The sequence below is a fragment of the Rhodococcus sp. JCM 9793 genome (assembly GCF_055380405.1).
Genome location: NZ_AP043721.1, coordinates 2,125,357 through 2,240,699, shown reverse-complemented (window position 1 = coordinate 2,240,699; position 115,343 = coordinate 2,125,357). Strand labels below are relative to the sequence as shown.

At 66.0% G+C, this 115,343-nt stretch carries 108 protein-coding genes and 4 riboswitches (2 of these 112 only partly in view); of the genes, 49 read left to right on the top strand and 59 right to left on the bottom strand.

Annotated features, from left to right (window positions below; genetic code table 11):
* From ACZ46K_RS12485 to ACZ46K_RS12470, 4 genes are all read left to right on the top strand, one after another.
* Positions 1 to 248, top strand: partial view of a phage holin family protein gene (locus ACZ46K_RS12485; RefSeq protein ID WP_054806436.1) — the 3' portion only. The gene continues 142 nt to the left of window position 1, outside the view; only the last 248 of its 390 coding nucleotides appear in the window; its start codon lies off the left edge, out of view; it ends in the stop codon at positions 246 to 248.
* A gap of 191 nt (positions 249 to 439) precedes the next feature.
* Complete coding sequence (locus ACZ46K_RS12480) at positions 440 to 760, top strand: hypothetical protein (RefSeq protein WP_054806432.1); 321 nt, start codon at positions 440 to 442, stop codon at positions 758 to 760.
* 49 nt (positions 761 to 809) lie between these two features.
* Entirely contained in the window at positions 810 to 1,010 is a 201-nt protein-coding gene (locus ACZ46K_RS12475; protein WP_464748500.1) for a PspC domain-containing protein, read from the top strand.
* Between the two features lie 147 nt (positions 1,011 to 1,157).
* Positions 1,158 to 1,358 (top strand): PspC domain-containing protein, encoded by a 201-nt coding sequence (locus ACZ46K_RS12470; RefSeq protein WP_054806435.1) that lies wholly within the window; start codon positions 1,158 to 1,160, stop codon positions 1,356 to 1,358.
* A gap of 521 nt (positions 1,359 to 1,879) precedes the next feature.
* Here ACZ46K_RS12470 and ACZ46K_RS12465 read toward each other — a convergent pair.
* The 6 genes from ACZ46K_RS12465 to htpG form a co-directional block, all read right to left on the bottom strand.
* A complete protein-coding gene (locus ACZ46K_RS12465) occupies positions 1,880 to 2,827 on the bottom strand; it encodes an alpha/beta hydrolase (protein ID WP_464749301.1) in 948 nt (315 codons plus the stop codon).
* A 327-nt stretch (positions 2,828 to 3,154) separates the two neighbouring features.
* Positions 3,155 to 4,177: an alpha/beta hydrolase gene (locus ACZ46K_RS12460; RefSeq protein WP_054810055.1), complete on the bottom strand. Its 1,023-nt coding sequence runs from the start codon at positions 4,175 to 4,177 to the stop codon at positions 3,155 to 3,157.
* A 239-nt stretch (positions 4,178 to 4,416) separates the two neighbouring features.
* On the bottom strand, positions 4,417 to 6,042 hold the full coding sequence (gene groL, locus ACZ46K_RS12455) for a chaperonin GroEL (protein WP_464748498.1): 1,626 nt from the start codon (positions 6,040 to 6,042) through the stop codon (positions 4,417 to 4,419).
* A 259-nt stretch (positions 6,043 to 6,301) separates the two neighbouring features.
* Positions 6,302 to 6,829: a DUF6764 family protein gene (locus tag ACZ46K_RS12450; RefSeq protein ID WP_054810057.1), complete on the bottom strand. Its 528-nt coding sequence runs from the start codon at positions 6,827 to 6,829 to the stop codon at positions 6,302 to 6,304.
* An 86-nt stretch (positions 6,830 to 6,915) separates the two neighbouring features.
* Positions 6,916 to 7,692 (bottom strand): HAD-IIA family hydrolase, encoded by a 777-nt coding sequence (locus tag ACZ46K_RS12445; RefSeq protein WP_054807375.1) that lies wholly within the window; start codon positions 7,690 to 7,692, stop codon positions 6,916 to 6,918.
* A gap of 27 nt (positions 7,693 to 7,719) precedes the next feature.
* On the bottom strand, positions 7,720 to 9,645 hold the full coding sequence (htpG, locus tag ACZ46K_RS12440) for a molecular chaperone HtpG (RefSeq protein ID WP_054810056.1): 1,926 nt from the start codon (positions 9,643 to 9,645) through the stop codon (positions 7,720 to 7,722).
* 125 nt (positions 9,646 to 9,770) lie between these two features.
* Between htpG and ACZ46K_RS12435 the strand changes: the two genes are divergently transcribed.
* Positions 9,771 to 11,027, top strand: a complete 1,257-nt coding sequence (locus tag ACZ46K_RS12435; RefSeq protein ID WP_464748496.1) for an NAD(P)/FAD-dependent oxidoreductase — start codon at positions 9,771 to 9,773, stop codon at positions 11,025 to 11,027.
* A gap of 19 nt (positions 11,028 to 11,046) precedes the next feature.
* On the opposite strand, the gene ACZ46K_RS12430 is transcribed toward ACZ46K_RS12435, so the two are convergent.
* A complete protein-coding gene (locus ACZ46K_RS12430; RefSeq protein WP_054807376.1) occupies positions 11,047 to 11,571 on the bottom strand; it encodes a helix-turn-helix transcriptional regulator in 525 nt (174 codons plus the stop codon).
* Positions 11,572 to 11,697: 126 nt separating this feature from the next.
* Here ACZ46K_RS12430 and ACZ46K_RS12425 point away from each other — a divergent pair, with 126 nt between their 5' ends.
* From ACZ46K_RS12425 to mnhG, 13 genes are all read left to right on the top strand, one after another.
* Entirely contained in the window at positions 11,698 to 12,324 is a 627-nt protein-coding gene (locus ACZ46K_RS12425; RefSeq protein ID WP_464748494.1) for a DUF1707 domain-containing protein, read from the top strand.
* 79 nt (positions 12,325 to 12,403) lie between these two features.
* Complete coding sequence (locus ACZ46K_RS12420) at positions 12,404 to 15,832, top strand: TM0106 family RecB-like putative nuclease (RefSeq protein WP_464748492.1); 3,429 nt, start codon at positions 12,404 to 12,406, stop codon at positions 15,830 to 15,832.
* A 78-nt stretch (positions 15,833 to 15,910) separates the two neighbouring features.
* A complete protein-coding gene (locus ACZ46K_RS12415; RefSeq protein ID WP_054807552.1) occupies positions 15,911 to 16,375 on the top strand; it encodes an SRPBCC family protein in 465 nt (154 codons plus the stop codon).
* A gap of 85 nt (positions 16,376 to 16,460) precedes the next feature.
* Positions 16,461 to 17,189 (top strand): phosphatidylserine decarboxylase, encoded by a 729-nt coding sequence (locus ACZ46K_RS12410; protein WP_464748490.1) that lies wholly within the window; start codon positions 16,461 to 16,463, stop codon positions 17,187 to 17,189.
* A gap of 59 nt (positions 17,190 to 17,248) precedes the next feature.
* On the top strand, positions 17,249 to 18,109 hold the full coding sequence (locus ACZ46K_RS12405; RefSeq protein WP_464748488.1) for a CDP-alcohol phosphatidyltransferase family protein: 861 nt from the start codon (positions 17,249 to 17,251) through the stop codon (positions 18,107 to 18,109).
* 21 nt (positions 18,110 to 18,130) lie between these two features.
* On the top strand, positions 18,131 to 20,329 hold the full coding sequence (locus tag ACZ46K_RS12400) for an AAA family ATPase (RefSeq protein ID WP_464748486.1): 2,199 nt from the start codon (positions 18,131 to 18,133) through the stop codon (positions 20,327 to 20,329).
* Position 20,330: 1 nt separating this feature from the next.
* Positions 20,331 to 21,509 (top strand): hypothetical protein, encoded by a 1,179-nt coding sequence (locus tag ACZ46K_RS12395; RefSeq protein ID WP_464748485.1) that lies wholly within the window; start codon positions 20,331 to 20,333, stop codon positions 21,507 to 21,509.
* A gap of 228 nt (positions 21,510 to 21,737) precedes the next feature.
* The gene (locus tag ACZ46K_RS12390; RefSeq protein ID WP_464748483.1) at positions 21,738 to 24,575 is read left to right on the top strand and encodes a Na+/H+ antiporter subunit A; all 2,838 of its coding nucleotides are present in this window, start codon (positions 21,738 to 21,740) and stop codon (positions 24,573 to 24,575) included.
* Positions 24,572 to 25,279: a Na(+)/H(+) antiporter subunit C gene (locus tag ACZ46K_RS12385; RefSeq protein ID WP_464748481.1), complete on the top strand. Its 708-nt coding sequence runs from the start codon at positions 24,572 to 24,574 to the stop codon at positions 25,277 to 25,279. The genes ACZ46K_RS12390 and ACZ46K_RS12385 overlap by 4 nt, the downstream gene beginning before the upstream one ends.
* Positions 25,276 to 26,862, top strand: coding sequence for a Na+/H+ antiporter subunit D (locus ACZ46K_RS12380; protein ID WP_054807387.1), 1,587 nt, complete (start codon positions 25,276 to 25,278; stop codon positions 26,860 to 26,862). Before ACZ46K_RS12385 ends, ACZ46K_RS12380 begins: the two co-directional genes overlap by 4 nt.
* Positions 26,862 to 27,410 carry a Na+/H+ antiporter subunit E gene (locus ACZ46K_RS12375; RefSeq protein ID WP_054807389.1) on the top strand — a complete coding sequence of 183 codons (549 nt, stop codon included), beginning with the start codon at positions 26,862 to 26,864 and terminating at the stop codon, positions 27,408 to 27,410. The genes ACZ46K_RS12380 and ACZ46K_RS12375 overlap by 1 nt, the downstream gene beginning before the upstream one ends.
* Positions 27,407 to 27,667 carry a monovalent cation/H+ antiporter complex subunit F gene (locus ACZ46K_RS12370; protein ID WP_054807388.1) on the top strand — a complete coding sequence of 87 codons (261 nt, stop codon included), beginning with the start codon at positions 27,407 to 27,409 and terminating at the stop codon, positions 27,665 to 27,667. The genes ACZ46K_RS12375 and ACZ46K_RS12370 overlap by 4 nt, the downstream gene beginning before the upstream one ends.
* Positions 27,664 to 27,999, top strand: a complete 336-nt coding sequence (gene mnhG, locus ACZ46K_RS12365) for a monovalent cation/H(+) antiporter subunit G (protein ID WP_054807386.1) — start codon at positions 27,664 to 27,666, stop codon at positions 27,997 to 27,999. The genes ACZ46K_RS12370 and mnhG overlap by 4 nt, the downstream gene beginning before the upstream one ends.
* A 10-nt stretch (positions 28,000 to 28,009) precedes the next feature.
* Here mnhG and ACZ46K_RS12360 read toward each other — a convergent pair whose 3' ends face one another.
* From ACZ46K_RS12360 to ACZ46K_RS12345, 4 genes are all read right to left on the bottom strand, one after another.
* The gene (locus ACZ46K_RS12360) at positions 28,010 to 29,131 is read right to left on the bottom strand and encodes a glutamate--cysteine ligase (protein ID WP_054807385.1); all 1,122 of its coding nucleotides are present in this window, start codon (positions 29,129 to 29,131) and stop codon (positions 28,010 to 28,012) included.
* Positions 29,132 to 29,209: 78 nt separating this feature from the next.
* Positions 29,210 to 29,860: a superoxide dismutase family protein gene (locus ACZ46K_RS12355; RefSeq protein WP_464748479.1), complete on the bottom strand. Its 651-nt coding sequence runs from the start codon at positions 29,858 to 29,860 to the stop codon at positions 29,210 to 29,212.
* A 98-nt stretch (positions 29,861 to 29,958) separates the two neighbouring features.
* Positions 29,959 to 30,570 carry a LytR C-terminal domain-containing protein gene (locus tag ACZ46K_RS12350; protein WP_464748477.1) on the bottom strand — a complete coding sequence of 204 codons (612 nt, stop codon included), beginning with the start codon at positions 30,568 to 30,570 and terminating at the stop codon, positions 29,959 to 29,961.
* Between the two features lie 31 nt (positions 30,571 to 30,601).
* A complete protein-coding gene (locus ACZ46K_RS12345) occupies positions 30,602 to 30,967 on the bottom strand; it encodes a DUF3263 domain-containing protein (RefSeq protein ID WP_464748475.1) in 366 nt (121 codons plus the stop codon).
* Between the two features lie 135 nt (positions 30,968 to 31,102).
* Here ACZ46K_RS12345 and ACZ46K_RS12340 point away from each other — a divergent pair, with 135 nt between their 5' ends.
* Genes ACZ46K_RS12340 through ACZ46K_RS12330 form a run of 3 tightly spaced genes read left to right on the top strand, consistent with a single transcriptional unit; the run spans position 31,103 to position 33,486 of the window.
* Entirely contained in the window at positions 31,103 to 31,708 is a 606-nt protein-coding gene (locus tag ACZ46K_RS12340; RefSeq protein ID WP_054807981.1) for a peptide deformylase, read from the top strand.
* Positions 31,698 to 32,663, top strand: a complete 966-nt coding sequence (locus tag ACZ46K_RS12335) for an N-acetylglutamate synthase, CG3035 family (protein ID WP_464748473.1) — start codon at positions 31,698 to 31,700, stop codon at positions 32,661 to 32,663. The genes ACZ46K_RS12340 and ACZ46K_RS12335 overlap by 11 nt, the downstream gene beginning before the upstream one ends.
* 19 nt (positions 32,664 to 32,682) lie before the next feature.
* The gene (locus ACZ46K_RS12330) at positions 32,683 to 33,486 is read left to right on the top strand and encodes an exodeoxyribonuclease III (protein WP_054807090.1); all 804 of its coding nucleotides are present in this window, start codon (positions 32,683 to 32,685) and stop codon (positions 33,484 to 33,486) included.
* On the opposite strand, the gene ACZ46K_RS12325 is transcribed toward ACZ46K_RS12330, so the two are convergent.
* Entirely contained in the window at positions 33,453 to 34,112 is a 660-nt protein-coding gene (locus ACZ46K_RS12325) for a hypothetical protein (protein ID WP_054807086.1), read from the bottom strand. The genes ACZ46K_RS12330 and ACZ46K_RS12325 overlap by 34 nt on opposite strands.
* Positions 34,113 to 34,206: 94 nt before the next feature.
* Positions 34,207 to 34,551 (bottom strand): GNAT family N-acetyltransferase, encoded by a 345-nt coding sequence (locus ACZ46K_RS12320; RefSeq protein ID WP_054807089.1) that lies wholly within the window; start codon positions 34,549 to 34,551, stop codon positions 34,207 to 34,209.
* Positions 34,552 to 34,689: 138 nt separating this feature from the next.
* Between ACZ46K_RS12320 and thiD the strand changes: the two genes are divergently transcribed.
* Positions 34,690 to 35,538: a bifunctional hydroxymethylpyrimidine kinase/phosphomethylpyrimidine kinase gene (thiD, locus tag ACZ46K_RS12315; protein ID WP_054807088.1), complete on the top strand. Its 849-nt coding sequence runs from the start codon at positions 34,690 to 34,692 to the stop codon at positions 35,536 to 35,538.
* A gap of 13 nt (positions 35,539 to 35,551) precedes the next feature.
* On the opposite strand, the gene ACZ46K_RS12310 is transcribed toward thiD, so the two are convergent.
* The 6 genes from ACZ46K_RS12310 to thiO form a co-directional block, all read right to left on the bottom strand.
* The gene (locus ACZ46K_RS12310; protein WP_464748471.1) at positions 35,552 to 37,018 is read right to left on the bottom strand and encodes a M28 family peptidase; all 1,467 of its coding nucleotides are present in this window, start codon (positions 37,016 to 37,018) and stop codon (positions 35,552 to 35,554) included.
* A 27-nt stretch (positions 37,019 to 37,045) separates the two neighbouring features.
* Positions 37,046 to 37,825 carry an ABC transporter permease gene (locus ACZ46K_RS12305; protein WP_054807085.1) on the bottom strand — a complete coding sequence of 260 codons (780 nt, stop codon included), beginning with the start codon at positions 37,823 to 37,825 and terminating at the stop codon, positions 37,046 to 37,048.
* Positions 37,825 to 38,754 (bottom strand): ABC transporter ATP-binding protein, encoded by a 930-nt coding sequence (locus ACZ46K_RS12300; protein ID WP_464748469.1) that lies wholly within the window; start codon positions 38,752 to 38,754, stop codon positions 37,825 to 37,827. The genes ACZ46K_RS12305 and ACZ46K_RS12300 overlap by 1 nt, the downstream gene beginning before the upstream one ends.
* A gap of 58 nt (positions 38,755 to 38,812) precedes the next feature.
* Positions 38,813 to 39,610 carry a thiazole synthase gene (gene thiG, locus ACZ46K_RS12295; RefSeq protein WP_054807084.1) on the bottom strand — a complete coding sequence of 266 codons (798 nt, stop codon included), beginning with the start codon at positions 39,608 to 39,610 and terminating at the stop codon, positions 38,813 to 38,815.
* Positions 39,603 to 39,818, bottom strand: a complete 216-nt coding sequence (thiS, locus tag ACZ46K_RS12290; protein WP_464748467.1) for a sulfur carrier protein ThiS — start codon at positions 39,816 to 39,818, stop codon at positions 39,603 to 39,605. The genes thiG and thiS overlap by 8 nt, the downstream gene beginning before the upstream one ends.
* Complete coding sequence (thiO, locus tag ACZ46K_RS12285) at positions 39,815 to 40,879, bottom strand: glycine oxidase ThiO (protein WP_464748465.1); 1,065 nt, start codon at positions 40,877 to 40,879, stop codon at positions 39,815 to 39,817. Before thiO ends, thiS begins: the two co-directional genes overlap by 4 nt.
* Positions 40,875 to 40,989: riboswitch (TPP riboswitch) on the bottom strand. (Overlaps the previous gene by 5 nt.)
* A 26-nt stretch (positions 40,990 to 41,015) precedes the next feature.
* Between thiO and thiE the strand changes: the two genes are divergently transcribed.
* Complete coding sequence (gene thiE / locus ACZ46K_RS12280; protein ID WP_464748463.1) at positions 41,016 to 41,717, top strand: thiamine phosphate synthase; 702 nt, start codon at positions 41,016 to 41,018, stop codon at positions 41,715 to 41,717.
* 2 nt (positions 41,718 to 41,719) lie between these two features.
* Here the strand turns inward: thiE and ACZ46K_RS12275 are convergent, their stop codons facing one another.
* Entirely contained in the window at positions 41,720 to 42,586 is an 867-nt protein-coding gene (locus ACZ46K_RS12275) for an NUDIX hydrolase (protein ID WP_464748462.1), read from the bottom strand.
* A gap of 173 nt (positions 42,587 to 42,759) precedes the next feature.
* Between ACZ46K_RS12275 and ACZ46K_RS12270 the strand changes: the two genes are divergently transcribed.
* Genes ACZ46K_RS12270 through ACZ46K_RS12260 form a run of 3 tightly spaced genes read left to right on the top strand, consistent with a single transcriptional unit; the run spans position 42,760 to position 47,415 of the window.
* On the top strand, positions 42,760 to 44,112 hold the full coding sequence (locus ACZ46K_RS12270; RefSeq protein WP_464748460.1) for a hypothetical protein: 1,353 nt from the start codon (positions 42,760 to 42,762) through the stop codon (positions 44,110 to 44,112).
* A complete protein-coding gene (locus ACZ46K_RS12265) occupies positions 44,109 to 45,083 on the top strand; it encodes a glutamate ABC transporter substrate-binding protein (protein WP_464748458.1) in 975 nt (324 codons plus the stop codon). The genes ACZ46K_RS12270 and ACZ46K_RS12265 overlap by 4 nt, the downstream gene beginning before the upstream one ends.
* A gap of 7 nt (positions 45,084 to 45,090) precedes the next feature.
* Complete coding sequence (locus ACZ46K_RS12260; protein WP_464748456.1) at positions 45,091 to 47,415, top strand: serine/threonine-protein kinase; 2,325 nt, start codon at positions 45,091 to 45,093, stop codon at positions 47,413 to 47,415.
* A 7-nt stretch (positions 47,416 to 47,422) separates the two neighbouring features.
* Here ACZ46K_RS12260 and ACZ46K_RS12255 read toward each other — a convergent pair whose 3' ends face one another.
* The 5 genes from ACZ46K_RS12255 to ACZ46K_RS12235 all read right to left on the bottom strand — a co-directional run bounded on the left by ACZ46K_RS12255 (position 47,423) and on the right by ACZ46K_RS12235 (position 53,086).
* Positions 47,423 to 48,613, bottom strand: a complete 1,191-nt coding sequence (locus tag ACZ46K_RS12255) for an acetate kinase (protein ID WP_464749300.1) — start codon at positions 48,611 to 48,613, stop codon at positions 47,423 to 47,425.
* 14 nt (positions 48,614 to 48,627) lie between these two features.
* Positions 48,628 to 50,712 carry a phosphate acetyltransferase gene (pta, locus tag ACZ46K_RS12250; protein WP_464748454.1) on the bottom strand — a complete coding sequence of 695 codons (2,085 nt, stop codon included), beginning with the start codon at positions 50,710 to 50,712 and terminating at the stop codon, positions 48,628 to 48,630.
* Positions 50,713 to 50,841: 129 nt separating this feature from the next.
* Complete coding sequence (gene fgd, locus ACZ46K_RS12245; RefSeq protein WP_464748452.1) at positions 50,842 to 51,855, bottom strand: glucose-6-phosphate dehydrogenase (coenzyme-F420); 1,014 nt, start codon at positions 51,853 to 51,855, stop codon at positions 50,842 to 50,844.
* An 80-nt stretch (positions 51,856 to 51,935) separates the two neighbouring features.
* The gene (locus ACZ46K_RS12240) at positions 51,936 to 52,394 is read right to left on the bottom strand and encodes an RDD family protein (protein WP_464748450.1); all 459 of its coding nucleotides are present in this window, start codon (positions 52,392 to 52,394) and stop codon (positions 51,936 to 51,938) included.
* A 2-nt stretch (positions 52,395 to 52,396) separates the two neighbouring features.
* Positions 52,397 to 53,086 (bottom strand): hypothetical protein, encoded by a 690-nt coding sequence (locus ACZ46K_RS12235; protein WP_464748448.1) that lies wholly within the window; start codon positions 53,084 to 53,086, stop codon positions 52,397 to 52,399.
* 105 nt (positions 53,087 to 53,191) lie between these two features.
* Between ACZ46K_RS12235 and ACZ46K_RS12230 the strand changes: the two genes are divergently transcribed.
* Positions 53,192 to 53,965, top strand: coding sequence for a sulfite exporter TauE/SafE family protein (locus ACZ46K_RS12230; protein WP_054807519.1), 774 nt, complete (start codon positions 53,192 to 53,194; stop codon positions 53,963 to 53,965).
* Between the two features lie 71 nt (positions 53,966 to 54,036).
* Positions 54,037 to 54,795, top strand: coding sequence for an HAD-IIA family hydrolase (locus tag ACZ46K_RS12225; protein WP_054807522.1), 759 nt, complete (start codon positions 54,037 to 54,039; stop codon positions 54,793 to 54,795).
* A gap of 66 nt (positions 54,796 to 54,861) precedes the next feature.
* On the opposite strand, the gene ACZ46K_RS12220 is transcribed toward ACZ46K_RS12225, so the two are convergent.
* The 8 genes from ACZ46K_RS12220 to ACZ46K_RS12185 form a co-directional block, all read right to left on the bottom strand.
* A complete protein-coding gene (locus ACZ46K_RS12220; RefSeq protein ID WP_054807518.1) occupies positions 54,862 to 55,107 on the bottom strand; it encodes a WhiB family transcriptional regulator in 246 nt (81 codons plus the stop codon).
* 376 nt (positions 55,108 to 55,483) lie between these two features.
* The gene (cobU, locus tag ACZ46K_RS12215) at positions 55,484 to 56,818 is read right to left on the bottom strand and encodes a bifunctional adenosylcobinamide kinase/adenosylcobinamide-phosphate guanylyltransferase (RefSeq protein ID WP_464748446.1); all 1,335 of its coding nucleotides are present in this window, start codon (positions 56,816 to 56,818) and stop codon (positions 55,484 to 55,486) included.
* Positions 56,818 to 57,603 (bottom strand): ABC transporter ATP-binding protein, encoded by a 786-nt coding sequence (locus ACZ46K_RS12210; RefSeq protein WP_464748444.1) that lies wholly within the window; start codon positions 57,601 to 57,603, stop codon positions 56,818 to 56,820. Before ACZ46K_RS12210 ends, cobU begins: the two co-directional genes overlap by 1 nt.
* Positions 57,600 to 58,562 carry a FecCD family ABC transporter permease gene (locus ACZ46K_RS12205; RefSeq protein WP_464749299.1) on the bottom strand — a complete coding sequence of 321 codons (963 nt, stop codon included), beginning with the start codon at positions 58,560 to 58,562 and terminating at the stop codon, positions 57,600 to 57,602. The genes ACZ46K_RS12210 and ACZ46K_RS12205 overlap by 4 nt, the downstream gene beginning before the upstream one ends.
* Positions 58,563 to 58,621: 59 nt before the next feature.
* A complete protein-coding gene (locus tag ACZ46K_RS12200) occupies positions 58,622 to 59,548 on the bottom strand; it encodes an ABC transporter substrate-binding protein (RefSeq protein ID WP_464748442.1) in 927 nt (308 codons plus the stop codon).
* An 80-nt stretch (positions 59,549 to 59,628) separates the two neighbouring features.
* Positions 59,629 to 59,775, bottom strand: a riboswitch (cobalamin riboswitch).
* Between the two features lie 9 nt (positions 59,776 to 59,784).
* Entirely contained in the window at positions 59,785 to 61,008 is a 1,224-nt protein-coding gene (locus ACZ46K_RS12195; protein WP_054806100.1) for an O-succinylhomoserine sulfhydrylase, read from the bottom strand.
* Positions 61,005 to 61,415 carry a rhodanese-like domain-containing protein gene (locus ACZ46K_RS12190; protein ID WP_054806093.1) on the bottom strand — a complete coding sequence of 137 codons (411 nt, stop codon included), beginning with the start codon at positions 61,413 to 61,415 and terminating at the stop codon, positions 61,005 to 61,007. Before ACZ46K_RS12190 ends, ACZ46K_RS12195 begins: the two co-directional genes overlap by 4 nt.
* An 84-nt stretch (positions 61,416 to 61,499) precedes the next feature.
* Positions 61,500 to 61,943: an Rv0361 family membrane protein gene (locus ACZ46K_RS12185; protein ID WP_054806094.1), complete on the bottom strand. Its 444-nt coding sequence runs from the start codon at positions 61,941 to 61,943 to the stop codon at positions 61,500 to 61,502.
* A 287-nt stretch (positions 61,944 to 62,230) separates the two neighbouring features.
* Between ACZ46K_RS12185 and ACZ46K_RS12180 the strand changes: the two genes are divergently transcribed.
* Entirely contained in the window at positions 62,231 to 63,625 is a 1,395-nt protein-coding gene (locus ACZ46K_RS12180; RefSeq protein ID WP_464748439.1) for an FAD-dependent oxidoreductase, read from the top strand.
* A 96-nt stretch (positions 63,626 to 63,721) separates the two neighbouring features.
* Here the strand turns inward: ACZ46K_RS12180 and ACZ46K_RS12175 are convergent, their stop codons facing one another.
* A complete protein-coding gene (locus tag ACZ46K_RS12175; RefSeq protein WP_054806095.1) occupies positions 63,722 to 64,204 on the bottom strand; it encodes a DUF456 domain-containing protein in 483 nt (160 codons plus the stop codon).
* Positions 64,201 to 65,442, bottom strand: a complete 1,242-nt coding sequence (purT, locus tag ACZ46K_RS12170; protein WP_464748438.1) for a formate-dependent phosphoribosylglycinamide formyltransferase — start codon at positions 65,440 to 65,442, stop codon at positions 64,201 to 64,203. The genes ACZ46K_RS12175 and purT overlap by 4 nt, the downstream gene beginning before the upstream one ends.
* A gap of 45 nt (positions 65,443 to 65,487) precedes the next feature.
* Between purT and ACZ46K_RS12165 the strand changes: the two genes are divergently transcribed.
* Entirely contained in the window at positions 65,488 to 68,151 is a 2,664-nt protein-coding gene (locus ACZ46K_RS12165; RefSeq protein ID WP_464748436.1) for a vitamin B12-dependent ribonucleotide reductase, read from the top strand.
* A 114-nt stretch (positions 68,152 to 68,265) separates the two neighbouring features.
* Here ACZ46K_RS12165 and ACZ46K_RS12160 read toward each other — a convergent pair whose 3' ends face one another.
* A complete protein-coding gene (locus ACZ46K_RS12160; RefSeq protein WP_054806101.1) occupies positions 68,266 to 68,646 on the bottom strand; it encodes a VOC family protein in 381 nt (126 codons plus the stop codon).
* 91 nt (positions 68,647 to 68,737) lie between these two features.
* Between ACZ46K_RS12160 and ACZ46K_RS12155 the strand changes: the two genes are divergently transcribed.
* Together ACZ46K_RS12155 and ACZ46K_RS12150 are read left to right on the top strand one after the other, a co-directional pair.
* Positions 68,738 to 69,118, top strand: coding sequence for a nuclear transport factor 2 family protein (locus ACZ46K_RS12155; protein ID WP_464748434.1), 381 nt, complete (start codon positions 68,738 to 68,740; stop codon positions 69,116 to 69,118).
* 77 nt (positions 69,119 to 69,195) lie between these two features.
* Positions 69,196 to 70,293: a CaiB/BaiF CoA transferase family protein gene (locus ACZ46K_RS12150; RefSeq protein ID WP_054806096.1), complete on the top strand. Its 1,098-nt coding sequence runs from the start codon at positions 69,196 to 69,198 to the stop codon at positions 70,291 to 70,293.
* A gap of 34 nt (positions 70,294 to 70,327) precedes the next feature.
* Here the strand turns inward: ACZ46K_RS12150 and ACZ46K_RS12145 are convergent, their stop codons facing one another.
* On the bottom strand, positions 70,328 to 73,615 hold the full coding sequence (locus ACZ46K_RS12145) for a protein kinase domain-containing protein (protein ID WP_464748432.1): 3,288 nt from the start codon (positions 73,613 to 73,615) through the stop codon (positions 70,328 to 70,330).
* Positions 73,616 to 73,846: 231 nt separating this feature from the next.
* On the opposite strand from ACZ46K_RS12145, the gene ACZ46K_RS12140 reads away from it, so the two are divergent.
* The gene (locus ACZ46K_RS12140) at positions 73,847 to 75,079 is read left to right on the top strand and encodes an HNH endonuclease signature motif containing protein (RefSeq protein ID WP_464748430.1); all 1,233 of its coding nucleotides are present in this window, start codon (positions 73,847 to 73,849) and stop codon (positions 75,077 to 75,079) included.
* 17 nt (positions 75,080 to 75,096) lie between these two features.
* Here ACZ46K_RS12140 and yczR read toward each other — a convergent pair whose 3' ends face one another.
* From yczR to ACZ46K_RS12125, 3 genes are all read right to left on the bottom strand, one after another.
* On the bottom strand, positions 75,097 to 76,554 hold the full coding sequence (gene yczR / locus ACZ46K_RS12135; RefSeq protein ID WP_464749298.1) for a MocR-like transcription factor YczR: 1,458 nt from the start codon (positions 76,552 to 76,554) through the stop codon (positions 75,097 to 75,099).
* A 76-nt stretch (positions 76,555 to 76,630) separates the two neighbouring features.
* Positions 76,631 to 78,181, bottom strand: a complete 1,551-nt coding sequence (locus ACZ46K_RS12130) for an alkaline phosphatase D family protein (protein ID WP_464748428.1) — start codon at positions 78,179 to 78,181, stop codon at positions 76,631 to 76,633.
* A 95-nt stretch (positions 78,182 to 78,276) separates the two neighbouring features.
* Positions 78,277 to 78,864: a TetR family transcriptional regulator C-terminal domain-containing protein gene (locus ACZ46K_RS12125; RefSeq protein ID WP_054805758.1), complete on the bottom strand. Its 588-nt coding sequence runs from the start codon at positions 78,862 to 78,864 to the stop codon at positions 78,277 to 78,279.
* A 97-nt stretch (positions 78,865 to 78,961) separates the two neighbouring features.
* On the opposite strand from ACZ46K_RS12125, the gene ACZ46K_RS12120 reads away from it, so the two are divergent.
* On the top strand, positions 78,962 to 79,849 hold the full coding sequence (locus ACZ46K_RS12120; RefSeq protein WP_054805759.1) for an alpha/beta fold hydrolase: 888 nt from the start codon (positions 78,962 to 78,964) through the stop codon (positions 79,847 to 79,849).
* A 27-nt stretch (positions 79,850 to 79,876) separates the two neighbouring features.
* On the opposite strand, the gene ACZ46K_RS12115 is transcribed toward ACZ46K_RS12120, so the two are convergent.
* Positions 79,877 to 80,359 (bottom strand): hypothetical protein, encoded by a 483-nt coding sequence (locus ACZ46K_RS12115; RefSeq protein ID WP_054805769.1) that lies wholly within the window; start codon positions 80,357 to 80,359, stop codon positions 79,877 to 79,879.
* 67 nt (positions 80,360 to 80,426) lie between these two features.
* Positions 80,427 to 81,716, bottom strand: coding sequence for an adenylosuccinate synthase (locus tag ACZ46K_RS12110; protein ID WP_054805760.1), 1,290 nt, complete (start codon positions 81,714 to 81,716; stop codon positions 80,427 to 80,429).
* Positions 81,717 to 81,962: 246 nt separating this feature from the next.
* Between ACZ46K_RS12110 and ACZ46K_RS12105 the strand changes: the two genes are divergently transcribed.
* On the top strand, positions 81,963 to 82,613 hold the full coding sequence (locus tag ACZ46K_RS12105) for a hypothetical protein (RefSeq protein WP_464749297.1): 651 nt from the start codon (positions 81,963 to 81,965) through the stop codon (positions 82,611 to 82,613).
* A 141-nt stretch (positions 82,614 to 82,754) separates the two neighbouring features.
* Here ACZ46K_RS12105 and ACZ46K_RS12100 read toward each other — a convergent pair whose 3' ends face one another.
* Positions 82,755 to 84,989, bottom strand: coding sequence for an arylsulfatase (locus tag ACZ46K_RS12100; protein WP_464748425.1), 2,235 nt, complete (start codon positions 84,987 to 84,989; stop codon positions 82,755 to 82,757).
* Positions 84,986 to 85,690 carry a TetR/AcrR family transcriptional regulator gene (locus tag ACZ46K_RS12095; protein WP_464748423.1) on the bottom strand — a complete coding sequence of 235 codons (705 nt, stop codon included), beginning with the start codon at positions 85,688 to 85,690 and terminating at the stop codon, positions 84,986 to 84,988. Before ACZ46K_RS12095 ends, ACZ46K_RS12100 begins: the two co-directional genes overlap by 4 nt.
* Positions 85,691 to 85,946: 256 nt before the next feature.
* Between ACZ46K_RS12095 and ACZ46K_RS12090 the strand changes: the two genes are divergently transcribed.
* Entirely contained in the window at positions 85,947 to 87,515 is a 1,569-nt protein-coding gene (locus tag ACZ46K_RS12090) for an ABC transporter substrate-binding protein (RefSeq protein WP_464748421.1), read from the top strand.
* Between the two features lie 61 nt (positions 87,516 to 87,576).
* Here ACZ46K_RS12090 and ACZ46K_RS12085 read toward each other — a convergent pair whose 3' ends face one another.
* Positions 87,577 to 88,155 (bottom strand): TerD family protein, encoded by a 579-nt coding sequence (locus tag ACZ46K_RS12085; RefSeq protein ID WP_464748419.1) that lies wholly within the window; start codon positions 88,153 to 88,155, stop codon positions 87,577 to 87,579.
* Between the two features lie 74 nt (positions 88,156 to 88,229).
* A riboswitch (cobalamin riboswitch) is annotated at positions 88,230 to 88,358 on the top strand.
* A 38-nt stretch (positions 88,359 to 88,396) separates the two neighbouring features.
* Here ACZ46K_RS12085 and ACZ46K_RS12080 point away from each other — a divergent pair.
* The 7 genes from ACZ46K_RS12080 (at position 88,397) to ACZ46K_RS12050 (ending at position 96,795) form a co-directional block, all read left to right on the top strand.
* On the top strand, positions 88,397 to 89,593 hold the full coding sequence (locus ACZ46K_RS12080; RefSeq protein WP_054805762.1) for an ABC transporter substrate-binding protein: 1,197 nt from the start codon (positions 88,397 to 88,399) through the stop codon (positions 89,591 to 89,593).
* A 5-nt stretch (positions 89,594 to 89,598) separates the two neighbouring features.
* Positions 89,599 to 90,690 (top strand): FecCD family ABC transporter permease, encoded by a 1,092-nt coding sequence (locus ACZ46K_RS12075; protein WP_378492470.1) that lies wholly within the window; start codon positions 89,599 to 89,601, stop codon positions 90,688 to 90,690.
* Positions 90,691 to 90,704: 14 nt separating this feature from the next.
* Positions 90,705 to 91,514: an ATP-binding cassette domain-containing protein gene (locus ACZ46K_RS12070; RefSeq protein WP_054805763.1), complete on the top strand. Its 810-nt coding sequence runs from the start codon at positions 90,705 to 90,707 to the stop codon at positions 91,512 to 91,514.
* Positions 91,507 to 92,154 (top strand): (2Fe-2S)-binding protein, encoded by a 648-nt coding sequence (locus ACZ46K_RS12065; protein WP_054805764.1) that lies wholly within the window; start codon positions 91,507 to 91,509, stop codon positions 92,152 to 92,154. The genes ACZ46K_RS12070 and ACZ46K_RS12065 overlap by 8 nt, the downstream gene beginning before the upstream one ends.
* A complete protein-coding gene (locus ACZ46K_RS12060; RefSeq protein WP_054805765.1) occupies positions 92,151 to 92,711 on the top strand; it encodes a DUF7676 family protein in 561 nt (186 codons plus the stop codon). The genes ACZ46K_RS12065 and ACZ46K_RS12060 overlap by 4 nt, the downstream gene beginning before the upstream one ends.
* Before the next feature lie 185 nt (positions 92,712 to 92,896).
* Positions 92,897 to 93,099, top strand: a riboswitch (cobalamin riboswitch).
* A gap of 151 nt (positions 93,100 to 93,250) precedes the next feature.
* Positions 93,251 to 95,551, top strand: a complete 2,301-nt coding sequence (gene metE / locus ACZ46K_RS12055; RefSeq protein ID WP_464748417.1) for a 5-methyltetrahydropteroyltriglutamate--homocysteine S-methyltransferase — start codon at positions 93,251 to 93,253, stop codon at positions 95,549 to 95,551.
* 26 nt (positions 95,552 to 95,577) lie between these two features.
* Positions 95,578 to 96,795: a cobalamin-independent methionine synthase II family protein gene (locus ACZ46K_RS12050; RefSeq protein ID WP_378492459.1), complete on the top strand. Its 1,218-nt coding sequence runs from the start codon at positions 95,578 to 95,580 to the stop codon at positions 96,793 to 96,795.
* A gap of 55 nt (positions 96,796 to 96,850) precedes the next feature.
* Here the strand turns inward: ACZ46K_RS12050 and ACZ46K_RS12045 are convergent, their stop codons facing one another.
* Positions 96,851 to 97,426 (bottom strand): TetR/AcrR family transcriptional regulator, encoded by a 576-nt coding sequence (locus ACZ46K_RS12045; RefSeq protein WP_054805766.1) that lies wholly within the window; start codon positions 97,424 to 97,426, stop codon positions 96,851 to 96,853.
* Positions 97,427 to 97,513: 87 nt separating this feature from the next.
* On the opposite strand from ACZ46K_RS12045, the gene ACZ46K_RS12040 reads away from it, so the two are divergent.
* On the top strand, positions 97,514 to 97,966 hold the full coding sequence (locus ACZ46K_RS12040; protein ID WP_054805767.1) for an anthrone oxygenase family protein: 453 nt from the start codon (positions 97,514 to 97,516) through the stop codon (positions 97,964 to 97,966).
* 14 nt (positions 97,967 to 97,980) lie between these two features.
* Entirely contained in the window at positions 97,981 to 98,742 is a 762-nt protein-coding gene (locus tag ACZ46K_RS12035; protein ID WP_054809566.1) for an SDR family oxidoreductase, read from the top strand.
* Between the two features lie 78 nt (positions 98,743 to 98,820).
* Here the strand turns inward: ACZ46K_RS12035 and ACZ46K_RS12030 are convergent, their stop codons facing one another.
* The 6 genes from ACZ46K_RS12030 to ACZ46K_RS12005 form a co-directional block, all read right to left on the bottom strand.
* Positions 98,821 to 99,486 (bottom strand): response regulator, encoded by a 666-nt coding sequence (locus ACZ46K_RS12030; protein ID WP_054805768.1) that lies wholly within the window; start codon positions 99,484 to 99,486, stop codon positions 98,821 to 98,823.
* Complete coding sequence (locus ACZ46K_RS12025) at positions 99,483 to 100,658, bottom strand: sensor histidine kinase (protein WP_464748413.1); 1,176 nt, start codon at positions 100,656 to 100,658, stop codon at positions 99,483 to 99,485. Before ACZ46K_RS12025 ends, ACZ46K_RS12030 begins: the two co-directional genes overlap by 4 nt.
* 62 nt (positions 100,659 to 100,720) lie before the next feature.
* Entirely contained in the window at positions 100,721 to 101,296 is a 576-nt protein-coding gene (locus ACZ46K_RS12020; RefSeq protein ID WP_378492454.1) for a hypothetical protein, read from the bottom strand.
* 120 nt (positions 101,297 to 101,416) lie between these two features.
* Positions 101,417 to 102,331, bottom strand: coding sequence for an HpcH/HpaI aldolase/citrate lyase family protein (locus ACZ46K_RS12015; protein WP_054805727.1), 915 nt, complete (start codon positions 102,329 to 102,331; stop codon positions 101,417 to 101,419).
* Complete coding sequence (locus ACZ46K_RS12010; RefSeq protein ID WP_464749296.1) at positions 102,328 to 103,533, bottom strand: CaiB/BaiF CoA transferase family protein; 1,206 nt, start codon at positions 103,531 to 103,533, stop codon at positions 102,328 to 102,330. The genes ACZ46K_RS12015 and ACZ46K_RS12010 overlap by 4 nt, the downstream gene beginning before the upstream one ends.
* 22 nt (positions 103,534 to 103,555) lie before the next feature.
* Positions 103,556 to 104,959, bottom strand: coding sequence for an LLM class flavin-dependent oxidoreductase (locus tag ACZ46K_RS12005; protein WP_054805726.1), 1,404 nt, complete (start codon positions 104,957 to 104,959; stop codon positions 103,556 to 103,558).
* Positions 104,960 to 105,067: 108 nt separating this feature from the next.
* On the opposite strand from ACZ46K_RS12005, the gene ACZ46K_RS12000 reads away from it, so the two are divergent.
* Positions 105,068 to 105,778, top strand: a complete 711-nt coding sequence (locus ACZ46K_RS12000; RefSeq protein WP_054809564.1) for a GntR family transcriptional regulator — start codon at positions 105,068 to 105,070, stop codon at positions 105,776 to 105,778.
* Positions 105,779 to 105,784: 6 nt separating this feature from the next.
* Here ACZ46K_RS12000 and ACZ46K_RS11995 read toward each other — a convergent pair whose 3' ends face one another.
* The gene (locus ACZ46K_RS11995) at positions 105,785 to 106,297 is read right to left on the bottom strand and encodes a flavin reductase family protein (protein WP_378492451.1); all 513 of its coding nucleotides are present in this window, start codon (positions 106,295 to 106,297) and stop codon (positions 105,785 to 105,787) included.
* Between the two features lie 60 nt (positions 106,298 to 106,357).
* On the opposite strand from ACZ46K_RS11995, the gene ACZ46K_RS11990 reads away from it, so the two are divergent.
* Positions 106,358 to 107,317 (top strand): HpcH/HpaI aldolase/citrate lyase family protein, encoded by a 960-nt coding sequence (locus ACZ46K_RS11990; protein WP_464748411.1) that lies wholly within the window; start codon positions 106,358 to 106,360, stop codon positions 107,315 to 107,317.
* A gap of 105 nt (positions 107,318 to 107,422) precedes the next feature.
* On the opposite strand, the gene ACZ46K_RS11985 is transcribed toward ACZ46K_RS11990, so the two are convergent.
* Genes ACZ46K_RS11985 through prpD form a run of 3 tightly spaced genes read right to left on the bottom strand, consistent with a single transcriptional unit; the run spans position 107,423 to position 110,965 of the window.
* Positions 107,423 to 108,547, bottom strand: a complete 1,125-nt coding sequence (locus ACZ46K_RS11985) for a bifunctional 2-methylcitrate synthase/citrate synthase (RefSeq protein WP_464748409.1) — start codon at positions 108,545 to 108,547, stop codon at positions 107,423 to 107,425.
* A complete protein-coding gene (gene prpB / locus ACZ46K_RS11980; RefSeq protein WP_464748407.1) occupies positions 108,547 to 109,461 on the bottom strand; it encodes a methylisocitrate lyase in 915 nt (304 codons plus the stop codon). Before prpB ends, ACZ46K_RS11985 begins: the two co-directional genes overlap by 1 nt.
* Before the next feature lies 1 nt (position 109,462).
* Positions 109,463 to 110,965, bottom strand: a complete 1,503-nt coding sequence (gene prpD, locus ACZ46K_RS11975; RefSeq protein ID WP_054809563.1) for a 2-methylcitrate dehydratase PrpD — start codon at positions 110,963 to 110,965, stop codon at positions 109,463 to 109,465.
* A gap of 145 nt (positions 110,966 to 111,110) precedes the next feature.
* On the opposite strand from prpD, the gene ACZ46K_RS11970 reads away from it, so the two are divergent.
* Complete coding sequence (locus ACZ46K_RS11970; protein WP_054805725.1) at positions 111,111 to 112,535, top strand: short-chain fatty acyl-CoA regulator family protein; 1,425 nt, start codon at positions 111,111 to 111,113, stop codon at positions 112,533 to 112,535.
* A gap of 1 nt (position 112,536) precedes the next feature.
* Positions 112,537 to 112,797 (top strand): WhiB family transcriptional regulator, encoded by a 261-nt coding sequence (locus tag ACZ46K_RS11965; protein ID WP_054805724.1) that lies wholly within the window; start codon positions 112,537 to 112,539, stop codon positions 112,795 to 112,797.
* A gap of 24 nt (positions 112,798 to 112,821) precedes the next feature.
* On the opposite strand, the gene ACZ46K_RS11960 is transcribed toward ACZ46K_RS11965, so the two are convergent.
* From ACZ46K_RS11960 to ACZ46K_RS11950, 3 genes are all read right to left on the bottom strand, one after another.
* Positions 112,822 to 113,598, bottom strand: coding sequence for an ABC transporter ATP-binding protein (locus ACZ46K_RS11960; RefSeq protein ID WP_054805723.1), 777 nt, complete (start codon positions 113,596 to 113,598; stop codon positions 112,822 to 112,824).
* 22 nt (positions 113,599 to 113,620) lie between these two features.
* Positions 113,621 to 114,583: a FecCD family ABC transporter permease gene (locus ACZ46K_RS11955; protein WP_464749295.1), complete on the bottom strand. Its 963-nt coding sequence runs from the start codon at positions 114,581 to 114,583 to the stop codon at positions 113,621 to 113,623.
* 86 nt (positions 114,584 to 114,669) lie between these two features.
* On the bottom strand, positions 114,670 to 115,343 hold the 3' portion of the coding sequence (locus tag ACZ46K_RS11950) for an ABC transporter substrate-binding protein (RefSeq protein ID WP_464749294.1). 337 nt of this gene lie beyond the right edge of the window; the window shows 674 of its 1,011 coding nt (coding positions 338-1,011); its start codon lies off the right edge, out of view; the stop codon is at positions 114,670 to 114,672.

Below are 115,343 nucleotides of genomic sequence, written 5' to 3'. Positions count from 1 at the left end.
TCCTCATCGATCCTCTGTTGCGACAGGTCGCGATGACGAAGACACCGGTTCTGATCGGTAGCAGCGCGCTGATTTCGACACTGATCGCACTCATCGTCACCGCGCTCGTGAGCAACGGTCTGCGGATCGACGGCATCACGACATGGATTCTCGCCACCGTCATCGTGTGGGCCGTAGCGCTCGTAGCGCGCCTGCTGCTGCCGTACATCGTCTTCAAGAAGACACTCGCCAAACGCAGAAGTACCTGACACTCTCCGTCGAGAACAGAACACTCGAAGCACCCGCACGGCGATTCCGCCGTGCGGGTGCTGTCGTAGAGAACCCTGACCGAAAGTTCAGGGTGCAGACGGGGGTCCGTCCCTGATGTGCCCGAGGTGGTCCGAAGCGCACGATCAATGCATCGGTTCGACAGCCCTCACAGACACTTCGGGAGAATCCAATGCGTAAGACCATCTTCACGGCACTGCTCACCGGCGCCGCTGCACTGACGATCGGAACAGGCATCGCCGCAGCAGATTCCGCGCCGAACGTCGTCGGACTGGAGGAGCATGCCGCCACCGCGAAGCTCAGCGCCCAAGCTGCGCCCTACTCGATCACCAACCGCTCGGGAAATATCTCGGGTGCCTGCACGGTGACCCAGCAACGCGACCGCGGCTACCGGACCGAAACCGAAGCGACGTACGACTACACACGCAACGATTGGGTTCGCACGGAAACGAAGGTCTGGCGCGGTGTCGGCCTGACCGTCGTCTGCCGCTGACCTCCCCACTCACCACATCCGAACGCACGGCAAGGAGCACGGATTCATCATGACCTTCGACAACAGCGCACCCCGGCCCTTCACTCGCTCGACATCGCAGCGCATGCTCGGCGGCGTGTGCGGAGGCATCGCCGATTACTTCGACATCGACGTCAACATCGTCCGGGCCGGTGCCGTCCTTACAGCATTCGTCACCGGCGGCACCGCAGTCCTGCTGTACCTCGCACTCTGGATGCTTCTGCCCGAGTGAGTTTTCGACGGCACCGCCAGGTGCCGACGCCGCTACGGTCATCCATCCGCGAACCGTCCGGTACGAATCCACCCCGAGGCGAAGTTCAGGGTGGAGATCGGGGCGCTCCCTGATGTGCACACACTCGACAAAGAGCAGGATTACCTCATGACCTTCGACAACAACGCACCTCGCGCTTTCACTCGCTCGACGTCGCAGCGCATGCTCGGCGGCGTGTGCGGAGGCATCGCCGACTATTTCAGCATCGACGTGAATATCGTCCGCGCTGCTGCCGTTGTAGCGTCCTTCATCACCGGCGGTACCGCAATTCTGCTGTACCTCGCACTCTGGATACTGATTCCGGAATGAACAGCGCAAAGGCCGTGGAGCTCGAGAATTCGAGATCCACGGCCTCTCAATGCTTCCGGTCTACAGCGACCCGGTGAGTAGCGCCGGCGCGATGGCCAGCAGGAGCCCAATGAGCTGGTTGATGACTTCGAGACCGCCGGTAATACTGCCCATCTTTCCTCCAGTGTGTCGCCGGGGGCTTCACGCCTCCGGACATCGAATTCGGGTAACCAGAAGGTTCAGCTCAAGAACTCTGCACTCTGCGAAAGCAGTGAGAAGATGAACGTAATGATTTCGGTGATGGTCGTGCTACCCATTGATCCTCCTACGCCCGGATGGTTGAGGTGATGCGGCACTGACGAACTCGAGATCACGATGTGCCGAACCTCACATTACGACACGGTCTCGACATGGTCAATGATGTTGCGTAAGAAAATATTTGAAACTTTGGTACACCAAATCTTATCAGTGGAAACAGGTTCGGAAGAGGGCATAGGAGATGACCGCCTCGGAGAGAAGCGGTCCGTGAGCTACTCACCCCGTCACAACCCGATAGAACTCGCAATCATCGGCCAGGAGGCGTGGAGGTCGTCCTGCCAGTAGTCCCACGAATGTGTTCCCTGAGAGCGGAATTCGAACGTTGCAGGGATGCCCATTTCCCCGAGCCTGTCGGCCAGACGGTGCGTGCAGTCGTTAACCGCAGCCTCGATGACACCCCCGACAACGACCTGATTCAAGAGCAGTCCGAGATCACCGTCGACCGACCTCGCACCCAAGTTCTCGTGCGGCCCCGGCATTCCCGTTGCCGACGAGATGTAGAGTTCGATACCCCGCAGCTTCTCCGCATTGACGTACGGGTCGTTTGCGGTCCAACCCGGCCCGTCGAGCGGACCCCACATGTTCTCGACGTCGGCGTCCCCACGACTTTCGACGACGGTGCGGACATAGAGTTGCCCCAACTCCGTACTCGTCTCGGCACACCCGCTGTATGCACCCACCGCCTCGTACAGAGTCGGCTCAGCAATCGCCAGACTCAATACCGAGGTACCCGACATCGACAGCCCCGCTATCGCGTTCACACCCGTGGTACCGAACGTCGCGTCGATGATCGGCGGCAACTCCTGCGTGAGGAACGTCGTCCACTTGTTCCGGCCGAGCACCGGATCATCGCGTTCCCAATCGGTGTAGTACGTGAACGATCCATCGAGCGGCGTGACGACATTGACGTTCTTGCCCTCGAAGAACTCATCGATATCGGTCCGGGCATCCCATGTGGCCTGCCCTTCCCCGCCCCCTGCCCCATTGAGCAGATACAGCGTGGGGCGCGGAGCGCTCGTGTCGGCCGGTGTCCGCACCCTCAGCGGGACGTCACGGCCCATCGCCGCCGAATAGACGTGCGCGACGACCGTGCGCTCCCCCTCGACGTCGATGTGAGACAGTGACGCAGCGGGTTCCGCTGCAGCTTCACTCCCGAACAGTGCCGACGACATGCACGTGAGGGCGACGACCGACAACGCCGCCCATGCTCGCCGCAACGAGACCACCCGACCACCCTCCCGACTCCTCGGAACCCCGGACGAACGTCGATCACGACACCCCACCCGGTCGGAATGAAATCATTTCTACACCACAAAGCCGCGCAATGGTCACGAAACGGTCAATTTCCCGAAACTCGGGTTGCAGACACCGAACGGCGAGTCATGCAAAGAGGGTCGGCTCCGTGACATCGGAGCCGACCCTCGCCAGGACGAGCACACCAACCGCTACAACCCGAGCGCTGCCGCCAACCGCTACAACCCGAGCGCTGCCGCCAACCGCTACAACCCGATGGCTGCCGCCATCATGGGCCACGACTTGTGCAGATCGTCCTCCCAGTAATCCCAAGAATGCGTACCGTTCCGCCATTCGAAGTGTGCGGGTATCTCCAGCTCCTCGAGCCGGTCCGCGAGACGCGTCGTGCAGTGATGCACCGCCGCTTCGATGCTCCCGCCGACGACGAGCTGGCCCACGAGACCGAGCGGGTCGTAGTTGATCGACCTCGAACTCAGCTGGTCGTGCTCACCCGGAAGGCCCGTCGCTGCCGACACGTACAACTCGACGCCGCGAAGCTTCTCCGCATTGAGGTACGGGTCGTTCTCGATCCACCCCGGCCCACCGACCGGGCCCCACATGTTCTCGGGGTCGCCGCCCTTGACCCGCACCACGGCCTGCACGTACGCCTGCCCCACCGGTGTGCTCGTCTCGGCGCAGCCACTGTATGCACCGACAGCGCGGTACAACTCGGGCGCCGCGGTCGCCAGGCCGAGCACCGATGTACCCGACATCGACAGACCTGCAATCGCATTGGCTCCGGTGGTCTCGAACTGCTCGTCGATGATGGGCGGCAACTCCTCGGTGAGGAACGTCGTCCACTTGTTGCGGCCGAGTTCCGGGTCGTCCCGCTCCCAATCCGTGTAGTAGCTGTAGCGTCCGCCCAGCGGAGTCACCACATTGACGTTCTTGTCGGAGAAGAACTCGTCGACGTCCGTCTGCTCGTCCCACGTCGCGATGCCCTGGCCACCGCCGGATCCGTTGAGCAGATACAGCGTGGGCCGCGGTTCACTGGCGTCGGCCGGCCTACGCACCCGGAGTGGCACAACAGTGTCCATCGACGCCGAATACACGTGTGCGATGACCGTACGGCCATCCTCCACTTCGATGTGCGACAACTCCGAGGTTCGCTCACTGGCGGTCGACGATCCCGGAACCGGTTCGGCCGATCCCCCCGCCGGCACACACACCGCAGCCGCCAGTCCGACCGTCACCACACCACACACACGTCGGAACCACGTCGACCCCATGAACCCACCCCTTCGAAAGCTGCCTCATCCCACGACGAGTCGTCACGACCCGCCCAGCGCTCCCCGACAAGCCCCGAATTACACGCTTGTTTCTACACGATCCCCACCCGAAGGTCACGAAAGGGTCAAGATCTTGGTACGAGACACAGTGCCGGGACCCGCAGCACGAGACGAGGCCCGACCCCACCGAAGTGGTGGGATCGGGCCTCGCACAGCTCGGTCGTGCAGCTACGGCTGGATCAGAAGTCCATGCCGCCCATGCCGCCGGTCGGGTCGCCCATGGGAGCAGCGGCCTTCTCCGGCTTGTCGGCCACAACGGCCTCCGTGGTCAGGAACAGAGCCGCAATGGACGCAGCGTTCTGCAGCGCCGAGCGGGTGACCTTGACCGGGTCGTTGATGCCTGCAGCGAGCAGGTCGCCGTACTCGTTGGTCGCGGCGTTGAGGCCGTGACCGGCGGGCAGGTTGCGAACCTTCTCGGCGACGACGCCGGGCTCGAGGCCTGCGTTGAACGCGATCTGCTTGAGCGGAGCTTCGAGAGCGACGCGAACGATGTTCGCACCGGTGGCCTCGTCACCCTCGAGCTTCAGATCGTCCAGCGCGGGAGCCGCCTGCAGCAGAGCCACGCCACCACCGGCGACGATGCCCTCTTCGACGGCCGCCTTGGCGTTACGCACGGCATCTTCGATGCGGTGCTTGCGCTCCTTGAGCTCGACCTCGGTCGCAGCACCGGCCTTGATGACTGCAACGCCACCGGCCAGCTTGGCGAGGCGCTCCTGCAGCTTCTCGCGGTCGTAATCCGAATCCGACGCCTCGATCTCGGCGCGGATCTGGTTGACGCGACCGGCGATGGCGTCGGGATCGCCCGCGCCCTCGACGATGGTGGTCTCGTCCTTGGTGACGACGACCTTGCGGGCCTGGCCGAGCAGCTCGAGGCCAGCGGTCTCGAGGGACAGACCGACCTCTTCGCTGACGACCTCGCCACCGGTGAGGATGGCGATGTCGGCGAGCTGAGCCTTGCGGCGGTCGCCGAAGCCCGGAGCCTTGACGGCGACGGACTTGAAGGTGCCGCGGATCTTGTTCAGGACGAGGGTGGACAGAGCCTCACCCTCGACGTCCTCGGCGATGATGACGAGCGGCTTGCCCGACTGGATGACCTTCTCCAGGAGCGGCAGCAGATCCTTCACCGTCGAGATCTTGGAGCTGACGAGCAGGATGTACGCGTCTTCGAGGACGGCTTCCTGACGCTCGGCGTCCGTGGCGAAGTAGAGGGAGATGTAGCCCTTGTCGAAGCGCATGCCCTCGGTCAGCTCGAGCTGGAGGCCGAAGGTGTTGGACTCCTCGACGGTGATGACGCCTTCCTTGCCCACCTTGTCGATGGCCTCGGCGATCAGCTCACCGATCGCGGGATCGCCGGCGGAGATGCCTGCGGTCGCTGCGATCTGCTCCTTGGTCTCGACTTCCTTGGCGGTGTCGAGCAGCTTGGCAGTGACGGCCTCGACGGCCTTCTCGATGCCGCGCTTGAGGCCGAGCGGGTTCGCGCCGGCAGCAACGTTGCGCAGGCCCTCGCGCACGAGCGCCTGGGCGAGCACGGTAGCGGTCGTGGTGCCGTCGCCAGCGACGTCGTCCGTCTTCTTGGCAACTTCCTTGACCAGCTCGGCGCCGATCTTCTCGTACGGATCCTCGAGCTCGATCTCCTTGGCGATGGACACGCCATCGTTGGTGATCGTGGGCGCGCCCCACTTCTTCTCGAGCACGACGTTGCGACCCTTGGGGCCCAACGTCACCTTGACTGCGTCGGCGAGGCTGTTCAGGCCACGCTCGAGGCCGCGACGGGCCTCTTCGTCGAACGCGATGATCTTGGCCATTGCGAAGTGATCCTCCGGATATCGGGGTGACACCTAGGACGGCCGCTCGTCGGGACGCCCCGTAGTTGTGCATTCGGCCGGAATCAGTGCCCGCGACGGACGACCAGGGGTGTCGATATTTCCCGGTCTCACTGCCCCGACCTGGCACTCGCTTGTTGTGAGTGCCAACTGCATTTTTAGCACTCGAGGGTGGCGAGTGCAAGGTTACCGGCACTCGACCACCCTCGTCACGGTGCAGAAGGTTTCCGCACCCCGTCGACTAGCGACGCGTGGAGCCCACACCCACGGCGCACCACTGCCCCGTGGCGGTGTTGACAGCGAACGACTGAGCACCGATGCATGTGACACCGGCAGTGTCGGCCGTCGCTCCCGAACCCCAGCCGGCCACCGACAACGTGGTCGCCGGACCCTGCGCCCACGAGTGACTCAGACCGCCGCCGAGCGCGTAGGCGTACGAGCGCCCACCGTCACGCGCCGCGCTGAGCGCCGTACCGAACCCGGTCGCCTGGGACTCGGCAGCACCCGCGGACTCCGCAACCGACACCGCGGTGCCGCTGTCGGCTGCCGATGCACGCGCGAAACCCTCACCGGTGGTCGTCGCACCACAGCTTGCTGTATCCGACACCAGGATCTGATTCTCGGACGGCGGCGACACACACGTCACCGGCGCGGCCGACGCCGTACCTGTTCCCACCAAGGCAAACGATGCTGCGCCGACGGCAACCGCCGCGAAGGCCTGCGCAACACGACGGCCGGAGAGGACGGACCGGAGAGAACGAATGGACAAGAAGTGCTCCTCTGCGCTGGAAGAAGGAGGGAAAGAGCCCTCGGGCGCAGGGTACTCGTCACATGTGCGGCGCGCGAGACCCGAGATCACACATCGTCGAGCAACTGCGGAAGATCGGCAACCGAATCGATCACGTGGTCGGGCCGGTCGACGGCGAGCTCGAGCACAGACCGACGAAACTTTCCGGTACGCACCAGGACTCCGGTCATTCCGAGCCGCTGTCCGGGCAGCACCTCGCCGTACAGATCATCACCGACCACGACCATGCGGGACGGGTCGACGTCCATGATGTCCGCGGCCGCAAGGAAACCCTGCATCGACGGCTTCCCCACCGCCACCACCGACTGACCGCTGAGCTCCTCGAGTCCGGCAAGATAGGCGCCTGTATCGAGGCGCAGCCCGTCGGGCCCCTGCCAGCTGGCCGCGCGGTGCATCGCGACGACGGGGACACCGTCGAGCATCAATTCGGCAACGCGACTCAACGTCCGGTGAGTGAATTTCTCCCCCGCACCGCCGAGTACCACCACATCGGGATCGTCGTCGTCACGCTCGATCCCGTCGAGATCGGCCTCGACATCGCCCTCGTTGAGCACCCAGCACCGGCGCCCCGGATAGGTCTGCTTCAAATACTCGGCCGTCAGCGACGCGGCCGTGACGATCTCACTCGGATCGACGGGCATGCCGAGATCACTGAGCGTTGCAGCGATCTCGGCACACGTCCGTGACGTCGTGTTGGTCAGGAACGCCCGCGGCACTCCGCTCTCGCGGAGCTGCGCGAGGACGTCGGCGGCGCCGGGCACCGGCTCCCACGACGTCACGATCACGCCCTCGATGTCGAACAGGACTCCGTCCACGTCAGCCATGCCCACGAGCCTATCCGTGAAGAGAGATCAGACGGTGCGGGCGAGCCGATCCGCGAGCAGGTGTGTGAAGCGTGCGGGATCGTCGACCTCGCCGCCCTCGGCGATCAAGGCCATCCCGTACAGCAACTCTGCCGTCTCGGCGAGCGCCGGGTCGTCCGTGCGGCCACCGTGCGCCGCACGCAGCCCCGACACGAGCGGATGCCCGGGGTTCAGTTCGAGGATCCGCTTGGTGTGCGGCACCGGCTGGCCGGACGCCTTGTACATGCGTTCGAGCGCCGGCGACATGCTGAAGGTGTCGCCCACGATGCATGCCGGCGACGTCGTCAGGCGCGACGACAGGCGGACCTCCTTGACGTGCTCGTCGAGGGTGTCCTTCATCCACGTCAGAAGATCACCGAAGTCCTTCTCCTGCTCCTCACGTTCGGCTTCGGCCGCTTTCTTCTCGTCCTCGGTGTCGAGGTCGACCTCGCCCTTCGCAACCGATCGGAAGGCCTTGCCCTCGAACTCGGGAACCGACGTCACCCACATCTCGTCGACGGGGTCGGTCAGCAGCAGCACCTCGATGCCCTTCGCTGTGAACGCCTCCATGTGCGGGGAGCTCTCGAGCAGCTGACGTGACTCGCCGGTGATGTAGTAGATCTCGTCCTGGCCGTCCTTCATACGCTCGACGTACCCGGCGAGCGTGGTCTGCTCCTCGGTGCTCGCCGTGGAATCGAACGACGAGATCGCGAGCAGCGTGTCGCGGTTGTCGGTGTCGGAGATCAGACCTTCTTTGAGGACGCGGCCGAACTCGTTCCAGAAGGTCCGGTACTTGTCGGCGTCGTGGGTCGCCATGTCCTTGACCGTGGACAGGACCTTCTTCGTGAGACGACGCCGGATGGCCCGGATCTGGCGGTCCTGCTGCAGGATCTCACGGGAGACGTTGAGCGACAGGTCCTGCGCATCGACGACACCCTTGACGAAGCGAAGATATTCGGGGATGAGGTCTTCGCAGTCGTCCATGATGAACACGCGCTTGACATAGAGCTGAATGCCCGTCTTGCGTTCACGGGAGAACAGGTCGAACGGGGCATGCGTCGGAATGAACAGCAGCGCTTGGTATTCGAAGGTTCCCTCGGCGCGCATCGGGATGATCTCGAGCGGTTCGTCCCACGCGTGGGCGACGTGCTTGTAGAACTCGTTGTACTCGTCGTCCGATACCTCGTCGCGCGAGCGCGCCCAGAGCGCCTTCTGCGAGTTGAGGGTCTTGGTCTCGAAGGTGACCTCGTCGGTGCCGTCCTCACCCTTGGTGGTCCGGGAGACCTCCATGCGGATGGGCCACGCGATGAAGTCGGAGTACTTCTTGACGATCTCCTCGAGCTTCCACTGCGACGTGTAGTCGAAGAGATGGTCGTCGGCGTCCTCGGGCTTGAGATGCAGGGTGACCGAGGTTCCCTGCGGCGCGTCCTCGACGTCTTCGATCGTGTAGGTGGATTCGCCGCTGGACTCCCACCTGGTTCCGGCATCCTGCCCCGGCTTGTGGGTGACGAGCGTGACCTTGTCGGCCACCATGAACGCAGAGTAGAAGCCGATGCCGAACTGACCGATCAGTTCCTCGGACGCCGCGGCGTCCTTGGCCTCGCGCAGCTTCTTGCGCAACTCGCCGGTGCCGGACCTGGCGAGAGTACCGATCAGGTCGACGACTTCGTCGCGCGACATACCGATGCCGTTGTCCCGGATCGTGAGGGTACGGGCATCCTTGTCGACCTCGAGGTCGATGTGCAGGTCGGACGTGTCGACCACCAGGTCCTTGTTCTGGAACGACTCCAAGCGGAGTTTGTCCAACGCGTCGGACGCGTTGGAGATCAACTCGCGCAGGAAGGTGTCCTTGTTCGAGTAGATCGAGTGGATCATCAGATCCAGCAACTGGCGCGCCTCGGCCTGGAACTCGCGCTGTTCGACGTGTGTGCTCAACTCACTGTCCCCTTCGACAAGCAGATTTCCTCCTCGAATATTAGGACGGCCGAGCCCGGCGTGCCGAACCCCCCGCGAGGGCATCATGGAGAGGAGCGGTATCTCTGTGTCGACGGGAGTGGATCATGACGATTCGTCGAGTTGCCGTGGCCGGTGCCGGCATCGTGGGGCTGTCCACCGCGTGGTTTCTGCAGGAACGAGGCCTGGCCGTCACCGTCGTCGACCGCACCGGCCCCGGAGCCGATAGGCAGGACGCACGCGCGTCATGGGGCAACGCAGGCTGGCTGGCGCCTGCCCTGACGTTGCCGCTACCGGAGCCGTCGGTGCTGAGGTACGGGCTGCGGTCGATGTTCACGCCCTCGTCCCCGGTGTACGTGCCACCCACTCTCGACCCGAAACTGATGCGATTTCTCGTGGACTTCGCGCGGCACTGCAGCACTCGGCATTGGATGGCATCATTGGAAGTGTTCGCCCAGGTCAACAAGGTTGCGCTGCGGGCGTACGACGACCTGTCGGTCGGCGGCGTCACCGAACAGACCCGCGATGCCGACCCGTTCCTCGCGGCATTCACAGCGGAGACCGAGCGCGACCACCTGCTCGGCGAGTTCGACCACGTACGGGCGACGGGCGGCGAGGTGGATTACGACATCCTCGACGCAGACGCGGTGCACTCGCTCGAACCCCTGCTCGGCGACAAGGTGCGCGCGGGATTGAGGGTCCGCGGCCAACGGTTCATCGATCCACCACGGTTCGTCGCGTCACTCGCGGATGCGGTGCGAGCACGCGGCGGTGAGGTAATCACCGGGTTCGACGTCACCGAGGTGCGCGACCCCGGCAACGGCGTGGTCGACGTGATCTCCGCGAAGGGACTCGACGTGTCCGTCGATGCGGTGGTCCTCGCGACGGGAGCGCGGCTGAACGCACTTGCCCACGGGTTCGGTGTGCGCACTCCGGTTCAGGCCGGTCGCGGGTACAGCTTCAGCGTGGTGCCCGACGAACTTCCCAAGAACCCCGTGTACTTCCCGGTGCAGCGGGTGGCGTGCACGCCTCTGCACGACCGGTTCCGCATCGCCGGAATGATGGAATTCCGCAAACCCGACGCACCCCTCGATCCGCGACGCATCCAGGCGATCGTCGACGCGACCCGCACGCTCATGCCCGAAGTCGACTGGGCTGCGAGGAGTGAGGAGTGGGTCGGCTCGAGGCCGTGCACGGCCGACGGACTGCCGCTGATCGGTGGCACCCGGTCGCCGCGCGTGTTCGTCGCGGGCGGTCACGGTATGTGGGGTGTCGCGCTCGGGCCACTGACCGGCCGACTCCTCGCAGGTGCAATGACAAACGACGCCGATCCGCTGCTGCGGCATTTCGATCCCCTGCGGTGATCGACCCTGCGGTGATCGGTCATCCCTCGTTCGCGAGCCGCTTGTCCATGCCTTCGAGCCACGTGAGCACAGCGCGTTCGTAAGCAATGCCGAACTCGACCGTGGCGGCAGAGTAGTCCGGCAGGTCGTGGTTCGTCATGAGGTCTTCGTACCCGGCGAGTTGGCTCTCATGCGCGGCGCGGTAGTGCGCGAGCATCTCGGCGAGCCGTTCCGGACGTAGATGGTCGGCGAATGCAACGGTGAGAAGCAGCGGGTGCCGGATGTTCTCGGGTCCGGGGTCGCGGTCGATCCATGCTGCGAACGCCTCGCGGCCGGCGTCGGTGAGGGTGTAGGGCTTGCGGTCGCGCGGACCCTTCTCACCGGGCATGATCATGCCGTCTCGTTCCATCGCGGCAAGTTCCCGATACACCTGGCTGGTAGTGAGCGACCAGAACTTGCCGATCCGCTCCTGCGCCGTGGTCACCAGATCCCAACCCGTCTTCGGACCCTCGTGCAGAAAACCCAGCAGCGACGCAGCTGTCGCGTTGAGCGGACGTCCGGCCATCACGCGCTCCCCTCATCCCGTCATCGGGAAAACCGTTGACATTCCACTGTGTCATATCCATCATGGAAACAACGACTTTCCACAATGGAAGCTCATCAGGGCAGGAAATCTCCGCTGGAGGACCCCATGGCCACCGAGAACCCCCACATTCCCGACTCCGACAGGATCTCCGATTCCGAACGCGAGCGGTTCGTCGACGAACTTGCCCAGCACGTCGGCAGCGGGCACCTCACCATCGACGAGTTCGACACCCGCGCCTCCGCCGTCTACGCATCGACGACCGTCGCCGAGGCGCGCGCGCAGTTCACCGACCTTCCCCGGCCCGTTCCTCCAGCACCGACCACAGCACGTGCTCGTCGGCGGCTTCCCGTCCATCAGAGGATCGAGTGGACCGCGTGGCTCGGCGTGAGTGCGATCAACGTGCTGGTCTGGGCCTTGGTGTCACTCGGGACGGCATCGCTGGTCTACCCATGGCCGCTGTGGGTCATCGGACCATGGGGCCTGGTCCTCCTCGCCCGGACCGTGCTCGGAATCGAAGGAGGCGGATGCTCCTCGCGCGCACACGACGCACGACGAGAGGCCGCCCGCGCCGCAATGCTCGCCCGCCGGGAGGCGATGCGTGCCCACTCGATCGCGCACCGGGAGGCCATGCGCGCCCACTCGATCGCGCACCGGGGACCGCTCCGCTGCGCCCCGCTCGCACAGACACGACCGCTCGCACCGCTCGCAGCGACCTCGCATCGGCGTCGGTAACTCCGTCCGCGACGTAGCCATCGGCTGTCACCCGCGTCTGCCATAGTCGGGCAACGACACCACGCGGGAGGCGGCGCCGATGTTTCTGCTCGACGATGTGCTGGTCTACAGCTCACGGGATCTCGCCGAGGCCGCCCAGTGCGAATTCTTGCTGCTGAGCACTGTCGACAGCGTCCTCGGCCGCGGACCCCGACCCGCAGGCGTCGACGATCCGATGCTCGACCGCACTGCCCGTCTCGGCAACGCCCACGAGCAGCGCGTCCTGGACCGGTATCGCGACGAGTTCGGCGACGGTGTCGTGCACATCCCCCGCCCCGACCACACTCACGACGGCTACGAAGCAGCTGCGCGTGCCACGATCGACGCCGCCCGCGCGGGTGCCGACGTGATCTATCAGGGCACGTTCTTCGACGGCCGGTTCGTAGGCTTCTGCGATTTCCTCGTCCGCACCGGCGACACGTATGCCGTGTACGACACGAAACTCGCGCGGCACGCGAGAGTCGAGGCGCTGCTCCAGCTTGCCGCCTACGCCGATGCCCTCGCGCACACCGGAATCCCGGTCGCGCCGCACGCACACCTGATCCTCGGCGACGGCACGATCGCGTCGTATCCCCTCGCCGACATCGCTCCCGTCTACGCGCAACGCCGGGTGCATCTGCAGCGCCTGGTGGACGGCCATCGCGGCGCCGGAACTCCCGTGGACTGGACCGACGCCGGGCACACCGCGTGCGGCCGCTGCGACACGTGCGAACCACAGGTGGCGACGTATCGCGACCTTTTGCTGGTCGCGGGAATGCGGTCGACGCAACGCGCCCGCCTTATCGCCGACGGTGTCACCACGATCGACGAACTCTGCGCACGGGAGGAGCCCGTGCCGGGCATGTCCCATCGCACGCACGCCGCGCTGCGAGCGCAGGCTCGGGTACAGCTGCGACAGGAGCAGACCGGCGAACCGGTTGCCGAGGTCTACGAGCCAGGTTCCCTTGCCACGCTGCCGAACCCGGACGACGGAGACATCTTCTTCGACTTCGAGGGCGATCCGCTGTGGTGCGAGGACGGCGGCCCCGACTGGGGGCTGGAATATCTGTTCGGCGTGGTCGGAACAGACACCGGAACTCCGACGTTCCGTCCCTTCTGGGCGCACACGCGCGCCGATGAGCGGCGTGCACTGCTCGATTTCCTCGAGTACGTGGCGCAACGCCGCCGCACGTACCCGAAGATGCATATCTACCACTACGCGCCGTACGAGAAATCGGCGTTGTTGCGGTTGGCAGGCCGGCACGGTGTGGGCGAGGAGGATGTCGACGAACTGTTACGCAACGGCATCCTGGTGGACCTGTATCCGATTGTGCGCGCGTCGGTTCGGGCCGGCGAGTCGTCGTACAGCATCAAGAAACTCGAGCCGCTGTACATGCCGCCGCGTGATGGTGAGGTGATCGATGCCGGCGCGTCGATCGTCGCGTACGCGGACTACTGTGACCATCGCGATGCGGGACGGGACGAGGCGGCTGCGAAACTGCTGGATTCGATCGCGTCGTACAACGAGGACGACTGCGTGTCCACCTGGCGGCTGCGCAACTGGCTGCTCGAGCGCGCCGCGGAGCACGGTGTCGCCACCACCGGGGTCACGCACGAGGAGGCCGCGCTCCCTCTCGAACCGCACCCCGCAGAGGTCATGCTGTGGGAATTCGCGGGCGAGGCGACAGGTGAGCGCACCGACGACCAGCAGGCCGCAGCATTGATGGCGGCGTCACTCGGCTATCACCGGCGGGAGCGGAAACCTTTCTGGTGGGCCCATTTCGATCGTCTGTCGAATCCGGTGGACGAATGGGCCGATACCCGCGACACCTTGGTCGCGACCTCCGTCGCGGTCGACGAGCACTGGCATCTTCCGCCGCGCAAGCGCAAGGCCCGCCGGCATCTTGCGGTCACGGGTGATTTCGATACCGGGAGCACTGCGCGTGCCGGCGATTCGGTGTTCCTGTTGTACGAGGCGCCGGCACCTGACGGACTGCCCGACGGCGGGCCGTGGACGCGAGCGTGGTCGGGTGGGAAGATCCTCGAGCGCCGGTCCGGCAGCGATTTTCACGATGTGCTCGTGATCGAGGAGTTGCTGCAGACCGACGAGGAGTATTCGGCCCTGCCGATCGCGGTCACGCCCGGTTCCCCCATCGGGGCTGCCAGTATCGAGAAGGCGATCGAATCGGCGGCCGACGACATGTGCGCGTCGCTGCCGGATCTGCCGTCGACGGCCGGCACCGACATTCTGCGACGGATCCCGCCGCGCACGCGGTCCGGCGCGCTCCCTCCGGTCGGCGACGGCGGGTTCCCCGCCGCGATCACCGCTGCTGTCCTCGACCTCGACGATTCGTACGTCGCCGTGCAGGGCCCGCCCGGCACCGGGAAGACGTTCACGGGATCCCGGGTCGTCGCCGCACTCGTCCGCGAGCATGGCTGGCGGGTCGGGGTGGTCGCGCAGTCGCACTCGGTGGTCGAGAACATGCTCGACGGCATCGTGAAGGCGGGTGTGCCGGGCGAGGTCGTCGCGAAAGCCAAGGCGAAGACCGCCGAGCCGACATGGACACCCGCGAAGGACACCAAGACCCTGACGGGGTATCTGGATGGGCTCCACGACGGCTATGTCGTCGGCGGCACCGCATGGGATTTCACGAACACCAACTGCATCGCGTCGGGCAGTCTGGATCTGCTCGTCATCGACGAAGCCGGTCAGTTCTGCCTGTCCAACACCGTGGCAGTCGCAACGAGTGCACGGAACCTGCTGCTCCTGGGCGATCCTCAGCAATTGCCTCAGGTCAGTCAGGGCACGCACCCCGAACCCGCCGACGAGTCGGCCCTCGGCTGGCTCGCCGAGGGGCACGGCGCGCTACCCGCCGACCGGGGGTTCTTCCTGTCGCGCACGTGGCGGATGCATCCCGACCTGTGCGCGCGGGTGTCGGATCTGTCGTACGACGGGCGGCTGCTGTCCCAGTCCGACCGCACCGCAGCGCGTGCCCTCGACGGCCTCTCGCCCGGCGTGCACACGGTGACGGTCGAGCATTTCGGCAACGCGACGTGCTCGGTCGAGGAGAGCGACGAGGTGGTGCGCCGGGTGCAGGCAGTGCTCGGCACCGAGTGGCGCGACGACGCGGAGGTCGCACCGCGTCCTCTGGAGGAGAAGGATGTGCTCGTCGTCGCGCCGTACAACGCGCAGGTGGCGATGATCCGGTCCGGCCTGTCCGATGTCGGGCTGACCCGGGTCGATGTGGGCACGGTCGACAAATTCCAGGGTCGTGAGGCGCCGGTGGTGTTGATGTCGATGACGGCGTCGGCGATCGAGGACGTACCGCGCGGGATGTCGTTCCTGCTCTCGCGCAACCGGCTCAACGTCGCGCTCTCGCGGGGCCAATGGTGTGCGATCGTCGTCCGCTCGCGTGCATTGACCGATCATCTACCGTCGACACCCGACGAACTGGTCGACCTCGGAGCATTCCTGCGACTGACCCGGTGACCGGCAACACATCATCGGATACGATCGACGCCAGGACTTTTTGTAACCCCGAGTACCACACACTGAGCAGGAGCAGACATGTCGAAGACACTCGAAGCCACCATCGACGTCGCAGCAGACCCGAACCGGGTGTGGAGTGTCGTTTCGGATCTACAGCGCATGGGAGAGTGGAGCCCCCAGTGCCGCAAGATGATCGTCCGCGGCGGCAGCGTCGGCGCCGGAACCACCACGATCAACATCAATCGCAAGGGCCTGCTCGTGTGGCCCACCACATCCAAGGTCCTCACGTTCGAACCCGGCCGCGAGCTGCGATTCCGCATCAACGAGAACCGCTCGATCTGGTCATTCGTCCTCGAAACCACAGATACGGGCACCCGCATCGTGCAGCGCCGCGAAGCACCGACCGGTACCAGCAAGGTTTCGCAGACCCTCATCAAGTACATCCTCGGCGGCCAGGAGAACTTCGACGACGACATGGTTGTCGGGATGAATTCCACCCTCGCCCGGATCAAGAACGAAGTCGAGGCCCGCGCCTCTGTCTGACCATGCACCTCTATACTCACGTACTCTCAGGTGTCCTGGGGGAGCCCGGCCGGGCAACGCCGATGAACGTGAGTGAAGAGGAGCCGTGGCACGTAAGCCCACACCCGCTGGCACACCACCGACCAGCGGTGCAGCACATGTCGTCGACCTGATCAAGAAGGCGATTCCGCCGCTTCATCCCGGCGGCGTGCCGTTCGTCGCCGCACCCCTCGTCGTGGCTGCACTCGGCCGCAATCGCAAATGGGTCCGGCGCGCCGGCCTCGCATCGGCTGCCGCGACCGCGACATTCTTCCGGCACCCGCACCGGGTGCCGCCGAATCGGGTCGGCGTCGCAGTCGCGCCCGCCGACGGTGAGGTCGCACTCGTCGACACGGCCGTGCCGCCGGCCGAGCTCGGGCTCGGCACCGAGCCGCTCCCCCGCGTGAGCATCTTCCTGTCGGTGCTCGACGTACATGTGCAGCGCAGCCCCGTCGGCGGCATCGTCCGCAAGGTCGTGCACCAGCCCGGGAAGTTCCTCTCCGCAGATCTCTCCGACGCCAGCGAGGTCAACGAACGCACGAGCATGCTGCTCGAGATGCGCGACGGCGCTCTCGTCGGGGTCGTGCAGATCGCCGGCCTGCTGGCTCGACGCATCGTGTGCGACGCACAGGTCGGTGACACGGTCCCCATCGGCGACACGTACGGACTCATCCGCTTCGGCTCGCGCGTCGACACGTATCTGCCCGCGGGAAGCACGCTGCTCGTCGAGCGCGGTCAGCGCACGATCGGCGCCGAGACCGTCATTGCCGCGCTTCCGTCCGCTCCGGTGCTGTGACTCCCCTCAAACCGAGCGTCCCCACAGGGGACGACAGCCGAGCGACTCGCAATCGCCCGGTGGCGGTACGGCTGCTTCCGAGCGTGATCACGATCCTCGCGCTGTCTGCGGGATTATCGGCCGTGAAGTTTGCGCTCGACGGGGAACTCGGCATCGCTCTCGGAATGATCGGGGCCGCGGCGATCCTCGACGCCCTCGACGGTCGCATCGCACGCCTGCTCGACGCCACCAGCAAGATCGGTGCCGAACTCGATTCGCTGTCCGACGCCATCGCATTCGGCGTCGCCCCCGCACTCGTGCTGTATGTGACGTTGCTCGACGGCAACGCTTTGGGCTGGATCATCGCATTGCTGTACGCGGTGAGCATCGTGCTGCGCCTGGCCCGCTTCAACACCCTGCTCGAGGACGACTCCGTCCCCGCGTACGCCCGTGAGTACTTCGTCGGGGTGCCGTCACCCGCCGGCGCCATCATCGCGCTGAGCCCGATCGCGGCGTACATCCAGTGGGGCGACGGATGGTGGACGTCGTTTCCGCTCGTCGTGGCGTGGACGCTCTTCTCCGGTGGTCTGATCATCAGCAGAATTCCCACCCTCGCAATGAAATCCATTTCGGTGCCGCCGCGCCTCGCGATCGGCCTGCTCGCGCTCGTCGCAGCCGGCGCGGCAGCGCTCGTCACCTATCCGTTCGTCCTGATGCTGGTACTGGTGGGCGTGTACCTGGTGCACATCCCTTTCGCGATCCACTCGCAACGGTGGGTGGCCGCGCGCCCGGCAACATGGGACATCAAGCCCTCGGAGCGCCGGGCGCTGCGCGCCGAGTCGCGGGCTCTTCGGCCGCGGGGTGCCGTCGGCCGACGCATGCTCAACGCGACGGGACGTTCCTCGGCGCGCCTCGGGCTGCGTCGCCCGCGCGGACGCTGACCACGATCTAGGCTCGTGCGGGTGACCACCCCTCAACTCGCGCTGACCGTCCGGCTCAACACTTCCGCGGCAGATGCCCGCCGCGGGGTCGTCCGTCTCCACCCGGAGGTGCTCACCGCGCTCGGACTCCGCGAATGGGACGCGATCGCACTTACCGGGGCGCGGCGCACCGCTGCCGTCGCCGGACACGCACCGGCCGGCACTCCCACCGGGACGGTCCTCCTCGACGACGTCACCCTCTCCAACACCGGGCTGCGCGAGAACTCCACCGTGGGCGTCGCACCCGTAACCGTGTACGGGGCACGCGCGGTGACGGTCTCCGGCTCGACCCTCGCCAGCACCTCGATCCCCGAGGCCACCTTGCGTCAGGCGCTGCTCGGCAAGGTCGTCACCGTCGGCGACGCGGTGTCGCTACTGCCGCGCGACCTCGGCCCCGGCACCAGCAGCGCCGACACCACGCGTGCACTGTCGCGGACCTTCGGTATCGCCTGGACGACGGAATTGCTCACCGTCTCGGCGGTCGATCCGTCCGGACCGGTCAGCATCCAGCCGAACACCGCAGTGTCCTGGGGAACCGGGAACGTCACCGGCACTCGAGCCACACTTGTCGCGCCGACGGTCACCGCACCGTTCTCCGAGGACACGCCCGAGACCGAGACGCACCGGCCGTCGACGCCGCCCGTCGAAGATCTCGTCGGCCTGCAGGCGCAGGTCGGCAAGCTGGCCGAATGGCTCAAGCTCGCCCTCGACGAGCCCGAACTGCTGCGCACCCTCGGCGCGTCTCCCCATCTCGGTGTGATGATCACCGGGCCCGCCGGAGTCGGTAAGACCACTTTTGCGCGGGCGGTTGTCGCGAACCGCCGTGTCGTCGAAGTCGACGGCCCGAGCATCGGCGCACTCGCCGCCGCCGATCGGCTGGCGCGGATCACCACAGCCGTCGATGCGGTGCGAAGCGGGGGTATCCTCCTCGTCACCGATGTGGACACTGTCCTGCCCGCCAACGCGGAGCCGGTGTCGACACTGATCCTCGAGCAACTCCGCCGCGCGATCGAGACCGACGGTGTTGCACTGGTCGCGACCTCCGCCGCACCCGACAGCGTCGATCCGCGGGTGCGTACACCCGAGATCTGCGACCGTGAACTGTCGTTGCCGCTGCCCGACGGCGCCACTCGCCGAGCCCAACTCGAAGTGTTGCTTCGGGCGGTGCCCTCCACCGGCCTCGACCTCGATGCGATTGCCGAACGCACCCCCGGCTTCGTGGTCGCCGACCTGGCCGCGCTGTGCCGCGAGGCCGCACTTCGGGCCGCGTCCCGCGCGAGCCGCGACACCGACGAACCGAAGCTGACGCAGGATGACCTCGTCGGCGCGCTCGAGGTGATCCGGCCGCTGTCTCGCTCCGGATCCGAGGAACTGGCGATCGGCAGCGTCAGCCTCGACGACGTGGGCGACATGGTCGAGACGAAGCAGGCACTGACCGAGGCCGTGCTGTGGCCACTGCAGCATCCCGACTCGTTCGCGCGCCTGGGTGTCGATCCGCCTCGCGGGGTGCTGCTGTACGGCCCGCCCGGCTGCGGCAAGACGTTCCTCGTGCGCGCACTGGCCAGTACCGGACGGCTGAGCGTGCACGCCGTCAAGGGCGCCGAACTGATGGACAAATGGGTCGGGGCATCGGAGAAGGCGGTGCGAGAACTGTTCCAGCGCGCGCGGGATTCTGCGCCCTCGCTCGTGTTCCTCGACGAGATCGACGCCCTCGCGCCACGCCGCGGGCAGAGTTCGGACTCCGGAGTATCTGATCGGGTCGTGGCGTCGTTGCTGACCGAACTCGACGGCGTCGAGCCCCTGCGCGACGTCGTGGTGGTCGGTGCGACCAACCGCCCGGACCTGATCGATCCGGCGCTGCTGCGCCCCGGGCGGCTCGAGCGGCTGGTGTTCGTGCCGCCGCCGGACGGCGAGGCGCGCGCCGCGATCCTGAAGACCGCCGGCCGGTCGGTGCCGTTGGACGACGACGTCGACCTCGATGCGCTCGCGGAGGAACTCGACGGCTATTCGGCGGCCGACTGCTCGGCCGTGCTGCGCGAAGCCGCGCTGGCCGCGATGCGGCGGCGGGTCGATGCGGCCGCCGTGACCGCCGAGGACGTCGCCGCCGCCCGCGAGACCGTCCGGCCGTCGCTCGATCCCGTCCAGGTCGAGCATCTGCGGGCGTACGCGGACGGACGCTGACATGTCACCGACCTCGACGTCCGTCCGGGCGAATGCACCGGCTGCGCTCGCCGCGGCCGCATGTGCCTCTGCGGTCGCGGTATTCGTCCTGATGGTCGGTGAGACGGCACTCCCGACCGGCACGCGAAGCGACTTCTCGCCGATGATCACGGCGGTCCTCGCTGTGGTCTCGGTGGTGGGTCTGCAACGGTCGGGTTCACCGCGGACGGCATGGTCGTTGGGTGCCGGCGCCGTGCTCGTGCTGGGTTCCATCCGGTACCTCGTGCCGACGGGGGCCTCGCCCGACACTCTCACCACGGTCGGGCTGGTCACCTCCGGGACGACCGGGGTGCTGCTCGGAGCGGCGGTCGCCGGAGCGTGGGCGGTGTCGAACGGACCGTGGGCACTGCTCGCGGGTGCGTGGTCTGCATTCCTCACCGCCGCCGCGGTCGGTGTTCGGGTGCCGATCGATCCGGTGCCATGGACGATCACCCAGTGGCTGCTGGCGATCGCCCTGGTGGCGCTCGTCGCGGCGGCACTGACCGCCACACCAGGAGGCCGTACGCAGGGGTTCGACCCCCGGCTACTCATGGTCACAACGCTCGCTGCGGGCGTGTTGACCATCGGTTACCGGCTACTCGGCGAACTGGTCACATCCGAGACCGGGTCCGGTGGAGCTCGGATGTGGTTCGCCGCGGTGGGTGCGCTCGTAGTCATGGTGATCGGCGCCGAGGTCACCGCCCGCGTCGTGCCCTCGGGAGATGACCGGTTCGTGTTGGCGGTCACCGGCGCGGTGGCCGCGGTGTACCCGGTGATGCTCGAGTTGTTCGGCAGCGGGCAGTGGTGGCTGCCGCTGCTCGTGCTCGCGGCCGTCGCCGTCGGTGTGTGCTGTTCCCCGTATGTTCCGTACGCGGCCGTCGGGCTTGTGGTGGCACTGGCGGTTTCCACAGCAGCAGTGCTGTGGCCACAGTTCGCCGAGAACGTTCCCCTGCCGGTTCGCCTGGCACTCGTCGCCGCAGGAACCGGGCTGGCGCTCGCGTCGTCGCTGCCCGGATCAGCGGCCGTCGCTGCACTGGGACTGTCGCTACCGGTGCCGTTGACCGCCGTCATCGGAGCAGTCTGGCTACTCCCTGCAGACACCGTGTGGACAGCGCTCGCACTCGCTGCAACGGGCGCCGTGTGCGCCTGGCAGGTGCGCTGAGTCACAGCTTCTACGCGCGCAACCCCCGATTCGCAACGATGCGAAGCCTCTCGTTAGTATGTGTGCATTCCGATTTGCCCATTGACGGCGAACGGCGCGCATGTCGGGGCGTCCCGCGTTTCGGCCGTGTGTCGAACGCATTGACAATTCTGCAACGGTCCTCGCCGATGCAGGTATGTACAGGACAGTTTCACCCCGCCGCCTGGCCCGATCCCGACGGAGTGCCTTTTGCTCGCCATACTCATTGCTCACGCGGTAGCCGCAATCCTGGCACCGCCGTTGGTCAGAGTCATGGGGAGAAATGCGTTCCTGCCACTGGCGCTGGTGCCGCTGGCAAGCCTCGGGTGGGTCATCGCGAATTGGGGTACCGAGCAAGAACTGCGCATCCGGTGGGCTTCCGCAGTGTCGATGGATCTCGACATGCGGTTCGATTCGCTCTCCGCCGTCATGTGCTTGTTGGTGCTCGGCATCGGCTCACTGATTCTGCTCTACTGCGCGCGCTACTTCCAGAACGACGAGCCACGTCTGGGGATTTTCGCAGCGGAGATGGTGGCGTTCGCGGGCGCCATGTTCGGCCTGGTCACCAGTGACAACATGCTGGTGCTCTACACCTTCTGGGAATTGACGACGGTCCTGTCGTTCCTGTTGGTCGGCCACTACGCCGAACGTGCATCGAGTCGCCGCGCCGCGACACAGGCGTTGCTCGTGACCACCGCCGGCGGTCTCGCGATGCTCGTCGGCATCATCATCCTCGGCCAGCTCGTGGGCAGTTACAACCTTTCCGCCGTGATCGAGGCCGCGCCCGAAGGCTGGCTACCCGGTGTCGCCATCGTGCTGGTGCTCATCGGCGCACTGTCGAAGTCCGCGGTGGTGCCGCTGCACTTCTGGCTTCCCGGCGCGATGGCCGCCCCGACTCCGGTGTCCGGCTATCTGCACGCCGCCGCGATGGTGAAGGCCGGCATCTATCTGATCGCACGCTTGGCGCCCGCGTTCGCCGACGCAGCGCCGTGGCGACCGATCGTGATCACCCTCGGACTCGCCTCGATGCTCCTGGGCGGTTGGCGCGCGTTCCGTGCGTTCGACCTGAAACTGATCCTCGCGTTCGGCACCGTCAGTCAGCTCGGCTTCCTCACAGCGCTGGTCGGCATCGGCAGCCGTGAAGCCGCCTTGGCCGGTCTGACAATGGTGATCGCGCACGCCATGTTCAAGGCATGCCTGTTCATGGTGGTCGGAATAATCGACCACTCGACGGGTACCCGCGACATCCGCAAGCTCGCACACCTCGGATTGAGAACTCCGATCCTGGCGGTCGTGGCTGCACTCGCCGCAGCGAGCATGGCCGGGCTCCCACCGTTGATCGGTTTCGTCGGCAAGGAGGCCGCGCTCGAAGCAGCGCTGGTTGCCGACGTGCTTCCGGAGTGGGCGCGCATCGCCACCGTCACGGGCATGGTGCTCGGCTCGATCCTCACCCTCGCATACAGCATCCGGTTCATCTGGGGGGCCTTCGGGCGCAAGCAGCTCAAGCGGCCCAGCCCGGCGGTGCAGGACCTTCACGCTCCCGGCTGGCTGTTGCTGGCGGCACCGTCGCTGCTCGCGGTCGTCGGCCTGGCGGCCGGATTCGCGGCGCCCTGGGTCGATACCCTCGTCGCGCCCTACGCAAACACTCTGCCGGCCTCCCTTGCCGAGCCCTACCACCTGGCGCTGTATCACGGGTTGACGGTGCCACTCGCCCTGACCGCCGTCGTGATCGTGGGCGGAATCAGTCTGTATCTCGCACACCGCACGGTGGCAAGACTGCGGTTCGAGCATCCCCCTCTGGGCAACGCCGACCGCATCTACGACGCGACCCTGCGTGGCATGGACACCATGTCGACGAGGTTGACGAGTTTCATCCAGCGAGGTTCACTGCCGCTGACCCAGGCCACGATCCTCGTCACCCTCGTGTTGCTTCCCACCGTGCTGCTGCTCACCTTCGGGGCGAGCAACACACCGGAACTACGTGCGTGGGACACCCCGTGGCAGTTCACCGTCGGCGTGATCATGATCGGTGGAGGACTGGCCGCGACTGTGATGCGGAACCGGCTCGCCGCCGTCCTGATGGTCGGCGTCAGCGGCTACGGTCTCGGTGTCCTTTTCGCGTTGCAGGGCGCGCCCGACCTGGCGCTGACGCAGTTCCTCGTCGAGACCGTCACTCTCGTGATGTTCGTGTTGGTGCTGCGGAAGCTGCCTCCCGAAGGCGATCGACAAGCGGAGATCGGCAAGCGCGTGCCCCGGGCCCTGCTCGGTGTCGCGGTGGGTGCGGTGGTGACCGTCGTCGGAGCGTTCGCGGTGGCTGCGCGCACCGCCGAACCGATCTCACTGCAACTTCCCGAGCTTGCGTACGAACTCGGCCACGGCAAGAACGTGGTGAACGTGCTGCTCGTCGACATACGCGCGTGGGACACCCTCGGCGAGATCTCGGTGCTGCTCGTCGCAGCGACCGGCGTCGCAAGTCTGGTGTTCCGGACCCGCCGGTTCGGTACCGCGCCGCGCGTCGCCGACGCGCCCGCCGCCCAGCTCGACGCGGCCGGCGCGAACTCCGAGATCACGTGGTTGCGCGGCGGCGATCTCATCGATCCGCGCTACCGGTCGCTCATCCTCGAGGTCACCACCCGATTGGTGTTCCCCACGATGATGGTGCTGTCGGTGTACTTCTTCTTCGCCGGGCACAACGCCCCGGGCGGCGGCTTCTCCGGTGGCCTCGTCGCAGGGCTGGCCCTGGTCCTGCGCTATCTGGCAGGTGGACGCTACGAACTCGGAGAGGCGGTTCCCATCGACGCCGGCAAGATCCTCGGACTCGGCCTGACCTTCGCCGCCGGCACCGCACTGTTCTCGCTGTTCCTCGGCGCGCCGGTGCTCTCGTCGGCGGTACTCGAGGTGACCCTGCCGTTGATCGGCGACATCAAACTCGTCACCGCCCTGTTCTTCGACCTCGGCGTGTACCTGATCGTCGTCGGATTGATCCTCGATGTGCTCCGAAGCCTCGGAGCCCGGCTCGACGCCGAAGTCGTGGGTGAGCGCCGATGACCACGAACCTCACCCTGGTCGTCATCGTCGGCGTACTCGTCGCCTGCGGTGTATACCTGCTGCTCGAACGCAGCATCATCAAGATGCTGCTCGGCCTGCTGCTCATCGGCAACGGCATCAACCTGCTGATCATCGCTCTCAGCGGACCGGCCGGGGACGCCCCCGTCGTCGGGTCCGACAACGTGGTGCAGGAGGACATGGCGGATCCGCTCGCGCAGGCCATGGTGCTCACATCCATCGTGATCACCATGGGTATCGCTGCATTCGTGCTGGCACTGACGTACCGCTCGTACTCGATCCGTGCACGCGACGAAGTCGAGAACGACCCCGAAGACACCATGGTGTCGCAGCGGCGAACCCTCGCCGACGCGCCCGGTCGCGACCGCTCCGACGACCCGGTCACCGGCGAACCGAGCAAGAGCGGCGACGCATTCGACGCCGAAGGCAATCCGATCCCGCTCGAGGCGCTCACGAACATCGAAGATCTCGAGGTCTACGAGGATTTGCACGACGGCGACTTCGACGATCCGACCGACTCCGCCTACGACGATCCGCGCAACCCCGGAAGCGGAAACCCCCACCCCACCCGCGCCCCGATCGCCACCCGGGACGAAGGCGGAACGGGCGACGGAACCACCGGGGCCACCGAACACCCCGACGACCACGGGAAAACCGACGACAACGGTGAGGAGGGCAACCGATGACACTGGATACGGCTGTCCTCATCCCCCTGCCCATCCTCATACCGCTGCTCGCCGCAGCCGTCACCCTGATCCTGGGTCGACGCCCGCGGGCACAGCGGTTCGTCACCCTCGTCGCGCTGGTCGCGTCGCTGGTGGTCTCGGTCGCATTGCTGTACTTCGCCGACCAGAACGGCATCTCGGTCGTGCAGGTCGGCGGGTGGGAAGCTCCGTTCGGGATCTCACTGGTCGCCGATCGACTCGCCGCATTGATGCTTGTGATCGCGGCGATCGTGCTGCTCTCCGTCATGATGTTCGCCGTCGGTCAGGGTATCCACGACGGCAACGAACAACAGCCGGTGTCGATCTTCCTGCCCACCTATCTCGCACTCACCGCGGGCCTGAACATCGCGTTCCTCGCGGGCGACCTGTTCAACATGTTCGTCGGATTCGAGGTGCTCCTCGCCGCATCGTTCGTGTTGTTGACGTTGGGAGCAAGCGCCGATCGCGTACGCGCCGGGGTGTCGTACGTCATGGTGTCGATGGTCTCGTCCATGATCTTCCTGGCAGGTATGGCGTTCGCCTACGCGGCGACCGGCACGTTGAACCTGGCGCAGATGGCGGTGCGGATGGACGACGTGCCGGCAGGCACCCGGACCGCGATCTTCGGTGTGATGCTGGTGGCGTTCGGAATCAAGGCCGCGATCTTCCCGCTGTCGTCCTGGCTGCCCGACTCCTACCCCACCGCCCCGGCGCCCGTCACCGCGGTCTTCGCGGGCCTGCTCACCAAGGTCGGTGTGTACGCGATCATCCGCGCACACACCCTGATCTTCCCGCAGGGTGAGCTCGACGATGTCCTGCTCATCGCCGGTCTGCTCACGATGGTCGTGGGCATCCTCGGTGCGATCGCACAGAACGACATCAAACGTCTGCTGTCGTTCACCCTCGTCAGCCACATCGGCTACATGGTGTTCGGTATCGCGCTGTCGAACGAGGCGGGGCTCGGGGGTGCGGTGTTCTATGTGGCCCACCACATTCTGGTGCAGACCACACTGTTCCTGGTGGTGGGGCTGATCGAACGCCAGGCCGGGTCCGCGTCACTCCGCCGTCTCGGCAGCCTGGCTGTGACGAGCCCGCTCTTGGCCGTGCTGTTCCTCATCCCCGCTCTCAATCTCGGAGGTATCCCACCGTTCTCCGGATTCATCGGCAAGGTCGCGCTGCTACAGGCCGGTGTCGAGGACGCGTCGGTTCTCGCATGGGTCCTCGTCGGCGGCGGCACACTCACCAGCCTGTTGACGTTGTACGCAGTGGCCCGGGTGTGGTCCAAGGCGTTCTGGCGTGCCCGCGCGGACGCACCCGAAGGCGACCTCGCCGACATCGGGCCGTCCGCATTGATCGACGAGTCCGAAGCCGACATCGCGTTCGAAGAGCGTGCGGACGTGGGGAAGATGCCGGCAGGCATGCTCGTCCCCACGATCGCGCTGGTGGTGATCGGTCTGGGCCTGACCGTGTTCGCGGGGCCGTTGCTCGACATCAGCGACCGCGCCGCCGAGAGTCTGCGTGACCGCTCGGTGTACATCGAGGCCGTGTTGGGAGAAACGCCATGATCAATCGCGGCAACCTGCTGCGCCTGTCGGTGGTCGTCTGGATGGCGTTCGTGTGGGTGCTGTTGTGGGGCACCTTCAGCATCGCCAACGTTCTGGGCGGTCTGATCGTCGCGGCGATCATCGCGGTACTGCTGCCACTGCCGAAGGTTCCGGTGGAAGGACGCGCCCACCTGCTGTCGGCGCTGAGGCTCGGTGTCTACATCTTCGTCGAGTCGATCCGGTCGACGATCTCGGTGGCATGGCTCGCCATCCGCCCCGCGGCACCCCCGGTCACCGGGGTACTGCGGTGCCGGCTGACGATCAAGTCCGACCTGGTGCTCACGCTGTGGACGGACATCATGAACAACATCCCGGGCACCATGGTTCTCGAGATCGACCAGGTTCGACGGATCATGTACGTGCACGTTCTCGACGTCAGCACCGACAAGGCCGTCGCCGACTTCTACCGTTCGGCTCGTTTGATCGAACGACTTCTCATCGACACATTCGAACGGGACGCGGAGTGGAAGCCCAGCCCGTGGAGAAGCGGGACGGAGGAAGCGATATGACCGTGATGCTCGTGGTGTCGGGCGTTCTGCTGTTCGTGTCGGCCCTGTTGATCGGCTATCGAGTGTTGGCCGGACCCAACTCGCTCGACCGCCTCGTCGGGGTCGATGCCCTACTGGCCATTGCTATCTGCGGCCTGGCGACGTGGATGGTGTACACACGCGACACCACCATCGCGCCGGCCGTGGTGGCGCTGGCGCTCGTCGGCTTCATCGGGTCGGTCTCGGTGGCACGGTTCCGGGTGCGTGACGAAGAATGAGCTACTTCCTCGATATAGTCGGACACATCCTCATCCTCATCGGCGCCGTCATTTCGCTGACCGCGGCGATCGGCGTCGTCCGCTTCCGCGACACACTCTCCCGCATGCACCCTGCGACGAAACCCCAGGTCATCGGGCTCCTATTCGTTCTCGGCGGCGCAATGCTCAACCTGTGGGGATCGTTCGATGTGTGGATGCTCGCGCTGGCCGGGATGTTCATGGTGCTCACCGCACCCGTGATCGCACACCGTGTGGGCCGAATCGCCTACCGAGAACAACTCGGCCGCGACGGACTTCTCGACGAGGACGACTTTCCTCCGTACCGGGCCTGAACCGCCGGTCTCAGCCGCGTAGTTCCTCGACCAGCGAATCGACGACTGCAATCAGGTTTCCACCGGACTGCTCCGCGGCTCGTCGCTGCCGCTGGTACGACGCTCCCCGAACCGGGATGTCTGCCACGGCAGCAAGTTCGTCGGCGCACCCGAGCCGCACCGCGGTCGGGGTGAGTTGTTCGAGCAGGTCGTGGAGATCGTCGGTCACCAAACGTTCGTGACATGCGGGGTCGAGAATCACTTCGGCATCGAGCCCGTAGCGGGCCGCCCGCCACTTGTTCTCCTTGACGTGCCACGGCTGGAGCGTCGGCAGTTCTTCCCCGCGGTCGAGGCATTCGTCGTAGTAGACGACGAGGCAGTGGACGAGCGCGACGAGCGCTGCGAGTTCGGTCACGTTGGTGATGCCGTCGAAGACCCGGACTTCCAATGTGCCCCACTTGGGTGCGGGCCGGATATCCCAGTGCATCCCACCGGGTTTGCTGATGACACCGGATCTGAGCTGATCTTCGATGAACCGGGTGTACTGCTCCCAGTCTGCGAAGTGGTACGGAAGGCCCGCGGTGGGCAACTGCTGGAACATGAGCGCCCGGTTGCTCGCATACCCGGTATCGAGCCCCGCCCAGATCGGCGACGATGCCGACAACGCCAGCATGTGGGGATATTTGACGAGCAGCGCGTTGAGGATCGGAATCACCTTGCGCGAGGACGACACCCCGACGTGCACGTGCACTCCCCAGATGAGCATCTGTCGACCCCACCATCGGGTGCGTTCGATCATCTCGTCGTATTCGGGTGATTGGGTGACCACCTGGTCGGTCCACTGGGCGAACGGGTGCGTTCCTGCGCACATCAGATCGACGCCGAGCGGATCGGCTGCGCGACGCAGCAGACCCAACGATTCCTTCAGGTCGTCGACGGCCTCACCGACGGTGTCGTGCACATCGGTGACCAGTTCGACGGTGTTGCGCAGAAATTCCTTGGTCAGACGCGGTGTCTCGCCCGGGAGCTCCCCGACCGCATCGAAGACGACCGCTGCGGTGTTGGACAATTCGCGGGTGGTCTTGTCGACCAGCGCGATCTCCCATTCCACACCGAGTGTCGGGCGCGGAGAACCCGGAAATTCGACAACCACCACTCGATCCAACCATAGGGCCCGCCCGACCGAGTGCCGGTCGGGCGGGCCCTGTGAGCGGAATTACTGGTGGTGCACTCAGCCCACGACGCCGCAGGCGAGACGCTCGCCGGCGTTGTCCTGATGCACGACCACCGAGGTGCCCCGGTCGCCCTGGAGATCCTCGAGGGTGAACTCGGTGGTGGTGACCGTCGCGGTTGCGGAGCCGTCCTCGTGGACGACGACGGAGATCAGGTCGCCGCTCTCCGGTACAGCGGTGTGGCCGGGAGCCTGCAGGTGGCCACCGGCCGACAGGAATGCACCGGGTGCGCCACCGGCCGGAGGCGCGGACTCGGGCTCGCACACGCCGAACTCGTGGACGTGGACGCCGTGATATCCGGGCTCGAGGCCCTCGACCTCGAGAGTCACCTCTACGTTGCCGTCGTGCTCGGCGAAGGTGGCGGTGCCGGCGGAGTCACCCGCGGCGTTCTTGAGGTCTGCGGTGAGCGATGCGCCGGACGTCGCCGCGCCGTCGCCGTCGGAGGCGTTGGCCTCGGCCTCACTGCCGTGCGAATCACTGCCGTGCGATTCGCCTTCCGGCGCAGGCGACCCCGTCCACACCGGCGGCGTGGTGCCCGGCACGCTGGTGGCTTCCTCGCTGTTCGAGCATGCGCTCAGGCCCACCGCGGCGATCGCGACGATCGGGGCAAGGGCACGCCAGGTCATGCGACGAGTGGAACTGGGGGCCATCAAACCGCTCCTTCGAAGTACCGAAAAGTCACCTGATCATAGCCGGGCCCGTTTTGCGTGCCCTGTCGTGATGGCCATGTCGTCCGTCTCGGCCGGTTTCACGGCTCCGCGACGATGACGATCACACCCGGCGCCGAATCGGCGATCCCCTCGAAACGCGGCTGCGCGGTGACTCCGAGGGCGTCGGCCACGGACTCCGCGGTTTCCTGCTCGCCGGAGGCGGTGCCGTAGTACACGGAGGTCTGCGCCAGGAGACCTTCGCTGTAGTTCCCGGTCTCGGCGATCATGAAGCCTTCGTCTTCGAGAAGAGTGGCGGTCTGCGAGGCGAGTCCGGCGATGTTGCTGTTGTTGTAGACGCGCACGCTCGCCGAGGAAGCGGATGCGCCCGACCCCCCGGCGTCGGCTGCCCCTGTACCGAGGGCCGATCCCGACGAGGCCGCCGACGGTGTCGGCGTCGATGCCGCGCCTGCAGCCCCGGCCGTCGAGGCGGGGGGCCTGGCTGTCGCGGGTGCCGGAGCAGCCGCGGAGGTGGCCTCGGTGGTCGTGGCTGCTGTCGACGCTGCGTCCTCGTCCGAACCGCCGAGTGATGCGAATCCGAGCCCGGCGAAGAGGATCGCCAGGGAGATCAGCAGCATCGCAAGGGCTCGTAGCGGTAACCCGGAGGATCCCCGGTTCGCGTTCTCAGCGGTTCTGCTCACGCACTCGACCATAGTTGCCCGATCGGCCGACGAGCGTCGCGCGCTAGCGTGTCGTCTCGAATCCGAGCCGACGAGCTGCGCGCGCCTTCTGCCGGCTGGAGCGCAATCGACGTAGTCGTTTGACGAGCATCGGGTCGGCGGCAAGGGCTTCCGGACGGTCGATCAGGGCGTTGAGCACCTGGTAGTAGCGGGTTGCGGACAACCCGAACAACTCCTTGATCGCTTCTTCTTTTGCGCCGGCGTACTTCCACCACTGGCGCTCGAACGCCAGGACGTCGTGCTCACGGCGGCTCAGGCCGTGCTCGCCGATATCGTTCGGGCTCCCGTTATCGATCGCACCGTTTTCGGCGCCCGGACGCGGATCTTCCGCGTCGGATGGGTTCGTACCGTGCGCTGCTGCGCCGTCCATCTCGCTCCTCGACTGCTTCGAATCACACCGCAACGACAATGACACCTGTGTGTTTCCGCGAGTAATTCAATCACGGGGGTGCGACACACACGGGGCGGACGAACGGATGAATCGCGCGCATTATCCTGGTTCACCATGGCCATCCTTCCCATCGTCATCACCGGCGACCCTGTTCTGCACAATCCCACCGAACCGGTGACCGAAACGCCCGCGGAACTCGCGCAATTGATCGCCGACATGTACGAGACGATGGACGTCGCGAACGGCGTCGGCCTCGCGGCGAACCAGGTCGGGCTCGCCAAGCGGCTGTTCGTCTACGACTGCCCCGACCGCGACGAGTCAGGCAAGGTGATCCGCCGGCGCGGCGCCGTGATCAATCCGGTGCTCGAGACCTCCGAGATCCCGGAGACCATGCCCGACCCGGAGGACGACCTCGAGGGGTGTCTGTCGGTTCCGGGTGAGAACTTCCCCACCGGGCGCGCCGACTGGGCGAAGGTCACCGGCACCGACGAGAACGGCGATCCCGTCGAGGTCGAGGGACACGGATTCTTCGCCCGGATGCTGCAGCACGAGGTCGGCCACCTCGACGGTTTCCTGTACGTCGACGTCCTGATCGGGCGCAACGCGCGCGCCGCGAAGAAGACGATCAAGCGCGCCGGCTGGGGTGTGCCCGGCCTGACGTGGCTGCCGGGGAGCGTCGACGATCCGTTCGGTCACGACGATGACGAAGATGACGACTGACAGCCAGGCCGCGATTCCGCTCGGCACGCGGGTCGTCGTCCGGTATCGCCTGCCCGCGGGGTACAGCCATCCGATGACCGATGTCATCGGCGAACTGGTGTCGATGGACCCGGTGGTCGTCGTGCGTACCGCAGAGAAGAAGCTCGTCCAGGTGGCTCCGAACAGCGTCGTCGCGCTCAAGGCACTGTCCGCACGCCCGATCCGCACCGCCGAGATCCGCTCGCTCGAACACGCCGCGGCCGCCGGGTGGCCTGGTCTCGAGCAGGCCTGGATCGACGGCTGGTTCCTCCGCGCCGGTGGCGGATTCACCGGGCGGGCGAATTCCGCGACACCACTCGGACCACGCGGCACTGTCGCCGATCCCGACGATCCCGACGTGCGGGCGCGGTTGCGTGGATGGTTCGCCGACCGTGGGCTGCCGCTTCGGTTGCTGCTCCCCGACCGACTCGCTCCGACCCCGGAGGGCTGGGTCTCCAGCGGCGGCCCGGTCCAGGTGATGGCAGCCGATCTCGACAACGTTCCACTTCCTCCGGGTCTCGGCCCGGTGGCGGTATCTCCCGAGCCCGACGCCGACTGGCTGGGGCTCTACCGCGGCGGCACCCTCCCCGAGGTCGCGGGTACGGTTCTCGGCGCGGTCGTCGCGGGCACGCTCGGCTTCGGTCGCATCGGCGCACCAGGGGCACCGCCGGTCGCGATCGGTCGGGCTGCGATCACCGACGCTCCCGACGGCCGGCGCTGGGTCGGCCTGGCCGCGATCGAAGTCGCTCCCGAGCACCGCAGGCAGGGTGTCGGTAGCCTGCTGAGTGGGTCGCTGCTGGGGTGGGGCCGCGAACTCGGCGCCACCCACGCCTACGTCCAGATCGAGGCAGGTAACACCGCCTCACGCGCACTGTATTCAGGGTTGGGTTTCGTTGATCACCACCGCTACGGGTACGTGACGGAACCCGTCGGATAGGTCGCCTACAGTGGGTGCCGTGCGCCTCGCTACCTGGAATGTGAACTCAGTCCGTGCCCGTACCGATCGGATCGTGGATTGGCTGCAGCGAACCGACACCGACGTGCTCGCGATGCAGGAGACCAAGTGCAAGGACGAGCAGTTCCCGTTCGCCCGGTTCGAGGAACTGGGCTACCAGGTGGCGCATGTCGGCCTGAGCCAGTGGAACGGCGTCGCGATCGTCTCCCGTGTGGGGCTCGACGATGTGCAGATCGGTTTCGAGGATCAGCCCGGGTTCTCGAAAGACCCCGAGGTCTCCCCTGTGCGTGAGGCACGCGCGATCGGTGCCACCTGCGGCGGTGTCCGGGTGTGGAGCCTGTACGTGCCCAACGGCCGCGAACTCACCGATCCTCATTACACGTACAAGCTCGATTGGCTCGCGAAACTGCGCGCCGACGCGCAGGGCTGGCTCTCCGCGACCCCCGACCTACCGATCGCCCTCGTCGGCGACTGGAACGTCGCGCCCACCGACGAGGATGTGTGGGATCCCTCGTTCTTCGAAGGCAAGACCCACACGTCGCAGCCCGAGCGCGACGCATTCTCGGCGTTCACCGAGGCCGGGTTCGTCGACGTCGTCCGACCGCACGCTCCCGGTCCCGGCGTGTACACGTATTGGGATTACACCCAGTTGCGCTTCCCGAAGAAGCAGGGCATGCGCATCGATTTCGCCCTCGGGTCGCCGACACTGTCGACGAGGGTCACATCCGCGTCGATCGACCGCGACGAGCGCAAAGGCAAGGGCGCGAGCGATCACGCACCGGTGATCGTCGACCTCGCGGAGTAGTCCGGGGCGTCGGCGGGGTTCACGTTCCCGGCCTGGTCCGGTTTCACGAGTTCGTACGCGACCCACACGCAGCCGATCAGCACGAGGACGCCGTGCGCGATCCGCAGTGTCGGCGACACGAAGAACTGCGGGATGTACAGGAGGTATCCGGCCGCCAAGATGCCTGCCGGAAGCACCGGGGTCCACCGTGCACGTACCGCCGACACGAGCACGACGATCACCCCGACGGCGACGAGCAGAAGCCCCACCCCGAACGCGATCATCGCCGCTGTTCCGGTTCGAATCAGTTCGGCAAGCTCGAGCGCAGTCTCACCGTCGACGGCGGTGAGCTCGTGCAGCGCGAAGGTCTCGGCGCCGAAGTACAGCAGAGTCAGAGCGCTACCGACCCCGATCGCCGTGGTCGCGAGCGGGGCAATGCGCAATTCCGCGAAGGCGAATGCCGTCAGGATGAATGCGGCGGCACCAGCGAGATGCGCGACCGTCCACCAGATCGAGCCGAACTGTTCGAGGGTGTCTGCACCACCGCCGGGTGCGAACGGCCGGGTGAGCGGGAAGAGCGCGAACAGAATTCCTGCCGCCGCCAGAAGTGCCGCGGCGGTACGTCGTCGGGGATTGTCGTGGTTCATGCCGAAACCTCCATAGAGTGAGCACCGATCACTTTCGAGATCAGTGTTCACTCTATGACGCCATCAAGCAAGAGCAGCGCTCACATTTGCCGACTCAGACCCGTCGCACAGGCTCGATCGGCACGATCACATCGCGATAGCCGGGATTCGACGTGAGATACCGCTGCACATACGTACACACCGGCCGCACCCGCCAGCCCCGCCTCCGCGCAATATCGAGCGAACCGCCGACCAGAATGCCGGCAAGGCCCCGGTGACCGAAGTCTTCGACGATCACGGTGTGCAGGAAGTCGACAACGGGCCGACCCCTGCCCGGCACGCCCGCCGGATGCTCGGAATCGAAATACCCGAGAATGCCCACGAGGTCGCCATTGAGACGCAACTCGAATCGATTCTGATCGGCATTGTCGGACACCTCCGCCGTCGACAAGTTGATCATGCACGCCTCCCCGAACTTCACTTCCAGTGTGACGCACGCCACTATAGAGCACTTGCGTGTGGCGCTGGGTCTGGCACTCCCTTCGAGAGAGTGCTGACACCGACAGCTGCGCGAACGACGACCGGTAGGGTCACCTCCGTGCAGCTGCTTCCCCTGGCCGGCCAAGGCCACACCCCCATTCGTGTGCTCACCATCGCCGGCACGGACTCCGGCGGAGGCGCGGGCATCCAGGCCGACTCGCGCACGATGGCGATGTGCGGTGTCCATGCTTGCGTTGCGGTTGCCGCGGTAACCGTGCAGAACTCGGTCGGGGTGAGCGGCTTCCATGAGATCCCACCGGAAACGGTGGCAGCCCAGGTGCGATGCGTCGTCGACGACATCGGGGTGTCCGCGACCAAGACGGGGATGCTCGCGTCGACAGAGATCATCGAAGCGGTCGCCGCAGTGTGCTCGGAAGTCGGCATCGGCCGCGACACCGACGTCCCACTCGTCGTGGACCCCGTGTGCGCGTCGATGCACGGCGATCCCCTCCTGCACGCAAGTGCACTCGAGGCCGTTCGCTCGGCGCTGATCCCACTGGCGACCGTCGTCACTCCCAACCTCGACGAGATCCGACTCATCACCGGTATCGACGTGGTCGACGACCGCACCGCCAGACACGCCGCGGAAGCACTGCACGCGCTCGGCGCACAGTGGTCGATCGTCAAGGGTGGTCACCTCCGCACCTCGGAGTCGAGCACCGATCTGCTGTTCGACGGCGACCGGTTCCTCGAGTTCCCGAGCCCGCGCCTCGCCACGGGCAACGACCACGGTGGCGGCGACACGCTCGCCGCGGCGATCGCATCGGCGCTCGCCCACGGCAGGTCGGTGCCGGACGCGGTGGCGTTCGCGAAGGAATGGGTGACGAAGTGCCTCGAATGGTCGTACGACCTCGGCCACGGGCACGGGCCGGTCAACCCACTGTGGCGACTCCACGAACAGCCCTGACAGAACAGCCCGACTACTCCGTGAACGCAGCCCGCGCCTCGGTGCGCGCTGCCCCGCTCGGGACTCCGTCCGGACCGTCGAGCGAGCCTGCGTAGACCGCGGTGCTGTAGGCGACGGACGCCGCGGCGAGCGCGAGGGCGTCGCGGTCGATGTTGTCCACCGTATCGGCCGGCTGGTGATAGTTCGGGTCGTAGTCCTCGTCGGCGGTGCCGCCCCACTTGTCGGCCTCTTCCGGGGACTTCACTTCGTCGGCGCCGGTGAACGTCCCACCGGCAGGGATTCCGACTGCCATGAACGGACCGTAATCGGAGCGACCGTCGAAATCGGTGTCGCCGGCATCGATCCCGCGCTCGGCGAAGAATCCGGAGATGGTGCGCTCGATGCCGGCTGACCCCTCTGGTCCCGGTCCGGCACCGTGCGCGTCGGAGTCGTCGCCGTCGAGGAGGAGATAACCGGGGTTCGGGGAGCCGATCATGTCGAAGTTCAGGTAGAGGGCGATCGCGTCGCGCTCCTCGGGGGACAACGACGCAACGTACTCGCTCGATCCCACGAGCCCGATCTCCTCGGCGCCCCAGAACGCGAACCGCACGGCGTTGGTGATGCCGGGTTCGGCGCCGAGCTGCAGTGCGGTCTCGAGAACTGCCGCGACACCGCTGCCGTTGTCGTTGATCCCCGGACCTTCGGGCACGCTGTCGAGATGTGCACCGACGACCACCACATCGTCGGTCGAGCCCGTGGCGGTCTGCGCGATGACGTTGCGGGAGCGCTGCGTCTCGGTCTTCGTGTCGAGGACGAGGTCCACCGATGGCGCGGCCGCAACCCGCGCACCGTCTGCCAGGCCGATCCCACCGACGGGGATGCGTCGCTCCACGGTCTCGTCGAGCGTCGCACCGGCGAGCGGACCGTCCTCGGTGTTCACGACGAGCAGCGCCGCCGCACCCGCATCGGCGGCGAGCGTCTCTTTCGTCGAGAAGGTGCACACGCCACGGTCGACCGCCACGACCGCTCCCGCAACGTCGAGCCCGTCGTAGTCGGTGGCCTCGCATCCTGGGCTGTCGTCGGTGGGCACCCGCACGACGGGTGCGGTCAGCCCCTCGGGTCCGGTGGTGGGCGACAGGCCCAGTGCCCGCACGTCGAGGGGTTGTCCGTCGATCTCGAGGGTTTGGTCTTCGACCTCGAACGTGGTGGCGTCGAATTCAGGTGTCCGAACGTCGAATCCGGCATCGCGCAATGCGCCGGCGACGTAGTCGACGCTCGCGTCGTAACCCGCGGTGCCGAGCGCACGGGTGCTGTCGTGCTCGGTCGCGATACGTTCGAATTCGGTGAGGTGCCCCATCAGAGCATCGATCTGCACGCTGTCGGCGAGCGCGGCCGGATCGACGGGCGCCGCGTCCGTGCCATCACCGTCCGCGCAGCCTGCGATCACCACGGTTGCCACCACGAACATAGCGGCGCGGCGGCCGATCACCGTGTCGATCATTGCCCGAGCGTACTGTCCCGGCACGGTTCAGGCGTCGCGTTTACCGACCACCGCCAGCGACACCCCGAACACGATCGCCGTGAACAACGCGAAGTACAGCAGCGAACCCCACGGTCCCCAATGGAAGTCGACGCCCTGTTCCATACCGAGGAAGTTGTTGATGTTGGCGAACGGCAGGAAGGGCTGAATTTCACGACCGACCCGGCCGAACAACGAGAACAACGATTCGATGAGCAGCGGCCACAGCAGCAGCAATGCGATCGTGCCGGCCGACTGGCGCAGTAGTGTCCCTACGCCCACAGCGAGGAACACCGCCAGGAACGCGTAGAACGGAATGCCGTAGATCGCGCGCCACGTGTCACCCTCGAGCACGAGATCGCGTCCCGCCTCCGAACCTGCGAGCGCCTTCGCGACATACACGGCGATCAGACCCACCACGCCGGTGAGCACAGCGCCGATCACACCGATCAGCACCGATTTCACGGTCAGCACGAGAGAGCGGTTGGGATTCGCGATGAAGGTGGTACGGATGACGCCGAAGCGATACTCGCTCGTCACCGACAGCGCCGCGAGGATCATCAGGACCATGATGCCGAATCCCGTGACACCGGTGGCGGCGATGTCGGGGGTCAGATAGAAGCGGGCGGTCTCGTCGTCGAGCGACATGGAACTGCGGGCCACTGCACCCATCATCGCGGCGAAACCGATGCCCAGGGCGACGATCACCGCCAGGCACCAGAACGGAGACTGCACCGATGTGAGTTTGATGCGTTCCGCGCGCAAGGTGTCCACTGCTGGTGATGCCATCACAGGCTGCCCTTCATCACGTCGTCGAAACCGGTGCCGTGGAACTCCACGTCGCCTCCGGTCAGTTTCATGAACGCATCCTCGAGGGACGCCTGGCGGCTCGCCAGCTCGTGCAGGACGATCGAGCGTGCCGCGGCGAGCTCGCCGATCTCTGCGGCGCCGGCGCCCGACACGTGCAACGCCCCGTCCTGGTCGACCACGGTGTGTCCTCGTTCGGTGAGTGCGATGCGCAGGTCGTCGAGTTGCGGGCTGCGGACGACCACGAGGGATTCCGACGCGCGATCGACGAAGTCCTTGACCGAAGTGTCGGCGATGAGCTTGCCTCGCCCGATCACGATGAGGTGATCGGCGGTCTGGGCCATCTCCGACAACAGGTGACTCGACACGAGCACCGTGCGGCCCTCCGCAGCCAGGGCCTGCATGAATCGGCGGATCCACACGATGCCCTCTGGATCGAGGCCGTTGACAGGTTCGTCGAACAACAGCACCTTCGGGTCGCCGAGCAGCGCACCCGCCAGGCCGAGACGCTGCGACATGCCGAGCGAGAAACCGCCGGCACGTTTGCCTGCGACCTCGGTCAAGCCGACCTGACGCAACACTTCGTCGACGCGGGAGCCGGGCAATCCGTTGGAGGCGGCCAACCACCGCAGGTGGGCGCGCGCCGATCGGTTCGGATGAACCCACTTCGCGTCGAGTAGCGCGCCGACGGTCTGCAGCGGCCGGGTCAGTTCCCGATACTGCTTACCCTCGATGAGCGCGGTACCCGATGTCGGACGGTCCAACCCCAGGATCATGCGCATCGTCGTCGACTTTCCTGCCCCGTTGGGGCCGAGGAATCCGGTGACGATGCCCGGTGGGACGGTGAACGTCACGTTGTCGACGGCAGTGGTTGAACCGAAGGTCTTGGTCAGTCCGGTCACTTCGATCATGGTCCACAGACTGCCGTAAATCCGGCCGGAGCGCAGCACCACGACCGTGACCAGGGCGTCAGGGTTCCATGGGCGACGATGCCTGGGCCCAGAAGCGTTTGGGGATGCGCCCGGCATGCCGAGCACGGAACCCTGCTTCGACCGCGTGTCGCATGGCCGACGCCATCAGCGCCGGGTCCTTCGCGCGGGTGACGGCGGTGGCGAGCAGCACGGCGTCACAGCCCAGTTCCATGGCGAGCGCGGCGTCCGAAGCAGTACCGATTCCGGCGTCGAGAATCACGGGGACCCCCGCGGATTCGACGATCATCTCGATGTGGTGCGGATTGGCGATGCCCAGCCCCGTCCCGATCGGCGACCCGAGCGGCATCACCGCGACACACCCGACGTCCTCGAGGCGTCGCGCGAGTACCGGATCATCAGTGGTGTACGGCAGGACGTTGAAACCGTCGTCGACGAGTTGTTCTGCAGCAGAAACCAATTCGATGGCGTCTGGCAGTAGCGTGCGTTCGTCGGCGATGACCTCGAGCTTGACCCACTCCGTGTCGAGCGCTTCCCGGCCCAGCTGCGCGGTGAGCACGGCCTCCTTCGCGCCGCGGCACCCGGCAGTGTTCGGCAACGGTAGGATTCCGAGTCTGCGCAACAGATCCAGCACACCCGTGCCCGAGGTCGCGTCGACCCGGCGCATCGCCACGGTGGTCAGCTCGGTGCCCGAGGCGACAAGCGCTTCCTCGAGCACCGCCAGATTCGCGGCACCGCCGGTGCCGGTGATCAACCGGGACGAGAAGGAGCGTCCCGCGATGATCAGCGGCGGCAGGTCGTGTCCGGGGTCCACCGATCCGGTTGCCTGCTCAGCCACCCTGCACCGCCGTGAGGATCTCGATCTGCGCGCCCTTGCCGAGTTTCTCGGCCCAGCGGCCACGCGGAAGCAGCACACCGTCGGCTGCGACGGCGATGCCCTTCTCCGGCAGACCCATCTCGACCAAGAGTTCCGTCATGGTCGGCGCCTCGGCGAAGTACTTCTCCTCGCCGTTTACGGTGATACCGACCGAAATCTGACTGGTCATCGCACACTCTCTTTCACGAATCGTCGGGGATCTGCATGTGTCGCTTCGGGGAGCGGATCGTCGGCGAGCTCGGCGAGGACCGCATCGACGGTGACGGCGGTGAGCAGGACCCCGTTGCGTCCGTGCCCGGTCGCGGCGATCACCCGATCCGACAACCGGCCGATCAACGGCAGATTGTCGGGACTCATCGGGCGTAGACCGGCGCTCGCCTCGCGCAGTTCGTACTCCCCGATCGCGGGGAACAGCATTTCGGCGTCGGCGATCAGGTCGCGCACTCCCGCGACCGTGACCTCGGTATCGCCCGCTTCGTATTGGGTCGCGCCCACGACGAGCCCGTCGGCGCGCGGCACCAGATACGCGGGGCGGCCGTGCACGCTACCGCGCACGGTGTGCTGCGGCGGCGGGGTCGCTCCGGGCCGCACGCGCAGCCGCAGGATCTCACCCTTGACCGGCCGGACCGGAAGGTCCGGCCACAGCTTCGCCGAGGCGGACCCCGCCGCGAGGACGACGCGGTCTTCGTTCAGTTCGTTCAGGTCGCCGACGAATTCGTGGACGAACTGAACACCCGCGGCGACAGCAGCACGGTGTAGGGCCTCGACGAGCTTTCTGTTGTCGACGGACAGTTCGGTGGGGGCGAGCAGGCCGAGCCTGATCCTCGGACCGAGCGATGGTTCGAGATCGCGGATCTCTGCCCGCGTGAGGATCCGCATCTCATGGCCCTGCTCCCCCACCCACGACGCGATCGTGCGCAGGTCGGCGGCGTCCGCGGCATCCAGTGCGACGGTCAGTGACGCACCCGCTGTGAAGACATCCACGCCGGTCTCATGTTCGAGGGCGTGCGCGAACTCCGGCCAGCGCTGCAACGACGCCGCGCCGAGCCCGAGGACGTGTTCTTCTCCGGGCCACCCCTCCGATAGCGGCGCGAGCATTCCACCGGCCACCCACGAGGCACCCGCCCCGGGATCGGGGTCGTGGACGGTGACGGCCCACCCCGCACGGGCCGCACGCCAGGCGACGGACAGACCGATAACACCGCCACCGATGACAGCTACTGTCGACACGACATCCACCTCACTCCCTGCGCCGGCATGATCCGGTTCAGGTCATAACGGTCAGGGCCGGCAGGCCCCCTCTCAGCCCCGCGATCCCCGGGACTCCCGTGTTGTCACTTTCGAGGTAGAGGCTACCGTCTTGTCCGTGACGACCTACCGGACCACCTACCGCGGCAACCATCCCGACCCCCGTGGACGCCTCGCGACCGCGCGGTTGTACCTGTGCACCGATGCTCGTCGCGACACCCGCGACCTCGCCCGGTTCATCGAGGAAGCCCTGGTCGGCGGCGTCGACATCGTGCAGTTGCGCGACAAGGATTCCGCAGGTGAGAAGAAGTTCGGTCGGCTCGAGGCCGGTGAGGAACTCGCCGCACTCGAGGTGATCGCCGATGCGTGCGCACGCCACGGTGCGCTGCTCGCGGTCAACGACCGGGCCGACATCGCGCTCGCCGCCGGCGCCGACATCCTGCACCTCGGGCAGGGCGACCTGCCGGTGAAGCAGGCGCGGCGGATCCTGGGCGACGACGTCGTCATCGGCCGGTCGACGGCCAGCCGCGCGCAGGCCGTCCTCGCCGACGGTGAGGACGGCGTGGACTACTTCGCGTCCGGTCCGGTGTGGGACACCCCGACGAAGCCGGGACGCTCGGCAGCGGGACTCGATGTGATCCGCGAGGTGCACGCATCGCATCCGCAACGACCGTGGTTCGCGATCGGGGGTGTGGATCACGAACGTCTCCCGCAGGTGCTCGACGCAGGCGCGCGGCGCATCGCAGTGGTGCGGGCGATCACGAAGGCCTCCGACCCGCGTGCTGCTGCGGCGGCGCTCAAAGCCGCGCTACCCGCCTGACGCTACAGCCAGCCGAGCACGGTCGACGGGGACAACAAGACGGTGTCCTGAGGTAACCGATCACGCAGACCACGATCGGCGGTGACCATCACGGTCACCGTCGGGTCGAGCGCGGTCGCCGTGGTGGGAACTGTGGTCGCGGCAAGCCGCGCGAGTTCGTCGTCGCCGCTGCCGTCGGCAGTATGCAGGTGGGTGCGTGCATCGTCGACGACTGCGCTGCGCGCCTGACCTTCGAGGACTGCCTCGACCCGCGACACCCACCCGAACGTTCCATCCGGAAGTTCGACGGTGCGCGGGAGCGCGGCCGCGATGTCGGTGAGCAGCGCACCCGTCGCGCCGGGACGGTCGCGCCACCAGCCGGTCGGTCCGGTGGACCCGAGGACGTTCGCGGTGTCGAGCAGCATCCGCACCGGCCGGGTGCGCAGCACCGACCACGCGTCCGCGAATCCCGCGTGCAATGGCATCGATTCCACCTCGGGCTCCGACACCCACCGCAATTCGGTGCTCTCCCCGTTCATAGTGGTGTCGAGCGGTTCGGGAGCGTCGGCGACAACCGTCGTGTAAGTCCACGAGCCGGGAGTACCGGAAGTGATCCGCTCTGCACGCACGGCGACCGAATCGCTGTCGATGCCCGCTTCCTCGTGTGCTTCGCGGATGGCGGCGTCGACAGAGGATTCGTGACTGTCACGTGCCCCGCCGGGCAATGCCCATGTTCCACCCTGGTGGCTCCACGTCGCGCGGAGCTGGAGCAGCACCTCGGGGTATCCGTCGTTCCCGGGCGCACGCAGCAGCAGACCCGCCGCACCGTGCAGACCCCATCGACGTCCTCCGTCCGGCCCTATGGCCCAGCCGTCCCCGTCACCGCGCATAGCGTCCGCCTTCCTCGCCCTCGTCCGTCGCGAGGACACAACGTCCCCATTACGTTGTCGGTTGCCGGGTCTCATGAACTCCGGAGGGACTCCGACAATGCGGACGCCTGCCAATACTGTCTGTCCAACTTATATGCTCGCCACAATCGAGTTTCCTAGGAAGGGGTGGCCACGTGAACGTACGCGTGACCCCTCCGATCGATTCTGTCGGACTCTCTGCCCGGCCGATGGAGGAGGCCGAGGGGCAGGGCGACCGCGTCGACGGACTGCGGGAATTCTTCCACTCGACACCGGCGAAGCTGATCTCGCTCGGGTTGGTGCTCGCTGTCCTGCTGGTGGTCTCGGGTGTGGTGTCGGCCCAGATCGCGAGTAGCCGGAAGTCCACCCACGATCGTCTCCTCGCAACCACCGAACCGCTCGCGAACGCCGCCCAGAATCTGTACAGCGCGCTGTCCATCGCCGATGCGGCTGCCGTCACCGGCTTCATCTCGGGAGGTATCGAGCCCGCCGAGGTGCGCGACCGCTATCTCGAGGCTGTTGCCAAGGCATCCGGGGAACTCGTCGTCGCGGCTGCCGGCCTGGCCGAACAGGACGAACTCGGCGCCGCGAACGTCGCGGCGATCGCACGAATGCTGCCCACGTACACGGGGTTGATCGAGACCGCACGCGCAAACAATCGCACCGGCAACCCGGTCGGTGCCGCCTATCTGGCGGAAGCATCGAATCTGATGCAGACGTCGATGCTTCCGGTGGCCCAAGAGCTGCACACGCAGGGTGTGAAGGCGGTGAATTCGACGCAGCGCGCCGCGGTGGCTCCGCCGTGGGGCGCGATCGGTCTGCTCCTCGTCACCGTCGCAGCGTTGTGCGCCGCCCATGTCCTCGTGAGCCGCAAGACCAGACGCACCTTCAATCCAGGCCTGATTCTCGCGATCGGCGCGACGGGGGTGCTGTTGTGCTGGCTCCTCATCGCCGGGCTGGTGTCGTCGAACGCCACCGAACGCGCCATCGAGCAGGGCGCGGCGCCGCTCTCCGATCTCACCGAAAGCCGCATCCTCGCGCAGCAGTCCCGCACTGTCGAGACGCTGATGCTTGCGCGACGCGACGCCGGCGGCACCTACATCGGGGACTACGACGAGACGATCACGCGTCTCGGCGATCTTCTGGGTGGCTACACCGACGGCGGCACGGTGGAGATCGGTACCGACGCCGTGTCACGGGCAGAAACGGCCCGGCAGGCGTGGGCCCGGTCGCATGCACGGACCGTGTCGGCGCTCGAACGCGGCGATTACACCGCCGCCGCGGTACTGGCAACCGGTCCCGGACCCGACGAGGCGACCGCGCAGTTCGCGCGTCTCGACGCCGCGCTGAGCGAGGGCATCGAGAAGACCCGCGACGAACTTCGCGACAGCGAGTTCCGGGCGTCGCGCACGCTGTCCGGTCTCGCGCCTATGGCGTTGACTCTGATGGTGCTGTCACTGATCGCCGTCATCATCGGATTGTGGCCTCGGCTCCGGGAGTACCAGTGACGACGCGACGCAGGATCACCAGCGGGCTCGCGGCCCTGTGCGCGCTCGCAGCCATCACCACGGGGTGTGCCGCCGACGTGCCACCCGACAACTCGGAGACCGAGATCACGCAGATCGGGCTGCCGATGCCCGAGGGCGCAGACATCGTGGCCTCCCCGACGGAGTTCCCCACATCACCCGATTGCGGCGATCCCACCGCGAGTCTGCGTCCCACCGGCAACGAGACCGGTCCCGCGATCGACGCCATCCGAGCTCGGGGCCGGCTGATCGTCGGGCTCGACACCGGCAGCAACCTGATGAGTTACCGCGACCCGGCGACCGGGCGCATCACCGGATTCGACGTCGAGATCGCCCGGGAGATCGCCCGCGATCTCCTCGGCGACCCCGAGGCCGTCGACTTCCGGATCCTGAACTCCGCTGAACGCGAGCAGGCACTGCAGGACTCGACCGTCGACATCGTCGCGAAGACCATGAGCATCACGTGCGCGCGACGCGAGCACGTGGACTTCTCGACCGTGTATTTCCGAGCCCAACAGCGGGTACTCGTGGTCAAGGACTCCGACATCCGCAGCGCCGCCGACCTCGCGGGGCGCCGTGTGTGCATCGTGACCGGCACGACATCGCTGCCGCGGATGCAACAACTGCAGCCGGCAGCGTCGATCCTTGCCGTTCCGTCGTGGGCCGACTGCCTCGTCGTCCTTCAACAGCGTCAGGTCGACGCGGTGACCACCGACGACACGATCCTCGCCGGGCTCGCCTCGCAGGACCCGTATCTCGAACTCGTCGGGCCGTCTCTGGGGTCCGAGCCGTACGGCATCGGCATCTCACAGAACAGCGATGACCTGGTGCGCGCCGTCAACGGCACCCTCGCGCGAATCCGTGCCGACGGTACGTGGACCGAGTTGTACGACCGGTACCTCACGGTTCTCGGTCCGGCGCCCGCCCCACCGACCCCGACGTACGTCGATTGAGGTGACAATGTCCGGCACCGAACCACCAGATGCCCCCGAAGAACCCGACTCCGGCCCCGTGACCCAGCCCGCCGCCCCGGCAACCGAACGCAGTGCGACGGCGGCCCCGGCCCCCGGAAGTGCGACGCGAGCGACGCAACGATCACCACTGCCCGATTCGGCACCGCACGCGAGCACTCCGTCGCAACGGTCGTCGACTCGGCGTTCGCGCTCGCGCGGACACCTCCGGCGGCGGGTCGCGGATCTGGTCGATGTGCCCGTCCCCTCGCCCGTTGATCCTGCGTCGGCGATATTGCGCAATCCCCATGTGGCCGAGGGGAAACGATTCTGCTGGAAGTGCGGTACTCCGGTGGGCCGCAGCACCCCGAAGGGCCCGGGTTCCACGTCCGGGCACTGCCCGAAATGTGGGTCGCGGTTCGAGTTCACGCCCGCATTGCAGCCGGGTTCGCTGGTCGCGGGTCAATACGAGGTGCAAGGCTGCATCGCACACGGCGGGCTCGGCTGGATCTTCCTCGCAATCGACCGGAATGTCAGCGACCGGTGGGTCGTTCTCAAAGGACTTCTGCACAGCGGTGACGCGGAGGCTCAGGCAGTGGCGGTCGCGGAGAAGCAGTTCCTCGCCGAGGTGAGCCATCCGAGCATCGTCCGGATCTACAATTTCGTCGAACACCCGCAGCCGGACGGCACCCCGATGGGGTACATCGTCATGGAGTATGTGGGCGGTAACTCGCTCCGCGAGGTGCTCGGTACGTATCCCGACAAGCGGATGCCCGTCGAGCAGGCCATCGGCTATCTCCTCGAGACACTGCCCGCGCTCGGCTACCTGCACGAGATCGGGTTGGTCTACAACGACCTCAAACCCGAGAACATCATGGTCACCGACGAGCAACTCAAGCTCATCGATCTCGGTGCCGTCGCGGGAATCGAGGACTACGGGTACCTGTACGGCACGCCCGGCTACCAGGCACCCGAGATCGTACGGACGGGGCCGACGGTGGCCAGCGACATCTACACGGTCGGGCGCACCCTCGCGGTACTGACCCTCGACATGCCCTCCGACAAAGGACGCTATCTGGACGGACTGCCCACACCCGTCGAGGCACCGCTTCTCGCGGAACACGACTCGTTCCACCGGCTGTTGCTGCGCGCCACCGATCCCGATCCGGATCAGCGTTTCGCGTCGGCCGACGAGCTCGCAGGTCAGCTGACGGGGGTCCTCAGGGAGATCCTGTCGCAGAAGACCAGCAGCGAACACCCCGGTCTGTCGCGCATGTTCAGTCCTCCGCGCACCACTTTCGGGACCGACGAGGCGGTCGCGCAGACCGATGTGTATGCCGACGGGGTCGAGCGGAACCCCACGATCGAATCACGTGATGTTGCTGCGGCACTTCCTGTTCCGCTGATCGATCCGAACGATCCGAGTGCGGCGCTGCTCGCCGCCGCGGTGCACAGTGAACCGCAACAGACCCTCGACTCGCTGCGGCACGCCCGCGAGAGCGGCATCGAGCGTGTCGTCGGGACCGCAGGTGTGGCCTTCTCCCGCGAGCTCACCCTCGCCGAGACACGCGCCTACCTCGATCTCGGGGAAGCCGAACACGCCGTCGAGATCCTCCAACGTCTGGAGAACGACATCGGTGCCGACTGGCGCATCGACTGGTACGCGGGACTCGCGTCGGTGCTCCTGGAGGATTTCGAGGTTGCATTCGGGAGATTCGAGAAGGTCCTCGTGGCGTTGCCGGGTGAGCTGGCACCCAAGCTGGCCCTGGCCGCCACTTCCGAGCTGATCCTTCAACATTGGGAGAGCGACGATCCGTCGGCGTGGCGACGATTCTGCGAGGAGTCCTATCGCACGGTGTGGCGTACCGACCACAACATCGTCAGTGCCGCATTCGGTTTGGCGCGTCAACTCACCGCGCACGGAAATCTCACCTCGGCTGTGGAGATCCTCGACCAGGTGCCGGCCACGTCGCGTCATCACAGCGCGGCGAACATGACGAGCACGCTGATCCTATTGCGCGACAGCGACATCGAGTCGATCACCGAATCCGACCTCCGCGAGGCCGCGCGGCGGGTGTCTGCACTACCGCCGGACGAGGGGCGCGCCCTCCAGATGGAGGCGCTCGTACTCAGCACCGCGCTCGAGTGGGTGCGCGCCGGCAACAGATCCCGGCACGAACACACCCGCTTCCTGGATGTGCCGTTCACCGAGCGGGGGTTGCGGCGAGGCACCGAGGCCGCATTGCGTCAGCTTGCAAGGCAGGCACCGGCCCGCATGCATCGCTACACACTCGTCGACCTCGCCAACGCCATCCGCCCGCGGAGCCTGCTCTAGCGGACCGCTAGGCGAATGCTACGGCGGCCCGCGCGATGGCGAGCTCCTCGTTGGTGGGTATCACGAGCACCTCGACTTGTGAGTCATCTGCCGAGATGCGGCGATCGCCGCCACCGGATGCCTCGTTGCGTTCCGGGTCGACGACGATTCCGAGTCGCTCGAGCCCCGCGAGGCTGTCGCGGCGGACGTCGATGTTGTTCTCCCCCACTCCACCGGTGAACACGATGGTGTCGATTCCGCCGAGGATCGCGAGATAGGCACCGATGTACTTCTTCAGACGGTGCACGTACACATCGTAGGCGAGCTTTGCGTCGGCGTCGCCGTCGGCGATCAGCCCGAGGAGCGCACGGAAGTCGTTGACGCCCGACAGACCTTTCAATCCGGAACTGCGGTTGAGGACGCGGTCGATCTCGTCGACGTTCATCCCCGCGGCACGGTTGAGGTGCATCAGGACACCGGGGTCGATGTCGCCGCTGCGCGTGCCCATCACGAGTCCTTCGAGGGGCGTCAGGCCCATCGATGTGTCGAGCGGGCGGCCACCGGCGATCGCGGACGCCGACGCACCGTTCCCGAGGTGCAGCACCACCTGATTCAGCTCACCGTATCGGCGGCCGAGGAACTCGGCGGCACGGTTCGAGACGTATTCGTGGGAGGTTCCGTGGAATCCGTATCGGCGAACTCCGTTCTCCCGCGCGATGTCCCGGTCGATCGCATAGGTCGCTGCCGCGGCAGGCAGCGAGTGGAAGAACGCGGTGTCGAACACGCCCACGTGAGGTACGTCGGGCAGCTCTTCGCGGGCCACCTCCATACCGACGACGTTCGCGGGGTTGTGCAGGGGTGCGAGCACGGACAGGTCGGAGACGGCCTGCACCACCGAGTCGTCGATGAGTGTCGGTTCGTAGAACCGGTCTCCGCCGTGGACGAGTCGGTGCCCGACAGCGACGATCCCGACCTCTTCGAGCGGGCGGCCGAGTCCTTCGAGCATCTCGAGAACCTTGCGCAGACCGAACCGGTGATCGGGAATCTCGCCGAGGTGTTCGTCGGTTCCCGTCGTGTGGTGGAAGATGATGCGCCCGTCGGGTTCACCGATCCGTTCGATGAGCCCGTATGCCGGCGCCTCCGCTGTCTCGGGGTCGATGAGCTGGAATTTGATCGACGACGAGCCGGAGTTGAGCACGAGGACGGTGCCGGCTGTCAGCGGGTTCGGAGCACTCACTGGGCATCTCCCTGGGCTTGGATTGCGGTGATCGCGACGGTGTTGACGATGTCCTGGATGAGCGCACCGCGCGACAGGTCGTTGACGGGCTTGTTCAGACCCTGGAGCACGGGGCCGACAGCGACCGCGCCTGCGCTGCGCTGCACCGCCTTATAGGTGTTGTTGCCGGTGTTCAGGTCGGGGAAGATGAAGACGGTCGCCTTCCCCGCCACCGCGGATTCGGGAAGTTTCGTGCTGGCCACCGACGGTTCGATCGCAGCGTCGTACTGGATCGGCCCTTCCACCGGCAGGTCCGGTCGCCGTTCCCGCACGAGAGCAGTTGCGGTGCGAACCTTGTCGACGTCGGCACCCGAGCCGGATTCGCCGGTCGAGTACGAGAGCATTGCGATGCGCGGTTCGATACCGAATCGCGCCGCGGTGGTTGCCGACGAGATCGCGATGTCGGCGAGCTGGTCGGCGGTGGGGTCGGGCACCACGGCGCAGTCGCCGTAGGCGAGTACGCGATCCGACAGGCACATCAGGAAGATGCTCGACACCGTCGATACGCCCGGTTCGGTCTTGATGATCTCGAAGGAGGGCCGGATCGTGTGCGCGGTGGTGTGGGCAGCACCGGACACCATGCCGTCCGCGACCCCGAGATGAACCATCATCGTGGCGAAGTACGATATGTCGCCCATGATTTCTCGGGCTCGTTCGACGGTCATACCTTTGTGGGCCCGCAGCCGCGTGTACTCCTCGGCGAACGTGTCGATGTGCGTGGACGTGCGCGGATCGTCGATGTTCGCCGCCGAGATGTCGATGCCGAGCTCGGCGGCGCGCTGGCGAACCACCGCCTCGTCACCGAGGATGGTCAGGTCGGCGATGCGTCGCTGCAGGACCCGCCCTGCGGCACGCAGAACCCTGTCGTCGCCACCCTCGGGCAGCACGATGTGACGTCGCTGTTCGCGTGCCCGGTCGATGAGCTGATATTCGAACATCTGAGGGGTCGTCACCGAGGGACGCGGCAAGCGCAGACGCTCGAGCAGTTCCGAGGCGTCCACATGCTGCTCCATCAGGGCGAGCGCGGTCTCGATCTTGCGCTGCGCCGACAGCGCCATGCGTCCTCGTGTGCGGTCGGCCGCCGACGCTGTATCGAAGGTACCCAGCGCGGTGGTAAGGATCGGGAGGCTCGGCCTGAGACCCGCGACGAGTTGCGCGATGGCCGGGTGGGGCAGCAGCCCACCGTTCATGATGATGCCCGCGAGAGTCGGGAATCCCTCTGCCGCATTGGCATTGACGAGTGCGAGGATGACGTCGGTCCGGTCTGCCGGTACGATCACCACCACGCCTTCGGTGAGGCGTTCGAGGATGTGCTCGGCTGTCATGCCGCCGACCATGATGCGCAGCACCTCGCGTTGCAGCAGGTCCGAGTCGCCACTGTAGAGCTCACCATCGATGGCGATCTGCAGCTCACCCATCGTCGGGGCCATCAGAATCGGGGTCTCGGGTAGCGCCCACACGGTTTCGGTGCGGCCGGCGAGCGCCGCAGTGACGTCGTCGAGGCGGTCCGGGTCGCAGCGGTTGACGACGGTTCCGGCGAGGTGGGCGTGGTGCGCCGACAGTTCGTGCGCGCACACCGCGGTGACCTGGGCTATCTCGTCGGGGGTACGCCCCGAACCGCGCAGGACGAGCAGGACGGGTGCGTCGAGGTTCGCGGCGATCCGCGCGTTGTACGACAGCTCGCTGGGATTCGCTATCTCGGTGTAGTCGCTGCCGACGATGACCACCGCATCGCAACGGTCGGCGACCGCATGGTACTTGCTCACGATGTCGCTGAGCGCGGCCTCGGGATCGGTATGAACATCGTCGTAGGTGACGCCGATGCAGTCGTCGTAGTCGAGGTCGACGGTGGTGTATTCGAGGAGAAGTTCGAGAATGTAGTCCGTGTCGCTGTCGGTGCGGGCGATGGGCCGGAACACCCCGACGCGGGCCGTGGAGGCGCACAACATCTGCAGTACACCCAGCGCAACGGCCGATTTTCCGGTATCACCCTCGGGGGCCGCGATGTAGATGCTCGACACTGACCCTGCGCTGGCGCTCATGGATCTCACCCTAGTGCGGGCCGCACGGATGCGCGGAGTGCGGGCCGCACGGATGCGCGGAGTGCGGGCCGCACGGATGCGCGGAGTGCGGGCCGCACGGATGCGCGGTGCGGCCCGCATGATCCGAATTCAGGCCAGTGCGCGCAGCCGCGGAGCCAGATCCCGCTCGAACAACTCCAAAAACCGCCTCTGATCATGACCCGGCGCATGAAACACCAAATGATTCAACCCCGCATCCACATACGCCTTCACCTGCTCCACCGCCACATCCGGATCCGACGCCACAATCCACCGCTTCGCCACCTGCTCGATCGGCAACGCATCCGCCGCCGCCTCCATCTCCACCGGATCCTCGATACTGTGCTTCTGCTCCGCCGACAACGACAACGGCGCCCAGAACCGCGTATTCTCGAGCGCCAGTTCCGGATCCGTGTCATACGAAATCTTGATCTCGATCATCCTGTCGATCCCCGACACATCACGCCCGGCCTTCCCCGCACCCTCGGCCACCGCAGGCAACAACTTGTCCGTATACAACTCCATACCCTTACCCGAAGTACAGATGAACCCATCCCCCGCCCGACCCGCATACCGCGCCACCACCGGACCACCCGCCGCCACATACACCGGAATCCCACCCTCGGGCACGTCATAGATCGACGCCCCCACCGTCCGATAGAACTCCCCCTCGAAATCGACACGCTCCCCGGTCCACAACTCCCGCATCAACCGCACCGACTCCCGCAGACGCGCAAACCGCTCCTTGAACTCCGGCCACGCATCGCTGTACCCCGTAGCGATCTCGTTGAGCGCCTCACCGGTCCCCACCCCCAACATCACCCGCCCCGGATACAGACACCCCATCGTCGCGAACGCCTGCGCGATCACCGCCGGGTTGTACCGAAACGTCGGCGTGAGCACCGAGGTCCCCAACTGTAACCGCTCCGTGCGCTCCCCCACCGCCGTCATCCACGCCAACGAGAACGGGGCATGACCACCGTTGTGCCGCCACGGCTGGAAATGATCCGACACCGTCGCCGAATCCATCCCGTGCGCCTCGGCGAGCACCCCGAGTTCCACCAGTTCACGCGGCCCGAACTGTTCCGCTGATGCCTTGTAACCCAACTTGAGTGCCTGTGCCACCGAACGTCTCCTACCTTCGTCTGCAGTTGCGTCGAGTATGCCCACCGCAGTATGCCCACACCGAGCCGACAGCGGAGGTCTCACAGATCTGGGGTGCCGGTCGTGGCGGGGTCCCAGTCGTAGACGACCACGGTTCGCAGCACGATGTCCTGCAGCGACCGCCTGTTTCTCTGGACTATTGCGACGAGAAGTCCGACCGGGACGAACACACAGAACGCCGCGCGCAGCACGGCACGCAGCCAGCCCAGGAGACGACCGTTGCGGCCGATCACCCGTAGTCCCAGAACGATCGCACCGATTGTCCGGCCAGTAGTCGCCCAGCACGCGGCCAGGTACACCACTGATATCGACGTGAAGACGCTCACCGACATGAGTACCTGCACATCGGGAAACGAAAAATCCTGCGGCGAGAACAACAGCCGCACGAACACCCACGACATGTACAGCCCACCCATTGCCACGAGGACGACGCCGAGGTCCAGTGCCGCCGCGAGTCCTCGGGTGACGATGCCGGCGGGTCGGTGCTGCACACCAGGCACGTTCACGCTTCCGCTACCGCGTTGTTCTCGGGGTGCCGGCGCAGCACCCGGCCGACGAATCCGGCGACGGCGTCGTCCGCGCGCATCCCCTGACTGCGCACGCCGTTCACCGCTTCCGTGGACATCGTGCCCGTGGATTCTCGGATGATCGCGGGCAGATCGACGCCGTCGATGACTGTGTCGGCCAGGCCGACGAGATCGACTCTGCGGATCACCGCGTCGACATCGACGCGCTGGACGACCGCGTCGACATCGACGCGCTGGACGACAGCGTCGACATCGACGCGCGCGAGGATCGGCGCGAGTTCGAGCCGCGCGGCGATACCGTCGATGTCGACCTTCCCCACTATCTTCTCCACGTCGACACGGTCGATAATGCGCTCGACGTCGATTCCCTCGGCGATCGCATCGAGGTCGACGTGGTCTCGCACGACAGCCGTGATGTCCACTTCGAGTAGAGCGGCGGTCACGACTTTCCGGATGACGACGCGCAGCACCTGATCGGTCATGTCGTCAGCGGCGCGGAGGGCCTCAGCGCCGCGCGCTTCGAGGCTGTCCAGTGCCGGGCCCACACCGGGAACTCGGCGGGCAAGTCTTTCGGTCAGGCTCGCTGCACGACCGACTGTGTCTACCAGTACGGCAGCCACACCTACGCCCAGGTGTGCGAGGTCCGGATTCTTGTCGACGTTCATGTCCACATCATCCGTCGTCGAAGGGGAGAATGGTTATGCGTACCTCGAATTCCGCGCGCACAACCGCCCCCTCGACACATTCGGGCGATCCGTAGACTCCCCTCGGTGACTCCGCTCGAACTGTTCCTCATCGCCCTCGCCGGGGTCGGAGCCGGTGCGATCAATTCGCTCGTCGGCTCCGGCACCCTGATCACGTTTCCCACATTGATTGCGTTCGGCGTACCACCCGTGACCGCGACGATGTCGAACGCGATCGGCTTGATCGCCGGCGGAGTCTCCGGAACCTTGGGATACCGGAAGGAACTGCGGGGGCAGTGGCCACGTCTACGCTGGCAGATTCCCGCGTCGTTCGTCGGAGCCTTGGTGGGGGCATGGCTTCTCCTGCACCTGCCGGAGACCGTGTTCGAGACCGTGGTGCCGATACTGCTGATCTTTGCGCTGTTTCTGGTCGTGTTCCAGCCGAAGATCCAGAAATGGGTTCTCCAGCGCACAGGCGAGAACACCGACGGCAGCCTCGGCCCGGTGCGGACGACATTGCTGATCGTCGGCACTTTCGCGGTGGGCATCTACGGCGGCTACTTCACGGCCGCACAAGGCATTCTCCTGATGGGGCTGTTCGGCGCACTACTGACCGACCACATCCAGCGACAGAACGCGGCGAAGAACCTGCTGTCGTTGATCGTGAACGTCGTCGCCGCCGCGTCCTATGTTCTCGTCGCGTTCGATCGGATCAACTGGACCGTCGCCGCGCTCATCGCGGTGGGATCACTCATCGGCGGCTGGCTCGGGTCCCACTACGGTCGGCGCCTGTCACCAGTCGCACTGCGCTCGGTGATCGTCGTCGTCGGGCTGATCGGCCTGTATCGACTGCTCGCCTGACGTTCCGGTGAGAGACTGAGCGGGTGAGTTCGGACGATGACCCCGCCACCGCACCTGTCTGGAACTACCTCATGGACATGGACGGCGTCCTCGTACACGAGGACGCACTGATCCCCGGCGCCGACGCGCTCCTCGCGGAGCTCCGCGCACACGAGATTCCGTTCATGGTGCTCACCAACAATTCGATCCGCACCCCGCGCGACCTGAGGGCGCGGCTCCTGAGGACGGGCCTCGATGTACCCGAGGATTCCATCTGGACGTCGGCCCTGGCCACGGCAACATTCCTCGCGAATCAACGTCCCGGCGGAAGCGCCTATGTCGTCGGCGAATCAGGCCTGACGACGGCATTGCACGACATCGGTTATGTGCTGACCGACAGCGACCCGGACTACGTGGTGCTCGGCGAGACCCGAACGTACTCGTTCGAGGCGATCACCACCGCGATCCGGCTCGTCGAACGCGGTGCGCGGTTCATCGCGACGAACCCCGACCCGACGGGCCCGTCGCCCGAGGGGTCGCTGCCCGCGACCGGTTCGGTCGCTGCGCTGATCACCCGTGCCACCGGTCGCGACCCGTACTTCGTCGGTAAGCCCAACGCCCTGATGATGCGCTCGGCGCTGCGGGCGATCGGCGCGCACTCGGCACACACACTCATGATCGGCGATCGCATGGACACCGACATCGTCTGCGGCCTCGAAGCCGGGCTCCAGACGTTGCTCGTGCTCACCGGTATCAGCACTCATGCATCGGTGGAGCGGTATCCCTACCGCCCGACGCGAATCATCGATTCGGTCGCCGATCTGGTCGGACGCACCGGAAACCCGTTCTGACACGGTCACGAACGGGTGTCGGGGTCAAGCATTTTCACGCGGGCACCGCGCACCCGAACGGCAGCGTCAGCGAATGATCTTGCCGCGGCGGTACTCGTGGCCACCCCACACGCCGGACTGCTTGTCCTCGGAAGCGTAGGTGCGGCAGGCATCGAGGATCGGGCAGCGAGCGCACACGCGGGCTGCGTAGTCGAAGTCTTCGCTCGGGTCCGGGAACCACCGGTCGGGATGCGCGTCACCGCGGCATGCGGCGACGTCCCAGTCGGGAGCGTCGTAGGTGGGAGCAAGCAGGTCTGCCAAAGTCATGGTCATCGGTCTGTCTCCTTCCGGGCCGTCTCGGCACAGGTGTGTCCCACGCAGGCAGCGGGGACGTCATGTCCTTCTGGGATTGCACATTCTCGAAGAGTGAACGGCCCGGGGTATCACCGTGAGGCGATTGACAACCCGGGGCGCACACACCCCGGGAATCGGGGTGTCAGCAGCTGAATCCGGTTGGTCGACCGGACTTTTCGACTTCATGGTCGAGGAGTCGGATCATCGATCGCGATACATTCCACCGATATGGGCTGGTACGCATCCGAGTCCTCCTCTCCATGTTCTGCCCGCTGGCACCGAGGATCCAGTGTGCCACGATTCGAGGCCGGAAACTAGGAAATGTGGCCCACGTCCAATTTGTGCGCGTTGCGTGTCAGCGCAACGGCATCGGGATGCCCGCGACGACCAGCGTCACCGAATCCGACACGGACGCAACCGACGCGTTGAGTCGGCCGAGCAGATCACGGAACAACCGCCCGGAAGCGGTGGCCGGAACCACCCCGCTGCCCACCTCGTTGCTCACCGCGACCACGGGCACTCGGCACGCTTTCCACGCGTCGAGCAGGTCGTCGATGTCGGTGTCGACCGCGGCCGCATCGCCGCCGTTCCACACGTCGTGCAGATCGAGCCGCGCGGTCAACCATGTGCCGAGGCAGTCGATCAGCAGCGGCTCGGTCGCGGCGCGCAACACCTCGGCGACGTCGACGGTTTCGATCGTCGACCACCTGCCGGGCCGACGCTCGCGGTGCAGCGCGACACGGTGTGCCCATTCCTCGTCGCCTTCGCGGGTGCCACCGGTCGCGACGTACACCACCGACCCGTACGCCGCGGACAGTTCCTCCGCGTGACGCGACTTGCCCGAGCGGACCCCGCCGAGCACGAGAGTTCTGGACCCCGACGATCCGGATCCCATGTGTAGCACCTCCCCATCGGTTCCCAGGCGGGCACCGCAGTGCCGCACCCGTTCCCGAAGCTGTGCGATCGGCGGGTTGTGATGTCCCAGATGCACCGCGACGACATCGGTCGAGTCCACCACGGCGCCGCACCCGCGCAGAGCCTCGACGGTCTCCGCGAACTCGGGCAAACCCAGGTGGCCCGAAGACAGGTCGGAGCGGTCGCCGAACGTCTCCTCGAGGAACACTGCATCGAACGCGGCGTCACGCACCGCGTCGAACCAGGACGTGGGCAGCAGCCCGGTGTCGCAGGCCCACAGGATCCGCGACCCGTCGGGCCCGGTGACGTCGTACAGCACGGCATCTCCGTTGCGGAACACCCGGTGTTCCGCTGCCAGCACCCGCACCGTGTACTCACCGACGGGCAGTTCGTCGCCCGCCGCGACCGGCACGAACCGGACCGGATCGTCGGGCCCGACCCACGGCCGGCACACGTCGAGGGCGTCGGCCGGGCCGATCACCTCGAGGGCGTGCCCCGCGTCGACCCACGACCGGAACAGCAGAGCCTGCGGGCCCAGGTGATCCGGGTGCGCGTGGGTGAGCAGGATGTGGCGCACATCCGCGAGGGTCCGACCGAACCGCACCGCCGCGCGCGGCGCCTCCGGTCCGCAGTCGAGCATGAGCGTGTTGTCGACCAACGCTGCGGTCTGACCACGAATGTCGTTCCTGCGCGCCGCGTCCACGCACGACCCGCACCGGCAGAACGGGTTCGGCCACCCGTCTGCGGCACCGGTGCCCAGCAGCACAACCTCCATCAACACTCCTTCGGGTGGTCGCGCAGCGGTAGCACCGCCCGGCCCGCGGGTCGGTCGAGCACCTCGACCCGTGCGCCGTAGATGTCGGCGATGCGGTCGACGGTGAGCACCTCTTCGGGCACCCCGTCGGCGACGACGCGTCCTCGGTTCAGCAGAATCAGACGCTCACCGTATTGGCTCGCCGACGTGAGATCGTGCATTGCCGCGATCACCGTCAGCTCCCCTTCACGCCGCATCGAGTCGACGAGGTCGAGCACCTGCTGCTGATGCCCGATGTCCAGGGCGCTGGTCGGCTCGTCCAGCAGGAGGACATTCGGTTGCTGCGCGAGCGCCCGTGCCAGCACGACCCGTTGCAGTTCCCCACCCGACAGCGCGGTCGCGAGCCGCGACGCGAAGTCCTCGAGTTCGAGTCGCGTGATCACTCGCTCGACGATCTCGCGGTCGCGCGGGGTTTCGCTTCCGAAGCGGGGAATGTGCGGGGTGCGGCCGAGATGGATCAGCTCACGCACGGTGACGCCCTCGGGAACGATGGGTCGCTGCGGCATCAGTGCGACTGCGCGGGCGATAGCGCGACGCCCCGAGTGACGAGGCGTCACCCCCGCGACCTCGACGTCACCGAGCGCGGGGACCAGTCCGGCGAGCGCGTGCAGCAGTGTGGTCTTGCCCGAGCCGTTGGGGCCCACGAGCGACACCCATTCCCCTGCACCGACGACGAGGTCGACGTCGTGCAGTACCTGCACGCCGCCGCGCTCCGCGCACAGGCCGCGACACATGACGGCACTCATGCGACACCTCGGCTCCGGCGAAGCACGACGAGGAAGAACGGCGCGCCGATCGCCGCGGTCACGACACCGATCGGCAGTTCGGCCGGCGACATCACGGTGCGTGCCAGGACGTCGGCGAGAACGAGGAAGGCGGCGCCGGCCATCAGCGACAGCGGCAGCAGCAGTCGGTGCCCAGGACCGATCAGCAGCCGGACGGCATGGGGAATGACGATGCCGACGAATCCGATCAGGCCACTCGCCGAGACGACGGCAGCGGTGCCGAGCGTCGCGATGCACACGAGGATCAGTCGCACCCGGGCCGGGTCGATGCCCAGGCTCGAGGCTTCGACGTCGCCGACCGACATGACGTCGAGGGTGCGTCGGTGCAGCATGATCACGACGACGGAGACGAGGACGTACGGCAGCACCGTTCGCACGTCCGACCATCCGTCGGTGGACAGACGTCCGAGCATCCACGAATACACCTGGCGCAAGGTGTCGTCGTGGAGCTGCATGAAGAAGGTCTGGATGGCGTTGGCGAAGGCCGCGACCGCCACACCGGCGAGGATGATGATCACCTCGGTGCGGCTGCCCCCGACGGTGCGCCCGAGTGCGTAGGTCGCGCCCACCGCGAGCATTCCGCCCACGAACGCGGCGACAGGGACCCCTGCGAATCCGGCGGCTCCGCCCACGACGATGGCAATGGTTGCGCCGAGTCCGGCACCGCTCGAGACTCCGAGGAGATACGGGTCGGCGAGCGGATTACGGAAGACGCCCTGGTAGGCGGCGCCGGCGATCGCGAGCATCGCCCCTACGATCACGCCGAGCACCACGCGGGGCATGCGGATGTTCCACAGAATGGCCTGCTGCCGTGTGCTCAGACCCGAGTCGACGTCGATGAACGGAAGCGTGTCGAGAATGTCGAGCAACACGCCGCGGGGAGTGAGCCCGGCGGGACCCACGAGGATCCCGATGAGCATCGCTCCGAGAAGGACGATCACCGCGCCACCCAGCACGAGTGCGCGGCGGCGCGACGCGATCACGGTGCAGGCTGACCCGCGGGGACGGCGATGACGATGGCGGCGAGTTCACGTACGAGGTCGACGACACGCGGACCCCACCGGCTCGCGATGTCCTCGTCGAGGACGTGGACCTGCCCGTCGCGGACAGCGGTGAGCTCCGCCCAGCCGGCGCGTTCGGCGACGGTTTCGGGTGTGACACCACAGCACTGCGAGTCTGCGAGGAAGATCAGGTCGGGGTTCTGTTCGACGATGAACTCGGCCGACAGCTGCGGGTATCCGTCACCTCCGGTCGCGATGGAGGTCAGGCCCAGCATCGCGTAGATCTCGCCGAGGTAGGTGTCGTCGGTGACGCTGTAGTACGTGTTGTCGAGTTCGTGGTAGTAGCGCAGCGGGGTCTCACGCTGGGGCACCGAGCCTACGATCTCACCGATCTCGGTCTGCATCTGCGCGACGAGTTCGGCCGCATCACCGATGTGGCCGGTCGCGGCACCGACCTGCTCGAGCTGGGCGTAGGTGTCGTCGAGGGTGGCGGCGGCAGGGAGGATCAGGGTGTCGACACCGGCGCTCTCGAGTCCCGCGACGAGGTCGCCGTTGTCGGCGGTGGCGAGGACGAGATCGGGTTCGTAGCCGAGGATGGCCTCGACGTTGGGGTTGTAGCCCGACAGATCGGTGACGGGGACGCCTTCCGGGTAGTCCGACTGGTCGTCGACGGCGATCACCTGGTCTCCCGCACCGACGGCGTAGAGCATTTCGGTGGTGGTCGGGCTCAGCGACACGATGGCCTGCGGAGTACCGGAGACAGCAGGCGCGGTGCCCTCGGACGACACTGTCGTGGTGCCCTCGGACGACGAGGCGTCGTCACTGCTACTGCAGCCGGCGATCACCAACGCAAACGCAGCGATGCCTGCGGTGAGAAACCTGCGGGAAGTGGTGGGCACAGCCATCCTCCGTGGCTCGGAGGACGAAAACAGCACGGCTGCAACAAACAGTTGCGGCACGATACCGTCCTTCGTCCGAGGACCAGTACGTGCCCGCTGCGCCGGCCGACCTGGCTCGCCCGGCCGATCACCGGGCTCACAGTTGCGGGACAGCGCCGGATTCTCACCGGCTTCACCGAAACGCTGCGGGTGCCCTACCCGACTGGCAGGGCACCCGCAGCGTATCCCACGGTGTTGTCGGATCAGGCGAGCGCCTGCTCCAGGTCTTCGAGCAGATCCTCGGGATCTTCGAGACCCACCGACAGGCGCACGACGCCGTCGGACAGGCCGATCGCGGCGCGTCCTTCGGGCCCCATCGCCCGGTGGGTGGTGGTCGCGGGGTGAGTGATGAGCGACTTCGTGTCGCCGAGATTGTTGGAGATGTCGACGACGCGCAGCTTGTTGAGCAACTCGAACGCACGCTTCTTGCCTTCGCCCTCGGGGGCGTCGAGTTCGAAGGTGAGGATCGTGCCGCCGCCGCTCATCTGGGATTTCGCCAGCTCGTACTGCGGGTGCGATTCGAGGTACGGGTACTTGACCCAGCGCACCGCGGCGTTCGACTCCAGGAACCGGCCGAGGCGCAGTGCCGAGTCCACCGCGGCATTGAGCCGAACAGGCATCGTCTCGAGGCCCTTGAGCAGCGTCCACGCGTTGAACGGGCTCAGCGACGGACCGGTGTGACGGATCAGGTTCTTGACGGGTCCGTCGATATAGTCCTGGGGCCCGAGGATCGCTCCGCCGAGCACCCGGCCCTGGCCGTCGATGTGCTTGGTGCCCGAGTATACGACGATGTCTGCACCGAGGTCGAGGCTGCGCTGCAGCAGCGGGGTGGCGAAGACGTTGTCCAGCACCACCTTTGCGCCTGCGGCATGGGCCATCTCGGAGACCTTGCGTACGTCGACGAGGGTCTGCATCGGGTTCGAGGGGGTTTCGAAGAATACGGCGGTCGTGGGCACCGACAGCGCCTTCTCCCACTGGTCGAGGTCTTCACCGTCGACGAACACCGTCTCCACACCCCATCGGGGCAGGATCTCGTTGCAGACGACGAAGCATGAGCCGAAGAGACTGCGGGCCGCGACGAGGCGATCCCCCTTGCCGAGCAATGCCGCGAGCGCCGTGAACACAGCCGACATGCCCGACGCTGTGGCATACGCGCCTTCCGCGCCGTCGAGCAGCCGCAACCGCTCCTCGAACATCTTCACGGTCGGGTTGCCGTACCGGGAGTACACGAAGTGGTCGACCTCACCCGTGAATGCCTGCTCGGCGGCCTCGGCCGACTCGTAGACGAACCCGGAGTTGAGGTACAGCGCTTCGGAGGTCTCTTCGAAACCGGACCTCATCACACCACCGCGCACGCCGAGCGTGGCGGGGCGCACCGAATCGGGCAGCGTCTTGCTGAACGCACCGCCCTGGGGAATTGCACTCACGACTGCCTCCACGGCAGGCCCGCGGCCCGCCAGCCCTGTCCGCCGCGATGCTTGTCGGCATCGAGCGGCCCTTCGAATCCTTCGAGAACGTTGTATGCAGGGGCCAGGCCCGCGGCCGTCGCAGCTTCCGCGGCGCCGATCGAACGCTGACCCGAGCGACAGAGGAATATCACCGGTCCGCCACCGACCCCGGCGGCCTTCAGCTCATCGACGAAGCGCTCGTTGGGGGCACCTGCGGGGTACGACACCCATTCGACGAACAGCGTGCGGCGCTCGATGGGTGCGGTGTCGGGGACACCCACGTATTTCCATTCGGCGTCGGTGCGCACATCGACGAGCACGGCATCCTGATTTTCCTGCAGCAGCTCCCAGGCGTGCTGCGGTGTGATATCACCTGCGTAGCTCACGGGAATACCTTTTCACAGGTCAGGCCCGAGCGACTACGCGGGAGGTGGGTCGACCGGCGATCCGCAGGATCGAACCCGGGCTGATCAGGCGGTGCAGACGCGCCACACGTCGTCAGCGAGGGTCAGGTCCCATGTCTCGGTCGTCGACTCACCGTCGATCACAGTGGTGACGTCGACGGTGGCCTTGTCGCCGTCGATGACGATGTTGTCGGTGCTCTGCAGCTCGATGTCGCTGTCGACCCCGGCGAGCGGCCCCTCACCGCGGCGCAGTTCGCTGCAACGGAGGATGACGAGAACGTCCTCGTCGTCTGCGTTGACGGCCTTGACGTAGTCGCTGGTGGTGCGCGCGATCCGTTCGTTGTCGTCGAGAGCCTCACCATCGGTCGAGAGGAACTGCGTGACGACGATCACCAGTGCGAGGACGGCGACCACGAGGACGGCGCCGATGAACGGCCAGGGTGTGCTGTTCCTGGATCCGTTCGGGTCGAGACCGTCGGGTTCGGGTTCGGGGTCACGCCGTTGTGCCATGCGGATGATCCTATCCTCGGTGGATCCACCTCGATCGGCCGCATTTGCGCCAATAAACCCTAGTGAGGTAGGAATTGACCATGGCCACCACTCCGCTCGTCCGACGCCTCGCCGTCGACCTGTGCCGCGTGAGTGCCCACATGTGTTGTCGCTGAAGCGATTCTCCCGACGTTTCCCGGAGTTCTCCTCCACCGTCATCCCGCGCGACCTGCGCCCGCCCACTGAGGGCAGCCTTAATTTAAGCTGGATATGTCCGTCCGCACACCGAAGAGGTAGATGATCCCCCGATGACTGATCAGAGCCGTCCCCTTCGCGTCGCGATCGTCGGTGCCGGCCCCGCCGGTATCTACGCCGCCGATGCACTCATGAAGTCCGACACTGCGCAGGATCCCGGGGTGAGCATCGACCTGTTCGAACGCATGCCGGCGCCGTTCGGCCTCATCCGCTACGGCGTGGCACCCGACCATCCGCGCATCAAGGGCATCATCACCGCGCTGCACAAGGTGCTCGACAAGCCGAACGTGCGTCTGCTCGGCAACCTCGACTACGGCGTCGACATCACACTCGACGACCTGTACCGCTTCTACGACGCGGTGATCTTCTCGACCGGCGCCAACGCCGACCGTGAACTGAAGATCCCCGGCATCGACCTCGACGGCAGCTACGGCGCCGCCGACTTCGTGTCGTGGTACGACGGTCACCCCGACGTCCCACGCACCTGGCCGCTCGAGGCCGAGAAGGTCGCCGTCCTCGGTGTCGGCAACGTCGCACTCGACATCGCGCGTGTGCTCGCCAAGACCGGCGACGAACTGCTGCCCACCGAGATCCCGCCGAACGTCTACGAGGGCCTGAAGAACAACAAGGCCGTCGAGGTGCATGTCTTCGGGCGTCGAGGGCCGGCGCAGGCCAAGTTCACCCCTCTCGAGCTGCGCGAACTCGATCACTCGCCGACCATCGAGGTCATCGTCGATCCCGAGGACATCGACTACGACGCCGGCTCCGAGGCGGCGCGCCGCAACTCCAAGCAGGTCGACATGGTCGCCAACACCCTGCAGGATTGGGCCATCCGCGACGCCGGCAATCGCCCGCACAAGCTGTTCCTGCACTTCTTCGAGTCGCCCGCCGAGGTTCTCGGAGAGGACGGCAAGGTCGTCGGTCTACGCACCGAGCGCACGGAACTCGACGGCACCGGCAACGTCCGCGGCACCGGCAAGACCCGCGACTGGGACGTGCAGGCCGTGTACCGCGCGGTGGGCTACCTGTCGCAGAACATCGCGAACCTGCCGTTCGACGATCAGGCCGGCACCGTCCCCAACGAGGCCGGACGTGTGCTCGCCGACGACACCGTCGAAGGTCACGACCGGTTCATGCCGCGCACGTACGTCACCGGTTGGATCAAGCGTGGCCCGGTCGGCCTGATCGGCCACACCAAGGGCGATGCCAACGAGACCGTCGCGAACCTCCTCGAGGACCGTGCCTCGGGCCGTCTCACCGCTCCCGAACTGCCGGGCGAGGACGACGTCGTGAAGTTCCTCGAAGAAAAGCAGCTGCCGTACACGACGTGGCAGGGCTGGTACCGACTCGACGCGCACGAGCGCAGCCTCGGTGAGGCAGAGGGTCGTGAGCGCGTGAAGGTCGTCGAGCGCGACGACATGTTCCGCGCGTCCGAACCACAGAAGTAGTCCGTCGCCTACGGCGATGTCGGCCGAAGGTCACCTTCATTCAGCTGGAATGTCTGAAGGTGACCTTCGGCCATATTCATGTCGGGCACGGGGAACCTAGGCGAACAACACGGCACCCAGCCACACGCCCGCGGCGATGAGCCCGCCGAGTAGTTCGACGAGCATCGACAGGCCCACGGCCTTCGTCGCCTCCACCGTCGAGCGCCATGCTCCGCTGTGCGTCCGATGCCGTTGAGCCTCGGACACGTACATTCCGAGCAGGAATCCGAGGAAAAGGCCGATCACCGGGATCACGAAGAATCCGATGATGCCGAGCAGACCGCCGATGAGCAGCGAACGGTTGGGCACTCCAGACTTCGCGAGTCGTCTGCCCGGCCAGGTGTATTTGACGATCCCGGTGACCACCATCGCAACCGTCGCGACCGCGAACACCGTCCATGCGACAGTGCCGCCGGTCATGAACGCCCACACCGCGATCGCGCCGAAGATCAGCAGAACGCCGGGCAGGATCGGCACGACGATGCCGACCAGCCCGACGAGGATCGCCAGCCCGACGAGAAGCTCGGCGCCTGCGCTCACGGCGTGACGGGGCGAACGAGGGACGCGGCGAGCGTCGCGCGTTCGCGGGCACTGTCGATGTCCGGGCCGGTCGACACGGCCACACCCATCCGCCGACGCAGGAACGATTCGGGTTTGCCGAACAGGCGCACATCCGTCTCGGGCACACGCAGGGCGTCGGCGAGGCCGTCGAACGCGATTCCGGTTGCGTCGACACCCCCGTAGATGACAGCCGATGCGCCCGGACGCAGGTGCTCCACGTCCACCGGTAGCCCGAGGATCGCGCGGGCGTGCAGTTCGAACTCGGAGTAGCGCTGGCTTCCCATGGTCACCAGTCCGGTGTCGTGTGGGCGCGGGCTGACCTCGGAGAAATAGACGTCGTCGCCCTTGACGAACAGTTCGACGCCGAACACTCCCCGGCCGCCCAGTGCGCCGGTCACGGCCGCCGCGACCTCACGCGACCGAACCAGCGCCGCGTCGCTCATGGGCTGCGGCTGCCACGATTCGATGTAGTCGCCGGCACTCTGCAGGTGGCCGATCGGCTCGCAGAAGAACGTCTCGACCTCCCCCGATTCGCCGACGGCGCGCACGGTGAGCTGGGTGATCTCGTAGTCGAAGTCGACGAAACCCTCCACGATGACGGTGCCGTGGTTGATGCGACCACCGGCAAGCGCGTACTCCCACGCTGCGTCCAGGTCGTCGTCCGAACGCACCGTCGACTGTCCCTTGCCGGACGACGACATGACGGGCTTGATGACGCACGGGAAACCGATCTCCGCGGTGGCGGCGCGCACGTCGTCGAGCGAGTTCGCGAACCGGTACGGCGACGTCGGCAATCCGAGTTCTTCCGCGGCGAGCCGACGGATCCCTTCGCGGTTCATCGTCAACTGCGTGGCCCGCGCGTTGGGGATCACCTCGGCGAGGCCCCGCTCCTCCACGACGGCGAGCGCATCGGTGGCGATCGCCTCGATCTCGGGCACCACCAGGTGGGGACGCTCGGCCTCGATGATCGCGAGCACCGCCTCCGGGTCGCCCATGTCGATGGTGTGGGCCCGGTGTGCGACCTGGTGGCCCGGCGCGTCGGCGTATCGGTCGACGGCGATCACCTCGACGCCGAGTCGCTGCAACGCGATGATCACTTCCTTGCCGAGTTCACCCGATCCGAGCAGCAGGACACGGGTCGCGGTGGAAGACAGCGGAGTGCCGAGCCGTGGAGAGACGGGGGGACGCGGGGAAATATGAGGACGCGGTGAGACCATGGTGGGACTATATGTGGCATCCGTCGTCGCCCCGAAAGGAAAGCGATGAGCAGTGCACCACACACGAACACACAGGCACGTGACGAGGTGCCATGGCAGCGCCGCGATGCCCGCATCGTCCATCACGGCACCGGTGAGGTCGTCTTCGAGCAGCTCGGCGTCGAGTTCCCGGAGTTCTGGTCGCAGAACGCCACGGACATCGTCACCCAGAAGTATTTCCGTGGCCGGCTCGGCACCGAGGGGCGCGAAGACTCGTTGCGCGATGTGGTGGCGCGGATCGTCGACACGATCACCGCGTGGGGTGCCGCCGACGGCCACCTCGACGACCCGGAGGCATTTGCCGCCGAGCTGACCTGTCTGCTCGTACATCAGAAGGCGTCGTTCAACAGTCCGGTGTGGTTCAACATCGGCGTTCCCGACACCCCGCAGCAGGCCAGTGCGTGTTTCATCCTGTCGGTCGACGACACCATCGACTCGATCCTCGAGTGGTACCGGCAGGAAGCGGTGATCTTCAAAGGTGGTTCCGGGGCGGGCGTGAACCTCTCCCGCATCCGATCGTCCGCGGAACCTCTCGGTGGGGGCGGCACCGCGTCTGGCCCGGTCAGTTTCATGCGCGGCGCCGATGCGTCGGCAGGGACCATCAAGTCGGGTGGGAAGACCCGGCGTGCCGCGAAGATGGTCATTCTCGACGTCTCGCATCCCGACATCGACGAGTTCGTCGACTGCAAGGCGATCGAAGAACGCAAGGCTCGGGTGCTCGCCGACGCCGGATTCGACATGGGTCTCGACGGTTCCGACATTCATTCGGTGCAGTACCAGAATGCGAACAATTCGGTGCGGGTGACCGACGAGTTCATGCAGGCTGTCGTCGACGATGCGCAGTGGCCGTTGCGTGCGGTCACGACCGGCGCCGCGGTACGCACGGTTCGTGCACGAGACCTGATGCAGCGCATCGCCGCTGCCACGTGGGAGTGCGCCGACCCCGGCATGCAGTACGACACCACCATCAACCGCTGGCACACCGCGGCCACCACCGGGCGGATCAACGGATCCAACCCCTGCTCCGAATACATGCATCTCGACGACTCGGCGTGCAATCTGTCGAGCATGAACCTGCTGAAGTTCCTGCGGGAGGACGGCGTGTTCGACGTGGACGGGTTCAGCCGTGCCGTCGAGGTGATGCTCACCGCGCAGGAAATTCTGGTGGGTCGTGCCGATTACCCGACCGACAAGATCGGTGAGACGTCCCGCCGGTTCCGGCAACTCGGGCTCGGCTACGCGAATCTCGGTGCGCTGCTGATGGCCTCAGGACTTCCGTACGACAGCGATGCCGGGCGCGCCTACGCCGCCGCGGTCACCGCGCTGATGACGGGTCACGCGTACGAGGTGTCTGCACAGCTCGCGCGACGCCTCGGACCGTTCGACGGTTTCACCGAGAACCGTGAACCGATGCTCGGTGTGCTCGCGCGGCACCGCGGGGCCGTCGACGACATCGATTCCGACCTCGCGCCACCGGACGTGCTTGCGGCGGCGCGTGAGGCGTGGGATCGCGCGGTCGCAGACGGCACTGAACACGGGGTGCGGAACAGTCAGGTCACGGTACTCGCCCCCACCGGCACGATCGGCTTGGCGATGGACTGCGACACCACCGGCATCGAACCCGATCTGGCGCTGGTGAAGACGAAGAAACTCGTGGGCGGTGGCAGTCTGTCGATCGTCAACCGCACTGTTCCGCGCGCATTGTCGCGGCTCGGATACAACCCCGCCGAGGTCGCCGACATCGTGGCGCATCTCGACCTGCAACACACACTCACGGGCGCTCCGCATGTACTCGCCGAGCACCGGGCGGTATTCGCAACGTCGATGGGCGACAATGCGATCGCAGCTCGCGGGCACGTGACGATGATGGCGGCGGTGCAGCCGTTCCTGTCGGGTGCCATCTCGAAGACCGTGAACCTGCCGGAGTCCGCGACTGTCGACGACATCGCCGCCCTGTATGTCGACGCGTGGCGCCTCGGTCTCAAGGCTCTGGCCGTCTACCGCGACAACTGCAAGCTCGGGCAGCCCCTCTCGACCTCGAGGCCGCAGGCGACCGGGGAGGCCGTGACAGCGCCGGTCGCGACGGCCCGCCGCGAACGCCTGCCACGCACCCGCAATTCACGTACGTTCGAGTTCCGGGTGGCCGACTGCAAGGGTTTCGTCACGATCGGCGAGTACGACGACGGGCGTCCGGGCGAAATGTTCCTGCGCGTGTCGAAGCAAGGCTCCACCCTTGCCGGGATCATGGATGCGTTCTCGATGGCCGTCAGTTACGGTCTGCAATACGGGGTTCCACTGCGCACGTTCGTGCGGGCGTTCACCAGTACCCGATTCGAGCCGGCGGGTATCACGGACGATCCCGACCTGCGGATCGCCTCCTCGATCCTCGACTACATCTTCCGGCGCCTCGCCGTCGACTATCTCGAGACCGAGGAACGGATGGAGCTGGGTGTCCGTACCGGCGGTGAGCGTGCCGCCCATGACGGTCTCCCTCCCGAGCTACCCGCGAACGACATTGCTGATCTCGACGTCGGCACCCGCCGGGGGCCTGCCTCCGTGGCCGGGAGGGAGTCGGATGCTCCGTATTGCATGCAGTGCGGTGTACAGATGCAGAGGGCAGGGTCGTGTCACGCCTGCCCGTCGTGCGGAAACACAAGCGGCTGTAGCTGATCTGTACCGATATCGCATACTGGCACCACCGACCAGTTCGCGCATCCGACGCGAGGGCCTGGGTCGCGATGGTCTCGCTCATCGCCGGGGAGATGGGCGGGGCGTAGGCCTGCGTCAGACGTGATTCTCGATGAGCGAGAGGACGTTGCTGTGGGGGTCGCGGAACCACGCGACACGCAGCCCGTCGGGCGCGGTCCACGCGTCGTGGTCGTCCTGATCCATGCCGGTGTACCGAATGAAGTCGACGCCCTTGGCCCGGAGTCGTTCGACTGTCTCGTCGAGGTCGAGAACCCGCCAGCCCAGGGCGGTGTATCCGGTCTCTCCGCGCGACTGCACGAGGGTGATCCGCACGGGGGCTCCTTCGCCGCCGTCGATCACCAGCGTGAAGTTGTCCCGATCGATCTTCCGGAAGCCGAGGGTGTCGACGTAGAACATCTCCGAGACATCGAGATCGGTGCTCGGCACGAAGCTCACGAGTTGGCCGCTGATCGTCATGGCACCCACTCTGCTCCGTACGCACCTCACTCGGCAACAGATCAGGTCACAATCGTGTTGACACCGACCCGGTTGACCTAGTCTGGGACGCATGAGCACCTCGGAGATCGCGACCGTCCTGGCCTGGCACGATGCCGTCAACAGCAACGACATCGACACCCTGGTGGAGTTGTCCAGCGACGACATTGTTCTGCCCACCGACGACGATGATCCCGATCAGGGTCTCGACGAGTTGCGCGAGTGGGCGACTTCGTCGGGCGTCACGCTCGAGATCGGACGCATGTTCGTGCACCACGGCATCGTCGTCGTCGAAGAGACGTCCACCTGGGCGTCCGACCCCGACACACCGGTGAGGGAGGCCATCGCGTTTCGTGTGGTCGAGGACCAGGTCGTCACGGTCGTACGCCACGGCAATCTCGAAGAAGCGTTCGAGGCGACCGGACTCGGTGAGGGCGACCTGTACGAGCAGTGACACACCCCATATGTTGAACGCTCGCTAAGGTACTCTCCGAGGCGATAGTCCCTACGCATCGGAGTGAGGTTCGACGAGTGTCCGCTGAAGCTGTTGAGAAGAAGGGTCCCCTCGCGAGTATCCGCGTCGTCGAGTTCAAGGGGCTCGGCCCCGGACCGCACGCAGCGACGCTGCTCGCCGATCTCGGCGCCGACGTCGTCACGGTCCAGCGGCCCGGCGGGATCCCGCCGGAAGGCGCGCGCGACCCGATCCAGCGGAATCGCCGGATCATCGAGGCCGACCTCAAGAACCCTGACGACATCGAGAAGGTGCTCTCGCTGCTCGAGCGCGCCGACGTGCTCATCGAGGGTTTTCGTCCCGGAGTGACAGAGCGCATGGGTCTGGGCCCCGACGTGGTGCTCGAACGCAATCCGCGCATCGTCTACGGCCGGATGACGGGCTGGGGTCAGGAAGGCCCGCTGGCGAACGCCGCCGGCCACGACATCAACTACATCTCCCTCACCGGCGTGCTGCACGCGATCGGCCGTCAGGGTGAGCGGCCGGTGCCTCCGCTGAACATGGTCGGCGACTTCGGCGGCGGCTCGATGTTCCTGCTCTTCGGCATCCTCTCCGCGCTCGTCGAACGAGGCGTGTCCGGCAAGGGTCAGGTCGTCGACGCGGCGATGGTCGACGGCGCGCTGGCACTGTCACACATGATGTGGGCGTTCCGCGGCCGCGGCGCATGGTCGGACGAACGCGGCGTGAACATGCTCGACACCGGCGCCCCGTACTACGAGGTGTACGAGACGAAGGACGGCAAGTACATGGCCGTCGGTTCGATCGAGCCGCAGTTCTACGCGCTTCTACTGAAGGGTCTCGACCTCGACGCGGCCGAACTGCCCGCCCAGAACGACCGGGCGTCGTGGCCGGAGATGAAGAAGCTGTTCACCGAGAAGTTCCTGTCGAAGACGCGCGACGAGTGGTCGGCGATCTTCCTCGGTACCGACGCGTGTGTCTCCCCCGTTCTCACGTTCGCCGAGGCACCGGCAAACGAGCACATTGCCTCACGCGGGTCGCTAATCGAGCTCGAGGGCATCACCCAGCACGCTCCGGCTCCGCGGTTCTCCCGCACGCCGGCGGGAGAACCGGCCGCACCGGCGGGGGAGGCCACGGATATCACGACCCTGTGGGTCTGATCAGCCACCTGCAGCGACGCGGTGCCGCCTCGGATCATTCGTGATCCGGAGCAGCACCGCGCTTTTCGCATTCGTCGACGAGTTCGAGAGCACGCTGCGCGCGGTGCAGGAATCCGAGCTCCTGCAGCAATACGAACCACTCGCTCGCCCACCTGTGGGCGAGCACGAGATGTTCCGGCGAGGGATCGGCGAGTAGCAACCGGATCGCGGTGTCCTCTTCGATCTGGGCGGTGTGCAACGCAATTCCCGTACCGGGACGCGGACGACCGTATTCGACGACCGGTCGCGGATGTGCGATCGGAATACCGAGCTTGACGCGTTCGTTCTCGACTGCCGCGGCCAAGCGTTCGAGTCCCATCTCCGAGGCGATGCGCGCGCCGTCGGCCAAACGACTCGCCGCCGTAACGCGATCACCACGCAACTCCTTGACGCGGGCACCTATGACATAGCGGGAAATCTTGAAATCGACGACGCCGCCTTCGGCTCCCAGCCTGTAGCCTTCGTCGAGCAGCCGCTCTGCTTCCTCGAGGCTGCCCTGTTCGTACAGGAACTCCCCCAGCACAGATCCCGCGAGCAACGTCGGCGTCGAATGTGTCCCGCTGGCAAGTCGGGAAATTCGCCACGCTTCTCGGAAGAGGTCGCCCGCGCTGTCGGTGTCGAGTTGTTCGAGTGCCGCAAGGCCGAGCAGCGTGTAGCCGTTCACGAGGTTGTACGGGCCTGGGTTGCGATCGTGGTAGCTCTCGGCAAGCTCCTGCAACCGCCGCGCTGCTTCGAAATCGCCGCGATACACCGCGTCGAACGTCGCGGTGTTCAACCCTGAAGACACCACGATCGGCGACAGGGTCCCGGCCCGCGCCATCAGACGGCTGACGAAGCCGTCTTCCCTACCGGTTCGATCTGCCCGCACGTCGACGAATCGCCGAACCACTTCGACCTCGACCGCGATGTCGACGGCCTCGTCACCCGTGACCTTGCCGGCATCGAGACCGCGGTCGACCAAGGCGAGAGCACGGAGTCCACGTTCGGCGTTGTGGGTGACGACGTGAGCCCACGCCACAGCGAGCTGCAGCCGCGGTCGCATTGCCACGGTGCCGCGCGGCAGCTTCGCGACCAGACCGAGCAGCGTGGTGGCACGCCCGTTCGCGAGCAGGATCCGTGCGTCGCGTTCGACGATGTCGACGGCGTAGTCGTCGTCGGCAGCCGCGAGGGCATGATCGACGGCTTCGCTCGTCATCGAATGCTGTTCGAACCAGTGTGCTGCGGTCCGGTGGAGTCCGGGCAACCGTTCGGGGAAGTCGCGTTCGAGACGTTGCCGCAGGAACTCCGCGAACAACGGCTGGAAACGGAACCACCGTCCGTCGTCATCGACACGATGCAGGAACAGATCGCGGTCCTCGATGTCTTCGAGCATCGCTTGCCCATGTCCGTGCCCGCTCAGCGCCGACGCGAGGCTCCCGCACGTCTGCTCCGTGACCGCGGCAGTGAGCAGGAAGTCGAGGAGTTCGTCGTCCACCGAGGTGAGGACGTTCTCGGTGAGGAACTGTCCGATGCCACGGTGGCGTCCGGACAGGTGGGCGACGAGATGCGCGGGGTCGTCGTGACCTCGCAGCGACACGGACGCAAGTTGCAACGCCGCGGGCCACCCGTCGGTGGCTGCGACGAGATCCGCGACGATTTCGTCATCGAGAACGATGTCGGTGTGCCGGGAGAGGAACTTCTTTGTTTCGTCGACGTCGAAAGTGAGCATGCTGTGGTCGATTTCGACGAGTTCGTCGAGAACCCTCATGCGGCTGACAGGCAGGCCCGCGCGGGTGCGTCCGACGACCATGACCTGGAGGTGATGGCACCCGTTGTCGAGCAGATATGCCATGGCCGCGATGGTCGCGGAATCGGTGACGCGATGCCAGTCGTCGATGATCACCACGAGCCGCTCACCTGCCGCGTGGATCTCGTCGACCAGCGAGGTCAGAACGTAGCGTTCGGCGTCGTCGCCGTGTTCGTCGAGTGCTTGCCCCAGCTCTTGCGCGAGGGTGGGCCGTACCTGCCGGACCGCCTCGACAAGGTGCGCGAGGAACCACACGACGTTGTTGTCGTCGTGGTCGACGTTGAGCCACGCCACCCCGACACCCTGGTCGTCGAGTTGATAGCGCCACTCGATCGCGAGCATCGTCTTACCGAAACCCGGTGGTGCATGCACAACGATCAGGCGGCGACGATGCGAGTCGTCGAGGAGGTTCAGCAACTTCCACCGCGCCACGAGTCGCCGGGAAGGAACCGGCGGACGGAACCGAGTTGCGGGGGCGGGTGGGGTGGTGGACCTGCCGCTCGTACGACGTGAACGTGCGCGTCCACTCGTGGAAATGGTAGCGGATGGTGTTGCGCCACTGCCTGTTCCCTGCACTCCGCCGGGTTCGCTCGCCATTCCGGCCACTGCGAGATCATCGACGCGAAGCCCGTGCTCGGCCTGCACGGCGCGCAGGATTTCGCCGAATTCGGCGGCGGTCGACGGCCGGGAGTCCGGGTCCACCGACATCGCCTGTTCGATCGCGGCGCACAATTCGTCGGGGACTCCATCTGCCCGCAGGTCGGGGATCGGCTGGGTTGTCAGGCGCACGAACTGGGCAACCACTCGTTCACCGCTGCGGCGTTCGAAGGCGGCGTGACCGGTCAGTGCGCAGAAGACCGTCGCCGCGAGACTGTAGACGTCGGACGCTGCCGTCGGTGTGCGCCCCGACAAGATTTCCGGCGCGGTGAATGCCGGGGACCCGGTGACTTCACCGGTCGCGGTTTCGAATCCCCCACGGATCCGGGCGATCCCGAAATCCGTGAGCTGTGGTTCACCGAACTCGGTGAGCAGGATGTTCGCCGGTTTGACGTCGCGGTGCGCGATGCCGAGACGATGCGCCGTTTCGAGAGCGCCGGACAGCTTGACGCCGAGTTCGAGGGCATCGTGCCAGTGCAGCGGGCCGGAACGACGGATCAATGCGTCGAGCGAATCCCGCGGGTGGTATTGCATCACCAGATAGGGACGACCGGATTCGGTGGCGCCGACCTGCAGCACGTTGACGATGTTCGGATGCCCGGAGAGCTGCCCCATCGCCCGCTGCTCGCGCAGGAACCGTTCGAGGTTGTCGGCACCGAGGTCGGAGGTGAGCACTTTGACCGCCACGATCCGGTCGAGCGCGACCTCTCGACAGCGGTAGACGATGCCGAATCCGCCGCGTCCGATCTCCTTGGCTTCGACGAATCCGGCCGCAGCCAACTCCGCAGCGACGTCGGGTCCGGCGTCGCGCTGCGTCTGCAGCGGATCCTGCGCGGCCACGATCGACCCTCACTTCGTCGAGCACAGACTCGGTCTCGAGTCCTGTGTCCACGATATCGCCGACGACCGACACCCCACGGCGGGTCGGCCGAGATAGATCAGCTCAGGCGTCGACAGCCCGTGATCCGATCTCTGCGGCACTATCGGCGCAGCAATTCGAAGACCGATTCGACTCGAACACATGTTCCAGAATACCTTGTCACTCGAATGTACGTTCTATACAATTCGAGCATGGGTGGGGAACTCCGGAAACTCGACAACAAGCAACTGATGGCCGAGACACTCGCCGTCTCCGCCGAAATCCATGCGTCGCAGGTGCACCGCGTGGATCTGATGATCGCGATGTACGAACGCGACACCGTCGAAGACCACGGCTACCGCAGCCCCGCCCACTGGCTCGCCGCAGCAACCAACCTCGAACTCGGTGAATGCCACCGCATCGAATCACTGGCTCGTCTACTACGACTCGAACCGGAAGTGCGTGAGGCATACAGCTCGGGGCTGCTCGACGCAGACAAAGCTCGCCAGATCGCCTACTTCTGCCAGCACTACCCACGCACCATGAACCCCTGCGACTTCGAGAAAGCCCGCACCATCCTCATCGACCACGCCAGCAAGACCGTCGCCACCAAAGCCACCGTCCGCGCCCTGATCCGCCGCCTCGAACACCTCTACGGCACCGGCGACGGACCACCACCCGGTGAGGATTCCACACGCAACGAACTGTTCGTCTCCACCACCCTGCACGGCAGGGTCGTCATCACAGGCGACTTCGATGCCGTCACCGGCGCCCGCCTCCGGCACCTGCTCTCCCCGTTGTCGGCACCGAGGCCCGAAACGAACGGCATCACCGACGACCGGCCGGCCTCCAAACGCACCGCCGATGCGTTCGAGCAACTCTTGCAGTGCGTCGAAGCCGCCGGGCTCGTCCCCGTCGAAGGCGGTGTGAAGCCGCACGTGACGGTCACCGCGTCGATCACGGATCTGACCAAGAACACCGCCGTCAAAGAACTCTTCGCGAACTCCCCAGAACACGGATACGCAACCGAACCGTGGGCCGGACCGTTGTCGATCGACACCGCCCGGATGCTCGCCTGCGACTGCCAGGTCACTCGGATCCTGCTCGACGAACACGGCGTGCCGTTGGCGCACGGCCGGACGCACCGTTCCGCGACGGTCGCGCAACGCCGCGCCCTCGCAGTGCGAGATGGCGGATGTGCTTTCCCGGGGTGCACCACCCCACCGGCCTGGGCGGATGCGCATCATGTGCGGCATTGGGTCGATGGTGGTGATACCGACCTCGACAATCTGGTGCTGCTCTGCGGACATCATCACCGGTTGATGCATCACACCGAGTGGGAAGTCGAGATGACTGAAGAGCGTCGGCCGCAGTTCATTCCGCCCGCGAGCATCGATCTGTTCCGGACACCGATACCCGGGAACAGACCGGAGTTGGTCACCTAGTCCCGACAACCACCGCCTCAGACGACGAGTCTGGATGCCTCCAGCTCGCCGCCCTGTGCCACCTGTGCGTACGCGTCGGCCACCGCCGTCACGGCGGCGCGCAGGAGGTCGCTGTGCTGCGTGTACGGCAACCGCACGAACCGTTCGAATGCGCCCTGCACGCCGAAACGTGGTCCGGCCGCGAGCAATACACCGCGGCTGGGTGCGATCGCGGCGAGCGCTGTCGACACCGGCTCCGGCATCCGCACCCACAGTGACATGCCTCCCTGGCCCGGGGTGTACTGCCAGTCGGGCAACTGCGTGTCGAGGGCCTCACACAATGCTTGCCTCTGCTCGCGTAGTTGCGCGCGCCGCTGTTCGAGAAGTTCATCGACATCCGACAGCAGGTGCGCGACCGCGAACTGTTCCATGACGGGAGTACCGAGATCCACGCCCGACCGGGCACCGGCCAACCGGGCGACCAACTCGCGATCGGCGCGAATCCAGCCCACGCGCAGACCGCCCCACAGGGACTTACCGGTCGACCCGATCGTCACCACCGACGAGCCGGCCGGGAACGATGCGACCGGCGCTGGGGGCGGCGCGTCGAGCCACAGGTCCACCATCGTCTCGTCCACCACCAGGGTCATACGGGCGTCATACATGATGCGCGCGAGTTCGGCGCGACCGGTCTCGTCGAGACACAGGCCGGTGGGGTTGTGGAAATCGGGGACGAGAAACGCCGTGCGCGCCGCGGTCTGGCGTGCAGCACCGGCGAGCGCCCCGAGATCCCACCCACCGGCGGGCCCGGCCTCTGGTCGCACCGGCACCGGGATCGGACGCGCGCCGTGCCGTCGGATCGCTTCGAGCGCATTCGGATAGGTCGGATGGTCGACGATCACGCGGTCGCCCGGATCGGTGAGCACACCGAGCAGCAGCCGCATCGCGTGCTGGGCCCCGGAGGTGACCATGATCTGTTCGGGTGAGGTGGGCAGTCCGCGTTCGCGGTACCGCTGCGCGATCACGTCCCGCAGGGCCGCGACACCGATCGGTTCCATCCCATGCGAGGACAGATACACCGACATCGAGCTCAGCGCCTGCTGGTAGGCGGCCTGAATCTCGGCGGCGGGCGCCGGCAACGACGCATTACTCAGGTCGATCGCGTCGCCACCGGGCGCCGGCGCTGTTCCGGAGCTGCGTGCCCGGGGGCGCCCGGCCGGCAGCGCGACGGTGCTCCGCGCGCCCTGCCTGCTGTGCAGATATCCCTCGTCGCGCAGCGTGGAGTATGCCGAGGTGACGGTGGTGCGGCTCAGCGACAACGCCGACGCGAGTTCGCGTTCGCTCGGCAGCGCGACCCCCAGTGGCACCCTGCCGTCGTGCACCAGGAGGCGGATGCCATCGGCGAGGGCCCGGTAGGCCGGCCGGACATTGCCGGCGTCCTGCCAGCTTCCGAGGTCGCGGACGAGTGAACCGGCCCCTATCGCACGCGTGATCACCGGTCCAGTATCCCGCACACTGGCCCTCCTGGGGCAAGCCAGTGCCGCAGATGCTGGACAAGCAGGTGCCGGACAGTCAGGCGGGCGGCTCCAGGACTTGGGTGAACAGGACGGCACCGGTCGCGTCCAGGAGGTCCACCCGCAGTTGCCGGGTGTCTCCGTCGATGAACACCTCACCGAAGTGTTCGAACCCGTCCAGTGGTGACGAGTTGCTCTCCGGCGGCGCATGCACGAACACCGCTTCCGGGCCGAAGGTGCCGTCGAGATCGTTCGGCCCGAACCCACCCGCATTGAGGGGACCGGAGACGAACTCCCAGAACTCCACGAAATCGGTGAATGCCGCCCGCTCCGGCGAATAGTGGTGTGCCGCGGTGTAGTGGACGTCCGCCGTCAACCACACCGTCCCAGTGATCCCGCGGGCCTTGATCGCCGACAGCACCTGGGCGATGTCGTTCTCACGACCGGACGGCAGCCCGTTGTCGCCGTTGGCGACCCCTTCGAATGCGGTATCACCGTCGGGGACGACGAGGCCGATCGGCAGGTCGGCGGCGATGATCTTCCACGTCGCAGTAGACGCGGCGAGCGAATCGATGAGCCATCGAGCCTGCTCCGAACCCAGGATCTGCCCTGCCACACCGGTGTTCGTGCCGTTGACGTCCTTGTAGGAGCGCATGTCGAGAACGAAGACGTCGAGCAGTGGTCCGTACGGTATCGCCCGGTACACGCGTCCGTCGACGGCTTCGGTGGGGTCGAGCGGATTCCACTCGTGGAACGCCTGGAACGCACGGCCGGCCAGGACGTCGACGTTCTTCTCGGTGTACTGCTCGAGGTCGAGGATTTCCCCCGGATACCAGTTGTTGACGGTCTCGTGGTCGTCCCACTGCACGATCTGTGCGACCGAAGCGTTGAAGCGGCGGTAGTTGTCGTCGGACAGGTTGTAGGCGTACTGGCCGCGATACTCGTCGAGCGTCTGGGCCACCGCGGATTTCGCCTCGGTGACGATATTGCGCCAGATGCGTCCGTCCGGCAGCGTCACAGTCTCCTCGAGCGGCCCGTCCGCGTACACGACATCTCCGGAATGCACGAACAGGTGCGGGTCGCGCTGGGCCATGACGTCGAACACCGCCATGCCTCCGACGTCGGGATTGATCCCGTAACCCTGGCCTGCGGTGTCGCCCGACCACTGCAGCCGGATGTCGCCGGGCGCACTGGGCGCCGTCCGGAACATGCCGGTGACGGGTTCGGAGGTGGCACCGTCATCGCCTTCGAGCGTCACCCGGTAGAAGACCTGTTCACCGGACGGCAGGCCGGCGAGTCGTAGCCGTCCGGTGCCGTCGGTGTCGGGAGTGAGGAGCCCGCCGACGTGCCGGGTTGCATTCGTGAACGAGTCGGTACTCGCGGTCTCGACAATGACCCTGGCCGGTGCATCCGAGCGTGCCCAGATCAGGGCGCCATCCGCTCGGACGTCACCGGCTGCGACGCCGTGGGTGAGCGTCGGGCGCTGCCGAACCAACGCCGGCGACGAGGCCGCCGCCGGTTCGGGTCCAGCGGACGAACAGGCCGCCGCGGGAACCGCAAGCAGGCCGATGGCCGTGCTGCGGAGCAAGGCGCGTCGGGACAGATACACGTGTCACTCCTCGGAGCAGAACGAAAGGACGAGGGCGACGGTTCCCTGTCGATGCCAACACGTGTTGAACACGACATGATCCTCGAAGGTCAAGATCAGGAATGATGCAGCGTTCGCTCGAGCAAGTGGTCGACGAGTTCGACCGCGCGCTCCTCGGTGTAGACGCCGGACAACATGCCCTGGGCGAGACCACCGACTGCGGCGAGGACGAGTTCGGCATCGAGATCGGTCGTGCCGTCCGGATTCCCTGCCCGCCTCAGATGGTGGGTAACGATCGTGACGAGCGCGCGCGGTGCCGCATGGGTCTCCTCCGCGGCGAGACCTCGGCCGACGATCGCCGCCGAATTGAACGCTCCGAGCACGATCGCCTCTTCTCGGCGCCGATCGTCGAGCGGAAGCAGTTCGGTGAGAACCGTACGGATCGCTTCACGCGGCGCGGCATCACTGTGTGCCGCCAGTCGTTCACCGAACCTGACTCCGGCATCTTCCATCACCGATCTGTGGGTGGCCAGGAGGAACTCGTTCTTGGTTCCGAAGTAGTACTGGACGAGCCGCACGGAAATCCCCGCTTCCGCCGCGACCGACTGGAAGGTCACTCCTTCCAGTCCGCCCGAGACGATGACACGGCGTACGGCGTCGGTGATCTCCCGTCGCCTCACCTCATGGTCGACCAATCGTGGCACGAGCTGCTCAGCCTTTCGTTCCGGACGCTTCCCAAGCATGTTGGTATGTGCGTATCATAAACGTGATACGCACATACCATGAAAATTGGAGGGGAGCATGCCGAAGATCGGGCAGTTCAAGAACGACGAAGCCAGGGACGAATTCATGCGCGCGTACGACACCTTCGCGTCGCAATGGCCCATACCGTCGACCGAAATCGACGTCGAAACATCTTTTGGCACAACGCATGTGCGCCGATCCGGGAGCGGGGACGGCGTGCCACTGGTCCTGCTTCCCGGCATCTCCGGCAATGGGCAGATCTGGGCCCCCTTCATCGAGAACCTCGCCTGCGATCGTGTCGTCTACACACCCGACGTCATCGGCTGGGCGGGACGCAGCACACAGACAGCACCTCTCGAGAACGGCGCAGATCTGGCTCGGTGGATGGTCGAACTACTCGATGGACTCGGCGAAGAGCACATCCACCTCGCCGGAAATTCGATGGGCGCATGGATAGCGATGAACATCGCCGTACACCACTCCGAGCGACTGGCGAGCGTGACGCTGTTCGAACCGGGCGGCGCCACGTTCGCGAGGCCACGCGCGAGAGTGCTGCTGAAGTTCCTCATCATGGGCATCCGGCCGACTCCCGAGCGACTTCGGAAGTTCAACCGGTGGATGATGCCCGGCTACGTGCACACCGACGAGGAATTCGCGATGATCACGGCCGGATTGAAGTATCGGATGGGCGTGCCGTGGGAGCGTACGATCACCGACGACGAATTGGCCCGTGTCTCAGCGCCGCTACTGGTCCTGTTCGGCGCCGAGACGATCACCAACAATCCCGAGCTCCAGGCAACGCGCGTCCGCAAGCACATCCCGTCCGCCGACGTCGAGATTCAGCCGGGAGTGGGACACGACCTACTGTGGGCGAATCCCGACCAGGTGATCCCGCGCTTCCTGAGCTTCGTCGGGAAACACGACCGGGCCGAGGACCGCCCGTAACTCCGCATCTCCCTCGAAGATTCACGCTCAGGATGCCGTGAACTCGCCACCGCCCGGCAGGTGTGGTGCCGCCGGGGCGATAGTGACCTCGACGCGTCCCGGCCCGGGGTCGAAATAACGCACGGTACCCGCTTCCGGTCCATCCCAGCCGGACAGTGCCCAGTCGTCCGAGCCGGAAGCGCCGGTGTCGAGGTTGTGCCACGTGAACGTGCCGTCGACCAGGCAGACGGGGGTGACACCGACAAAGTTGCTCTCGAGCCGGACCACGTACGGCTGGGGGCCGTCCGCGGACGGGTACACCTCGACGTCGAGCCGGCCGATACATACCGCGATCGACCCGAGGGATCCGTGGCCGATCGTGTAGGCAGGCGCCAGCTGCGTCGATTCCGGTTGAGCGTGCGCGGTGCCCTGCCCCGCCGCAATCAGTCCCGCGGCGGTGACGGCGACCATGAGAGCTCTCGAGCGTGCCCTACGCGGCCCCGCTGCATTCACCTCTGCTGTACGAACCATGCACCCCACTGTCGCGCGTCCACCCGGGTCACGTCCAGCATTCGGCGTTTCCGGGCGAATGCCCCGATCAGGCGAGGATGTCGCGCCGGACGATCGTTTCGTCGCGGCCCGGTCCGACACCGATGCACGAGATGAACGCGCCGGACAGCTCCTCGAGACGCAGCACGTAGTTCTGCGCGTTCTTGGGGAGCTCCTCGAACGTGCGGGCGTGGGAGATGTCCTCCCACCAGCCGGGCATCTCCTCGTAGATGGGCTTGGCGTGGTGGATGTCGGTCTGTGTCATCGGCATGTCGTCGACGCGAACACCGTCGACCTCGTAGCCGACGCAGATCGGCACGGTGTCGAGGCCGGACAGCACGTCCAGCTTGGTGAGGAAGTAGTCGGTGATGCCGTTGACGCGCGTGGCGTAGCGAGCGATGACCGCGTCGAACCAGCCGGTCCGGCGGGCACGGCCGGTGGTCACGCCGACCTCGCCGCCCTGCTTGGCGAGGTATTCACCGTGGTTGTCGAACAGCTCGGTCGGGAACGGGCCGGAGCCGACACGCGTGGTGTAGGCCTTGAGGATGCCGAGGACCGTGGTGATCTTCGTGGGTCCGATACCGGAACCCACGGCGGCACCGCCGGCAGTGGGGTTCGACGACGTCACGTACGGGTAGGTGCCGTGGTCGACGTCGAGCAGCGTGCCCTGCGAGCCCTCGAGCAGCACGGTGTCGCCGCGCTCCAGCGCCTCGTTGAGCTGCAGACGCGTGTCGGCGATGCGGTGCTTGAATCCCTCGGCCTGGCCGAGAACCTCGTCGACGACCTGCTGCGGGTCGAGAGCCTTGCGGTTGTAGATCTTGACGAGCACCTGGTTCTTGTACTCGAGAGCCGCCTCGACCTTCTGGGTGAAGATCTTCTCGTCCAGGACATCTGCGACACGGACACCGACACGTGCGATCTTGTCCTGGTAGCACGGGCCGATACCGCGGCCGGTGGTGCCGATCTTCCTCGCGCCGAGAAACCGTTCGGTGACCTTGTCGATGGCCACGTGGTACGGCATGATCAGGTGCGCATCGGCCGAGAGCAGCAGACGCGAGGTATCGACGTCGCGCTCTTCGAGGCCCGCGAGCTCTTCGAGCAGCACACCCGGATCGACGACGACACCGTTTCCGATGACGTTCGTGACACCCGGCGTGAGGATGCCCGACGGGATCAGGTGCAGCGCGAACTTGTCGCCGTTCGGCAGCACGACGGTGTGGCCTGCGTTGTTGCCGCCCTGGTAACGCACGACCCATTGCAGCCGTCCGCCGAACAGATCGGTTGCTTTGCCCTTGCCCTCATCGCCCCACTGGGCTCCGATCAGGACGATTGCCGGCATTTCGCGCTCCTCAGGCAGGGTTGTTCGTGCGGGCGGTCTCGCCTGCAGGGTCCTGCCCGAATCCGGGCAGCAGCCGGGACCACAGTGTAGTCCACCTTCGACGAGCATCCGGGTTCGGTATCCGAATGGTCTGTCCGGCCCGCCACGATCCGGGGTCCCCACGACCGGTACCGCTTCGGATTACAGTGGACGCTTGACCGACGGCCGCCCGATCGTGACCAGCGAGGAGATCAGTTGACCCCGGTAGTGCTCAGATGCGGCGATGTGCCACTCCCTTTGGCACTCACCTCCGTGACCGCGCTGTCGGCTCCTGCGATTCCCGAGAAGGACGACTTCGAGGACGTGTTCGCACACACCGAGTCGGTGGACGACCCACGACTGATCATCGTGGGCGACGACGCAGCGTTCGCCGCGACACTGACCCGGCTGATGCGCACCGACCGCCTCGCGACCGAGATCGCCTATGTCCCCGAGTCGCGTACGCCCGCGACCGAGGCCTACGGATTACGCACCGGTTCGAAAGCTGCCTCCGTCGCACTGCAGGGTGACGCAAAGTCGATCCCGCTCATCCGCGACGACGCAGGCGTGGCCCTCGTCGGACGCGCGCTCGTCCACGGCGAGGAAGGCTCACTCGTGGGTGAGGCATACGTCGACGACACCCGCTTGTTCTCCGGCACGGTGCCCGGCATCCGGATCGAACCGACTCCGCAGATGCCGGGACTGCGCGCAGCGGTCGACCGGGCCCGATGGTTCGGCGGCTACAAGTGGCTCACCGGCAGGGCCGTGCAGCTCGGTTCTCCCTCCGCATTCCTCACCCGCGACGGTGTCCCGAACTCTCGGGCGCTCAAACGGTCGACGTTCTACCGCCACGAGACGAAGTGGAAGCTGGTGCGCTGAGGCGAGATCTACACGCTCGCAAATCCCGGTAGCCGCACAGCATTGTCGACCACGGAGTAGTTCGAGGCATCTCCATTTGCGGAGTCGACGGTTGCGCCGATGGATGTGCCGGTCATGGTGTGATCCCCGTTCGTCGGTTTGTCAATCGACCTGCATTGCGATTCGGATGACGTCCTTCTCGACCACAGGCCGGTCGGAGGTGGCCTCCACGGTCACCCGGTGGAGGACGCCGTTCCACGCGAAGGGAGGGTCGTATCCCTTGCACACGGGCAGCCCTCTGTCGTATCCGAGGGTCAGCGACGCACCGCCGTGTTGCCATGCGTGAGGCAATTCGTGGTTGTGCTCAGCGGCTCCGACGACGACGTCGTCGACGAGCGCTTCCAGTCGGAGCAGCCCGTTCGGCCCGGGTCGGAATACGCATCCGAGGGTGTGGCGCCCTCCGCTGAGCGGACGATCGGCGACCGCCCGGATCTCACCGCTCGGTGTCGCGGCGACCACGGTCAGGATGCCTCGGTCGACGAACGCGGCAAAACCTCCGGTCCAGTCACCGAGTGCGAACAGGACCCCCTCTGCAACACTGTCAGGTACGTCCACCTCGGCGAGGACCCGGCCACCGCCCGCCATCCGTGGCAATGAATCGTCCGAGACCGGTCCGCCTTCCGGATACAACGTGAGAAGCGGCGGGATCGGGTACCGACGTGATCTGAGGGCCCCCACTCGACCTCGCAGGCTGTCGGCGAGCGGGGTCACGTTGTTGCGGCCGGCCTCGATGAACCACTGCCGTTCGAGGGCACGGACGACGTCCGGGTATTCACCGGCCACGTCATGCGCCTCCGAGAAGTCCGATTCGAGACGGAACAACGACCAGGTGTCGGTGTCGAAGTCCCGGCTGCCTTCCATCAGCAACTCCTCATCGAGAACCCCCGTGGAGACGTGGTCGGTCGTGGCCTTCCAGCCGTCGGCCACGATCGACCGAGATCCGAGCATCTCGAAGTACTGGGTCGATCGGGGCGACGGCTCGGCAGCATCGCCGAAGGCCGGGCGCAGGCTCGCTCCATTCACCGGGAGCTGACCGACGCCATCGACCGTCTCCGGCATCTCCACGCCGCATGCGTCGAGGACCGTGGGCAGGATGTCGATCGCGTGAGCGAACTGATCGCGTACCCCACCGGAATCGCGGATTCCGCTGGGCCAGTGCACGATCATGGGAACACGGGTGCCACCGAGCCAGGTGTATCGCTTCCACAGCCGAAACGGTGTGTTGCCGGCCCACGCCCACCCCCACGCGTAGTGCGGATACCCGTCGAGTCCGCCCCAATCATCGAGGAGCGCCATACTGTCCGAAACATCGTCGCGAATGTTATGGGTGAAGCGGTGCTCGTTGTACGTACCGCCCACCCCACCTTCGGCGCTCGCACCGTTGTCCGACATCACGAAGATGAGCGTGTTGTCGAGGACACCGAGTTTGTCGAGACTGTCGACGACCCTGCCGATCTGCGCGTCGGTGTGGGTGAGGAATCCGGCGTAGACCTCGTGCATCCGCGCATAGACCCGGCGTTCCTCGTCGGTCAGGGAATCCCAGTCCGGAACCCACGACGGCCGCTCGGTCAGTGTCGTCCCCTCCGGCACGATCCCGGCTGCGAGTTGCCGTTCGAACACGCTCTCCCGCCACCGCTCCCATCCGCCGTCGAACTTTCCTGCGTAGGCATCCGCCCACGACCGTTCGACGTGGTGCGGCGCATGCATCGCCCCGGTCGCGAAGTACAGGAAGAAGGGCTTGCCGGGAGCGGATTCCTGCTGGTTCACGACCATCCGAATCGCTTCGTCGGCGAGGTCTTCGGTCAAGTGGTATCCCTCACGCGGGCCGCGCGGTGGATCGACATAGCTGTTGTCGCGCACCAGCTCCGGAGCCCAGTGATTGGAGTCGCCGCGAAGGAATCCGTAGTACTTCTCGAATCCCAACCCGAGCGGCCACCGGTCGAACGGCCCCGCACTGCTGCGTTCCCCCGGTGGGGTCAGATGCCATTTCCCCACCGCCATGGTGCTCCACCCGGCGTCACGCAGAATCCTCGGCAATGCCGCCGCCGTCGGAGGAATGCTCGCGGTGTACCCGGGTTCGGAGGTGGGGATGTCGGAGAGGAATCCCATTCCCACAGCGTGGTGATTGCGACCCGTGAGCAGCGCCGCACGAGTGGGCGAGCACAGTGCCGTCACATGAAAGCGATTGAATCGCAATCCGTCCGAGGCGAGTCGATCGATGTTGGGTGTTGCGATATCGGACCCGTAGCAACCTATCTGCCCGAATCCGAGGTCGTCGAGAAGGATGACGACGACGTTGGGGGCTCCTTCGGGCGTGCTCTTCGGGGGTGCGCTCATGAAGTTTCCGATCGGGTCTCGTGTGCGCGCAATGCACTGGCCGTCGCCTCCGATACAGGTGTGACGAGTGCGTGCGCAGCAGTATCCAGCAGGTCGGTGACAAAGGCGTCGAAGGGAAGGTCCGGGGTCTCGCCGCTCGCCAGTTGCTGTTCGAAGCTCGCCAACGCCAGCAGACAGTTGGCGAACACCACGTGCATGCGCCGGTTCCGGACGACCTCCGGCACGTAGGAGATCTGCGCCCTGATCTCCTCCGCCGCGCTGATCGCGATTCGGCTGACCGGCCGCTCGCCACCACCGAACCACAATGGGATCTCGTTGAACCGGTACAAGAACACGCGAGCGAGGAAGCCGACATACCGACTGTCGGGGTCGAGTACCTCATCGGCCAGAGGGAGGAGCAAGACGTCGAGCCATTTCCTCACCGAGGCATCTTCCCCTTCCCGTGACACGCTGTCGAACAACTCGGCGCGCATCGTGTCGACGCGTTGGAGTCGGTGAGCGAACACCGCGTCGAGCAATCCTTCTTTACTCCCGAAGTGATACTGGACCGCGTAGTTGTTGGTCTGGCCGGCAGCAGCGGCGATCTGCCGCGATGACACTCCGTCGGGTCCGTTCTGGGCGACCAACTTCTCGGCGACGGAAATCAGAAGCAGTCGGGTATTCGACCCGTCGACACGCTGCACAGCATTCGAATGCTGCATGTTCTTCGAGTCTTTCGCCACAGCACGTCCCCGGTTTCATTCGATCGACCCCCGTAAGTTATCTGCCGCGCCGTAGTTAAGTCAACCGTTTCAAAGAGAAATCATGACTCCGACAAAACCATTTCGCAGAAATTGAGATCGAACGGTTGACTTAACCCAGCTCCGACGCCTAGTTTCGGATCGATCCGAATACGCGCCCGACACTCGCCGGACGCCATCTGCAGTTCGCCTGTTCAGCACGCCGCCCGAGAGGTTGATGATGATCAGACCCCATCCCGCAAGGATCGTGCTCGCCACTGCGGTCTCGATGCTGCTCCTTGCCTCCTGCGGCTCGAGCCCGACCGAATCGCAGAGCGCAACCGAGACCGGAAACCCGGTGACAGGGGGCGAATTGAGCGCCCTTCAGATCGGGGAGCCCCGAACCCTCGACCCCGCCGGCCTCTCCAATACATGGGTGCACCAACCACTACTAGGCAACGCCCTCTACGGCACTCTGATGATCAACGATCCCGACACCAACGAGATCGAATACACCATGGCCACGGGGTTCGACAGCACCGACGGCGGCACCACCTACGAGCTCACGCTTCGTCCCGGCCTCACGTTCACCGACGACACCCCACTCGACGCTGCCGCAGTCCAGTTCAACTGGGAGCGACTCCGCGACCCGGCACTCGGATCCACTGCCATCCGCCAGATTTCCCAGGTCGCATCCACCGAGGTGGTGGACGAGACCACACTGAAGGTGGTTCTGCACGAACCGAATCCCAGTTTCCCGCAGGGGATGCTGGCCACGTCCATGAACTGGATCGCCTCACCGACCGCACTCGGCAACGGCCGAGCAGCATTCGACGAAGCACCTGTCGGTGCCGGACCGTTCGAACTCACGCGATGGATGCGGCAAGGCGCGATCGAACTCGAACGCAACCCCGATTACTGGGATGCGCCGAAACCCTACCTCGACGCGATCACGATCCGCTCGGTAGCAGACACCAACCAGCGGGTGAACGCGATCACCACCGGCGACGCCGACCTGTCCACCGAAACGAATCCGTCGAGCGTCATTCGAGCGCAGGACGCGGGAGCACAGGTTTCCACTGTGTCCGCCGGCGGCGGACAGTATCTGGGAATGAACTTCCGCCGCGCCCCGTTCGACGACGAGCGAGCGCGCCGGGCGGTAGCCCTGGCCGTGGACCGCGACATGATCAACACCATAGTGTTCAACGGTGACGGTGACGTGCCGCGAACCCTGTTCCCGGAGGACTCGCCGTTCTACTCCGACATTCCACTTGCACAGCAGGACACAGAGGCCGCCCAGGCATTGTTCGATGAGCTGGCCGCCGACGGAAAACCCGTCGAGTTCACGTTCACGACCTACACCGGCGTCGACAACCAGGCAACCGCGGAGGGCCTGCAGGCGCAGCTCAACGCCTACGACAACGTCAAGGTCGACGTCGAGGTAGTGGACTTCCCCACGGGAGCCGCGAGAGCCGGTGCGCACGACTTCGACATGATGGTCTCGTCGGCGATCACCCAGGACCCGGATTACGCGCTGTGGACCGCGTTCCACTCCGAGTCGACCGGCAACTTCATGGGTGTCTCCGACCCACAACTCGACGAGGCACTGGACGCCGGCAGAACCGCGGAGACGATCGACGAACGCACGCAGGCCTATGACGTCGTCCAGCAACGGATCGTCGAACTCGATCCGGGCGTCTGGTACGTCCGCTCCTCACCCTCCGTGATGATGGGCGAGAACGTCCACGGTCTGCGGCTCTACACGCTGGGCTCCCCACTGCCCGAAGAACTCTGGGTCGAGAACTGAACGAATGAAGCGAGGGGTACTCGGGCTTTCCGAGTACCCCTCGCTCGTTCATCGGTCCGGTTCAGCCGATGCTGACACCGTAGTCCCGCGCGATACCCGCGAGCCCGGACGCATAGCCCTGGCCGATGGCCCGAAACTTCCACTCGTTGCCATGGCGGTACAGCTCACCGAAGACCATCGCGGTCTCGGTCGATGCATCCTCGGTCAGGTCGTAGCGGGCGAGCTCACGGTCGTCGGAACGGTCGACGACGCGGATGAATGCGTTGCGCACCTGCCCGAACGACTGGCCGCGCGCGTCGGCGTCGTGGATCGACACCGGGAACACGACCGACTGCACGTCGGCAGACAAGGCGACGAGGTCGATGTTGATCGATTCGTCGTCGCCGTCGCCCTCACCCGTGAGGTTGTCGCCGGTGTGCTCGACGGCACCATCGGGCGAACGCAGATTGTTGTAGAACACGAAGTGCTGGTCGGAAAGCACCTTGCCGCCCGCTCCCGCAACCAGCGCACTGGCATCGAGATCGAAGTCGGTTCCCGTCGTGGCCCGGACGTCCCAGCCCAGACCGATCGTCACCGCCGTCAGGTTCGGCGCCTCCTTCGAGAGCGAGACGTTTCCACCTTTGGCCAAGCTGACACCCATACCGGTCCTTTCGATCGTTGTGGTCCCTCCACGATAGCCACGCACAGCCCGGTCCGTATTGCCGTCTTGGTCCGTGTGTTAAATTCCCCGACGTCGTATGCGACGACGCATGAGGAAGCCGGTGTGACTCCGGCGCGGTCCCGCCACTGTGACCGGGAGCAATATTCCCGGGAGCCAGATACTCACGTCGCCGTACTCACCTGGACGGGGCGGATTCTCCCCGAGAAAGGGCGTCTTCGCCATGCGCGTTCGCGCCGTACCCCTCCGATTTCTCAGCGCTGTGACAGTCGCGGGTCTTGCCCTCGCCGGCTGTTCGACCGCGGCCACCGACACAGACACTGCTGCCTCCGACGGTTGTATCACCGACTTCGATCCGGGCGTCGACTATTTCCCCGACAAGTCCGAGGTCGTCGACGCCCAGAATTTCTCGATCACCTACGAGAACAGTTACCAGGTGCTGACTGTCGACGAGCCGTACCCGGGCGCCGAACCGGAGTCGTATGTGCTGGTCAAGTGCGGCGCACCGGCACCGGAACTGTCGGACGATCTGCCTGATGCCCAGCAGATCTCGGTGCCGATCACCAGCCTGTATTCGGGTTCGACGACGCACCTGCCGCTCGTCACCGAACTCGACGCGCTCGACGTACTCACCGGCGTGTCCAATGGATCGATGGTCAGCGACACCGCGGTCGTCGATCGGATCGCATCAGGAGACGTCACCGAATACGCGGCCGGCGGCACCATCGACACCGAGGCCGTCGTCGTCGCCGCACCCGACGTGGTGATGACCGGCGGTACCGACGACCCCGCCTATTCGCAGCTGCGCGAAGCCGGGATCGGAGTAGTCGCGAACGCCGAGTGGCTCGAAGCATCGCCGCTCGGTCGCGCCGAGTGGATCAAGGTGATGGCGGCACTGACCGGCACGGAAGCCCGCGCCGCGGAGGTCTACGACGGAATCCGCAGCGATTACCTGGAGGTAGCCGACCAGGCAGCTGGAGCGGAACCCGCACCGGCGCTGCTCGGCGGGATGTCGCAGGGAACCTGGTACATGTCGTCGGGCGGCAGCTACATGGGCCGCCTCTTCACCGACGCGGGCGCGCAGTGGCCGTGGCAGGACGTCGCCAGCACCGGGTCGCTGCCCCTCGACTTCGAGGTCGTGGTCGCTGAGGCATCCGACGCACCGACCTGGCTTGTCGTCAACAGCTGGACCTCGGTCGCCGACGCTCTCGCCGACGACGAACGCTACGGCGAGCTCGCGGCGGTCGGCACCGGTCAAGTGTGGAACGCGAACAAGGCGCTCGGACCCGGCGGCGGTAACGACTACTACGAACGTGGCGTGCTGCGACCCGATCTGGTCCTGTCCGACCTCGTCGCGATCCTGCATCCCGAGCTGCTACCCGACCACGAATTCACGTTCTACCAGCAACTTCCCGCGTGACCACCGTGCTCAGCGCGGCACCTGCGAACACTGAGACCATCGCTCCCCCGGTTCGCGCTCGCCGCGTGGCGGTGGTGTTCGCCGCGCTGATCGCGGCGCTCGTGGTCGCCACCGTCGTATCGGTGACGGTGGGGTCGGTCACGGTGCCACTCGGCGAAACCCTGCGCGTCCTGCTCGGACAGGACGCGCAGAATCCGCGCTGGGGCATGGTCATCCGCGACCTCCGGCTACCTCGCACGCTCACCGCGATCACTGTCGGCGCGGCGCTCGGCATCGCCGGCCTGCAGATGCAGACCCTGTTCCGCAACGCACTCGCCGACCCCTACATCCTCGGTGCCAGCTCCGGCGCGAGTCTCGGTGTTGCGTTGGTCGTCGTGGCCGGTGGTGGCGGAGCGAGCGGATTCACCGCGAACCTCGCCGGACTCGGTCGCACCGGAGTGGTGATCGCTGCCGCGCTCGGTGCTGCGGCCGTACTGATGATGATCGTGGTGCTGTCGCGGTGGGTGCGTTCGGCAGTGACGCTGTTGCTCATCGGTGTGATGCTCGGATCGGCGACCACCGCAGTCGTGTCCGTGCTCCTTGTCTACGCCGACCCGCAGCGCGCCCAGCAGTTCCTCGTATGGGGTCTGGGCAGTTTCACTGCGACCACGTGGTCGGACCTGAAGCTGCTGGTTCCCGTGGTCGTCGCCGGCATCGTCATCGCGCTGCTGACGGTGCGGGCCCTCAACGCGCTCCTGCTCGGCGAGGGATACGCGCGGTCGATGGGCATCGACATCCGTGTCGTCCGACTGACGACGGTGGTGTCGGCTGCACTGCTCGCGGGCGTCACCACCGCCTTCTGCGGACCCATCGGATTCCTCGGTCTCATCGTTCCGCACCTGTCGCGCATGGCATTCGGCACCTCCGATCATCGAGTGCTGCTGCCCGGAGTCGCACTGTTCGGTGCGGTGGTGGCACTGGTATGCGGTGTGGCGAGCCAGATGCCGGGCACCGACACGGTGTTCCCGCTCAACGCGGTGACCGCGCTCGTCGGCGCGCCGGTCGTCATCGTCGTCCTCGTGCGTAGCCGGCGTGGAGCACTGGGAGCGGCCCTGTGAACAGCCACGGCCCTGTGAACGGTGTGGAACTGCGCGATGTGACGATCGGCTATACACGTCGCCGCGCGTTGCGGAAGAGTGGCATCACCGAGATCGCGACCGGTCTCGACGCCGTCGCTCGCCGCGGGGAGCTCACCGCACTGGTCGGTCCCAACGGCGCGGGTAAATCGACATTGCTCCGCACCCTGTGTGGCCTGCAACCGGCGCTGCGCGGACAGGTGCTGATCGACGGCGACGACGTGTCGTCGATTCGCCCCGCAGACCTCGCGACCCGCATCTCCGTGGTCCTCACCGAACGTATCGATCCCGGCCTGCTGACGGTGCGCGAACTCGTCGCCCTCGGACGGACGCCGCACCTCCCTGCCAGCGCACGACTCTCGCCGGAGGACAAGGCCGCGGTGGACTGGGCGCTCGACGCGGTCGGCACGGCAGAACTGGCGTCCCGGCAGTTCAGCGAGCTGTCCGATGGGCAGCGACAACGCACACTCACCGCTCGCGCCCTCGCACAGGACCCATCGCTACTGGTGTTGGACGAGCCGACGTCGTTCCTCGATGTGCCGTCCCGGGTCGAACTCGTCGACGTGTTGCGGGGCCTCGCCGTCGAACAGAACCTCGCCGTGATCATGTCCACCCACGAACTCGAACTCGCGCTGCGTGTGTCCGACCGGATGTGGTTGCTCGACGCCGACCGCACCCTGACCTGTGATTCCCCCGCAGCTCTGGCCGAGTCCGGTCGCATCGGAGCAGCATTCGATCGTGGACGGATGCGCTTCGATCCGCGCACACTGGTGTTCGACCTCGATTCGGAGGACAGCCGTGTCTGACCCTGCCGCAGTACTCGGGCGCATTGCCGCGCTGAGTCCCTACTTCTCGGTGAGCACCGGCGCAGTACCGGACGGCCGGTGGCAGCAGACGTCTGCGCTGCGCGACAGTATGATTCGCGACCCGTTGGTGTCGGATACTGCGCACCGGATGGGAACCGGGGAGGCCCGAGTGGCCGCGTCGACTCTCTTCTTCGGCTACGCCGCCCGGATGTGGTCGGTGTCGTTGGGCTCGGTCGTCGACTCGGGCCGATGTGTCCGCCTCGACCCGGACACGTTGCTGTGGTGCAACGACGGGGGGCTGCGACTGCACATCGTCGACCCCGAATTCGGTTCGACCACCGGTGAAATCCTCGACGACCAGCTCGAACCGCTCATCGACGCGTGGAGCGACATCGTCGCCCCGGGTTTGATGTGGGGTAACTCCGCGTCCGCGCTGATCGGGGCCGGACGCGTGATCGGTGATGCCGCGCAGGCGCACATCGACACACTCTTCGACGATCCACGTCTGGTCGGCACGATGGTCCGGTCCACCGGCCGACGTCGCAGTTGCTGCCTGTACTACCGCGTCCCGGGCGGAGGCGTGTGCGGCGATTGCGTCTTCCCCAGCCCACCGAAAGCATCGACGAAGGAGATTCTGTGACAGTCGCATTCGCCCCTGAGATCGTCGACACCGAGGACGGTGGTCGCGAACAGCGCTGGCCGCTTCCCACCGATGAGGACTCACTACTGCGGCTGATCCGGTTGCTGTTCGACGAGTACTGGGACGACATGTGGTTCGGCCTGCTCATCGAAGGTTCGGCGCTCGAGGTCGCGGCACCCAATGCTCCGAAGAAGATCTCGATGTACGACGGGTATGCGACCGTCGACTTCGGTCGCTGGCATTTTCACCTGTGCATCGGCGAGCACACCGCGAGCGGACCGGAGCTCGGCCGTATCCGTCGCTGCGGCCGGGCAGAGCTGTACCGCAGGATCGGCACGGACGACGCACCGACGTCGTGGGGTGTGCGCCTGTTCAACGGCCGTGACGAACAGATGCTCACGATCATGTTGCCCACCCCGTTCCTCACGAACATGCAGCAGCTGACGGACGAACCGGTGTGGGTGCACCTCGAGGCGTGGGATCGCATTCGGTCGGAATTCCTCGGCCTGGCGCCGGATCCCCGTGACCGAACCGGCAAAGGATTTCGCCACTCCTGACCAGCACAGCCGACAGAAACGCACCGACGGAAATACAACCCGCGCAGACAGATACAAACCCTCGGCAGGGTTGTATCTGTCTGATTGCGTTGTAACCGTTCTTCCTGCTTTGCCCGTTCGAATGAGGACGTGGCTATACTCCGGGATGTAGTTGGTTCGCCGTGCCGGTCGTGAGGAGCCCCGAAGGCCGTGGCGGCGTCGAAGCACCCCTGCGCGGGGTGTGGAAGAGGGAACCCGGTGAGAATCCGGGACTGTCCCGCAGCGGTATGCAGGAACGACCGCCGTCATCAGCACTGGGCATCACCCCGGGAAGCGACGGCCAGTAGGTACGGGCCCACAGGCTCGGGCGCTTGCAAGTCCGAATACCTGCCATCTGCGCCGGGCACGCCGTGCCCGGCGGTGTGCCGCCTCGTGGACCGGGCGCGCGGACCCGCATCGTATTCTCTCGCTCCGGCCGGGCCGGAGTCGACTGGGCTCGGTCGGATTCGCGCATCCTACGGGCGGTAGGCCATCAAGGACCGACCACCGGAGTACCACCAGTGCCTACACCCTCTGTCCCTACCTTCCATGCTGCCCCTGCCTTCCACGCCACCGTTCTCGGCTCCGCACGGATCGGACCCCAGCGTGAACTGAAGAAGGCCGTCGAATCGTATTGGGCCGGCCGGATCGACCGCGCCGGGCTGGAGAAGGTCGCCGCCGGACTGCGCGCCGACACCTGGGCTGCGCAGCGCGACGCCGGGCTCGATTCGATTCCGGTCAACACGTTCTCGTACTACGACCACATCCTCGACACTGCAGCCATGCTCGGCGCACTACCGCCCCGGGTGTCGGGTATCGCCGACGACCTCGACCGCTATTTCGCAGCCGCGCGAGGCAACGACGACGTCGCACCGCTCGAGATGACGAAGTGGTTCGACACCAACTACCACTACCTCGTCCCCGAGATCGGCCCTGACACGGTCTTCTCGCTCGATCCGTCGAAGGTGCTCGGCGAGGTCGCCGAGGCCCGCGCGCTCGGCGTTCCGGCCCGCCCGGTAGTCGTCGGCCCGCTGACGTTCTTGCTGCTGTCGAAGTCCACCAGCGAACAGGGCCCGCTCCTCGACCGTGCCGATGAGCTGGTCCCGCTGTATCAGGACCTCTTGTCGCAACTCGCCGCCGCCGGAGTCGAGTGGGTGCAGCTCGACGAGCCCGCACTCGTCCGCGATCTCGACGACGCGACCGTCGCCGCGGTCGAACAGGTGTACGGCACGCTGTCGCAGGCACAGGACCGTCCTGCGATCCTCGTCGCCTCCTATTTCGGCAGCCTCGGTCCGGCGCTCGGTGCACTCGCTCGCACCGGTGTCGAAGGCCTCGCGGTCGACCTGGTCGCAGGTGACTCGGCAGACATCGCCGGACTGCCTGCCCTGGCGGACAAGCTGATCGTGGCGGGCGTGGTGGACGGCCGCAACGTGTGGCGCACCGATCTGGAGACGGCCCTGGCCACCCTCGCCACACTGCTCGGCTCGACGGGCTCGGTGGCGGTGTCGTCGTCATGCTCGTTGCTGCACGTTCCGTACACCATCGAGGCAGAGTCGAGCCTCGACGAATCGCTGCGCGCGTGGCTGGCATTCGGCACCGAGAAGGTCGCCGAGGTCGTCACCTTGTCGACGGCACTGCGCATCGGCCGCGACGCCGTGGCTTCCGAGCTCGCCGCGGCGCACGCGGCTGCCGATGTACGCGCGTCCGATCCTCGCCTACGCAACCGCCAGGTGCGCGGCATGCTCGACTCGATCGCATCGAACCGCACTCGCACGTCGGCCGATCGGCGCCGCGAGATCCAGCGACAGCATCTCGATCTGCCTCTGTTGCCGACCACCACCATCGGCTCGTACCCGCAGACCACGCGCATCCGGGTGGCCCGAGCCGCATTGCGCAAGGGCGAGATCGAACGCGCGGATTACGTGCAGCGGATGCGCGACGAGATCGCTGAAGTGGTGGCCCTCCAGGAGAAGCTCGGAATCGATGTGCTCGTGCACGGTGAGCCGGAGCGCAACGACATGGTGCAGTACTTCGCCGAGCAGCTCGACGGATTCTTCGCGACCGAGAACGGCTGGGTCCAGTCGTACGGAAGCCGTTGTGTACGTCCGCCGATTCTCTACGGCGATGTCGCGCGGCCGAATGCCATGACCGTCGACTGGATCACTTACGCACAGTCGCTCACCGACAAGCCGGTCAAGGGCATGCTCACCGGTCCCGTGACGATTCTCGCGTGGTCGTTCGTCCGCGACGACCAGCCTCTCGCCGACACCGCCGATCAGATCGCCCTGGCCATCCGCAACGAGACGGTGGACCTGCAGGCTGCGGGAGTGCGCATCATCCAGGTCGACGAGCCGGCACTGCGAGAACTGTTGCCGCTTCGCAAGTCCGATCAGGCCGAATACCTGGAGTGGGCAGTCGGGGCATTCCGTCTTTCGACGTCCGGCGTGGCGGATTCGACGCAGATCCACACCCATCTGTGTTACTCGGAGTTCGGAGAGGTCATCGAGGCGATCGCAGAACTCGACGCCGACGTCACCTCCATCGAGGCCGCGCGTTCACACATGGAGGTGCTCGACGACCTCAACGCAATCGGATTCGACCTCGGAGTGGGCCCCGGCGTCTACGACATCCACTCACCGCGGGTTCCGAGCGAGAACGAGATCGCCGAGTCTCTTCGCGAAGCGCTGCGCGCCGTTCCCGCCGAGCGCCTGTGGGTCAACCCGGACTGCGGACTCAAGACCCGCGGCACCGATGAGGTCACGGCGTCGTTGACGAACCTCGTCGCCGCGGCAGCAACGGTTCGGTCCGAGCTCGACCGATAACGATTCCCAGAAAGCACCCGATCACCATGACCACGAAACACATTCGCACCACGCACGCCGGGAGCCTGCCTCGAACCGACGAGCTGGTGGCCGCCAACCGGGCACGCCGGGATGCCGCGGACGGATTCAGGCTCGACACGACGAGAGAGTATTCGGAATTACTCGCCGGACAGGTCGACGCCTTGGTTCGTCGCCAGATCGACCTCGGGATCACCACACCCGGCGACGGCGAATACGGAAAGGCGATGTCTTCGGCCGTCGACTACGGCGCCTGGTGGTCGTACTCGTTCCAGCGTCTGTCCGGGCTGGAACTGGCCGAAGGTGGACCGTTCGGCGGCGAGCCCGTCCGGTCGACACCCGGCAACGTGCGGCTCACGACGTTCCCGGACCGACGTGACTGGGCCACGTTCGCCGAGGCCTACAGCGATCCGAAGAGCGGTGTCTCCGTCGGTGACGAGGCTCCGGTGTTTCCTACCGCGACGGGTCCCGTCACCTACACCGGACATGACGCGATCGCGTCGGACATTGCGAACCTGAAGTCCGCCCTGTCTGCATCCGGGGCAGAGCACGGCTTCATCACCTCGCTCTCACCCGGCAGCGCATCGCGAATCGGAAATCAGTTCTACACATCCGAAGAAGAGTTCATCTGGGCTTGCGCGGACGCGATGCGCGAGGAATACCAGGCGATCATCGATGCCGGGTTGATCCTGCAGATCGACGACCCGTCGATCGCCGAGAACTGGGATCAGATCAGCCCGGAACCCACGGTGGAGGACTATCTCGCATTCACCCGCATCCGCGTGGAGGCGCTCAACCACGCCCTGCGTGGGTTACCGGAGGACCGGATCCGTTTCCACCTGTGCTGGGGCAGCTGGCACGGCCCGCACACCACCGATCTCGAGTTCAAGTACCTCGTCGAGACGATGCTGACGATCGACGCCGGTTCGTATTCGTTCGAGGCCGCGAACGTCCGTCACGAGCACGAATGGCGGGTATGGGAGGACGTGACGCTACCCGATGGCAAGCAGATCGTGCCCGGCGTGATCAGTCACGCCACGAATGTGGTCGAGCACCCCGAACTCGTCGCCGACCGGATCGAGCGGTTCGCGAGCGTCGTCGGCCCCGAGAATGTGATCGCCTCGACCGACTGCGGTCTCGGCGGTCGCATCCACCCACAGATCGCGTGGGCGAAGCTCGAATCACTCACCAAGGGCGCAGAATTGGCTACCCGGCGCCTCTGGTAGTCGACGCCGAACCGGCGTGGTCCGGAAGAAATCCTCCCGGACCACGCCCGGCCCCTCATTCGACGGCAAAGCGATCGACGAGCACCTCGATGCGACGTGCGGTGTCCTGCGGAGGAACCCTGCCCGTTCGGGTGAGCTCGACCAGACCGTGCACTGCAGCCCAGTAGACCTCGGCCAGCAGACCCGGTTCGACGGTTCCCGCGACCAGTGTCAACGTGTCGTGTAGGACTTGGAAGGACTCACGCATCGGGGCCGGGGTCGCAGGGTCCGCGAAAGGCAGTCCGTTGTCGAGGTTGAACATCGAGTCGTACACGGCAGGATGTCGCTCTCCGAACGCGATGTAGGCACTCGTGAGGGCAGCGACAGCGGCGCGTGGCGAGTGGGTTCCGGAGACCGCTCGGGACAACTCCAGGGTCATCTCGGAAAAACCGTCCAGTGCGACAGCCGCGATGATCTCGTCCTTACCCCGAAAATGGCTGTAGAGCACGGGTTGGCTGTATTCGATCCGTTCGGCCAATCGCCGAGTGGTGACGGCGTCCCACCCTTCTGCCTCTGCCATCTCACGCGCTGCCGCGATGATCGACCTGTGGCGGGAAGCCCGCTCACGCGCTTTGCGCTCCTGCACTGACATACCATGATTCTAGCAGTGCTAGATCTTGAGTCGTCGAAATGTTATCGTCGATCTAATTTCTAGCATTGCTATATCCAGGAGGTTTCCATGCTGAATGCAGTTGCAGTCACCACGGTCGTGGTCTTCGGCGTGTTGGTGGGAGTGGAATTCGCCATCGCAGTGTTCGTCAATCCGATCATGTATCGAATACCTGACGATGCCGGTGTGGCTGCTCGCAGCGACGGCGCGCGGGTGCTCGGACGCGTGATGCCGTTCTGGTACATCGGCACGCTCGCCATTGCGATTCTGTGGACGATTCTGGGGTGGGGCGACACCACTGCATGGATGACGTTGGGTGCGTCGGCGTTGTTGCTGGTCAGCGTCGTGATGTCGGTCCTGCTTCTCGTACCGATCAACAATCGCTCGATCCGATGGGCAGAAGAGGGAGCGCCGCCGGACTGGAAGGAGCAAGCTGACACCTGGGACCGCTACCACTATGTGCGGGTTGGCGTCATCGCGCTCGGCTTCGCACTGTCGGCGGTGGGATTACTCCTGATCTGACGCGAAGGACGGCCATGAACAATTCGTCACCGATAGTCGTTACGGGCGGCACCGGCACCGTCGGCCATCATGTCGTCGACCGCTTGCGCGATGCCGAGCGCCGGGTGCGTGTGGTCAGCCGTCACGACCGATCCGGCGACACGAGAACCGGACTCGAGTGGGCAGTCGCCGATCTGGGCCGCGACGAAGGCATCGAGCGTGCGTTGGCGGGCGCCGACACCGTGGTGCACTGCGCGACCGGCTACTCCCGACGTGCGGATGTCCGCGCCGCTCGGCACCTCTTCTCGGCTGCACGAGTCGCCGGAATCGAGCACGTCGTGCTCATCTCGATCGTCGGTGTGGACCGGATTCCCTTCGGGTACTACACGGGCAAAGTGGAGGTCGAACAACAGCTGGAACGATCCGGGCTCGGCTACAGCATCCTGCGCTCGACACAGTTCCACGAACTGGTGGCCGGACTGTTCGCTCGCCAGAAGCGCCTACCCGTTCTTCTCACACCGGATATCCGGATCCAGCCGATCGCCGCAGCCGAAGTTGCCGACGAACTTGCCCGACTGGCAGCGGCCCCACCCGCGGGTCGGGTACCGGAGGTAGGGGGGCCCGAAATCATCGACGCACGAGATCTTGCCCGGACCTACGCTGCGTCGATCGGGGCAAGAAAGGGGATTTGGCCGATCCGTCTCCCCGGGCGCGCGTTTGCGGCGTTTCGCGCCGGAAACAACCTGACCCCGGAGCGGGCGGTCGGAGTGCAGACCTTCAGCGAGTATCTGGCATAGCAAGGCCGAGGGCCTCGACCGCGCAGAGCTGCACCCCTTCGGCGCATCAGCCCTCGAACTCACGTTCCGCGTATGCGATCAGGCCGAGCGTGTTCCCGGGCGGATGAGACCCGTTTCGTAGGCGGCGATGACCGCCTGAACCCGGTCACGCAGGGACAGCTTCGCAAGGATACTGCTGACATGGGATTTCACGGTGTGCTCGCTGACTACGAGGGACGCCGCGATCTCCGCGTTGGACAACCCGGCGCCCAGCAACCGCATCGTCTCGATCTCACGGGTGGTCAGCAGACCGAGCCGCGAGCTCTGTGGCGGGAGCGTCGCTGCACCCGAAGTGAAGGCGGCGATCAGCGTGCGGGTGACGGACGGCGCCAGGAGCGACTCTCCTGCTGCGACAACCCGTACGGCATGTACGAGGTCGTCGCGTCTGACGTCCTTGAGGAGGAAACCACTGGCACCGGCACGCAGGGCATCGAAGACGTAATCGTCCTGATCGAACGTCGTGAGCATGACCACTCGCGACGAAGTCTCGGTGCAGACGATGCGCGCAGCCTCCAGCCCGTCCATCCCGGGCATCCGGATGTCGAGGAGCACCACATCCGGTCGATGCGCTCTCGCCGCCCCGACCGCCTCGAACCCGTCGCCCGCTTCCGCAACGACCATCATGTCGGTCTGCGCGCCGAGAATCATCGCGAACCCTGCCCGTACCAGCTCCTGATCGTCGGCCACCACCACGCGAATCGTCATGCGGCTCCGGAGCCTTCCCGTGATTCCGTCACCGGATCGGCCGCGAGCGGGAGTCGAGCGGTGACCTCGAAGCCCGGTCGGCCGTCGGGTCGGGCACCCGCGACGGCAGTACCACCGCATGCGGCGGCGCGCTCGCGGATACCGATCAGGCCGTGACCTCCAGCGGGTCGTGCGGTGTCCGCACCGCGTCCATCGTCGGTGATCGTGATCTCCAGTGCGTCGTCGTGCCAGCGGATGTGGACCTCCGCGTGTTCTGCTTCGGCGTGCTTGACGATGTTCGTCAACGACTCCTGGACGATCCGATACACCGCGACACCGCAATCGGCGGGGACTGCGCGTGGTTCACCTTCGACACGATAGACCGCGGCCGGGCCGGTTCCGCCGACCTGCCGGACGAGAACGGGCAGGTCTTCGATGGTCGGTTGCGGTGCGCGGGAGACGTCTTCCTCTTTCAGGATCGCAAGTAGCCGGCGGAGTTGGGAGAGGGCGTCACGGCCGGCCTCCGCGATGGCATCGAACGCGTCGGCCGCACGCCGGGGTGAATGCTCCACGACGACAGGGCCTGCCTCCGCCTGCACCACCATCAGGGTGATGGAGTGAGCAAGAATGTCGTGCATGTCGCGCGCGATGCGAGCTCGCTCGCGTTCGGCGGCCCGCTCCTCGTCGCGGCGACGTTCCCGTTCCAGCCGGAGCGTCTGTTCGGCGAGCGCCTCGGTTCTGGCACGGGCACTCGCGGCGGCCCGTCCCAGTGCATAGGCCGCGACGTACATCAGGATGCCCCGCATCGCCGTGTTGAGGGATCCCACGGTGGCGAGTCCCACCCCGCAGATGAGGGTGAACACCACCACTCTCACCCACGGCCCGCTCCAGTTCGCCAGCCCGTAGACCCCCACCAGAACCCCGTACCACAGTGGTTGCGGGGCAACCGGTTCGACGAGGTCGTACGACGCCGACACTGTGATGGACACGAGCAGAACGGCGACCGGGTACCGGCGCACCGCCATCACCGGGAGCGATGCTCCGACGGCCGCGACATACCCCCACCAATGCCACGCACGTCCATCGATGCTCTGCTGGAACAACAGAGGTGCTGCCTGCACGACTGCGAGCACGACGGCCAGCGCAACGAGCGCTCCGGGTGCACCTGCCCATCGTCGTACTCTGGCGATCATCGGCACGTCCGGCACAACGCGCAATCCTGCCACAGATCCCCGCTGTTCCCTGTCGGTAGGGATCAGGATGCGAGGGTCATCGGCCGGGCGGAGCGTCGTGTCAGAGGAAAGAGACCGGCTGTCATGAGCAGGCCCGCGACCGGAAGCAGGTCAAGGCTGATGGCGGCGACGACGACACCGAGCGTGACGAACGCCGCGGACCACGCCCTGAGCTCACCGACCACGACGAGATGACAGGCCGCCACGATCAATCCCAGATAGAACAGGACCGGGCCGATCGCGTACACGGCGAGCTCCACACCGGGCAACGACTGCACCGACTCGAACATCGGGCTCATCGCGGCGTGGTCCGTGGCGAGCATCCCCACAACGAGATCGATCCCGAACTGCACGACCGCGCACCCTATCCCCACCAGAGCTACGACGGCCGTCCCTGTCGCGAACTGACCGCGTCCGGCCCGCCGCCGCATTTCCCAGACCACTACCGCGAATAGACCGAGCGCGCCGAGGAACGCCAGATGCCCCACAGTCCAGGCAATTCCGGGCCCACGCTCACCATCGATCGAGTCCAGCAGCCGTACCACTCCGTATACAACGGTGAGCAATGGCGCCACTATGAAGGCGATGTTCTTTTCCATGCCCCGAATCCTCGCGCCCCGGTGCCGCCCCCGCATCGCCGACGCGACCCATCTCTCCAGTCCCCCGCACGACGGATACTCGGCAGCTTCCAGTCGTACTCCTCGGCGTCGGCAAGCAGGTCAGCGTCGCGTCTGCTCCGCCTGTTCCAGAACGGCGAGCGCCAGCTTGACGTGGGCCGCATCGACGAGTTGACCGTCGACGCTGGTCGCGCCGAGGCCTCGAGCTTCCGCCTCGCGATACGCCTCGAGATTCCGCTTCGCCTGGCGGATCTCGTCCTCGGTGGGCGAGTACACGTCATTGGCGATGTCGATCTGCGACGGGTGGATCGCCCACTTGCCGTTGAATCCCAACGCCGATGCACGACGGGCTTCACGTTCGTAGCCCGTGGCATCCTTGAAGTCGGGATACGGCGCGTCGATCGCGAGCAGACGCCCGATGCGGGCCGCAGTGAGCACCTTCATCCGCGCGTAGTGCCAGAAGTCACCGGGGTAGTCGTCGCGGGGCCGGAAGTTCGTGTCGACACGGGCGCCCTGCGACACCGACAGGTCGCCGGCACCGAAGATGAGTGCGTCGAGGCGACCACTGGACGTGGCGATCTCCTCTGCGTTCGCCACCCCGGCCACATCCTCGATGAGTACCTCGAGCCGGATGCGTTTGGTCATTCCGAGTGTGTCCTCGACCTGCGTGAGCAGGGTGTCGACCCACCAGACATCCCGTGCGGCGGTCACCTTGGGCACGATGATGACATCGAGGTTCTCGCGGGCGCCGGTGAGCACCTCGACGACGTCCCCGTACGCCCAGCGAGTGTCGATGCCGTTCATACGGATCGCCCGGGCCGTGTGTCCCCAGTCGTACTCGTTGAGAGCGCGAACGGCCTTGCCGCGGGCTTCTTCCCGCTCAGCGGGGGCACAGGCGTCCTCGAGGTCGAGGAACACGAGGTCGGCGTCGGAGGCGGCAGCTTTCGCGAACATCCGCTCGTTGGACGCGGGTGTCGCGAGTTCCGACCGCCGGAGCGGTCGTGGCGTCGAGGTCATGAGGCGTTCCTTCCCAACGTGATGATGTCGCGGTCGCACAGATCGGCGATCTGCGCGTCGGTGAGGTCGAGCACCTCGGTGAGGACTTCCGCGGTGTGCGCCCCCAGTGCGGGCCCCAGGTTGTCGACGATTCCGGCATTTCCCGAGAATCGCGGTACCGGAGCCTGAACGAGCATGCTCTCGAGATCCGGATCGTCGACCCGGACGAACACCTCGCGAGCGATCATCTGCTCGTCCTCGACGAGTTGGGAGACATCGTAGACGGGCGCCGCAGCAATCTCCCCCGCTTCGAACACGGCCATTGCGTCGTCGAGAGTGTGCTGTGCTACCCACTCTGCGACGAGCTTGTCCACGTCGTCCAACCGCTCGAGGCGCCGTTGCGCATCCGAGAAGTCCGGATCGTCGACGAGGTCATGGCGTCCGATCGCCTTGAACACCCGCACCGCGATGCTCGGTGAGCTGGCCGACATCGCGAGCCATTTGTCGTCCTTCGTCCGGTAGGTGTTGCGGGGCGCCGAGATACCCCAACGGTTTCCGGTCCGTTGTGCGATCTCACCGGTCTGGTCGTAGGCGAGCAGCGACTGTTCGAGCAGCCTCGCCAGCGGATCGACCAGGTTGACGTCGATCAGCTGACCGTCCGCACCGTGCACGTCCCGGTGATAGAGCGCCATCATGATCGAATACGCGGCGTTGAGCGATGCCACTCCGTCGGCGAGCATGAAGGAGGGCAGCGTCGGAGGTCCGTCCGATTCGCCTGTGGTGTGCGCGAATCCGCTCATCGCCTCACCGAGAGTGCCGAATCCCGGGCGCGACGACTTGGGGCCGGTGAGACCGAATCCCGTGACATGCAGCATCACGATCTTGGGGTTGATCCTGCGGAGTGCGTCGTAGTCTAGGCCCCACCGGGTGAGAGTATGCGGCCGAGTGTTCGCGACGACGACGTCGCATTCCGCCGCGAGACGTCGCACCAGGTCCTGGCCGTCTGCGGTGCGGAGATCGATTGTGACGGAGCGCTTGTTGCGCCCGATGCTCTTCCAGACGAGCCCGATACCGTCCTTCTGGACTCCCCATCCCCGGATCGGGTCGCCGCCCTGCGGCTGCTCGACCTTGATCACGTCGGCGCCGAACTCGCCGAGATAGGTGGCCGCGAGCGGTCCGGCCGCCAAGGTTGCGAGATCCAGTACCCGGATGCCGTGCAGCATGGCGCTGCGCGACGGTTCGGGATCAGACATGCTCGACCACCCGGTCGGCGACGAGTTCGGTCTGCGCACCTGCAGTCATGAGGTTCTCGGGGCGCTCGAGGCCGAGGTTCTCCCGCAGTGTGGAACCGGTGTACTCCTCACGAACGAGCCCGCGAGCACGGAGTTCCGGCACGACGAGCCGCACGAAGTCTTCGAATGCTCCGGGGAAATGAGTTGCGGCGATGACGAATCCGTCGCACGAACGCGACTGGAACCACTCCTCCATCTGCGCCGCGATCTGGGCGCCGGTGCCCACGAAACGAGGACCTTGCAGCAGGGTGGCACGGTGGTTGGCGAGGACGCGCAGGGTCAGTTCCTGGTCGCCGATGTGGCGCTTGACGCCCTGCACGAGGCCCCGGATGCCCGAGACACTCTCGATCAGCTCGTCGGTGACGACGTCGTCGAGGCTGTGACCCGCGAAATCGTGGTTGGTGACCTCCGACAACAGGGTCAGTGACGCTTGGGGGTGGACGAGCTCGTGCAGGAAGATGCTTTCCTTCTGCTGCGCGATCTCCTCGGTCTCTCCCGGGATGACGTAGACCATCGGAAGAACCCGCACGGAGTCGGTCGCCCGGCCGTACTCGGCGACCAGTGCTTTCTGATCCGCGTAATGCTCGGCTGCGACAGCCTGACTCGGGTCGCCCGTGAAGATCAGATCGGCCCACTTGGCAGCGAACTGCCGGCCACGACCGGATTGGCCCGCCTGGATCAGCACGGGCCGACCCTGCGGCGTTCGCGGCACGGTGAGCGGGCCCTGGACATCGAAGAATTCGCCGTGGTGATCGACTTCGTGAACCTTCTCCGCGTCGGCGAAGATCCCCGATTCCCTGTCGCCGATGATCGCGTCGTCTTCCCATGAATCCCACAGTTTTGCGACAACTTCCACGAACTCCTCGGCGCGGTCGTAGCGCTTGTCGTGGTCGAAGTGCTTGTCCACACCGAAGTTGCGCGCCTCGGCGTCGTTCACCGAGGTGACGATGTTCCAGGCGGCGCGTCCGCCACTGAGATGATCGAGTGTCGCAAAGGTACGTGCGACGTGGAACGGCTGGTAGTAGGTCGTGGAGTAGGTTGCTCCGAGCCCCAGATGCGTGGTCGCGGCCGCGGCAGCGCCGAGAATCGCGGTGAGGTCGAGCTTGATCGGCCGGGCGCCGTAGCGGACGGCGTCGGCGACGGAGTTGCCGTAGATGCCGGGCATCGCGAGCCGGTCGTCGAAGAACATCAGGTCGAAGTTGCCTTCTTCGAGGACCCGTGCGATCCGCTGGTAGTAGGCCAGGCTCAAGTAGTCCTGCGCCGCGTTCGGGTATCGCCATGACCCCGAGTACACGGACACGTTCGACGCCTGCATGAACGCCACGAGCGTCATCTGGTCGGTTCTGCGCTCTGTCATGGAAAGACTCCCTCAGCGAAAGAAACACATCTGATGTCAACTGATATATTTAATGCTCGGTGATAGATTGTCAACACCGAAGAATGCGTGTCAGGAAAAGAGGTCGCGATGACGGAGACCGACCGGGGTCCGTGGATCGTCGGCGAGACATCGGACGAGACATCGCCGAAGCAGACGGGCCGTGAACGCGTGCGCGCTGCGCTACGTCATCGGATCCTGTCCGGCGATCTCTCCCCCAACGACCGCATAGACCTGGACGCCGTCGCGGAGGAGTTCGGGACGAGCCGCACTCCGGTACGGGAGGCCTGCTTGGCCCTTGCACAGGAAGGCCTGGTCCGCGTCGCACAGCGCAGCGGCATCACCGTCATCGGGGTCTCCCCCGAGACGATCGTCGAGAACTTCGCGCTGATGGCGGCCCTGTCCGGAGTCGCATCGCAGTGGGCCGCGGGTCGGATCACCCACCAACAGCTTCTTCGCGTACGTGAGCTGCATCGCGAGATCCGCGTGGCCGCAGCCTCCGGCGACGACATCGCCACGCTCAACTGGCTGTTCCACCGCGAGATCAACAAATCGTGCGGGTCGACGCGCCTGCAGGGAATGCTCGGCGACGCCGGACGCATGATCCCGCAGCGATACTTCGAACTCTTCCCCGAGCGTGTTCCCTGCAGCCTGGACGAACACGATGCCCTCATCGGGGCACTCGCGCGTGGCGACGGAGCCGAGGCACGGCGCATCACCGAGCAGCACTTCGCCGGAGCATCACAGATGCTGAGCACCTACATCGCCCAGGCCACCCGCAACGGCACGCCCCTGAAGTAGCGTCGCCTACTCGATCCGCGAATGGTCGCCCAGACTGTGCCACCCGCGGTCGTGATAGACCAGTGGAGCGGTCGACCCGGAATCGGTCCCGAATCCTTCGATATCCAGCGCCTCGACAACCATCACCGACGAGGTGCCGACCCTCAGCCGTTCCACCACCCGGGCACGGATCCGGGTATGAGCATCGCGAAAGCACACCTCCCCGGTAGGCATCCTCTCCCAGAGGGAGGCGTCGGCGAACCTGTCGATCCCGCTGGTGGCGCCGAGTTTCGCCAGGTGCAGCTGTTCCGCCGCGAGTAGGTGCACTACGACGGTGTCGGCCGCGGCAACCGTCGGCGAGCTCGACGAGGCGTCGGAGACGGAGAACATCAGCATCGGCGGATCGGCGCTCACCGATGCCACCGACGTGGCCGTGAGCGCCACCGGCCCGGCTCCCGCGTCTGCGGTGACGAGCGCGACACCTGCCGGGTGCGCACGGAAAGCAGCAGTGAAACGGCTCGGGGTTGAAGTCGTGGACACAAACGTATATTAATCACAATCAGATACATCAGTACAGTCTCGATATACGAAAGGTGTCCTATGAGCACCCGCACCATCCGCCCGAGGCGCAGCACCCTCGCGGTTCCCGGATCGAACCCCAAGATGATCGACAAGGCCCGCGGGTTGTCCGTGGATGCGCTGTTCCTCGACCTCGAGGATGCCTGCGCACCGAACGCCAAGGCCGCCGGCCGCGAGATCATCGTCGAATCCCTCAATGCAGGCGGGTTCGGCGACAAGATCCGGACGGTGCGCGTCAACGACTGGACCACACCCTGGACCTACCGCGACGTCGTCGACGTCGTCGAAGGCGCGGGCACGAACCTGGACTGCATCATGCTCCCCAAGGTGCAGGACGCCACACAGGTGCGTGCGCTCGACCTGCTCCTGACCCAGATCGAGAAGTCGGTCGGGCTCGAGGTCGGCCGGATCGGAATCGAAGTCCAGATCGAAACTGCTTCGGGGCTCATCGCTTTGGATGCCATCGCACAGGCGAGCCCGCGAATCGAAACGCTCGTCTTCGGACCCGCCGATTTCATGGCGTCGATCCACATGAAGTCACTCGTCGTCGGCGAGCAACCACCCGGATACGACGTGGGCGATGCCTACCACCACATTCTCATGTCGATCCTCATGGCGGCCCGCGCCCACGGTAAGCAGGCCATAGACGGCCCGTACCTCGCGATCAAGGACCTCGATGGTCTCGGACGTGTGGCAGGCCGAGCCGCCGCACTCGGCTTCGACGGCAAATGGGTGCTGCACCCCTCCCAGGTCGACGTGATCAACGAGATCTTCAACCCCGGCCAGGACGATTACGACCATGCCGAGAACATCCTCGACGCGTACGAATGGTGCACCTCCGAAGCGGGTGGGTCCCGCGGCGCGGCAATGCTCGGCGACGAGATGATCGACGAAGCCTCTCGCAAGATGGCACTGGTGATCTCCGGCAAGGGACGCGCGGCGGGCATGACGCGAACGTCGGTGTGGCAACCGCCGGAATGACGCGAAGTAACCCGCACCAGGTCGTCGGTGCGGGTTACCTCGGAAGCGCGCCCCCGGGACAGGAGACGGTGACGGAAACAGCCCGGGGGCGCCGCTGTGCGAGTGTCAGGCCACAACGGACCGCTGCGGAACACCCGTGTATTCGCTGAGCGGACGAATCAGCGCGTTGGATTCACTCTGCTCGATGATGTGCGCCGTCCAGCCGGTGATGCGGCTCATGACGAAGATCGGTGTGAACACCTCGATGTCGAAGCCCATCAGGTAATACGCAGGTCCAGTGGGAAAGTCGAGGTTCGGCTCGATCCCGGTGGCGTCACCCATCGTCTTCTCGAGGACGTCGTACATGCGCACCCACTTCTCACCGTCGGTGTGAGCGGCGACATCCCGGAACGCCTCCTTCATGGTGGGGACGCGCGAATCACCGTGTTTGTACACGCGGTGGCCGAAGCCCATCACCTTCTCCTTGCGGGCGAGCTTGCCGCGCATCCACTCCTCGGCGCGTTCCGGTTCGCCGATCTCGAGCATGTCGTGCATGACGGCCTCGTTGGCACCGCCGTGTAGCGGACCTTTGAGCGCTCCGATCGCCGCTGTGACGGCGCTGTAGATGTCGGACATCGTCGACGTCACGACGCGCGCCGCGAAGGTCGAGGCATTGAAGCTGTGCTCCGCGTACAGGATCAGCGAGACCTCGAACGCCTTGACGATCTCCGCATCGGGAACCTTCCCGAAACACATGTTCAGGAAGTTCTCGGCGAACCCGAGCGAGTGGTGCGGCGCAATCGGGTCGAGACCGCGCCGTCGACGATGATCGGCAGCGACGATGGTCGGCAGCACCGCCATCATCCGCAGCGACTTGACGCGATTCGCGGCGGGCGATGCGTCGGCTTCGGCGGGATCCTCGGCGCCGAGATAGCTGATCGCCGTGCGCACCACATCCATCGGGTGACAGCTCTCGGGCAACTTCGCGACGAGCCCGAGGAGCGAGCGATCGGCCCGCCGCTCGGCGCGTTCGCGCTGCATGAACAACGTCAGTTCGGCGTCGGTCGGCAACTCACCGTTCCACAGCAGGTAGGCGACCTGTTCGAAACTGCAGTGGGCGGCCAGATCCTGCACGGCGTAGCCGCGGTATGTCAGGGAGTTCGTCTCGGGCACCACCTTGGAGATCGCGGTGGTGTCGACGACGACGCCGGCCAATCCCTTGAAGATCGTCGGAACAGCGGTGTCTGTCATCACTGCCTCCTGTCGAGGGTGAAATTGAATATCCCGGAATCGAATTCGTTGTAACGCTCGTACTCGAGCACCTCGTACAACCGCGAGCGTGTCTGCATCTCGTCGAGCAGGGTCTCCTGCGTTCCCTCCTCATGGATGACCCGCAGTCCCTTCTCGACGGCACCCATGGCCAACCGCAGCGTGGTCACCGGGTAGATCACCGCGTTGTAGCCGATCTTCTCCAGAACCTGTGCGGGGATCAGCTGCGACTTGCCGAACTCGGTCATGTTCGCGAGCAACGGCACATCCACTGCGGCGCGGAACTTCTCGAAGTCCGCCGTGGTGTGGAGCGCCTCGGTGAAGATCAGGTCGGCGCCGGCGTCGGCGTAAGCCTTCGCACGTTCGATGGCGGAGGGGATCCCTTCGATACCCGCCGCGTCGGTACGGGCGCAGATCACGAAGTTCGGGTCGCGGCGAGCCGAGACCGCGGCGCGCAGACGACGCACCATCTCGTCCGTGCCGACGATGGCCTTACCGTCGAGGTGACCGCAGCGCTTCGGGTTGATCTGGTCCTCCAGGTGCAACCCGGCGATCCCGGCGTCCTCGAGGACTGTAACGGTGCGCGCCGCGGACATCGGCTCCCCGAACCCGGTGTCTGCGTCGACGAGCACCGGCAGGTCGGTGACCCGAGCGATCTGGGCGCTGTGCGCGGTGACCTCGGTGAGCGTGGTCAAACCGATGTCGGGTAGGGCGAGCGCCGCCGAGAACGCCCCACCGGAGACATAGACGCCCTCGAAGCCGATCTCCTGGACGAGCTTTGCCGTCAGTGGATTGATTGCTCCGGGAAAACGCTGGATCTTCCCGGAGATCAGTCCGGCACGGAACGCGATGCGCTTGTCCGCAGCCGACGTGGTGGCGGCGATGAGACCGGTCATGTCAGAACAGTCCCTTCTGCAGCTTCGGAGCGCGGGCGAGAACGTCATCGGACACGGTGAAGGTGAGCTGATGCAGATCGCCTGCCTTCAGTTCGGGGGCGCTCTGCGCCGCGTCGAGGAAGCGGTCCTGTTCGCCGGGAGCAACAATGCCCTCGGCGAGGATCCGGAACTTCTCGATGTACTGGTCACGAGCGAACGGGCGCGCGCCGAGCGGATGTGCATCGGCGATGGCGAGTTCGTCGACGATGACCTCGCCGTTCTTCAGCGTGACCTCGGCGCGGGCGCCGAATGCCTTCTCCGCGGGGTCGGTGGAGTGGTAGCGGCGCGTCCATTCCGGGTCCTCCGCGGTGGAGATCTTGTTCCACAGTTCGATCGTGTCGGGGCGCTGCGCGCGCTCGGGCGCGTACGACCGCTCGTGGTGCCAAGTACCGTCCTGCAGCGCCACCGCGAAGATGTACATGACCGAGTGGTCCAGGGTCTCGCGGGACGCGTACGGATCGAACTTCTGAGGATCGTTCGAACCGGTGCCGATCACGACATGGGTGTGATGGCTGGTGTGCAGCACGATCGACTCGATCTGATCCAGGTCGCCGATGCGCTCCCGCATGCGGCGGGCGAGGTCGATCGGGGCCTGGCTCTGGTACTCGGCCGAGTGCTCCTTGGTGTAGGTGTCGAGAATCGCGCGTTTGGCCTCGCCCGGGCCGGGAAGCGGCACGTGGTACTCGACGTTCGGTCCGCCGAGCAGCCACGCGATGACACCGTCCTCGCCCTCCCAGATCGGAGAGGGGGCACCCTCGCCGCGCAGGGCACGGTCGACAGCTTCGACGGCCATCTTTCCTGCGAAAGCGGGAGCGTAGGCCTTCCAGCTGGAGATCTCGCCCTTGCGGGACTGGCGTGTGGCCGTCGTCGTATGCAGGGCCTGTCCGATGGCCTGGTACACGGTCTCGGTGTCGAGCCCGAGTAGCGTCCCGATGCCGGCCGCGGCAGACGGGCCGAGATGTGCCACGTGGTCGATCTTGTGTTCGTGCAGACAGATCGAGCGGACCAGGTCGACCTGGATCTCGTATCCGGTGGCCAGACCTCGGATCAGATCGGCACCGCTGCGTCCGGTGTGCTGAGCCACAGCGAGGATCGGTGGAATGTTGTCGCCGGGGTGCGAGTATTCCGCGGCGAGGAACGTGTCGTGGAAGTCGAGTTCGCGCACGGCCACACCATTGGCCCATGCTGCCCACTCCGGCGAGAAGGTGCCGTCGACGCCGAACACCGCCGAGCCCGGGGTGTAGGGGTGGGACTGCGCCTGGACGCGCGCGTTCGACACGGGACGACGGGTCAGCGATGCGGCGGCGACCGAGGCGTTGTCGATGATGCGATTGACGATCATGTCCGCCGTGTCGTCCGGAACCTCCACCGAGTCGGTGGCCACCTCGGCGATCCGCCACGCGAGGTGCTCTTCCTTCGGAAATTCTTCCGCGGACCGACGAGTGCGTACGAGATGTGATTTCACTGGAATCCTCCGAACGTTGGTGCTTCGATTTGCACGCTACGCAGACTTCACAAAGTTGGAAATGCCTTGCATATGCCTATTTTTGCGAAATGCATCGAGCAAATTTGTGAATGTTGCGTATGTCGAAGATGTTAGATTCACAGCCATGCAGAAGATGTATGCCGGTGCTCGTCTGCGCCGCTTACGGGACGAGCGTGGGATGACCCAGACCGCACTGGCGACCACGCTCGGGTTGTCCACCAGTTACGTCAACCAACTCGAGAACGACCATCGCCCCCTCACCGTGCCGGTACTGCTGCGCTTGAACTCGATGTTCGACCTCGACATGGCGTTCTTCGCTGCCGACACCGATGCTCGCCTCCTCGCGGACCTCCAGGAGGTACTCGCGGAGAACCCCGATACCACCGATGTCACGGCCGCCGAGATCGACGAACTGTTGTCACGCACTCCGTTCGCGGCACGCGCGCTGGTGTCGATGCACCGGCGGCTGCGCGGCGCCACCGAACAGCTCGAGCAGCTCGCCCCGGACGATCCGGGTGTCGTCGCCGACCAGTCCGCGACGACACCCTACGAGGAGGTCCGCGATTTCTTCTACGACCGCCGCAACCACATCGCCGAACTCGACGATGCCGCAGAGGAATTGTTCACCGGTCGGGGACTGACCGTCGGTGGACTGGATCTGCAGCTGAGCAGTCTGATGCAGGACGAACACGGCATCACCGTGATCATCCGTACCGACGAACCCGACCGCATCGGACCGAAACGCGCCTACGACCCGGTTGCGAAGATCCTGACCCTCGCGCGACGCCTGACCCCGGGCCAACGTGCATTCCAGCTGGCGACGCAACTCGCCTTCATCGCGCACGCCGGCACCATCAACGCCATCGTCGCGGACGCCGAGACGTTGCCCGAACGGTCACGTGCCCTCGCTCGCGTCGGCCTGGCCAACTACTTCGCCGGAGCGCTGATCCTGCCGTACACCCAGTTCCTTCGCTCGGCCGAGGCTCTGCGCTACGACATCGATCTTCTCGGCGCGAAGTTCGAGGTGGGCTTCGAGACCGTGTGCCACCGACTGTCGACACTGCAACGACCCGGGCAGCGCGGGGTGCCGTTCTTCTTCGTCCGCACCGACCGCGCCGGAAACATCTCGAAGCGTCAGTCCGCCACCGCTTTCCACTTCTCCCGCGTGGGCGGCAGCTGTCCGCTGTGGGTTGTACACGATGCGTTCACATCACCCGGTCGCATCCTGACGCAGGTGTCGCAGATGCCGGACGGCCGCACCTACCTCTGGATCGCCCGCACCACCCATGAAGGTATGCCCGGGTATCTCGCCGCCAAAAGGGATTTCGCGATCGGCCTCGGCTGCGATCTCGGTTACGCCGACAAACTCGTCTACTCGAGAGGGTTGCGCCTCGACGATCCCGACACGACCACACCCATCGGCGCGGGTTGCAAGGTGTGCGACCGCCCGTCCTGCACCCAGCGGGCGTTCCCACATCTGGGCCGCAGCATCCGGATCGACGAGAACAACGCGGGACTCGTTCCGTACTCCGCCTCGGAGAGCCGGTGACATGCGCGACGAACGACACCTCGATCCCGACGTCCACTGGTGGGCACAGGCCGACTGCCGGTTCTTCGGCCCGTCGCCGTTCTTCGGACCGGACACCGAAACACCCACGGAGCGGTTACGCAGGGAGAACCACGCCAAGCGGATCTGCGCCGGTTGCCCCGTCGTCGACGAGTGCCTGCGATACGCGGTCGACACCGGCGAACAGTTCGGGATCTGGGGTGGCACCTCGGAAAGGGAACGAAAATCACTTATCCGTGCGTGATTTCGGCATCCAGGACCACCTGAATCACGCACGGGCAGCATAGCTGCAGAGCCTGTGATAGCGGATGACAGGTACCCCGTCGTCGACTGTTACCGTTGCGCGCACCCCGTAGACCTGCTCGATCAGGTTTGCGGTCAGCGCCTCGGACGGAGTGCCGTGCGCAACGATGCGACCATGCGAGAGCACCACGACCCGGTCGCAGAACATCGCCGCGAGGTTGAGATCGTGTAGCGCCACGTAACTGGTGACCGGCAGCGCCACGACCCGTTCGAGGATGTCGAGCTGATGCTGGATATCGAGGTGGTTGGTCGGCTCGTCGAGCAGCAGTTCCTCGGGTTCCTGTGCGAGGGCTCGGGCGATCTGCGCTCGCTGACGCTCCCCACCGGACATCGAGCGCCACAGCCGGTCGGCGAACTCGACCATCCCCGTCACGGCAAGCGCCCGACCTATCGCAGCTGCTCCGCCGTCGTCGCGTCCGAACATGTCCGCGTGCGGGATACGACCGAGGCGCACCACATCTCGCACCCGAATGTCGACCTCGGTGTGCGCGTGCTGCCCGACCATCGCGACCCTGCGCGCCAGATCCCGCCGACCGAGGCTCCCGATGTCCGTCCCGTCGAGAGTCACCGAGCCTTGATCTGGACGATCGATGCCGGCCAACAGACGCAACAGCGACGACTTGCCCGATCCGTTCGGACCCAGCAACCCGATCGTCTCCCCCGGCACCGGGTCGATCGTCACATCGTCGATCACGAGATTCCCGCCGCGGCTCCACTGCAGCGACTTCGCGGACAGTGTCACGGCGTACTCCTCGTACGGAATGTCACGGCGTACTCCTCGTACGGAACAGGATCAGCGCGAAGGCCGGCACGCCGATCAGAGCGGTCACCACACCCACCGGAACCTCCTGCGGCGCGAACACGGTGCGGGCCACCGCATCCACCCAGACCATGAACACCGCACCCACCACCGCAGTCACCGGCACCAGGTGACTGTGCCGGGGCCCCACCAGGAATCGTGCCGCGTGCGGCAGGACAAGACCGACGAAGCCGATCGCGCCCGCAGCACTCACCAGGACAGCGGTGATCAGCGCGGTCACCATCAGGAACATCAGTCTCGTCCGGCCCACCGAGATACCGAGTGTGGCGGCCGTCGACGACCCGAAGGTGAACGCGTCGAGAGCGGAAGCCCGGAACAGGCATACCAGGATTCCCAGCGCACACACCGCTCCGCAGAGCAGGACATCGTTCCAGGTGGCTCCGGACAGCGACCCCAGCAACCAGAACAGCACCCCGCGGGTCCGCTCGGCATCGGCAGACGAGATGACGATGAACGACGTCAACGCCGAGAACAGTTGTGTTCCCGCGACACCCGCCAATACGACGCGTGAGGTCCCACCACCTGCGCCGGTAGCGAGCAGCAGCACGAGTGCGAACGACGCGAGCGCACCCAGGAACGCACCACCCGACAGCGACACGGCACCGCCCCCGATGCCGAGAACCGCAATCATCACGGCACCGGTCGATGCGCCGGACGAGATACCCAGGACGAACGGATCCGCCAGCGGATTGCGCAGCAACGACTGCATGATCACACCGCACACCGCGAGACCTGCGCCGCACACCGCGGCAAGCAGGGTCCGAGGCAGTCGCAATTCCCACACGATTCCTTCACGGATCGCGCTCACCGAACTGTCGGCCACACCGATCCGATCGAAGATCACCGCATACACGTCCGACACGGACAGTTCGGCGGGACCGATCGTGACGGTCACGGCGATCGACATCGCCAGGACAACGAGCCCGAGCGCGACGACGACCGTCGCGACCGGGGCACGCGCGGCGGGCGACCGAGATTTCGTCGCCGACACCATCAGCCTGCGAGGTTCCACTCGCGCAGTGCGCCGGCGACCTTCTCGATTCCGTCGACAGTGCGGATCGACGGGTTCATGTCGGCACCGTTGACCACGATGTACCGCTTGTTCTGCACCGCCGTCAGACGCTGCGTCACCGAATTCGACTCGAGGAATTCGATCTTGCTGTCGAGTGCGTCGCCCGCGATGCTTCGCCGACTCAGGTCGCCGAGCACCAGAGCTGCGGGATCCCGGTCGAGGATCGACTCCCAGCTCACCTGCGGCCACTCGTTGGTGGTGTCGTCGAAGACGTTCTTCGCGCCGACGGAGTCGGTGATGATTCCCGACGATCCGCAGCAGCCCGCGACGTACGGGGTGGCGGTGTCGGCAAACCAGTAGGCCAGCGACACTCCCGATGCATCGACCTCCCCCGCGGCGGTGTCGTACCGCTGCTGGAGTTCGGCCACGAAGTCCTCTCCGCGTTCGGTGACATCGAAGATCTCGGCGAGCTGCCTGATCTCCTTGTACACCGCGTCCATCGTGAGGGGCTCGGTGCGGTTGCCGTCGGAGTTGACGCTGTTGTCGTCCTTGCCATCGCAGTCGGTGGGCGACAGGTACGACGGAACCCCGAGCTGCTCGAACTGCTCAGGTGACGCGACACCCCCCTCTCCGAGAGTGCCGCCGAACGACGCCG

Bases quoted from the DNA above. Each gene is read 5' to 3' on its own strand.
- ACZ46K_RS12480 (WP_054806432.1), top strand. From the start codon at position 440: ATGCGTAAGACCATCTTCACGGCACTGCTCACCGGCGCCGCTGCACTG.
- ACZ46K_RS12475 (WP_464748500.1), top strand. From the start codon at position 810: ATGACCTTCGACAACAGCGCACCCCGGCCCTTCACTCGCTCGACATCG.
- ACZ46K_RS12470 (WP_054806435.1), top strand. From the start codon at position 1,158: ATGACCTTCGACAACAACGCACCTCGCGCTTTCACTCGCTCGACGTCG.
- ACZ46K_RS12465 (WP_464749301.1), bottom strand. From the start codon at position 2,827: ATGTCGTCGGCACTGTTCGGGAGTGAAGCTGCAGCGGAACCCGCTGCG.
- ACZ46K_RS12460 (WP_054810055.1), bottom strand. From the start codon at position 4,177: ATGGGGTCGACGTGGTTCCGACGTGTGTGTGGTGTGGTGACGGTCGGA.
- groL (WP_464748498.1), bottom strand. From the start codon at position 6,042: ATGGCCAAGATCATCGCGTTCGACGAAGAGGCCCGTCGCGGCCTCGAG.
- ACZ46K_RS12445 (WP_054807375.1), bottom strand. From the start codon at position 7,692: ATGGCTGACGTGGACGGAGTCCTGTTCGACATCGAGGGCGTGATCGTG.
- ACZ46K_RS12435 (WP_464748496.1), top strand. From the start codon at position 9,771: ATGACGATTCGTCGAGTTGCCGTGGCCGGTGCCGGCATCGTGGGGCTG.
- ACZ46K_RS12430 (WP_054807376.1), bottom strand. From the start codon at position 11,571: ATGGCCGGACGTCCGCTCAACGCGACAGCTGCGTCGCTGCTGGGTTTT.
- ACZ46K_RS12425 (WP_464748494.1), top strand. From the start codon at position 11,698: ATGGCCACCGAGAACCCCCACATTCCCGACTCCGACAGGATCTCCGAT.
- ACZ46K_RS12420 (WP_464748492.1), top strand. From the start codon at position 12,404: ATGTTTCTGCTCGACGATGTGCTGGTCTACAGCTCACGGGATCTCGCC.
- ACZ46K_RS12415 (WP_054807552.1), top strand. From the start codon at position 15,911: ATGTCGAAGACACTCGAAGCCACCATCGACGTCGCAGCAGACCCGAAC.
- ACZ46K_RS12395 (WP_464748485.1), top strand. From the start codon at position 20,331: ATGTCACCGACCTCGACGTCCGTCCGGGCGAATGCACCGGCTGCGCTC.
- ACZ46K_RS12385 (WP_464748481.1), top strand. From the start codon at position 24,572: ATGACCACGAACCTCACCCTGGTCGTCATCGTCGGCGTACTCGTCGCC.
- ACZ46K_RS12380 (WP_054807387.1), top strand. From the start codon at position 25,276: ATGACACTGGATACGGCTGTCCTCATCCCCCTGCCCATCCTCATACCG.
- ACZ46K_RS12370 (WP_054807388.1), top strand. From the start codon at position 27,407: ATGACCGTGATGCTCGTGGTGTCGGGCGTTCTGCTGTTCGTGTCGGCC.
- mnhG (WP_054807386.1), top strand. From the start codon at position 27,664: ATGAGCTACTTCCTCGATATAGTCGGACACATCCTCATCCTCATCGGC.
- ACZ46K_RS12355 (WP_464748479.1), bottom strand. From the start codon at position 29,860: ATGGCCCCCAGTTCCACTCGTCGCATGACCTGGCGTGCCCTTGCCCCG.
- ACZ46K_RS12350 (WP_464748477.1), bottom strand. From the start codon at position 30,570: ATGGTCGAGTGCGTGAGCAGAACCGCTGAGAACGCGAACCGGGGATCC.
- ACZ46K_RS12345 (WP_464748475.1), bottom strand. From the start codon at position 30,967: ATGGACGGCGCAGCAGCGCACGGTACGAACCCATCCGACGCGGAAGAT.
- ACZ46K_RS12340 (WP_054807981.1), top strand. From the start codon at position 31,103: ATGGCCATCCTTCCCATCGTCATCACCGGCGACCCTGTTCTGCACAAT.
- ACZ46K_RS12335 (WP_464748473.1), top strand. From the start codon at position 31,698: ATGACGACTGACAGCCAGGCCGCGATTCCGCTCGGCACGCGGGTCGTC.
- ACZ46K_RS12325 (WP_054807086.1), bottom strand. From the start codon at position 34,112: ATGAACCACGACAATCCCCGACGACGTACCGCCGCGGCACTTCTGGCG.
- ACZ46K_RS12320 (WP_054807089.1), bottom strand. From the start codon at position 34,551: ATGATCAACTTGTCGACGGCGGAGGTGTCCGACAATGCCGATCAGAAT.
- ACZ46K_RS12310 (WP_464748471.1), bottom strand. From the start codon at position 37,018: ATGATCGACACGGTGATCGGCCGCCGCGCCGCTATGTTCGTGGTGGCA.
- ACZ46K_RS12305 (WP_054807085.1), bottom strand. From the start codon at position 37,825: ATGGCATCACCAGCAGTGGACACCTTGCGCGCGGAACGCATCAAACTC.
- ACZ46K_RS12300 (WP_464748469.1), bottom strand. From the start codon at position 38,754: ATGATCGAAGTGACCGGACTGACCAAGACCTTCGGTTCAACCACTGCC.
- thiS (WP_464748467.1), bottom strand. From the start codon at position 39,818: ATGACCAGTCAGATTTCGGTCGGTATCACCGTAAACGGCGAGGAGAAG.
- ACZ46K_RS12275 (WP_464748462.1), bottom strand. From the start codon at position 42,586: ATGCGCGGTGACGGGGACGGCTGGGCCATAGGGCCGGACGGAGGACGT.
- ACZ46K_RS12260 (WP_464748456.1), top strand. From the start codon at position 45,091: ATGTCCGGCACCGAACCACCAGATGCCCCCGAAGAACCCGACTCCGGC.
- pta (WP_464748454.1), bottom strand. From the start codon at position 50,712: ATGAGCGCCAGCGCAGGGTCAGTGTCGAGCATCTACATCGCGGCCCCC.
- ACZ46K_RS12235 (WP_464748448.1), bottom strand. From the start codon at position 53,086: ATGAACGTCGACAAGAATCCGGACCTCGCACACCTGGGCGTAGGTGTG.
- ACZ46K_RS12225 (WP_054807522.1), top strand. From the start codon at position 54,037: ATGGACATGGACGGCGTCCTCGTACACGAGGACGCACTGATCCCCGGC.
- ACZ46K_RS12220 (WP_054807518.1), bottom strand. From the start codon at position 55,107: ATGACCATGACTTTGGCAGACCTGCTTGCTCCCACCTACGACGCTCCC.
- cobU (WP_464748446.1), bottom strand. From the start codon at position 56,818: ATGGAGGTTGTGCTGCTGGGCACCGGTGCCGCAGACGGGTGGCCGAAC.
- ACZ46K_RS12210 (WP_464748444.1), bottom strand. From the start codon at position 57,603: ATGAGTGCCGTCATGTGTCGCGGCCTGTGCGCGGAGCGCGGCGGCGTG.
- ACZ46K_RS12205 (WP_464749299.1), bottom strand. From the start codon at position 58,562: ATGCTCATCGGGATCCTCGTGGGTCCCGCCGGGCTCACTCCCCGCGGC.
- ACZ46K_RS12200 (WP_464748442.1), bottom strand. From the start codon at position 59,548: ATGGCTGTGCCCACCACTTCCCGCAGGTTTCTCACCGCAGGCATCGCT.
- ACZ46K_RS12185 (WP_054806094.1), bottom strand. From the start codon at position 61,943: ATGGCACAACGGCGTGACCCCGAACCCGAACCCGACGGTCTCGACCCG.
- ACZ46K_RS12180 (WP_464748439.1), top strand. From the start codon at position 62,231: ATGACTGATCAGAGCCGTCCCCTTCGCGTCGCGATCGTCGGTGCCGGC.
- purT (WP_464748438.1), bottom strand. From the start codon at position 65,442: ATGGTCTCACCGCGTCCTCATATTTCCCCGCGTCCCCCCGTCTCTCCA.
- ACZ46K_RS12165 (WP_464748436.1), top strand. From the start codon at position 65,488: ATGAGCAGTGCACCACACACGAACACACAGGCACGTGACGAGGTGCCA.
- ACZ46K_RS12160 (WP_054806101.1), bottom strand. From the start codon at position 68,646: ATGACGATCAGCGGCCAACTCGTGAGCTTCGTGCCGAGCACCGATCTC.
- ACZ46K_RS12155 (WP_464748434.1), top strand. From the start codon at position 68,738: ATGAGCACCTCGGAGATCGCGACCGTCCTGGCCTGGCACGATGCCGTC.
- ACZ46K_RS12140 (WP_464748430.1), top strand. From the start codon at position 73,847: ATGGGTGGGGAACTCCGGAAACTCGACAACAAGCAACTGATGGCCGAG.
- ACZ46K_RS12120 (WP_054805759.1), top strand. From the start codon at position 78,962: ATGCCGAAGATCGGGCAGTTCAAGAACGACGAAGCCAGGGACGAATTC.
- ACZ46K_RS12115 (WP_054805769.1), bottom strand. From the start codon at position 80,359: ATGGTTCGTACAGCAGAGGTGAATGCAGCGGGGCCGCGTAGGGCACGC.
- ACZ46K_RS12110 (WP_054805760.1), bottom strand. From the start codon at position 81,716: ATGCCGGCAATCGTCCTGATCGGAGCCCAGTGGGGCGATGAGGGCAAG.
- ACZ46K_RS12100 (WP_464748425.1), bottom strand. From the start codon at position 84,989: ATGAGCGCACCCCCGAAGAGCACGCCCGAAGGAGCCCCCAACGTCGTC.
- ACZ46K_RS12095 (WP_464748423.1), bottom strand. From the start codon at position 85,690: ATGCAGCATTCGAATGCTGTGCAGCGTGTCGACGGGTCGAATACCCGA.
- ACZ46K_RS12090 (WP_464748421.1), top strand. From the start codon at position 85,947: ATGATGATCAGACCCCATCCCGCAAGGATCGTGCTCGCCACTGCGGTC.
- ACZ46K_RS12085 (WP_464748419.1), bottom strand. From the start codon at position 88,155: ATGGGTGTCAGCTTGGCCAAAGGTGGAAACGTCTCGCTCTCGAAGGAG.
- ACZ46K_RS12080 (WP_054805762.1), top strand. From the start codon at position 88,397: ATGCGCGTTCGCGCCGTACCCCTCCGATTTCTCAGCGCTGTGACAGTC.
- ACZ46K_RS12050 (WP_378492459.1), top strand. From the start codon at position 95,578: ATGACCACGAAACACATTCGCACCACGCACGCCGGGAGCCTGCCTCGA.
- ACZ46K_RS12045 (WP_054805766.1), bottom strand. From the start codon at position 97,426: ATGTCAGTGCAGGAGCGCAAAGCGCGTGAGCGGGCTTCCCGCCACAGG.
- ACZ46K_RS12040 (WP_054805767.1), top strand. From the start codon at position 97,514: ATGCTGAATGCAGTTGCAGTCACCACGGTCGTGGTCTTCGGCGTGTTG.
- ACZ46K_RS12035 (WP_054809566.1), top strand. From the start codon at position 97,981: ATGAACAATTCGTCACCGATAGTCGTTACGGGCGGCACCGGCACCGTC.
- ACZ46K_RS12030 (WP_054805768.1), bottom strand. From the start codon at position 99,486: ATGACGATTCGCGTGGTGGTGGCCGACGATCAGGAGCTGGTACGGGCA.
- ACZ46K_RS12025 (WP_464748413.1), bottom strand. From the start codon at position 100,658: ATGATCGCCAGAGTACGACGATGGGCAGGTGCACCCGGAGCGCTCGTT.
- ACZ46K_RS12020 (WP_378492454.1), bottom strand. From the start codon at position 101,296: ATGGAAAAGAACATCGCCTTCATAGTGGCGCCATTGCTCACCGTTGTA.
- ACZ46K_RS12015 (WP_054805727.1), bottom strand. From the start codon at position 102,331: ATGACCTCGACGCCACGACCGCTCCGGCGGTCGGAACTCGCGACACCC.
- ACZ46K_RS12010 (WP_464749296.1), bottom strand. From the start codon at position 103,533: ATGCTGCACGGCATCCGGGTACTGGATCTCGCAACCTTGGCGGCCGGA.
- ACZ46K_RS12005 (WP_054805726.1), bottom strand. From the start codon at position 104,959: ATGACAGAGCGCAGAACCGACCAGATGACGCTCGTGGCGTTCATGCAG.
- ACZ46K_RS12000 (WP_054809564.1), top strand. From the start codon at position 105,068: ATGACGGAGACCGACCGGGGTCCGTGGATCGTCGGCGAGACATCGGAC.
- ACZ46K_RS11990 (WP_464748411.1), top strand. From the start codon at position 106,358: ATGAGCACCCGCACCATCCGCCCGAGGCGCAGCACCCTCGCGGTTCCC.
- ACZ46K_RS11985 (WP_464748409.1), bottom strand. From the start codon at position 108,547: ATGACAGACACCGCTGTTCCGACGATCTTCAAGGGATTGGCCGGCGTC.
- prpB (WP_464748407.1), bottom strand. From the start codon at position 109,461: ATGACCGGTCTCATCGCCGCCACCACGTCGGCTGCGGACAAGCGCATC.
- ACZ46K_RS11970 (WP_054805725.1), top strand. From the start codon at position 111,111: ATGCAGAAGATGTATGCCGGTGCTCGTCTGCGCCGCTTACGGGACGAG.
- ACZ46K_RS11965 (WP_054805724.1), top strand. From the start codon at position 112,537: ATGCGCGACGAACGACACCTCGATCCCGACGTCCACTGGTGGGCACAG.
- ACZ46K_RS11955 (WP_464749295.1), bottom strand. From the start codon at position 114,583: ATGTCGATCGCCGTGACCGTCACGATCGGTCCCGCCGAACTGTCCGTG.